At 45.2% G+C, this 115,343-nt stretch carries 94 protein-coding genes and 1 pseudogene (1 of these 95 only partly in view); 28 read left to right on the top strand and 67 right to left on the bottom strand.

Annotated features, from left to right (window positions below):
• A protein-coding gene (locus sps_RS26010; RefSeq protein WP_077755873.1) for a crotonase/enoyl-CoA hydratase family protein crosses the window boundary here: on the bottom strand, positions 1-427 show its 5' portion. Its footprint begins 380 nt before the window's first position; only the first 427 of its 807 coding nucleotides appear in the window; the start codon lies at positions 425-427; the stop codon falls past the left edge of the window.
• 399 nt (positions 428-826) lie between these two features.
• Here sps_RS26010 and sps_RS26015 point away from each other — a divergent pair, with 399 nt between their 5' ends.
• The 3 genes and pseudogenes from sps_RS26015 to sps_RS26025 all read left to right on the top strand — a co-directional run bounded on the left by sps_RS26015 (position 827) and on the right by sps_RS26025 (position 4,351).
• Positions 827-1,822 (top strand): response regulator, encoded by a 996-nt coding sequence (locus tag sps_RS26015; RefSeq protein WP_077755154.1) that lies wholly within the window; start codon positions 827-829, stop codon positions 1,820-1,822.
• 13 nt (positions 1,823-1,835) lie between these two features.
• Complete coding sequence (locus sps_RS26020; protein WP_077755155.1) at positions 1,836-2,798, top strand: GGDEF domain-containing protein; 963 nt, start codon at positions 1,836-1,838, stop codon at positions 2,796-2,798.
• Positions 2,799-2,977: 179 nt separating this feature from the next.
• Positions 2,978-4,351 (top strand): annotated as a pseudogene (locus tag sps_RS26025) (IS4 family transposase).
• A 47-nt stretch (positions 4,352-4,398) separates the two neighbouring features.
• Here the strand turns inward: sps_RS26025 and rraB are convergent.
• From rraB to sps_RS28645, 6 genes are all read right to left on the bottom strand, one after another.
• The gene (rraB, locus tag sps_RS26030; protein WP_077755156.1) at positions 4,399-4,818 is read right to left on the bottom strand and encodes a ribonuclease E inhibitor RraB; all 420 of its coding nucleotides are present in this window, start codon (positions 4,816-4,818) and stop codon (positions 4,399-4,401) included.
• Positions 4,819-4,955: 137 nt separating this feature from the next.
• Positions 4,956-5,681 (bottom strand): 1-acylglycerol-3-phosphate O-acyltransferase, encoded by a 726-nt coding sequence (locus sps_RS26035; RefSeq protein WP_077755157.1) that lies wholly within the window; start codon positions 5,679-5,681, stop codon positions 4,956-4,958.
• Between the two features lie 168 nt (positions 5,682-5,849).
• Entirely contained in the window at positions 5,850-6,647 is a 798-nt protein-coding gene (locus tag sps_RS26040) for a metal ABC transporter permease (RefSeq protein ID WP_077755158.1), read from the bottom strand.
• 67 nt (positions 6,648-6,714) lie between these two features.
• Positions 6,715-7,629 carry a metal ABC transporter solute-binding protein, Zn/Mn family gene (locus sps_RS26045; protein ID WP_077755159.1) on the bottom strand — a complete coding sequence of 305 codons (915 nt, stop codon included), beginning with the start codon at positions 7,627-7,629 and terminating at the stop codon, positions 6,715-6,717.
• Complete coding sequence (locus sps_RS26050) at positions 7,613-8,830, bottom strand: hypothetical protein (RefSeq protein ID WP_077755160.1); 1,218 nt, start codon at positions 8,828-8,830, stop codon at positions 7,613-7,615. The genes sps_RS26045 and sps_RS26050 overlap by 17 nt, the downstream gene beginning before the upstream one ends.
• 257 nt (positions 8,831-9,087) lie before the next feature.
• Entirely contained in the window at positions 9,088-9,372 is a 285-nt protein-coding gene (locus sps_RS28645) for an ABC-type zinc uptake system zinc chaperone (RefSeq protein WP_077755161.1), read from the bottom strand.
• A gap of 339 nt (positions 9,373-9,711) precedes the next feature.
• Between sps_RS28645 and sps_RS29120 the strand changes: the two genes are divergently transcribed.
• Positions 9,712-9,837: a hypothetical protein gene (locus sps_RS29120; RefSeq protein ID WP_257788641.1), complete on the top strand. Its 126-nt coding sequence runs from the start codon at positions 9,712-9,714 to the stop codon at positions 9,835-9,837.
• A gap of 31 nt (positions 9,838-9,868) precedes the next feature.
• Here the strand turns inward: sps_RS29120 and sps_RS26060 are convergent, their stop codons facing one another.
• Entirely contained in the window at positions 9,869-10,204 is a 336-nt protein-coding gene (locus sps_RS26060; protein WP_077755162.1) for a hypothetical protein, read from the bottom strand.
• Positions 10,205-10,419: 215 nt separating this feature from the next.
• Here sps_RS26060 and sps_RS26065 point away from each other — a divergent pair, with 215 nt between their 5' ends.
• Positions 10,420-12,024 (top strand): mechanosensitive ion channel family protein, encoded by a 1,605-nt coding sequence (locus sps_RS26065; RefSeq protein ID WP_077755163.1) that lies wholly within the window; start codon positions 10,420-10,422, stop codon positions 12,022-12,024.
• Positions 12,025-12,366: 342 nt separating this feature from the next.
• Here sps_RS26065 and sps_RS26070 read toward each other — a convergent pair whose 3' ends face one another.
• From sps_RS26070 to sps_RS26090, 5 genes are all read right to left on the bottom strand, one after another.
• Positions 12,367-14,079: a formate--tetrahydrofolate ligase gene (locus sps_RS26070; RefSeq protein ID WP_077755164.1), complete on the bottom strand. Its 1,713-nt coding sequence runs from the start codon at positions 14,077-14,079 to the stop codon at positions 12,367-12,369.
• Between the two features lie 426 nt (positions 14,080-14,505).
• The gene (locus tag sps_RS26075) at positions 14,506-14,811 is read right to left on the bottom strand and encodes a c-type cytochrome (RefSeq protein WP_077755165.1); all 306 of its coding nucleotides are present in this window, start codon (positions 14,809-14,811) and stop codon (positions 14,506-14,508) included.
• A 440-nt stretch (positions 14,812-15,251) separates the two neighbouring features.
• Entirely contained in the window at positions 15,252-16,085 is an 834-nt protein-coding gene (locus sps_RS26080) for a MaoC family dehydratase (RefSeq protein ID WP_077755874.1), read from the bottom strand.
• A 296-nt stretch (positions 16,086-16,381) separates the two neighbouring features.
• A complete protein-coding gene (locus sps_RS26085) occupies positions 16,382-17,008 on the bottom strand; it encodes a chemotaxis protein CheD (protein ID WP_077755166.1) in 627 nt (208 codons plus the stop codon).
• A 170-nt stretch (positions 17,009-17,178) separates the two neighbouring features.
• Positions 17,179-18,060 (bottom strand): TraB/GumN family protein, encoded by an 882-nt coding sequence (locus sps_RS26090; protein WP_077755167.1) that lies wholly within the window; start codon positions 18,058-18,060, stop codon positions 17,179-17,181.
• Between the two features lie 56 nt (positions 18,061-18,116).
• Between sps_RS26090 and sps_RS26095 the strand changes: the two genes are divergently transcribed.
• The gene (locus sps_RS26095) at positions 18,117-18,428 is read left to right on the top strand and encodes a prephenate dehydrogenase (protein ID WP_077755168.1); all 312 of its coding nucleotides are present in this window, start codon (positions 18,117-18,119) and stop codon (positions 18,426-18,428) included.
• Between the two features lie 93 nt (positions 18,429-18,521).
• On the opposite strand, the gene sps_RS26100 is transcribed toward sps_RS26095, so the two are convergent.
• Positions 18,522-19,058, bottom strand: a complete 537-nt coding sequence (locus sps_RS26100) for a DUF3016 domain-containing protein (protein WP_077755169.1) — start codon at positions 19,056-19,058, stop codon at positions 18,522-18,524.
• A 227-nt stretch (positions 19,059-19,285) separates the two neighbouring features.
• On the opposite strand from sps_RS26100, the gene sps_RS26105 reads away from it, so the two are divergent.
• The 3 genes from sps_RS26105 (at position 19,286) to sps_RS26115 (ending at position 20,661) form a co-directional block, all read left to right on the top strand.
• A complete protein-coding gene (locus sps_RS26105) occupies positions 19,286-19,591 on the top strand; it encodes a hypothetical protein (protein ID WP_077755170.1) in 306 nt (101 codons plus the stop codon).
• Positions 19,592-19,702: 111 nt separating this feature from the next.
• Positions 19,703-19,984 carry a hypothetical protein gene (locus sps_RS26110; protein ID WP_077755171.1) on the top strand — a complete coding sequence of 94 codons (282 nt, stop codon included), beginning with the start codon at positions 19,703-19,705 and terminating at the stop codon, positions 19,982-19,984.
• A gap of 359 nt (positions 19,985-20,343) precedes the next feature.
• Entirely contained in the window at positions 20,344-20,661 is a 318-nt protein-coding gene (locus sps_RS26115) for a hypothetical protein (RefSeq protein WP_077755172.1), read from the top strand.
• Positions 20,662-20,760: 99 nt separating this feature from the next.
• Here sps_RS26115 and sps_RS26120 read toward each other — a convergent pair whose 3' ends face one another.
• The gene (locus tag sps_RS26120) at positions 20,761-21,270 is read right to left on the bottom strand and encodes a DUF4240 domain-containing protein (protein WP_077755173.1); all 510 of its coding nucleotides are present in this window, start codon (positions 21,268-21,270) and stop codon (positions 20,761-20,763) included.
• Positions 21,271-21,518: 248 nt separating this feature from the next.
• Here sps_RS26120 and sps_RS26125 point away from each other — a divergent pair, with 248 nt between their 5' ends.
• From sps_RS26125 to sps_RS26160, 9 genes are all read left to right on the top strand, one after another.
• Entirely contained in the window at positions 21,519-21,923 is a 405-nt protein-coding gene (locus sps_RS26125) for a hypothetical protein (protein WP_077755875.1), read from the top strand.
• An 81-nt stretch (positions 21,924-22,004) separates the two neighbouring features.
• The gene (locus sps_RS26130; RefSeq protein WP_077755174.1) at positions 22,005-22,802 is read left to right on the top strand and encodes a response regulator; all 798 of its coding nucleotides are present in this window, start codon (positions 22,005-22,007) and stop codon (positions 22,800-22,802) included.
• Between the two features lie 260 nt (positions 22,803-23,062).
• Positions 23,063-23,335: an HU family DNA-binding protein gene (locus sps_RS26135; protein ID WP_077755175.1), complete on the top strand. Its 273-nt coding sequence runs from the start codon at positions 23,063-23,065 to the stop codon at positions 23,333-23,335.
• A 264-nt stretch (positions 23,336-23,599) separates the two neighbouring features.
• The gene (locus tag sps_RS26140; RefSeq protein WP_077755176.1) at positions 23,600-24,292 is read left to right on the top strand and encodes a TorF family putative porin; all 693 of its coding nucleotides are present in this window, start codon (positions 23,600-23,602) and stop codon (positions 24,290-24,292) included.
• Between the two features lie 407 nt (positions 24,293-24,699).
• Entirely contained in the window at positions 24,700-24,873 is a 174-nt protein-coding gene (locus sps_RS28650; RefSeq protein ID WP_169915948.1) for a hypothetical protein, read from the top strand.
• Between the two features lie 242 nt (positions 24,874-25,115).
• On the top strand, positions 25,116-26,057 hold the full coding sequence (locus tag sps_RS26145) for an HlyD family secretion protein (RefSeq protein ID WP_077755177.1): 942 nt from the start codon (positions 25,116-25,118) through the stop codon (positions 26,055-26,057).
• A complete protein-coding gene (locus tag sps_RS26150) occupies positions 26,054-27,010 on the top strand; it encodes an ABC transporter ATP-binding protein (protein WP_077755178.1) in 957 nt (318 codons plus the stop codon). Before sps_RS26145 ends, sps_RS26150 begins: the two co-directional genes overlap by 4 nt.
• Position 27,011: 1 nt before the next feature.
• Positions 27,012-28,115, top strand: coding sequence for an ABC transporter permease (locus sps_RS26155; RefSeq protein WP_218919622.1), 1,104 nt, complete (start codon positions 27,012-27,014; stop codon positions 28,113-28,115).
• A 148-nt stretch (positions 28,116-28,263) separates the two neighbouring features.
• Positions 28,264-29,565, top strand: a complete 1,302-nt coding sequence (locus tag sps_RS26160; protein ID WP_077755179.1) for an IS4 family transposase — start codon at positions 28,264-28,266, stop codon at positions 29,563-29,565.
• A 92-nt stretch (positions 29,566-29,657) separates the two neighbouring features.
• Here the strand turns inward: sps_RS26160 and sps_RS26165 are convergent, their stop codons facing one another.
• The 6 genes from sps_RS26165 to sps_RS26190 form a co-directional block, all read right to left on the bottom strand.
• Positions 29,658-31,028 (bottom strand): alanine/glycine:cation symporter family protein, encoded by a 1,371-nt coding sequence (locus sps_RS26165; protein WP_077755180.1) that lies wholly within the window; start codon positions 31,026-31,028, stop codon positions 29,658-29,660.
• Positions 31,029-31,514: 486 nt separating this feature from the next.
• A complete protein-coding gene (locus sps_RS26170; RefSeq protein ID WP_077755181.1) occupies positions 31,515-31,964 on the bottom strand; it encodes a DUF2971 domain-containing protein in 450 nt (149 codons plus the stop codon).
• Positions 31,965-32,248: 284 nt separating this feature from the next.
• Complete coding sequence (arsJ, locus tag sps_RS26175; RefSeq protein WP_077755182.1) at positions 32,249-33,484, bottom strand: organoarsenical effux MFS transporter ArsJ; 1,236 nt, start codon at positions 33,482-33,484, stop codon at positions 32,249-32,251.
• A gap of 266 nt (positions 33,485-33,750) precedes the next feature.
• Positions 33,751-34,773: an ArsJ-associated glyceraldehyde-3-phosphate dehydrogenase gene (locus tag sps_RS26180; RefSeq protein ID WP_077755183.1), complete on the bottom strand. Its 1,023-nt coding sequence runs from the start codon at positions 34,771-34,773 to the stop codon at positions 33,751-33,753.
• A 120-nt stretch (positions 34,774-34,893) separates the two neighbouring features.
• Positions 34,894-35,940 (bottom strand): ACR3 family arsenite efflux transporter, encoded by a 1,047-nt coding sequence (gene arsB / locus sps_RS26185; RefSeq protein WP_077755184.1) that lies wholly within the window; start codon positions 35,938-35,940, stop codon positions 34,894-34,896.
• A 25-nt stretch (positions 35,941-35,965) separates the two neighbouring features.
• Positions 35,966-36,313: a metalloregulator ArsR/SmtB family transcription factor gene (locus tag sps_RS26190; RefSeq protein WP_077755185.1), complete on the bottom strand. Its 348-nt coding sequence runs from the start codon at positions 36,311-36,313 to the stop codon at positions 35,966-35,968.
• A 253-nt stretch (positions 36,314-36,566) separates the two neighbouring features.
• Here sps_RS26190 and sps_RS26195 point away from each other — a divergent pair, with 253 nt between their 5' ends.
• Positions 36,567-37,808, top strand: a complete 1,242-nt coding sequence (locus sps_RS26195) for an alpha/beta fold hydrolase (protein WP_237157956.1) — start codon at positions 36,567-36,569, stop codon at positions 37,806-37,808.
• A gap of 47 nt (positions 37,809-37,855) precedes the next feature.
• Here the strand turns inward: sps_RS26195 and pmbA are convergent, their stop codons facing one another.
• The gene (gene pmbA, locus sps_RS26200; RefSeq protein WP_077755186.1) at positions 37,856-39,196 is read right to left on the bottom strand and encodes a metalloprotease PmbA; all 1,341 of its coding nucleotides are present in this window, start codon (positions 39,194-39,196) and stop codon (positions 37,856-37,858) included.
• 140 nt (positions 39,197-39,336) lie between these two features.
• On the opposite strand from pmbA, the gene yjgA reads away from it, so the two are divergent.
• Positions 39,337-39,876: a ribosome biogenesis factor YjgA gene (yjgA, locus tag sps_RS26205; protein WP_077755187.1), complete on the top strand. Its 540-nt coding sequence runs from the start codon at positions 39,337-39,339 to the stop codon at positions 39,874-39,876.
• 76 nt (positions 39,877-39,952) lie between these two features.
• Entirely contained in the window at positions 39,953-42,493 is a 2,541-nt protein-coding gene (locus tag sps_RS26210) for an Ig-like domain-containing protein (RefSeq protein ID WP_149027366.1), read from the top strand.
• Between the two features lie 365 nt (positions 42,494-42,858).
• Here sps_RS26210 and sps_RS26215 read toward each other — a convergent pair whose 3' ends face one another.
• The 36 genes from sps_RS26215 to sps_RS26390 form a co-directional block, all read right to left on the bottom strand.
• Positions 42,859-44,007: an ABC transporter permease gene (locus tag sps_RS26215; protein ID WP_077755878.1), complete on the bottom strand. Its 1,149-nt coding sequence runs from the start codon at positions 44,005-44,007 to the stop codon at positions 42,859-42,861.
• 14 nt (positions 44,008-44,021) lie between these two features.
• On the bottom strand, positions 44,022-45,221 hold the full coding sequence (locus tag sps_RS26220; protein WP_077755189.1) for an ABC transporter permease: 1,200 nt from the start codon (positions 45,219-45,221) through the stop codon (positions 44,022-44,024).
• 12 nt (positions 45,222-45,233) lie between these two features.
• Positions 45,234-46,205, bottom strand: coding sequence for an HlyD family secretion protein (locus sps_RS26225; RefSeq protein WP_077755190.1), 972 nt, complete (start codon positions 46,203-46,205; stop codon positions 45,234-45,236).
• The gene (locus sps_RS26230; protein ID WP_077755191.1) at positions 46,195-47,610 is read right to left on the bottom strand and encodes a TolC family protein; all 1,416 of its coding nucleotides are present in this window, start codon (positions 47,608-47,610) and stop codon (positions 46,195-46,197) included. The genes sps_RS26225 and sps_RS26230 overlap by 11 nt, the downstream gene beginning before the upstream one ends.
• Positions 47,611-47,742: 132 nt before the next feature.
• Positions 47,743-49,194 (bottom strand): metalloprotease TldD, encoded by a 1,452-nt coding sequence (tldD, locus tag sps_RS26235; protein ID WP_077755192.1) that lies wholly within the window; start codon positions 49,192-49,194, stop codon positions 47,743-47,745.
• Between the two features lie 51 nt (positions 49,195-49,245).
• A complete protein-coding gene (locus sps_RS26240) occupies positions 49,246-50,094 on the bottom strand; it encodes a carbon-nitrogen hydrolase family protein (RefSeq protein ID WP_077755193.1) in 849 nt (282 codons plus the stop codon).
• Positions 50,018-54,223 carry a YhdP family protein gene (locus sps_RS26245; RefSeq protein ID WP_077755194.1) on the bottom strand — a complete coding sequence of 1,402 codons (4,206 nt, stop codon included), beginning with the start codon at positions 54,221-54,223 and terminating at the stop codon, positions 50,018-50,020. Before sps_RS26245 ends, sps_RS26240 begins: the two co-directional genes overlap by 77 nt.
• A complete protein-coding gene (gene rng / locus sps_RS26250) occupies positions 54,223-55,725 on the bottom strand; it encodes a ribonuclease G (RefSeq protein WP_077755195.1) in 1,503 nt (500 codons plus the stop codon). The genes sps_RS26245 and rng overlap by 1 nt, the downstream gene beginning before the upstream one ends.
• 121 nt (positions 55,726-55,846) lie before the next feature.
• The gene (locus tag sps_RS26255) at positions 55,847-56,443 is read right to left on the bottom strand and encodes a Maf family protein (RefSeq protein ID WP_077755196.1); all 597 of its coding nucleotides are present in this window, start codon (positions 56,441-56,443) and stop codon (positions 55,847-55,849) included.
• A 2-nt stretch (positions 56,444-56,445) separates the two neighbouring features.
• Positions 56,446-56,934, bottom strand: coding sequence for a rod shape-determining protein MreD (mreD, locus tag sps_RS26260; protein WP_077755197.1), 489 nt, complete (start codon positions 56,932-56,934; stop codon positions 56,446-56,448).
• Entirely contained in the window at positions 56,931-57,827 is an 897-nt protein-coding gene (mreC, locus tag sps_RS26265) for a rod shape-determining protein MreC (RefSeq protein WP_077755198.1), read from the bottom strand. Before mreC ends, mreD begins: the two co-directional genes overlap by 4 nt.
• Positions 57,828-57,957: 130 nt before the next feature.
• Complete coding sequence (locus sps_RS26270) at positions 57,958-59,007, bottom strand: rod shape-determining protein (RefSeq protein ID WP_077755199.1); 1,050 nt, start codon at positions 59,005-59,007, stop codon at positions 57,958-57,960.
• Between the two features lie 278 nt (positions 59,008-59,285).
• The gene (locus sps_RS26275) at positions 59,286-63,590 is read right to left on the bottom strand and encodes a DUF6701 domain-containing protein (protein ID WP_077755200.1); all 4,305 of its coding nucleotides are present in this window, start codon (positions 63,588-63,590) and stop codon (positions 59,286-59,288) included.
• Entirely contained in the window at positions 63,583-64,035 is a 453-nt protein-coding gene (locus tag sps_RS26280; RefSeq protein WP_077755201.1) for an MSHA biogenesis protein MshP, read from the bottom strand. The genes sps_RS26275 and sps_RS26280 overlap by 8 nt, the downstream gene beginning before the upstream one ends.
• Positions 64,025-64,864 (bottom strand): PilW family protein, encoded by an 840-nt coding sequence (locus tag sps_RS26285; protein ID WP_077755202.1) that lies wholly within the window; start codon positions 64,862-64,864, stop codon positions 64,025-64,027. The genes sps_RS26280 and sps_RS26285 overlap by 11 nt, the downstream gene beginning before the upstream one ends.
• The gene (locus tag sps_RS26290; protein ID WP_149027367.1) at positions 64,864-65,442 is read right to left on the bottom strand and encodes a type II secretion system protein; all 579 of its coding nucleotides are present in this window, start codon (positions 65,440-65,442) and stop codon (positions 64,864-64,866) included. Before sps_RS26290 ends, sps_RS26285 begins: the two co-directional genes overlap by 1 nt.
• Positions 65,432-65,887 carry a pilus assembly FimT family protein gene (locus sps_RS26295; RefSeq protein WP_077755203.1) on the bottom strand — a complete coding sequence of 152 codons (456 nt, stop codon included), beginning with the start codon at positions 65,885-65,887 and terminating at the stop codon, positions 65,432-65,434. The genes sps_RS26290 and sps_RS26295 overlap by 11 nt, the downstream gene beginning before the upstream one ends.
• 211 nt (positions 65,888-66,098) lie before the next feature.
• The gene (locus sps_RS26300) at positions 66,099-66,620 is read right to left on the bottom strand and encodes a type II secretion system protein (RefSeq protein ID WP_077755204.1); all 522 of its coding nucleotides are present in this window, start codon (positions 66,618-66,620) and stop codon (positions 66,099-66,101) included.
• Positions 66,621-66,848: 228 nt separating this feature from the next.
• Positions 66,849-67,349, bottom strand: a complete 501-nt coding sequence (locus sps_RS26305; RefSeq protein ID WP_077755205.1) for a prepilin-type N-terminal cleavage/methylation domain-containing protein — start codon at positions 67,347-67,349, stop codon at positions 66,849-66,851.
• 11 nt (positions 67,350-67,360) lie between these two features.
• Positions 67,361-67,876, bottom strand: coding sequence for a type II secretion system protein (locus sps_RS26310; protein WP_077755206.1), 516 nt, complete (start codon positions 67,874-67,876; stop codon positions 67,361-67,363).
• Positions 67,877-67,974: 98 nt separating this feature from the next.
• Positions 67,975-68,586, bottom strand: a complete 612-nt coding sequence (locus sps_RS26315; RefSeq protein ID WP_077755880.1) for a prepilin-type N-terminal cleavage/methylation domain-containing protein — start codon at positions 68,584-68,586, stop codon at positions 67,975-67,977.
• 142 nt (positions 68,587-68,728) lie between these two features.
• Positions 68,729-69,250, bottom strand: a complete 522-nt coding sequence (locus tag sps_RS26320; protein ID WP_077755207.1) for a hypothetical protein — start codon at positions 69,248-69,250, stop codon at positions 68,729-68,731.
• A 392-nt stretch (positions 69,251-69,642) separates the two neighbouring features.
• Positions 69,643-70,863 carry a type II secretion system F family protein gene (locus sps_RS26325; RefSeq protein WP_077755208.1) on the bottom strand — a complete coding sequence of 407 codons (1,221 nt, stop codon included), beginning with the start codon at positions 70,861-70,863 and terminating at the stop codon, positions 69,643-69,645.
• Between the two features lie 175 nt (positions 70,864-71,038).
• Positions 71,039-72,784: a GspE/PulE family protein gene (locus tag sps_RS26330; RefSeq protein ID WP_077755209.1), complete on the bottom strand. Its 1,746-nt coding sequence runs from the start codon at positions 72,782-72,784 to the stop codon at positions 71,039-71,041.
• Positions 72,781-73,989: a tetratricopeptide repeat protein gene (locus tag sps_RS26335; protein WP_077755210.1), complete on the bottom strand. Its 1,209-nt coding sequence runs from the start codon at positions 73,987-73,989 to the stop codon at positions 72,781-72,783. Before sps_RS26335 ends, sps_RS26330 begins: the two co-directional genes overlap by 4 nt.
• Positions 73,986-74,894 (bottom strand): ExeA family protein, encoded by a 909-nt coding sequence (locus sps_RS26340; RefSeq protein ID WP_077755211.1) that lies wholly within the window; start codon positions 74,892-74,894, stop codon positions 73,986-73,988. The genes sps_RS26335 and sps_RS26340 overlap by 4 nt, the downstream gene beginning before the upstream one ends.
• A 3-nt stretch (positions 74,895-74,897) precedes the next feature.
• Positions 74,898-76,592, bottom strand: a complete 1,695-nt coding sequence (mshL, locus tag sps_RS26345; protein ID WP_077755212.1) for a pilus (MSHA type) biogenesis protein MshL — start codon at positions 76,590-76,592, stop codon at positions 74,898-74,900.
• 6 nt (positions 76,593-76,598) lie between these two features.
• On the bottom strand, positions 76,599-76,928 hold the full coding sequence (locus sps_RS26350; protein WP_237157958.1) for an MSHA biogenesis protein MshK: 330 nt from the start codon (positions 76,926-76,928) through the stop codon (positions 76,599-76,601).
• Positions 76,909-77,565 carry an MSHA biogenesis protein MshJ gene (locus sps_RS26355; RefSeq protein WP_077755213.1) on the bottom strand — a complete coding sequence of 219 codons (657 nt, stop codon included), beginning with the start codon at positions 77,563-77,565 and terminating at the stop codon, positions 76,909-76,911. Before sps_RS26355 ends, sps_RS26350 begins: the two co-directional genes overlap by 20 nt.
• A complete protein-coding gene (locus sps_RS26360) occupies positions 77,562-78,167 on the bottom strand; it encodes a PilN domain-containing protein (protein ID WP_077755214.1) in 606 nt (201 codons plus the stop codon). The genes sps_RS26355 and sps_RS26360 overlap by 4 nt, the downstream gene beginning before the upstream one ends.
• The gene (locus tag sps_RS26365; protein WP_077755215.1) at positions 78,164-79,114 is read right to left on the bottom strand and encodes an MSHA biogenesis protein MshI; all 951 of its coding nucleotides are present in this window, start codon (positions 79,112-79,114) and stop codon (positions 78,164-78,166) included. The genes sps_RS26360 and sps_RS26365 overlap by 4 nt, the downstream gene beginning before the upstream one ends.
• Positions 79,115-79,447: 333 nt before the next feature.
• Positions 79,448-81,358, bottom strand: a complete 1,911-nt coding sequence (csrD, locus tag sps_RS26370; protein ID WP_077755216.1) for an RNase E specificity factor CsrD — start codon at positions 81,356-81,358, stop codon at positions 79,448-79,450.
• Between the two features lie 295 nt (positions 81,359-81,653).
• Positions 81,654-82,901: a malic enzyme-like NAD(P)-binding protein gene (locus sps_RS26375; protein ID WP_077755217.1), complete on the bottom strand. Its 1,248-nt coding sequence runs from the start codon at positions 82,899-82,901 to the stop codon at positions 81,654-81,656.
• A 191-nt stretch (positions 82,902-83,092) separates the two neighbouring features.
• Positions 83,093-83,917, bottom strand: coding sequence for a thermonuclease family protein (locus sps_RS26380; RefSeq protein WP_077755218.1), 825 nt, complete (start codon positions 83,915-83,917; stop codon positions 83,093-83,095).
• Positions 83,918-84,071: 154 nt separating this feature from the next.
• Positions 84,072-84,284 carry a 50S ribosomal protein L31 gene (gene rpmE, locus sps_RS26385; RefSeq protein ID WP_077755219.1) on the bottom strand — a complete coding sequence of 71 codons (213 nt, stop codon included), beginning with the start codon at positions 84,282-84,284 and terminating at the stop codon, positions 84,072-84,074.
• A gap of 168 nt (positions 84,285-84,452) precedes the next feature.
• Positions 84,453-85,232, bottom strand: a complete 780-nt coding sequence (locus sps_RS26390; RefSeq protein WP_077755220.1) for a LysM peptidoglycan-binding domain-containing protein — start codon at positions 85,230-85,232, stop codon at positions 84,453-84,455.
• A gap of 97 nt (positions 85,233-85,329) precedes the next feature.
• Between sps_RS26390 and priA the strand changes: the two genes are divergently transcribed.
• The 6 genes from priA to sps_RS26420 all read left to right on the top strand — a co-directional run bounded on the left by priA (position 85,330) and on the right by sps_RS26420 (position 92,719).
• Positions 85,330-87,525 (top strand): primosomal protein N', encoded by a 2,196-nt coding sequence (gene priA, locus sps_RS26395; RefSeq protein ID WP_077755882.1) that lies wholly within the window; start codon positions 85,330-85,332, stop codon positions 87,523-87,525.
• 134 nt (positions 87,526-87,659) lie between these two features.
• Positions 87,660-89,405, top strand: coding sequence for an arginine--tRNA ligase (gene argS / locus sps_RS26400; RefSeq protein WP_077755221.1), 1,746 nt, complete (start codon positions 87,660-87,662; stop codon positions 89,403-89,405).
• Between the two features lie 20 nt (positions 89,406-89,425).
• The gene (locus sps_RS26405) at positions 89,426-90,013 is read left to right on the top strand and encodes an SPOR domain-containing protein (protein WP_077755222.1); all 588 of its coding nucleotides are present in this window, start codon (positions 89,426-89,428) and stop codon (positions 90,011-90,013) included.
• 254 nt (positions 90,014-90,267) lie between these two features.
• Positions 90,268-90,792 carry an ATP-dependent protease subunit HslV gene (gene hslV / locus sps_RS26410; protein WP_077755223.1) on the top strand — a complete coding sequence of 175 codons (525 nt, stop codon included), beginning with the start codon at positions 90,268-90,270 and terminating at the stop codon, positions 90,790-90,792.
• A gap of 77 nt (positions 90,793-90,869) precedes the next feature.
• Complete coding sequence (gene hslU, locus sps_RS26415; RefSeq protein WP_077755224.1) at positions 90,870-92,195, top strand: ATP-dependent protease ATPase subunit HslU; 1,326 nt, start codon at positions 90,870-90,872, stop codon at positions 92,193-92,195.
• A 128-nt stretch (positions 92,196-92,323) separates the two neighbouring features.
• Positions 92,324-92,719 (top strand): gamma-butyrobetaine hydroxylase family protein, encoded by a 396-nt coding sequence (locus tag sps_RS26420; RefSeq protein WP_077755225.1) that lies wholly within the window; start codon positions 92,324-92,326, stop codon positions 92,717-92,719.
• Positions 92,720-92,824: 105 nt separating this feature from the next.
• Here the strand turns inward: sps_RS26420 and acnB are convergent, their stop codons facing one another.
• On the bottom strand, positions 92,825-95,422 hold the full coding sequence (gene acnB, locus sps_RS26425; RefSeq protein ID WP_077755226.1) for a bifunctional aconitate hydratase 2/2-methylisocitrate dehydratase: 2,598 nt from the start codon (positions 95,420-95,422) through the stop codon (positions 92,825-92,827).
• A gap of 416 nt (positions 95,423-95,838) precedes the next feature.
• Here acnB and hxpB point away from each other — a divergent pair, with 416 nt between their 5' ends.
• Positions 95,839-96,504: a hexitol phosphatase HxpB gene (gene hxpB, locus sps_RS26430; protein WP_077755227.1), complete on the top strand. Its 666-nt coding sequence runs from the start codon at positions 95,839-95,841 to the stop codon at positions 96,502-96,504.
• Between the two features lie 102 nt (positions 96,505-96,606).
• On the opposite strand, the gene sps_RS26435 is transcribed toward hxpB, so the two are convergent.
• From sps_RS26435 to pdhR, 8 genes are all read right to left on the bottom strand, one after another.
• Positions 96,607-98,658 (bottom strand): M13 family metallopeptidase, encoded by a 2,052-nt coding sequence (locus sps_RS26435; protein WP_077755228.1) that lies wholly within the window; start codon positions 98,656-98,658, stop codon positions 96,607-96,609.
• 150 nt (positions 98,659-98,808) lie between these two features.
• A complete protein-coding gene (locus sps_RS26440) occupies positions 98,809-101,031 on the bottom strand; it encodes a patatin-like phospholipase family protein (RefSeq protein ID WP_077755229.1) in 2,223 nt (740 codons plus the stop codon).
• Between the two features lie 272 nt (positions 101,032-101,303).
• Complete coding sequence (locus sps_RS26445) at positions 101,304-103,526, bottom strand: patatin-like phospholipase family protein (protein ID WP_077755230.1); 2,223 nt, start codon at positions 103,524-103,526, stop codon at positions 101,304-101,306.
• Between the two features lie 107 nt (positions 103,527-103,633).
• Complete coding sequence (locus tag sps_RS26450; RefSeq protein ID WP_077755231.1) at positions 103,634-108,112, bottom strand: EAL domain-containing protein; 4,479 nt, start codon at positions 108,110-108,112, stop codon at positions 103,634-103,636.
• 180 nt (positions 108,113-108,292) lie between these two features.
• On the bottom strand, positions 108,293-109,723 hold the full coding sequence (lpdA, locus tag sps_RS26455; RefSeq protein ID WP_077755232.1) for a dihydrolipoyl dehydrogenase: 1,431 nt from the start codon (positions 109,721-109,723) through the stop codon (positions 108,293-108,295).
• 159 nt (positions 109,724-109,882) lie between these two features.
• Positions 109,883-111,760, bottom strand: coding sequence for a pyruvate dehydrogenase complex dihydrolipoyllysine-residue acetyltransferase (aceF, locus tag sps_RS26460; RefSeq protein ID WP_077755233.1), 1,878 nt, complete (start codon positions 111,758-111,760; stop codon positions 109,883-109,885).
• A gap of 13 nt (positions 111,761-111,773) precedes the next feature.
• Positions 111,774-114,434: a pyruvate dehydrogenase (acetyl-transferring), homodimeric type gene (gene aceE, locus sps_RS26465; RefSeq protein ID WP_077755234.1), complete on the bottom strand. Its 2,661-nt coding sequence runs from the start codon at positions 114,432-114,434 to the stop codon at positions 111,774-111,776.
• A 113-nt stretch (positions 114,435-114,547) separates the two neighbouring features.
• On the bottom strand, positions 114,548-115,300 hold the full coding sequence (gene pdhR / locus sps_RS26470) for a pyruvate dehydrogenase complex transcriptional repressor PdhR (protein ID WP_077755235.1): 753 nt from the start codon (positions 115,298-115,300) through the stop codon (positions 114,548-114,550).
• Between the last annotated feature and the right edge of the window lie 43 nt (positions 115,301-115,343).

Consider the following 115,343-nt stretch of genomic DNA (forward strand, 5'->3'; position numbering starts at 1 on the left):
ATTTAGCTTCCATTATCGACAATTCTGCATCCCTAGACGCGATGCGAAAATCGGCGCCTAGAGCGATCTGCATGCCACCACCAAAACACACACCATCAAGCACAGCGATAACTGGTACAGGGAGTCTACGCCAGCCAATTGAGACCCTTTGGGCCAGATTGGCATTGCCCGGAAGCCATTTAAACAACAGCTTCACCGCCTGTATGGGGGAGTTAATCACGCTCTTAACATCTAAACCTGAACTAAAGTTGCCATCACTCCCCGAAAGAATAACCCCATGAATCGAGCAATCGCGCTTTATTTCACGTATCACCTCATCGAGCTCACGGAACATATCGAAATTAAGTGCGTTACATTTTTCCGGCCGATTTAAGATGACATGGGCCACCTGCTTATCAATGATTAGCTGAATAAACTTCCTTGCCATATTACCCTCTGTCATTAAACTGGTCAGTCCAGAGTAAGAGATTAACATATTTGGATTATTTCACTAATAGAGATAACATATAAAGAAAATTTGACTGGCGTCAAAAAAATGGCGTAGTATTTCCGCTTTGGGCTCATGCTGATAAGCAAAAATTGATAGAATAACGAAGTAGATTTAAATAGTTTGATATGAAACTAAAGTTAAAGGCTTGTCTTGGATAGTAAACCTAGACAAAAGCCATGGACTAAAACGGCTTACTCATAAAAAATGATTAATACCAGCTTATCATAACGTGAGCTCAAAATATAAATAATGCCTCTGAATTTATCATTTGAACGACCGAGTTCAATAATAAGTGTTATCTTGAATATATGGGCAGATTAGGATGTTGAAACGATAATGTCGATCCCAGTACTGATATGCGATGATTCCGCGCTCGCCAGAAAACAGATGGCGAGAACACTCCCCAAAGAGTGGGACGTTGACATCACTTTTGCAAACAATGGTGCCGAAGGTATCGAGGCCATTCGAGCAGGCAAAGGTGAAGTTGTTTTTCTCGATCTCAACATGCCTGTAATGGATGGTTATGAAGTACTACAAACCATACAGCAAGAAGACCTTCCCGCTCTAGTCATAGTCGTTTCGGGTGATATTCAGATAAAAGCCCATGAACGGGTCAAGGCATTGGGTGCTCTGGACTTTATCCAGAAACCCGTTAGCGCCGATGCTATCAGTAACATATTACAAGAGTATGGCATTCTCACCATCGCATTAGGCGATGGAGTTGCCGACAGCCCAATGATCGAAGTCGACCTACTTGACGCTTGCCGGGAGGTGGCCAATGTCGCCATGGGACGCGCTGCCGATCTGCTAGCTAAATTACTCGATGTATTCGTACTATTGCCTATCCCGAACGTGAATGTGCTTGAGGTCAGCGAACTGACTATGACCCTCAAAGCTACCGAAGAGCACAGTACGGTTTCCGCACTATGCCAAGGCTTTATCGGTGCAGGAATCGCCGGTGAAGCCCTCCTCCTGTTCCATGATTCATCCTTTAAAGATATGGCGAAATTAATGGGACTCGAGAATCCCGAAGATAAGAATACCGAGATGGAGGTCATGATAGATACGGGGAACGTATTAATTGGCGCGTTTCTCAATGGCATCTCCGAACAATTGCATATGAAATTCAGCCAAGGCCACCCTGTTGTCCTCGGGCGTCACTGCACCGTGAACGACCTTATTCATGATAATTCAGAGAAGTGGTCTCGCACCTTGGCCATGGAGATAAACTATCGAATCGAAGATCACGATATCCAATGTGATCTGCTCTTGCTGTTTACCGAAGACTCATTACCGACGCTCAATTATAAGCTCGGCTATCTGTTAGATTAAGTTGGACCTATCTATGTCATATGACCAAAGCGCAATGAACGAATTACACTGGTTAATCGATATGGTTCAAACCATAGAAGTTGGCTTGGTAGTTTTAGATAAGAACTTTGATATTCAGCTTTGGAATGGCTTTATGGAAAACCATAGTGGAGTCTCTCCTAACTCTATTAAGGGTTCCAATCTGTTTGAGCAGTTTGATTACCTCCCCGCAGATTGGCTGAAACAAAAGATGGAGTCGGTTTTCTTACTCAAGAACCGAGCATTCATCAGCTGGGAACAGAGACCCTATGTGTTTAAATTTAAAAACTATCGCCCCATTACCGGACGAGCAGATTTTATGTACCAAAATGTCACTCTGCTGCCTCTCTCATCGCTCACGGGACAAATCACTCACATCAGCATGATTGTTTACGATGTGACCGATGTTGCCATCAACAAGTTGCAGTTAAAGTCTGTTAATGAACGCTTAGAGCATTTAAGTCAGACCGATGGATTAACTCAACTCCATAACCGCAGATATTGGCAAATATGTATGCAGAAAGAGTTCGATCGCCACGCCCGTTATGGTGATACAACCAGTCTGGTGATGTTCGATATCGATCATTTCAAGAAAGTTAATGATACCTATGGCCATATGGCAGGCGATAAGGTGATACAACATATCTCCCACCTACTTAGACAGTCTCTGCGTGAAACTGATTGTGCGGGGCGATATGGTGGTGAAGAGTTTTCTGTAGTGCTAGCGAAAACCAGTGCAAAAGACGCCCTCAACTTTGCCGATCGCTTACGCCATAAAATTGAAACCACTGAGCTGGTTTATGAAGGCAAGTCTATCAAAGTCACCGTCAGCATGGGGATCAGCGATCTACAAGATCAGGTAGGCAACAGTGGCCAATGGTTATCATTTGCCGATCAAGCCCTTTATGAAGCCAAGAAGGCGGGACGAAACAAGTGTGTGATCTATAAACATAAATAAATGTCACATAGCTACAAACAGAAATAAGTACTCAATAAGTGTCCCATAGATAGAAACAGAAAAGGCGATTTAAGCTGTCTCTTATACACAAATCCCTGTTAAGAAATTAACAGGGATTTTTTTGAACTAATTTTCAATTTCATGATCCGAACTTTTAACCTTATTAAGGAGATAAAGTGATGATTCATGAGCATCTACAGTGGGCACAACAGCAATTTGGGCAATCTGATTTAGGAGAGCCTAGAAGAACTGCTCGTCTGGTAAAGTTAGCTTCTACTCTAGCTAATGAACCAAGGAAACCTATCGTGAATGTGACACTGTCTCCTGCAGATATGGAAGGTGCGTATCGCTTTATCCGCAACGATAACATCAAAGCTAAAGCCATCGCTGAGTCTGGTTTTCAAGCCACAGTAGAGCGAGCGCAACAGCATGATTTATTACTTGCTCTAGAAGATACCCCCACGCTCATATACCAACATCGTTCGATAAAAGGTGACTTAGGCCATGCAGGACGCGGTAAGGCACAAAGAGGCATGTTAGCGCATAGTATTTTACTGTTTTCACCTGAAGAAAAGAACGTAGTTGGTCTTATTGAGCAATTACGCTGGAGTCGTGATATGAGTAAAATCGGCCAACGAGAGCAACACGCCACTCGTCCCGATGAGGAAAAAGAAAGCGTAAAATGGCAAACGGCTTCAGAGTCGATGACTCAGCGTCTACAGTCCAAGATGGCCGATGTTATTTCTGTTTGTGATAGAGAAGCCGATATATACGAGTACCTACTCTATAAGCTTAACGCTCAGCAACGGTTTGTGGTTCGCTCAATGCAGAGCCGATGCATTGAAGAGAGTGAAGATAAGCTTTATCAGTTCGCCAGTGAATGACAAAGCGCGGGGCAAAAACAGCTTAATATTGCTCAAAAGGGGGGGCGTAAAGCCAGAACGGTAACACTTGATATCACTTACGCTCCAATTAGCCTAAAAGTGCCTGCAAATAAAAAAGGACAATCATTGCCAATGTATTATGTAGGGTGTTGTGAACGAAGCAGTCACGACAAACCGTTAAGTTGGCACCTTTTAACCAGCGAGCCTGTTACCAATAAAGAACAGGCCTTAAAAATCATCAGTTACTACGAAAAGCGTTGGTTAGTTGAGGAATATCATAAAGTCTGGAAGAGCGACGGTACAGATATAGAGAGTTTAAGACTGCAAAGCAAAGATAATATGGAACGGCTTGTTACGATTAGCTGTTTTATTGCGACAAGGGTGCTCCAGCTAAAATTTGCGAATATGCAGGCAGGTGACGTGAGTTGCGAGCAGGTTCTGTCGACAAAAGCGTGGAAACTACTTTGGCTAAAGCGAGTGGGTAGCGAGCTACCGAAAGAGGCACCCAATATGGGCTGGGCTTATCAAGAATTAGCGAGGTTAGGTGGCTGGAAAGATACGAAGCGGACAGGAAAAGCTTCAGTGAAAGTAATATGGCAAGGATGGCTTAAGTTGCAAACCACCCTTGAAGGCTACGAGTTAGCAATGTCTCTTGAGTTTTACTTGTGATCAAGAGACAGCATTAATGGGCCTTTTCATGGGATAGTGACTAATATCTAGTGAATGATGTCTTCATCTTCTTCGTCGTCTTCAAACTCGTCGTCACGCACCTCATCACCATTTTCATCGATGAAATACGTACCCCAACCGTCATAGTCTACTTTCTGCTTAGCCGCTAAAGTTAATAGGGCTTCACAAGCCTGATCCAACAGTTCTACTTCAAGCTTATGGCTTGCAATTGCATCGAAACAATAGATAACAGAGCCATCTTCGAGCTCCATCTCTTCGGCATCATTGACTTCAAAACCTGATTTAAACGCATCTACTGCCGCTTTCTCCAGACGATCGAAGTTTGTCGATGAAAAGTGATGCTCAATTGTATAGTCGGCATCCGGATGTGAACCGTCACCAAGAATAGCATCGACTATCTCTTGGTTTTCTTGTTTCTGTGCCTTAAGTAAACGCTCAATTGACATGGATGACTCCCAATAAAAAATCTCGGCAAATTATATACCATAGATAGGCATATCAACACCCGTGAAATGGTATTAATCCAGACATAAAAAAGCCTCCGAAAATGGAGGCTTTTTTATCTAATATTTCCCCATTGGGGCTACTTGGCCATTAACGCCGATGCTTCCCGGTTAAGTTGAGTTAACCTGGCAGACATTAACGCGTGAATCCGTGATGAAAGCTCTTTGACCTGATTCTTAGCCAAACCCTTAGTCTCGATAGGATCCATCATCTCTATGATGACCACGCCATTATTCCAACGATTAAGCTTGATATGCCCCTGACACGAGGCGAGTACAGGCACCATAGAGACACCAGCTTCGATGGCGGTATGGAAGGCACCTGATTTAAAAGGCAGTAACCCCTTACCTTTGGAGCGCGTACCTTCGGGAAAGATCCAGATAGATAGACACTTATCTTTAATTTTTCTGGCTGTTTCCGCCATGGTCTCGAAGGCTTTATTACGATTCTTTCTGTCGATCAGAATGTTACCCGACAACCAGTAAATTTGGCCGAAGAAAGGTACCCAGGCAAGACTCTTCTTGCCAAGACTCACGGTACCCTTAGGGACCGCTGCGGTATGAGTAAACATATCGAAGTTATTTTGATGATTGGCAAGATAGACGCATGGCTCATCTTTCACACCTAAAGTAGGCTTACGAACGATGACCTTGATGCCTAATATCGGCGCAGCATAGGAAAAAATTTTAGCGAACATGTGTACATTGTCTCGGTGACGAGGTCTGAGCAGGCAACAAAGGCCACCAAAAACAAATGCTAGCAATAGCATTACAGCTAATATCAATGATCTGAGGATTAACAGCACAACATACTCCCATGATTCTAATCGCCACATTATAGCCAGCAAGAGGGTACGACTCAATATATTGTTTACGTTTGTAGCCCGAGACTGATATACATCAATTAGAGTAAACAGACTAAAACGCGATTATCTGGTAACAAGCATAACCGCGTCCAGAGCCATGACTGTGTTTTAGTTAACTTTAACCTGCATAGCAACAGCCTGCTTAGATTGACTCGTCACACTCAGCGCTAGCCTAAACAAGATGGCACTCACCGCAAGTGTGGCCACTATAGCGGCGCCACTTGGCAGGTCGAGCGTTGCCGAAAGCAGCAAACCTAGGATGTAACCCGTCAGTCCCACCATATAAGCAGCCCCCAGCCTATATCTAGACCCATACTTGTTAACCGCGAGCGCAGGTAATATCAAGGTACTAAATACCAGATATACCCCGACCAACTCGACCGATAAGGTGATAACTATGGCGAACAGAATATAGAAACCACTGCCTTCGAGCAGCTTAGGCTTGAAGAAAATCACGGCTAACACCAGTGCAGAGACGCAAGCTGGCCAGATAAGTTGTGACCAATTAACCCAAAGTATTTGTCCCGACAGCAGCTGTTTAAGCATCTCAGCCCCATGGGGATCATTAGACAGCAGCAACATGGCAGCTACAGCAGACAGCACATAGAAACAACCAATTATCGCCTCGAGTTCATCGGCCATACGTTTAGATAGCCAAGCAATAAACCCCGCTCCGGCAAGAGCAAACAGAGCAGGCATCCACACATTAGAGAAAGGAAGATGCTCAATATCGTGATTGAGGTGGGCAACAATCGCTCCCAATGCCGCCACTTGCGCAATCGCTAAATCGATGAAAATAATTCCCCGTTTTAGCACCTGCTGACCGAGTAACACATGGGTCGACAACACCAGCACGCCCGCAGCTAATGCCGGCAAAAGAATTGAAATTAAGTTCATATCAAACATAGGCAATACTCGCTAAGAGAATAGAAGATAAGGGCAGCCAAAAACCACCGCCCTTAACCCGGTCACTCTAGCTAGCTTTTACGCTAAGCAAGAGATCTAACACACTGTCATAAAGACTGAAGAGATCTTGGCTCTGCTCGTTGCCGCCAACCGACATCGGCAGCACTTGAACGGGCAAGTTAGCACGCTCTCCCAGCCAATTAGCCCCACGCTCATCCTGATAAGATGCCACGATAATCGCCATCACATCACCCGCCTCGGTACGAGTCAGCAGACTTGCAAGATGACTGCTGCTAGGTGGTAAGCCCGGCTTAGGCTCCAGATCGGCAACTTGCTCTATCCCCACCCAATTGAACAAGTATTTGAAGCTAGAGTGATAGGCGATAACTTTCTTGCCATTTAGAGGTGCTGCTTTCTTCTCCCAAACAGGAATAGCTGCAGTCCACTTTTGGCTAAAGTCAGCCAAAGCCGATTCATATTCCGCTTTACTAGTCGGATCTACGGCTGTGAGCTTAGCAGTAAGAGCCTGGGCCACCTTCAACATCCGCTCAGGCGAGAAGTGAAGGTGAGGATTACCTTGAGCGTGCACATCACCCATGCTTCGATCCACAGATTTAAGCTGATCTATGGTTTCAACCTGCTCGGCGGCAAAGAAGAGACCCTGATCAGTTGAGCGCACCTTAGCGTTAGATGATTTCATCTGCAGCATAGGCAGCCAACCCACTTCAAGATCGGCTCCGGCACAGACAGCGATATCCGCCTGACGCATCTTAGCTATTAGACTCGGTCTGGCTTGAACCTGATGGGGATCCTGCATCGCGGTCGTCGCCGAATAGATTCTGGCATTAGGTGCCAGCTCCTTTGCCAGAGCCGCGTACTCAGGTTCACAGGCAAAGATATTTAACTCGGCAGATGCGATACTCGAATAACTCATTACTACTGCGGCTATCGCCGACTTTACTAACTTAGAATTGATGCGCACCGTGAGCCCCCAGAGTCATAACATATTGAAGAGTTAGAACGTTATCGTCTTCGATACCGAAGTAATTGGTACCTTTTTGATTGGTGTACTGCAGACGAACCGTAGAGAAATGGCTGTGATGCCAAGCCAGGCTCACTTCGGTTTCCTTTAACTTCTGGGCATCAAAATGATTGCCATGGAGCTCCTGAACATCTGTCTCACCATAACGTACACCCGCTGACCAGTTTGGACTAAACTGATACACGCTACTCAAATACCAACCTTGCATATCATCAACACTGTCAGCTGAATGTTCGTCGTTATCATGACCATCTTCGAGGGGAGCAAAGTCTGTCACCCTGAAGTATTCACCACTGACTGTGAGGTGTTGATATTTATAGTTACCATTCGGAGCCCACTTATAGACGAAATCGGCAATATAGGTGTTTTCACCGGTAAAGGTGGCGCTATGGCTGTGATCGTGACCTTCATGCCCAGCGGCCAGGGTGGCATGATCTTCGTGCTCACCTTCAACCATACGCCCATTCTCGTTACGCAGGTAACTTAGGCCAGCCTGCCATGAACCATTACCGATATCACCACCTAGCTTGGTATAGGCGGTGTAGACACCAATATTTTTATACTCACGCTCGGCGTGATCATGACCTTCATGCTCTTCATGTTCACCACCGGCGGCACGCATGCTGTCACCCTTGAAACCTTCCAGACCCATGGTCCAGTAGAGATCCGTTGGTGCCACATAATTTAGACGCACACCGTCATCGAAATAATGACTACCCAGGAAGGCACGATATGCCCCTGGACGGTCCGAGAAGGCATCGGTATGAACATGCTGATTATTCAAGTAACCCACATCCGATAGAAAACGACCCGCACGGATAGAGAATCCCCCTGGCATGGCTAAGGTTTGAATAAAGGCTTCTTCCAGGCCCAACTCTGTTTCACCTTCATGCATCTCAATCACGGCAGTCAATTTACCGTAGAACATATCGTCGATATTGGCACTCATGGCTATCTCAGTGTGCCCTAGACCAAAGCCTTCTCCACGTTCGGCCATGGGACGTTCGGTGTTTTGATAGTAACCATCGAGTACGGCACTGATCGCCGGATTCGTCAGAGTTGGATTTTCAGCGAAGGCTGAAGTCGTAAAAAAGGCACATGCAGCGGCCACGCATGATACGCGGTTATTTAAAACGGTCATTTGTTTCTCCAAAATACAGCATAGGTCCCCTAACATTTTTATAAATATTAAGTAATTAGGTGTTAGGTGGACTAAATCAAAAAAATTCGTATTACGAGTAAGTTAACTAAACAAATCCATGCTCAAGCCAGAGGAATAATGGCCTCAGGCATAGCCTTAACAGCTTGAATGGGTGGCAGACAGGTACAGAAAGTACAGTCATCCCGTCCCAAAATTGAGCTCGCGATTGAAATTTAGTTAACTGAGATTGATTTGATTTACGCTACAGGAGGGGCGCGACTGCGAAAAACACTGACATGTGACGCTAGGCGCTTACATACCAGATAGGAGACTGGTTCAAATGTTTGCGTTGAAGCCGGAAGGCTAAATGGAATACTCGGTAAGAGTTTATTGAGCTGATGTTTATGGAAGCAGAGAGTACAGTGACCCTTAGCACCATGATCTATATGCTCAACACTGTGGACAGAAGCGGCAAACGACAGGCAGATCAATATGGCTGATAGCCATAAAGCAATTCCTCGTCTTACACTATTACTGACCATGAAAACCACCGTAGAAAACACAAATTAATATCTACCTCGAGTCTAGACGAGGTAAAATCGCGTCCAATTTTATGCAAACAGACAGTTAAGTCAAGTTACGAATTTAATAAAAATAGCTAATATTCAAAAAATAAATGTAAGCAGAAATGAGTCTGTGTGAAAAATCGGCGCGCTAATACCGGATATTCATCGATAAACTATGATGAAATAACAAGATCTATATCACCTTATCCTTGACCACAATTAATACTGACTTAAGCTCTTAAGTCTAAAATTACAACAGATAGCTAATAAGTTAACCTTATTGAGCAGAGCTAAAACCATTAAGGAAGTAACACCATGATAGAGTTCTTACGTGAAAACGGTAAAATGATCTTTTGGACGACAGCTTTCTTCATCGCCATAGGTAGCGGGATCTACTATGTCGATGCAGCTCTAGAAGCACAAGTAACGGTTATTGATTAAGACCGAGGTTCAATAAATATTCCACTTAGAGTTAGCGATACTTCTGCCTATGCTCGCTATCGTCGACCTCTTTAATCTCAGGCGCTTGTGTTACCTTTAGGTGATCCATCATATGGCTGACAAGTAAGACAATCACAGCCACTATGGCCAGAGGTGTGGTTAGATTACGCATCTCAGGCTCAAAATAACCATAGACTAAAGCAGCGACTCCAGAGTAGAAGGCGACGATCTTTAAACGAGTGAGAATAGGGTTCTTACCTAACCAAGCATCACAATGGGGGCACTGGATCTGCGCATTTAAACCTTTTCCACGCTGATTCTTGACCGCATTGACACCAAAGGTCTTACTACAATGAGTACATAACACAGGCTGGATCTCTTTCGTTTAACCAAAATTCGGTGAAAGAGTTTAACAGAATCTGAGTTAAAATAATGCCGTTAATCAGCCTCTATATTCCCCCTCCCTTATGACTACTTAAGCATTAATTTAATTAACTAATAACGATAATTTGCTAATGCGAATTTACACTAACCCGATCAAAGTAATACTATAAGCGCCTAAAAAAGTAACAGGATCTTACTATGTATCGCACATTCACCCTGATCATGCTCACTCTCATGACGCTTATCGGGACTCAAGTACAGGCCGAAGAGGCAGATATTGCTTCTGAGCTCACCTCTTTGCAGCAATCCATCGACCGCGATGTCATTCAGTTGCGAGAGGATCAAGGAGAATTATCTCTATTCACCGAATATCGTATTAAGCAAAAATCGGCTCTATTACATCAAAGGCTCGAAGAGTTAATGAATTTAGCCCCTTTAAACGCCGAGTTGCTCGCCCCCTATGTTAAAGATCATCTCAAGTTTATTGAGGCTGTCGACACCTATTACCTAAGTGGCATGCACATTCTCAAAACAACATTGGGTAAAGGCAATGACGCCGATGTCATGATGCAACTAACCAATAGAGAGTTAGAGCGTGATGACATGCTACAAGCCAAGTCTGAGGCTTTGAACTGGGCAGAAAAGCTATCTATCGATACTGGCGATGTGAAACAGAAACTCACCGACAGCTTGATTGAGCGAGCCGATAATTTAGATAGTCTGGTGCACTTTACCCAAGACAGATTAAAAGTGGCTGTGGCTGATGCGAGTTTGGCGGGTAAGGATGTCTCAGGCGAGCAAACGGCTAAGGTCACTCAGCTTAATGAGAGGCTATCCCATAGTAGTTCCAGTCTAGGGGTATCGATTCAACTATTGGATACTTTGGGACAAGACACCTCGGAGCTTAAGCAGACCCTATTTAGTACATCTGGCGACATCACTCAAGATGTACTCAATCTAGATGTAGCTAGCAGTTTAGTCGAGCAGTGGCTGACTACGGCGAAAAACCAGGCCATAGACAATGGTCCTAGCTTTGTTTTCAAGGTATTTATCTTCCTGCTAATCTTAGTGATTGCTAGCTTAGTCGGCAAAGGCGTTGAGAAGCTGGTTAGAAAAGCGGTAAGCAACTCAAAACTCAAGTTCAGCAAGCTACTACAAGAGTTTTTTACTTCTCTATCGGGCAAAGCGGTATTCACAATTGGTGTGCTGATAGCGCTATCTCAACTCGGTTTCGAGCTAGGTCCCTTGTTAGCAGGCTTTGGTGTTGCCGGTGTTATTATTGGTTTTGCCTTACAAGACACCTTATCCAATTTTGCTTCCGGCATGATGATACTGGTCTACCGCCCCTATGACGTCGGCGACCTTATCAATGCAGCTGGAGTGACAGGTAAGGTGAGTCACATGAGTCTTGTGTCGACCACAATTAAGACCTTAGATAACCAGAGACTCATCATCCCGAATAATAAAATCTGGGGAGATACCATCAATAACATCACAGTCGAGCATCAAAGACGTGTCGATATGACCTTCGGCATCGGCTACGGTGATGATATTGAAAAAGCAGAACGAGTGCTTATGGATATAGTCACATCACATCCTAAAACCCTCAAGAATCCTGAGCCTATGGTCAAGTTGCATACCTTAGGCGAGTCTTCGGTAGACTTTATTGTACGCCCCTGGGCGAAGCCAGAAGATTACTGGGATGTTTATTGGGATATTACCCGTGAAGTGAAGATGCGCTTCGACAGAGAAAACATCAGCATTCCGTTCCCACAACGCGATGTACATGTTTATCAAAGCTAACAAGCGCTAACTCCCATAGGTATAACACCACAGAACAAAGAGTTCCTAGGCTCTAGAGCCTAGGAACTCTTTTATATTATACCAACCTCATTAAATATCTGCTCAGTTCAGAGCCGCTCAGGCTTTTCAATTCAAGACGTATTGATGTAGAAATGGTTATTCCCTTTTAAGTCAGTGCAACGCAGAAGTGAAACGCCAGAGAGGCTCACGTAGTGCGGGTTTCAAGCCCTTTATGCTGCGTTAAATGTTCTCGATATAGAATAACTATTAGCTTCAAACATCCGCCTTGCCTACAGAACTTTGAACTCCCGCTGAAAGATCACATATTCAATAGGGTTGGTATTAAGCCAATCCAACTATCTCATCTTGCTCATTTATGTCGATATTCAGGTACCCTGGCTTCACGCCTAAGCCTGGCATTGTCATCACCTTACCGACTAAGGCTGTAATAAAGCCTGCTCCAGCATTGATCTTAAATTGGGTTATTGGCAAATCAAAATCTTTGGGGATCCCTTTCACCTTAGGATCATGACAGATAGACAAAGGAGTTTTGGCTACACAGATCCCTAATCCATCTAACCCTATGGCTTTTATCTGACTAAGCTGCTGTTTTGCTTCGTCAGATAAGATTATCCCCTTCGCCCCATAGCCTGATTCGGCAATCGCCATTAGTTTTGCTTCCAAACTAGACTCTAAGGGATAGAGAAATCTAAACTCAGAGGCTTGCTCTGTGGCACTGACGACGATTCTTGCTAGTGCCTCGGCGCCAGACGCTCCTTCACTAAAGGCATTACTGACTTCACAGCCAAAGGCGGATGTTTCAGCCACCGCCGATTTGAGCCATTGAAGTTCTTCTTCTGTATCTGTGGGGAACCGATTAATCGCCACCACCACTGGAATACCGTATTGACTCACATTGTCTATATGCCACTTTAGGTTAGCGAACCCGGCCACAAGTCGTTCCATATCCGGTAGATTAATATCATTTCGAGATTCGAGTCCAGAATTAGCCTTGAGGGCTTTTAGGGTCGCTACAACAACAGCCGTATCGGGCGCTCTGCCCGACTCTCTGACCTTGATATTACAAAATTTCTCGAAGCCCATATCTGAACCGAAACCACCTTCCGTTATCACGAATTCTGACAGTTTTAGTGCGATTTTATCGGCAATAATCGATGAATTACCGTGTGCAATATTGGCAAAGGGACCAGCGTGGATAAGGCACGGGTCCCCGGTTAAGGTCTGCATCAGAGTAGGCTCTATCGCATCGCTCATAATGACTGTCATAGCACCTGCAACTCCTACATCTTCTGCGGTGATAGGGTGCCCTTGTGTATCTAATGCCAATATCAAACGGCCGATACGCCGACGCATATCCTTCAGACCCCGACTCAAGGCGAGTATAGCCATCAGCTCAGATGCCGCCGTAATATCGAAGCCGGAATCATGTACGGGCCCATTATTATCCCCTATCCCCACACTGATATTTCTTAAGCTACGCTCATTATGATCTACAACCCTGCGCCATAGGATCTGTTTAGCGTCGATATTAAGAGGATCAGATCCAGATTGCGCAACATACTCCTCTCGAGATAATCTGGATTCATGAAAAAGGCACGCATCGATAGCTGCGGCTGCCAAGTTGTGGGCACTGCTGACTGCATGGATATCGCCAGTGAGGTGCAGGTTAAGCTCCTCCATAGGCACGACCTGGGCAAATCCGCCACCAGCGGCCCCACCCTTTATACCAAATACAGGCCCCATGCTGGGCTGACGTATACAGGCAGTAGCACACTTACCTATGGCATTTAACCCTTGAGTCAAGCCTATACTCGTGACCGTCTTACCTTCACCAAAAGGAGTCGGAGTCACAGCCGTGACAATCACCAGCTTCCCCTCCACGTTACCTTGCAGACGATTTAATATATCTAAACTAATCTTTGCCTTAGTATCGCCAAATAGCGATAGTTCACTGGCCTCTATCCCTAACTTAATAGCAATGTGGTTGATGGGTCTATGCTTCGCTTGGCGAGAGATCTCTATATCTGACAGCATTATTTTGCTCCTCTTCTTCTAGAGATGAATTGATTTAATTTGTATGTAGGGTGGTAGCCAAGAATATAGGCCATCTTTGACATGGGCTAAATACCCAAGAGAAGATTAGTGGAGCTTATTTAAGCTTTTTTGAATCTAAATCAATAAATAGTAATCTAGTAGACTAAAGCCACCATTTAAAGTCATATGAGTCAATCTATGAGTACTCTAGCTAAGCTGGATTGAAAACCAAATTGTCACCGACAGAGCAATTACAGTTCCCCGCTTTGAAATATCTGATTTTATCGCTGGCTTCTGGCGTATGAACACCTGAAAAATATCAGCTTAATTTCAAGCTCACTAAAATATCAGTAATGTACTTTTAAAATACTGTTTTGGGCTTATACCGATTGATATCGGTATAAGCAATATCAAAAGTAACAAACGTCATTTAGCCGTACTCATATATTTAATCAGTGCCGTGAACTCTTCATCGGTACAATCCATACATAAACCTTTTGGCGGCATCGCCCCAGTACCATTATTAGCGCTAGCTAATAATGCTGGCATGCCTTTATCCAATCTAGGCCTCCAGGCAGCCACATCACCAGTCTTTGGTGCCCCTGCAGCCCCAGCTGCATGGCAGGCGGCACAAGTTTTATTGTATATTTCCTGAGCATCTCGTGCCAGAGCCTGGATTGATAAACTGACAGCTATTGTAGTTACAATCATCAAAATAAGTGACTTTTTCATACACTCTCCTGGAAAATTAATTTTACGAAATCAACAGGCTCCTCTCGGTAAGATGTCATTGATTAACGAATTCATGTCTCACATGAGATATATAGTATAACGATGTAAAAAACTCAATTTTGAACTGAAGTTGATGACGAAACTCAAGTAGGTTAATTTAACTAAATTCAGTCTAATACCAAAAATATACATTTGGTAATCTATACTTGGGTCATGGCTCTTCCCAGCCGCTCTAAGCCCATTATAGGCAGTGTCAAGCTAGCAGAATTACAGCCGCACAGGCATCGAGTCAGATAAAGTTAAGCAAACAGCAATGGTTTAGCATCTGGCAGGCCTCAACCGGACACAGTGTTTCTTAATCCCCAAAATTAGAAAACAAAAAAGGCGCCAATGGCGCCTTTCTCTATTCAGTCATACTAATACCAAGCGGTATGTACCAATCACAGGAAGCTGATTTTTCCTGAGAGATGTGGGCGACGACCCCTTTTATCTCTTAGCTCGAAGACTAAATTGTCTTCATCAGCCTCAGAATCGAAGCTAACGTCAGCAGGCATGAGTAGTGGCAACTTGAATGCCACTTCTACAGTACAGGGGCGCTCACCAATTTGCGGCATCATCTGAGCGATACAGCGAGCCTTAGACCACATACCATGAGCTAACACACGATCGAAACCAAAACGTTTCGAGAGTACAGGATGAAGATGGATAAGATTATAGTCTCCTGAAGCTTTAGCATAACGGCGACCTAAATCATCGGCTAAACTCCAGGACTCGGGAGATTCCCAAACCATGGCATTAGCCTTAGGTGGGCGAACGCGGCGCTTACCATTCTCGATACGATAGAGATATGTAGACAATGACTCCCACACTAATTCACCATCGACGAAGGCTTTCGAGACTAGATCGAATTCTAATCCGGAATCAGTTTCTGTGCTGCTCGTTAAGACGCACTCTATATCGAATTTTTCATCGACATTTAACACTCTGTGCTGAGAAATACTGTTCTTAAGGTGAATCATTCCAAGCAGTGGGAACGTGATGGCATCATGGGTAAAGATAACCGCATGCAGACGAAATGCCATAACATACATGTAAGTCATGGGCAGCGTCTTACCGTCGAAGTCGAAGCCACATACCGATGAGTATTGGGCGATCTTATCTTGAGACAAACTGACATTTGACGTTGAAACGTAGATCTTTGGCAAAGGCTGCTCATCCCACCCCGGCTTACGCCCGAAGAAGATCTTACGATAGAGGGAAAATAGAGAAGGCATCGCCTTCAATTCAATAGAATAATCATTTCCCACGTTAACCGAACCTTTCAAATTTTATATCACCAAACAGATTTCAAGCCGGCAAGTATACCTTAAAGTAAGTAAGATGCGCTAAATTCAAACAGAATTAATCTACTTAAAAAAGTTTTGAGCGTACAAAAGACGGAGGACTTATATGAAATCATACTAGATCTTAAGAATTAAAAGTGTAAAACAGATACCACAAGATTCAGAGCTGATTAATGACCGGGTAACAATGTCATTTAAAAGGATGTCTTAGTGATAAAACCCAACCTTCAAAACAGCTCGACTTGGTTATCCTCTTGCTTTTTGACGAGATTATTAAGATAGACCTTCTCTTCAGTCATCATCTGATTTATGCGTGCAGGTGACATACGTTTCAACAAAACTTTACCGCTATTAGGATGAAATAGTACTTTACGCGGCCAGGGACCGCCCAAGTCATCCGACTCTATAGCTATCCCCTCAAGTTTCAGGTACTCCTTCACAAACTCTATGTTTGATTGTCCGACATTGAGCACAGATGATTTGGTCATTCGGGCTCCTCCAAAAACTTTTGCCTTTAACCTCTGTCGTTGGCCACCAGAGGTCAAAATACCATTGATCAATTGCTCCATGGCCAAGTTTCCATAACGACATGAATAACTTGTTAGTTGATGCCAATCTTCATGGAGTTCTTTCTCGGGCAAGAGGAAGTGATTCAAGCCACCGATCCCCAATAAAGGATCCCAAATACAGGCAGCAACACAGGAACCAAGACGAGTGAAAATATACTCATCATGTGAGGATATATAGAAAGCGCCGGGATCGACCCTGGCTATGACCTTGTTATGCTTCTTATCCCAATTTCTGGGGATCTCCTCGAACCCCATTCGTGGGGGAGGAATTGCGATAGCTTGCATTCAGCCTCCTTGCTGCTAATCGAGTCCACTCAAACACGATCCAAAATATGGGTATCATTTTGAGTGCTAATCTGAGTCCAAAGTATAGTCAGGCAAAAACAAACTAGCCCTAATACTTAGTCCTTATTTAATCCTTACCTAATTAGGGCTAGAATTAACAGGTATCAGTTTTAATCGCATTCCTGTTGCCAACAACTTTTCACCTTAGCACCGTACTCAGTCATCTCCATGGGAATGCTTCTATCTCCAACCAAGTGGCCTGCACCGATAATGATAAATAACGGATGCTGCGTATCAGGATCTTGCATTAGCTCTCGAATTCTCTTCGCCATATCGATATTGCGTTGCCAGAGCAATTTCTCCAGCATTAAGGTATCTTCCTCATCTGACATCTGCCCCTCCATAAGCTCGGTGATATGGTCCGCATCCCCAGTTCGCCACGCCGTGATCAGACCATGCATATCTTCGTCCGGTGACTCAATGGCTTCTCTCACCATGGCCCATTGAGACTCCTCATCGAAGGAAGAAAGTAACTGAAACTGGAACTCAGTGCTCTCTAACTCTAACAAGGGACGGCCTTGATTCTTAGCAATAAACCTCTGATCCACGCCATAAGCGGCACTGTAACCTAACTCCTCGAACCGACTCATTCCCAGTTGCATTGACTGAAGCCAAGGCGCAAATCCACTCAATGCTGCACACACATTGGCTCTTTGCTTACAGTAGGCATCGAGTACATTCTTAGTTTCGACGTCTATGGGAAGTTTATTCAAGCCATATTTTCTTATCAAAGCCATGATATCGGCACTGCCAGCATCAGCCTCGACAACCAAAGACCCTGCCGACTCAAATTTTGATTCAATTAGCGGAGCCATAGGGTAAAAATCAGCCTGTCCCACATGAATGGAACCGAGTAGATAGGCCGTTTGTCCTTGATAGTCAATCTGAAAGAAAGGAGGCCTATCCTCTACTGCGGCCTGAGCTGATGAGATAAACCCCGAAAATACGAGCCATACAACACCGAATAATAACCTATGCCGACTTGTTGCCATCTGATTAGCCCCTTATAATCTCGATAATTTAAAAGTTTATGCAATGAGAGGCTGTTATGCCACACACACGTGTTATTGAACAATTGAAACAAAACTTACAATCAGCCTATCGTAAATCCATAGATGCAGATGGCAAGCTTGATGAGTTAAAAAAAGCGGGCCATGTAAAGTTCAATAGAATTTTTACTCAAGATGAAGGGTTCACCACCAACAGCAATCGCTTCAAGCCCTACGTTCAGGAGCTTGCCGATGAGCTCGAAGAACTGCCGACTGATGGCGAAAAGATGCCTGCGGCACTAGAGAAGTTTGTACGTAAGTTAGGTGTCTTGATTCAAACATTACAAGCATTTAAAGAGCAATCAAAGTAATTTGCACGCTCTGAACATATAACTAAAAAGGCTAAATAAGCGATGAGCTCATTTAGCCTTTTTGTTTTTAACCCATGAAAACTGATCTATATCTTAGATTTTAGGCTCAACCGTTTTCTTCATCCAGTCTGCAAGTAACTTGTTCTCATATCTTAAAGGCTTATCATTCACACGACCTATGTTATGCATGAAACCCATGTCGGTCAGTTTTTCGTTACCAACCATGACCACCTTATCGCCCTCAAGTACTGAATAACTAAAGGTAATGCGAGGCGGATAGATATCTTTGATCAAGCGAATATCGTTCATCGTAGCACCGAATGTCGGTCTAACATCGCCAGCAAGATCTAAATCAGTCACTATTAACTCAAGTTTTTGTTCAGGCTTGAGAACTTTACTCGCTTCTTTATCCAGGTCCTTAGTTAATGTTTCAAACGTACGAGCCTCATAACGCGACTGAATATCGCTTGCCGCTTTGACATCACGGAAACTCTTAGGGTCTTGCCAAGTGATCTTGACCACACCTTGCTCTGTCACTGGATTTTCAGCCACTTCATCGGCAACCGCGAAACCAGAAAGCATCGCTCCAGAAACCATAGTTCCTGCTAGTAATAGATGGGTTAACTTCATATCAGCCTCCTGGGCTAAGTGTTCTATATGGCATTTAGCGTACAAAATCTAACCTGAATATGAGCTTAATGCAAAACAATTAATACCTATTCATGTATATAGTGCACCACTTATATTAGACCGTAACGCACTAGATTTAATTACATAATAATTAGATAAAACTGTATCAAAAATTATCACGGATAAATAGAATAGTGACAATCAATGCTAAACAACCCTGACATAAAATGAAAAATGCCCCCGCGATTATTCTAGTGACTCTGATTTTCATCGCTCTTGGTGCTAGCCTCTACCTCATTAATAGCTCTGAAAAGAGTCATTCACCTGAAACTTGGTCCTCCTTTGTCTATACCGGGGGCTACGATTCGGGTCGATATAAGAAGCAAGATGACTTCACCAGCTATGAGACCTGCCGTGAACACGCATTAAAAACATCGATCCAGTATGATAATGCCCCCTGGGAATGTGGGCTAAGGTGCCGCTTCGACTCCAGCCGACAGGGATTCCAATGTGAAACAATGACAAGTGAATAAGCTTCTTTATTCGCCACCTAATTTTACTGACATCGCCAACAGTTCAGCAGACATTCAAGTTGACGATGATAATATCCACAAAATATCCATCCAAGCACTATGAGTATGACTATGACTTTTTCACTAAAAAATATATTAATGATCTCTCTTCTCACCACATCTTCTTTAGTGAGTGCCACCGACCTGACTAACTTAGAGATAGATGAGACTAAAGCCACTGCCGACGAAGTGCTTAGCCAGTATCAAGCCCTAAACGAAGAGATGGATGCAGAGACACAATTAGACAAGATAGATCAGCAACTCGACCAAGAAAACCTCGAACTGCTGCAGCCGATCTGTACCGAATACTCTATCGACATAGATACGGGTGAAGAGCTCTGTACCACACAATAATCCCAATTACTCTTCCCACATGCTGTGACTAGTGCTTTGGTTACAGCCGAAGAAAATACTAGAGCGAGGTAAGAGCTTCTACCTCGCTTCCCTCTCTACTCATAAGCTACACGCGATAGCCTCCACTCTCTCTACCTCCCAGTTTAAATCAGATAGCTCAATTTTCATTCAGCTTAGGTTCATACTTTACCGTTTAACATACTGAATAAGTTAACGAGCACTAGCACTCTTTTGAAACAAGGTTTCGAAAGAACAAGCTTAATACCAGAAGATGACACCTCTTCATCGACAATTTAGATAAATACCGACGAAGAGCAAATATTTCCTTATCTGGTCACAATACACTTTGGAGACTTTTTATGAGCCATGCCATCACGAAAACTAAAATCAACTTCTCTGGTAAAGTTGCACTATTTTCAGTCTTTATCATAGGCGCAATGATCACAGGCCAAGCGTCTGCCAATGATTTTACCCCATCAGAGCAAGCAGCCATCGATCAACATATGGAGCTTTTGTCTGAGCAGCAAGTCAAGTCTGACGAAGCTATGATAGATAACCAGCAACAGGGCTTCGATGCAGGATTAGAGAAGGCTGAAAACAAGTTTATGACTAATATCTGTGATGAACACGGGCGTGAATATGATAATGCCACCGAGGTTTGTTACGAGCAGAAGTAAGCTATCCACTAAGACCTATCGATATTCAGCAAAAAAGCGAGGTTAGCCTCGCTTTTTTGCTTTCTGTTCTACTCAAATATGAGCCAAGCATAAGCCTGTTTAGAACGGAAATCTTTGACTCAATTGCGGATAATCAAGTTTAAGCTGCTTTTTCTTGGTGGTAAATTTTTTACCTTGTGGCGCCGCTTTCCCGGAAGGCACAAAAGGAAGTTCCTCACCGGTTCTGTCTTCGAAGATCTGACCGGCTATCAAATCATATTCGTCGAGAAAGGGGTAAGGATAGCCATCTTTCTCCGGCCACTGATCTAACAAAGCAATCTCATCGGGATTGGCGATCACTTTTTCGTACCACTCTTGTCCCAGTGAAATAAGAAAACATCGATACTCGGCAAAAGCATATTCAGAATCACAGCCCGTTATAATATAAGCCGCTCCCCAGATAGACCAAAAATAGGTTCTGCGCATTTGTTGCCCAAATATTTTATCAAATTCGAGTAACTCTTGCTCAGACAGTAGCTCTAGTTTGCTCTTAAGGTTATCGGCAAGGTTTATCTGGTCTTGAGCGGGGGTCTCTCTCGTTACCAGTTGCCAAAATTCTATTTCAGTCATGCTAATTATCTTCACTCATATCTACTGCTTTTGGCTATTCTAACCAATATACAGACTTGAGACAGTACAAATTCTCAGGCAAGAAAGAAGAGAGCCAGTAAAAGTATAAATTAGAGTGCTAACCAAATCCTATTGGCTCTCCTTAAAGAAAAAGGTTAATGCCTTTGACAGCACTGATGGACTTTTCTACACTCGCCAGCAACTCCTACTATCCACATAAATATCACTTAGGTTTTATGAGACATCCAATGAAAAAACCACCCTTAGGCTTATCTATACTCATGTTCCTATATTTCGCCTTGGCCGTAGTCGCCCTGTTTAGGGCCGTCAACACCCAAGCCGTCGATCTTTTTTCCCTAGGGGTTATCCCAGTTCTCGCAGGCCTACTCCTGAGAACTAACTGGGCCAGCATTGTCTTTAAAATTTACTTAGGCATACAGACACTCGGGTTATCGGCACTGGGAGGCACCGCCATCATTGCCTACCAAATCTCGCCTCAAGATGTCAAAGTCATCATAGATGGACATGATATTCCAGTCCCCCTTATAGCAATAGTCGCCATCTTACTCTTGTCATTTCAAATCTATCTGGCTCTGGCTAAATCCACTAAGTCCTATCTGCAAACGCAAGATTCCAGCGGGCAGGAATTGTAGATTGGTATTGGTTGCTCACGCCTGATCTTTAATGTAATTTGTTCGCCACATAATGATAACAACATCTCGAGAATCGTGACGATGAGCATGCTACACCCGAGTGAACTTTCAATACTGCTTGTAGAGCCTTCTGATACTCAACGAAAAATCATCAGTAACCGTTTGAATCAGGAAGGCATTAATAACATTCAGACCGCCAAGAGCTTAGATGAAGCCCTCACCATCATATACAGACATCATCCGGATCTTGTTGCCAGTGCCATGCACTTCGAAGACGGTACGGCATTAGATCTGCTCAAGCAGCTCAAAGACAATGACAAATATCAAGATATACAGTTTATGTTGGTCTCCAGCGAATGTCGTCGTGAACATCTGGAGGCTTATCGCCAATCCGGTGTAGTATCGATATTACCAAAACCCTTCTCTTCGGAGCATTTAGGTAAGGCACTAAACGCCACCATAGATCTACTTAGTAATGATGAACTAGATCTCAACCATTTTGATGTACACAACCTTAGGGTACTGCTCGTAGACGACAGCATGATGGCGAGAAATATTATTAAGCGCACTATAAGCAATTTAGGTCTTAGGTTAATCACCGAGGCTAGCGATGGTGCCGAAGCGATTGAACTCATGAAATCGAGTATGTTTGATCTGGTGATCACTGATTATAATATGCCAAGTGTAGACGGACTTGCCCTCACTCAGTTTATTCGTAATGACAGCGAACAATCCCATATCCCTATCTTAATGGTGTCATCAGAAGCGAACGAAACACATCTGAGTAACGTGTCTCAGGCAGGGGTCAATGCTCTTTGTGACAAACCCTTCGAACCTCAACTGGTTAAGCAACTTCTGTATCAATTACTTGATGAGTAATACCCTTTCAACTAAAAAAAGCTCAGTGTGGTGAGGAAAGCATGGACTTAATAACTGGTCCACCACTAGACTAAATGCTCGATGATTCGTCAAACAAGCACTTTTTGATGATTATTTACTCAAAAATTGACCTAAAACGCCATTTCAGGTCGCTAAAAGCCTTTAAAAATGGCTAATCTTATGGCATGTTACATAGAGCAATTACTAAGTACCTAATGTGGTTAGCTTAATTAAATCTACGGAAAGAAGAGACGATTCAAATGAATAAGACTGAACTTGTTGCAAAAATAGCTGAAAATGCGGATCTGACTAAAGCAGAAGCTGCACGCGCACTAAAATCTTTTGAAGAGACAATCACTGAAACTCTCAAGGGTGGTGACAAAATCTCTATCGTTGGCTTTGGTTCTTTTGAAACTACTAATCGAGCTGCACGTACTGGCCGCAATCCACAAACGGGCAAAGAAATCCAGATCCCAGCTGCGACTGTACCGAAATTTAAAGCCGGTAAGACTCTGAAAGATAGCGTTAATTAATAACGTTTTTCTGTTTAAAGAAACCTCCTACCTGGAGGTTTTTTTATGCCTAATTTTCGACTATATGCACGATAAAAGTGCACACTTGCTCTAAAATCATCCAAACCATTTCAAAAAACCACTAAAAATCTAGTTAACCCCTTTAAATTCAGATGGTTAAACAATGGCACAATACTGGCTATGTTTCGGTGGCATCCACTGCTTAATAAATATATAGCAATTCAACTGCAGGGATGAGCATGCTAACCATCAAAGGGAATGAACATGAAACAAGCAATAATATCTGGCTCTATTTTAGCTTCGGCCACCCTGCTCAGCTTCTCGGCAAGTGCAGCCGTTTCAGGGAACATCGGTGCGACCTCAAACTACCTATGGAGAGGTGTGACTCAGACTCAAGATGCTGTTGCCGTCCAGGGAGGACTAGATTACGTACATGATAGCGGACTCTATCTTGGTACTTGGGCATCAAATGTCGATTTCGGTGACGACACCAGTTACGAACTCGATTTTTATGCCGGCTATGCAGGATTAATAGGCGAAGACTTTGGCTATGATGTCGGTTATCTCTATTACGCCTATCCAGACAGCGACTCCAATGTCGATTTTGGTGAGCTCAGCGCCGCAATTAGCTGGAAATGGTTCAGCTTAAGCTACTCACATGTCGTCAATACTGGCAGCGATGTGGCCAGTGAGCCATTGGACAATACAGATATGGGCTATATAGACGCCGGAGTCAGCTTTCCCCTATCAGAAACCCTATCCATATCGGCACACTATGGCTACTCCAGCGGTGATGTTGTCACCGCTTGGTTCGACACCAGCAATTATGCCGATTACTCGGTCTCACTCAATAAAGAGACAGATTTTGGCGATATTTCATTTATGGTGAGCAATACAGATCTCGAAGGTGATGATCCTAAAATTGCACTTGCATATAGCTACAGCTTCGGTTTGTAATGTTTACAGATGATCTTTGGCAACACTATTAAGTTAGCGTTTGCTAAAATTGTGATCTAAGCCCAGTGGAGTTATCGCTGCCATGGCGATAACTCTCATAAACAAACATAATAATCGTATAAAAAACAGCATCCAATCGTAAAACAATCTCGAATAGAATCTACATAAATCCTTTTTTTGGCTTCTGTAAATAATGTTAAATCGATCCCACTGTTGCTTTCAATAGCCTGATATCTTTCTTATCAGCGCTTACTAATATGAAGCTATAAATTTGCCAACTCAACAGAGTTAACACCCTAATCTACAGTGCTTTTTACAAACAAAGTTCCTGACATATTGTCAGTCTCATTTTCTACTTTATGGCCATATTACCTAGCCATGAGTATTGCATAATTAAGGAGTTCGTTATGGCTCAGATTATTAAACTTGTGCCCAACGATACAGAGATAGAAGCCTTCACCGCACCAAGAAATCCTAAAGCAGCAGATGACCTGCAGCACAGACGCGAAGTCAAAAAACGTTTAGAAGAGTTACTCGCCAAAGCGGAACTTAAACGCGCCATGGGCGGCGACTTTTATTAATACAAATTTAATTAAATTGATGATCAATTTAGAACTATCTCAGGGCTTTTAATTCAGGCATGTTGTTGAGGTTTTAAGACAATGCAACACAGAAGTAGAAGTCCTCATTTGAGTATTCCTAACCAATAACGTCACTTATCCCCCTCTTTTTGCAACTTATTTAATAAAGCGATTGATCTCTATTTCTGTGCATTCCATTATGGCTAAATAAACAGCTAAGCTCTAGTCAAGGAATAGAACAGATGAAGCAAATCCTGTTAATCACTATGCTCGCACTATTAACCGCCTGTCAGGGAGACATGCCCAATCAGGCATTAGGCACCTTAGAGCGGGATCGCGTACTCCTTCGAGCTACGGCCAGTGAGATTATTACCTCATTGCCCCAGACCGAAGGCAGCTTAGTGCAAAAAGGCGAGCTACTGGTTCAATTCGATACCCGCAAGCAAGAAGCAAGAGTCGCCATTGCCAAAGCTGAGGTCAATAAGGCACAGGCCTATCTTTTGCGTTTAACCAACGGCGAACGGCCCGAAGATATCGCCACCGCACAAGCCAATGTGGCTCGTACTAAAGCAGCATTACTTGAAGCCGATCAGAACTTGAAACGCACATCCAGCCTCTTGAAACAAAACCTCGCGAGTCAGGCGACCCAGGACAGGGCGAAAGCCGGCAGAGATCAGGCTCGAGCCGAATTAACAGCCGCACAAGAAAATCTTAGCAAGCTCATTGCTGGAGTACGAGAAGAAGATATTAACCAAGGAAGAGCGGCGCTGGATGCCGAGGTTGCCAGCTTGTCGCTGGAACAGCAGACATTAAATGATCTAAGCGTGATAGCCACCCGTAGCGGACGACTGGACAGCTTACCCTTTAATCTCGGTGAGCGTGTGCCACCAAATGCCGTCATAGTCGCGATTCAAGCCGACAATGCTCCCTATGCGCGCGTCTATATACCCGAGCCTTATATGGCCAAGCTCACCATAGGTCAAAAGCTTAATGTACGGGTAGACGGCTTAGACAAGGCCTTGATAGGTACTTTACGTCGTTTGAGCAAGGAGCCAGCATTTACCCCTTACTATGCACTCAACCAAGAAGACAGGGCTCGCCTGGTATACCTTGCCGAAATAGACCTAGGGCCAGAGGCCGATAATTTGCCTACCGGCATCCCCTCTCAGGTGGATCTGCCATGATAAGCGACACTGACGATCAAGAACTCGCCATCAATGCCAGCGAACTAAGCAAGAATTTTGGTGAGCTCGCTGCGGTATCGGATCTCAACCTTAAGGTTCCTAAAGGCCAAATCTATGGTTTTCTTGGGCCCAATGGTTGTGGTAAATCCACTACCATACGTATGTTAACCGGGCTACTAACCCCAACTAGCGGCGAGATTAGCGTACTAGGCATGTCTATCCCTAAGCAGGCAGAAGCACTCAGGCTACGTATAGGTTATATGACACAGAAGTTCTCGCTTTATGACGATCTCACGGTCAAAGAAAATCTGGAGTTTATTGCGCAGATCTACTGCTTATCCCCCAATGATAGTAAGCGAAAAATAGAAAAACTCATCTCCACCTACCAACTAACGAAGCTGGCTAAGCAGTTTGCCGGCACCTTAAGTGGCGGTCAGAAACAGCGGCTTTCCCTTGCCTGCGCCTGCCTCAATGATCCGGAACTGCTGTTTCTGGATGAACCGACTTCGGCCGTAGATCCACAGAGTCGGCGAAATTTTTGGGAGCAACTGTTCGATCTTTCCGAAGCAGGCACCAGCATCTTAGTGACCACTCACTATATGGATGAAGCAGAACGTTGCCATGGTCTCGCCATCATGGAAAATGGATTTATTCGCGCCGACGCCAGTCCAAAGTCTTTGATGGAGAATATGGGGGCTAACGTGCTCGAGCTCACTCACCCTAATCTGAGACGAGTAAAAGATGAGTTACTCAAATTTAGCGAAGTAAGATCGGCGGCCCAAGTAGGGGCGCGCTTACGAGTCTTAATCGATAACAAGGTAAATCAACCCAATATCTGGTTAAAACAGGCCCTGCCCTCATTAGAACAATCGGAAATATACATAACTCCCCCTAATCTCGAAGATGTCTTCGTGACGGTTACAGAGCAGCCTTCAGCTATGGAGGAGAGCTAATATGTCCATGATTAACAGCTTACGTAGGACCATGGCCATAACGACAAAAGAGGTCAGACAGTTAAGAAGAGATCGCATTACTTTTGCCATGGTGGTGATGATCCCTCTAATCCAGCTTCTCCTATTTGGTTATGCCATCAACACCGATGTCAGAGACGTACCAGTTGCCATAGTAGACCAGAGTGACTCCGCCGCGGGTCGCTGGATAGTCGAGGCAATTAAAGTCACCCAGGTCGTATCTGTCGAAGCCTTTTATGAAACCAGCGGAGAAGCTGAAGCGGCGATTACTCGCGGCGAAATCCGCGCCGCCCTTATCCTACCGCCAAACTTAACCGAAAAGCTGGCCAATAAGGAAACCTTAGGCCAATGGCTAGTAGATGGCTCGGACACCATGATAGCCGGTGCAATAATGCAACTACGCAATATGCCTCTGGATCAAATAACAGGCATAACCAGCAAGCAAGCTTCTACCTTCGAAGTCGCACTGTTTTATAATCCTGAGCAGAGATCGGCAGTCAATATCGTTCCCGGACTCATCGCGGTCATCTTAACCATGACCATGATCTTGTTTACCTCGGCAGCAATTGTCCGCGAACGTGAGAAAGGTAATTTAGAACTGTTGATCACCACGCCTATCAAGCCACTCGAGCTCATGTTAGGTAAAATTTTGCCTTATATATTCGTCGGCCTCATCCAGATGACCATCATTCTCGGTCTAGGGCACCTCATCTTCGATGTGCCGATTAACGGTGATATCGCTCAGTTGCTGTTAGGCACTTTATTGTTTATCGCCGCGAGCCTGACACTGGGATTAATCATCTCAACCATAGCTAAGACTCAACTTCAGGCCATGCAGATGACGATATTTGTTATCTTACCCACCATCTTGCTGTCTGGCTTTATGTTCCCTTTCGAGGCGATGCCTAAACCTGCTCAGTGGCTCGCAGAAATTCTTCCAGCGACTCACTTTATGCGCATCATTCGTGCAGTTGTGCTCAGAGGTGGGGAGATAAGTGACATGAGGTTCGATGCCCTCTGGCTAGTAGGCTTCACCATCATAGGTATTATCATAGCGTCGCTAAGATTCAATAAGCGCCTAGATTGATACCTATCGGTATCAATTAGACAGAACTCACAGACAATAAAAAAGCGCCTCTCGGCGTAATGCCGATCATTTAGTGATTTATCGATCGGTTGACTGATCTTCTAGATGCTTCAGAATCCGAGTCCTATCTCTAGGTCTCGGATTTTTTATGCAAGTTTCCCAAGCTTTTGACATGATCAACCAACTCAAGCCCCATCAAGTTGAAACCCTCGCAGATTTACTCCCTCTGGAGTTGATAGAGGAAGCGTATTCATTAACTGAAACAGTCACGATTAGAAAACGTGAATTAACACTAGAGTCAATGGCTTGGCTTATTATTGGAATGGCTATCTATAATGATAAGTCGATGGCTCACATCATTAACATGCTCGATATCGTTGATAGAGAGGGCAAGCCATTTGTTGCTCCGAGCGCATTAACTCAACGACGAAAAAATCTCGGTGAAGCGGCAATGAAAGCTCTGTTTGAGTGCACTCAAGCTCACTGGAATCGTGAAGCTCTACATCCAAACTGGAATGGACTGACGTTACTGGGAGTCGATGGTGTAGTCTGGCGGGCGGAAGATACTCCCGATAATGCAGAAGCCTTTTCTCGACAAAAAGAGACTCAATATCCTCAAGTTCGTATGGTCTGCCAAATGGAATTGAGTAGCCATCTTATTACCGCCAGTGCTTTCGATGATTACGCCGTTAATGAGATGATTTTGGCCGAAAAGCTTATCGACTCCACACCGGATCATAGTCTGACATTGTTTGATCGAGGCTTTTATTCTCTAGGGCTACTTTATCAGTGGCAATCCACAGGTAACGAGCGACACTGGCTAATTCCGTTGAAAAAAAATGTCCAATATGAAGTGCTCCGCAGCTTGGGGCGCAACGATAAAATCGTTCAATTAAAAAGTAATCCACATGCCAGAAAACGATGGCCTGAGCTGCCTTATGAGCTGGAAGTTCGGCTGATAAGTCGAAAGATTAATGGCAAGGAATACTCGGTTTTGACATCAATGATAGATCCCATGCGTTATCCCGTTGCAGACATAGCTGACTTATACGTGCATCGATGGGAAATAGAATTAGGTTATCGAGAGCAAAAACAATACATGCTAGGTAATCGTTTAACGTTGAGAAGTCGACTGCCAGAGCTTGTAAAACAGGAGTTGTGGGGGATCTTACTCACCTACAATCTAGTGCGTTATCAGATGGTGAAAATGTGTCATCAACTCAAAGGGGATTATCTCCCTTATCAGTTGAGTTTTAATGGTTCTTTGGCTCATATTTTGAGGCTATTAGTGGGTTTGCCCTACTCGACACCAGGTGCAATTCCTCGTCAGCTTAAATATTTCTATGAAATGGCTGAAAGCCTGATTTTAGAGCCCCGACGAACTCGGTCTTTTCCTAGAACGGTCAAGCGCAGACCACAGAAATATGCCAGAAATAAAAAATGCCAGTAAGCTTAACTTACCGGCATTAGCCTCTCGGCGCTTTTTTTGTTTTCGATTACTTGTCTCAATCAAAATTTCCCATCCGAAAATGGCTTGATAAATTAAGCTTTAGCAGCCTCTTCTTCGCGCTTCTTGAGAAAGTATTCCCGAGTCAGGCTAAACACGACCGGACTGAGTAACGCTAACGCAATCAGGTTAGGTATCGCCATCATGGCATTGAGCGTATCAGCCAGTAACCAGATGAAATCCAGTGAACTGATCGCACCTAATGGCACCACCAAAATCCATAGAATTCTAAACGGCTTCACTGCTTTCACGCCAAATAGATACTGTACACACTTCTCGCTATATACACTCCAACCTAAGATGGTGGTGAATGCGAACACAGACAGAGCGATAGCCACAATGTAGTTACCCATAGGCAGCGCCGTTGAGAAAGCCAAGGACGTCAATGCCGCGCCATTCTCACCCGAAGTCCAGGCACCCGATACTATGATTGCCAAACCAGTGATAGAACAGACGATTAAGGTATCGATAAAGGTACCCAACATGGCAACCAAGCCTTGAGCAACCGGGTTATTAGTCTGAGCTGAAGCGTGAGCAATCGGTGCACTACCAAGGCCTGCTTCATTAGAGAAGATGCCTCGTGCCACACCGAAACGAATCGCTGCCCATACCGCTGCACCGGCGAAGCCACCTTGAGCCGCAACCGGATTAAACGCACTGTGAATAATCAAGGCGATAGCATCAGGGATAGCGGCAGCATTAACGGCCAATACAGCAAGACCCGCAGCGATATAGAACAGGGTCATAAGTGGTACCAGCTTACCCGCCACATCGGCAATACGCTTGATGCCGCCCATCAGTACAGCACCGACTAAAAACATCAATACAATACCTGTAACCCAAGTTGGCACACCAAAGTTACTACTAAGGGCATCGGCTACCGAGTTTGACTGTACCGTGTTACCAATTCCGAAACCGGCAAAAGAACCAAACAAAGCAAATGCAGTACCTAACCAGGCCCACTTGCTACTGAGTCCATTCTTGATGTAGTACATAGGACCACCAATGTGGTTACCATTTGCATCTACTTCACGGTATTTAACCGCCAGTACAGCCTCGGCAAACTTAGTCGCCATACCCACCAGTGCCGTACACCACATCCAGAATAGCGCGCCCGGACCACCAATAAAAATAGCTGTAGCAACACCGGCAATATTACCCGTACCAATTGTTGCTGAAAGCGAAGTCATTAACGCATTGAAAGGGCTAATCTCCCCTTTCATCGACTTATCTTTATCAGGGATCCGACCGGACCAAAGCAGTTTAAAGCCTGTTCCCAATTTTAAAATTGGCATAAGTTTCAAACCAACAGAGAGAAACAAACCAACACCTAAGATCATTACCAGCATGGGGACACCCCATACAAAGCCGTTGATCATGCTGACAAATTCAGTTATTCCTTCCATTCAAACCTCTTCAATGCTTGCTGATTATTTTTATGTTTTTTACGTTTAGCTCTATGGCTAATATTTTTGATTGCGCCCCAGAGTACAACGAATAGTCAAGGTTTGGAAAGGGTGAAGGAGGAAACTAATGGTGAATAGTTTTACACTTCTTAATACGGTAACCATTTCTAATTTGGCAGATAAAATTAGTCTTCTCTTTGGATATGGAGTGGGAACTTGTCAGATAACAAGTTTAATTCACATATCTTTTTTAGGTTCATTGGGCTGGATTGGGTATTGATGGGATTAATGAATGTCATAGCTTTATTGTTATCTATCACCTGCCGTGGGTGCTGTATAAGGATATACAAATGCCGTGAAAGCAATGATGCCTAAGGAGCGACCTTAACTGCAAACACTTCTGTGACACGGTGCAAGTATGTCCCTATAGCCTCTGCGGCAGCATCCATGCTGCCGCAGGTCACAGCCGCGTTTACACCTGAGTATTCATCTCTTCCATTTGGGGGTTTCTCTAATATCAATAAAATAATCGTCTCGATTTGCTACGACCATATGTACTTTAGTATGCGGTAAATTATGTTCAACAACTCCAGATAGTAAAGCTCGTTGCTCCTTTGGAATTTTCTCACCAATATAGATATCAGTTATAGCCGTGCCAGCAAAAGACATTAACCTTAACTTTGTTGCAATGAGCCTCACTTCGCATTCGTAACTCCATTGCCCATATTTACATTGGATACTTTTAAAGTATTGTAATGTGCTATTCCCTATTTCATCCAACAAATCTATTGTATGAGCCTTATTTACGTAATTTACTGCCGCCCATGCAAACTCTACTTCAGAGTTAAACTCTACTAAAGATTGCTTTAATAATTGAAGATTATACTTTACACAAAATCCTTTAAACTCATCGCCATAGTGCGCCAAAAGAAGCATGTTTGCTACTTGTGGAGGTGAATCATCAGGAATATCTGAGGCTGTAGAAAAGCTGTATTCGAAGATAGAAATAACTCGGTGTAGATACGGCTGCGAGCTTCGATGACAAGGATGTCATCGCAGAGACTCCAAGGATGGATTCACGGCGTTTCGCAGAAGTGTCTGCATATAAGCCCGCAGCAAGCGATAGTTAGCCATGAAGGTCCGACTTCCAATAACCAAGCAAATACAAACTCAGCCTAACGCTAAATAAATAATGTAACCAAGCCTTCATTCCAAGGCGGCTAATCTTTTGGTAGATAAATGCTTATTAAAGCCGTCAGTCCTAGCATAACTGATGAGATCCACAAGCAAGCTTCTAATCCTGCTACCTGATACACATAACCAGAAAGCACAGTGCCAATTAAACGCCCCATGGCGTTGGCCATATAGTAAAAGCCTACATCCAGAGAGACGCCGTCGTCACTGGCATAATGGACGATCAAAAAACTATGTAATGAAGAATTAACCGCGAATACGGCACCAAAAAGCATCAAGCCAGCCAACAAGCTAAGCTGGGGACTCAGATTAAAGCTCAAGGCTAACGCTATCAATCCGGGAATGGCAGTGAGTGCACAAGCCCATAGCAGAGCCTCTCTTCCTCCTGGCGCTGAGCCATCAGATTTAGAGGTCAATTTGGGAGCTTGTGTCTGCACAAAACCATAAGCTATCACCCAGAGGGCGAGGAAGCCGCCGACGTAATAGTGATCCCAGCCAAATTGGCTGCCGAGGTAGAGTGGCAGTGCCACTACAAACCAGACATCTCTGGCCGCAAACAGGAACATGCGCGCCGCCGATAATATATTAATACTGCGACTCTTAGAAAATATCTCGCTAAATTTGGGCTTGTTCTTGGCTTTACCCAAATCTCGTTTGAGACTACACAAGCTCAGGATCCAGACTAAGGTTAGCGCTATTGCCATGATGGCGATGGCAAGCGTAAAGCCAAACAGACTCAACAAGGCACCACCAAGAAAGAATCCGGCTCCCTTGAGGGCATTTTTAGAACCGGTTAACTTAGCAATCCAGCCATAGAGTTTCTGCTTTTTAACAATATCATCAGATACAGCTTGCTCAGAAACGAGCAGCATCTTGATTGAGCTCTTGGCACTCATCTTATTAAGATCTTTGGCGATCCCTGAAATGCCTTGAGCCATCATCACCCAAACCAGAGTGAGCATGGAACTTGGCACCAGCAGCATGGCAAGCGCCGCAACCTGCAAGCCAAGACCAATATTCATGGTCTTGTTAAGCCCGATACGTGCCCCAAGATAGCCGCCAACTAAATTGGTTATCACGCCAAAAATCTCGTAGAAGAGGAACAGCATGGCAATAGATAGCGGTGTGTAACCTAGTTGATGAAAATGCAGCACCACCAGCATCCGCAGGGCACCATCGGTCAAGGTAAATGCCCAATAGTTACCTGTGACAAGCAGGTATTGTCTCACGGGTTCTGGTAAAGCTTTGATACTGCTTAACATAAGTTCCTTAGTTTCGAGTTTCGAGTTTCGAGTTTCGAGTTTCGAGTTTCGAGTTTCGAGTTTCGAGTTTCGAGTTTCGAGTTTCGAGTTTCGAGTTTCGAGTTTCGAGTTTCGAGTTTCGAGTTTCGAGTTTCGAGTTTCGAGTTTCGAGTTTCGAGCAGAAAGTTCAACAAACTAAGCTACATAAGACCAAGCTATTTTCGCACTATCTTTGCTCTGACTCGATACTCGCAGCTTTTTCGATTTGTCTCGTAACTCGCAACTTCTTAGCTTTTATCTTGCAATCCAACCATTCGCGCAAGTTCTGCTGTGCGATTCGCATAACCCCACTCATTGTCATACCAGACATACAACTTCACTTGAGTGTCGTTCACAACCATGGTCGATGGCGCATCTATGATGCTGGAACGTGGATCTGTCTTGTAATCGACTGATACCAGAGGACGCTCCTCATAGCCTAAGATATCTTTGAGCTCTCCCGCAGCGGCCTCTTTCAACAGGGCGTTGACTTCATCCACTGTAGTGGCACGCTCAAGCTCGAATACGCAATCAGTCAACGAAGCGTTGGCTAAGGGTATACGCACCGCGTGACCGTTAAGCTTGCCTTTAAGCTCTGGGAATATATGGGTAATTGCGGTGGCTGAACCTGTCGTGGTCGGGATAAGGCTCAGTCCACAAGCTCTAGCACGGCGCAAGTCTTTATGGGGCGCATCGAGTATGGTCTGGGTATTGGTAATGTCATGAATAGTAGTCATAGAGCCATGTTTGATACCGATTTTCTCATGTATCACTTTTACCACGGGCGCTAAACAGTTGGTGGTACAAGAGGCTGCTGTGACAATTGGGTGCAGCGCTTTATCATAAAGGTCATGATTAACGCCCATGATCACATTAAGCACACCTTCCTCTTTTACTGGTGCAGTCACTACAACCCGCTTTACTCCCTGATCCAGGTAAGCCTGCAATTTGGCTTTAGTCTTCATCACGCCAGAGGCCTCGATCACCAGATCGCAACCCGACCAATCAGTATCTGCGATGGCACTATTTCTACTAGTAGGGATACGCTTATCACCAATCAATATATAATTAGTATCGCCAGAACCATCTGCTGTCACTTCATGTTGCCAGCGTCCATGAACCGAATCGAACGTCAACAAATGAGCCAAAGTATGAGCATCTCCAGCCGGATCGTTAATATGCACAAACTCGACGTCATCCCAATCCCAAGCGGCTCTTAATGCTAAGCGCCCCATGCGGCCGAACCCATTGATACCTATCTTAATACTCATGACTCAGTTCCTTGATTGCTTCTATTACTGTTCTGCAACTACTTACTAACGACTAACTCGTCTATTAACACTGAATAATCTTAAGCTAGACCCTAGGATCTAGCTCCTATTCAGTAAATATTATGCTTCGACCGCTTCGTTACCTGTATCGGCCTCATATTTACCTCGCCGACTATTCACGAACGCCACCAGAGTGAGCATCACAGGTACTTCGACCAAGACACCAACAACCGTGGCCAATGCAGCTCCCGAGTGTAAACCAAATAACGAAATAGCCACGGCGACAGCTAACTCGAAGAAGTTAGAGGTTGCAATCATGCAAGCCGGAGCCGCAATTTTGTGAGACAACTTCATCTTCTTAGCGACATAGTAAGTAATGAAGAAGATGCCATAGGTCTGAATCATCAGAGGGATGGCAATAAGTAAAATGTTCTGTGGCTCATGGATAATCGTCTGGGCTTGAAAACCAAATAACAGCACTACAGTGCCAAGCAGACCCAGCATAGACCAAGGCTTAAGCTTTCCAACGAACCTATTTAAGGACTCAGAATCCCCATCAGCTTCTAATTTTTTACGTGTTAATGCACCGGCAACCAAGGGCAGCACCACATAAAGAACTACCGAAGAGAGCAAGGTTTCCCAAGGCACCTGAATATCACTCACGCCCAGCAGTAATGCACAGATAGGGGCGAATGCCACCACCATGATGAGGTCATTTACCGATACTTGCACTAAGGTATAGTTTGGATCCCCCTTAGTAAGCTGACTCCAGACAAACACCATAGCCGTACAGGGAGCCACACCAAGCAAAATCATGCCAGCAATGTATTCAGTGGCATTTTGCGGGTCGACCCAATCGACAAACAGTACCTTGAAAAATAACCAAGCCAAGAGTGCCATGGTAAAAGGCTTCACTAGCCAGTTGATGACTAAGGTCAGAATCAGCCCCTGTGGGCTCTTTTTGACATCTTTAATCGATGAGAAATCAATTTGCACCATCATGGGATAGATCATCACCCAAATAAGTACCGCAATAACTAAGTTCACATGGGCATACTCCAGCGATGCCACCAGAGCAAACACGTCCGGTATTAGGTTTCCCAAAGTCAGACCAGCGAGAATAGCTAGGCCTACCCACACACTGAGATAGCGTTCAAATAATCCCATTTTTTATTTCCTCAATTTTTTCGGCTTAATTACAGCATGTTCTTACGCGTTCTGGGCGGTCACCCATTTTGTGTAAGTTAATGATATTATTTGAAATAAGTACTTTGTTGTTTACACTAATCTCTGCAAGCGTCTTATTTATCCATTCTGGCAGCTCAGGGTTTACTCGATAGAACACCCACTGCCCTTGGCGCTTATCTAGGAGCAAACCTGTCTTTCTCATTTGTGCCAAGTGCCTCGACACCTTGGGCTGGCTCTCATCTAATGCTTGCATCAACTCACAGACACATAGCTCCTTCTCTTCAATGATCAGCAGCAGACTCAGTAGTCTGGTTTCATCGGACAAGAGTTTAAAAAATTCTAATGCAGTCATTCTTACTCCATTCAAGCTTTTCTTCGACATACAACATCGGGTTCGCAATACCTGGAACACTCAGTAAAAAATAATATATATGCCAAAACGAATATATGTACAGATGGTATATCTGTTTATCCATATATTCAATGATTAAGTTATGCTAAAAAAATCAGGGCTCTGGTAATTTTGAAATAAGAAACTAACTTGTTAGTTTGGCTTCATTTTTGTGGTTATACTCAGCATTAAGTTATCAAGGAGAACGTGACTCATGGATTTTTACCGCCTTATCGCATTGGCTTTCGCCATGATATTTCTGTCAGCTTGTAGCCAATTTCGTCATTTAGCTAAAGATGTAGAAACATTGAATCTTAAGTACGTTCAATATGAAGTTCAGGTCAGTAATCGTACCGAGACAGATACCTTAATTTTAGTCCTCCTCGAAGACATCAATGCCGAGAAAATTGATGGCCTCGATGTCATGCTCGGCGATAATGACATCACGCTACAAGCCACCTCCTCGAGTCGATACTTGTTTGTGTTTATCGATAAAAATAGCGATCTAAGATTTCAAAACAATGAAGAGTATGAGCTTGTCAGCCTCAGCCAGGCAGACTCAAACAATCGTCTCAGCGTTAGCCTCAATGCCAACGAAAAAGATTACCCACCAAATTTAGTCGACAAGCCACTGAAAAAGATCACTAACCTTAAAATCTCACAAGCTAAGTTTGACTTGGTAACCTCACTAAGCGATAGCCAGTTTGATAGAGAAAGCGCCAAGTTAGGCATGTGGCAACCTGTAACCCACCTACAAGAGGGAAAATCGGGACTCTTCTTTCTGCAATCTTATGATGCTCATAAGATCCCAGTTATCTTAGTTCACGGCATGGCCGGGACAGCCAGGGATTTTGAGCCGTTAATTGCTGGAATTAATCAGGAGAAATATCAAATATGGGTGTTTAACTACCCATCAGGGCTCCCCCTGCTCATGGTGGCTAAAGGGCTAGATAATCTGGTCAACATTCTTAAAGCCAAGTATCAATTTGAACAGGCTCACTTAGTTGCGCATAGCATGGGAGGCTTAGTATCAAAAGCTTATCTTAATATCTGTACTAAGGCTGGAAGTTGCAACGAAATAATCAGTTTCACCTCGATATCCAGTCCCTTTGGTGGTGTCAGCTCAGCTCAAAGCGGTGTCGATTACGCCCCAGTCGTTATGCCATCATGGCGGGATCTTGCCCCCAGCAGTGAATTTATGGAGGATTTGTTTACCAGTACAGAGGCTATGCCTCCACATCTACTAAATTTTGGTTTTAAGATCAGCGGACTTATTAATCAAAAGAGTAGCGATGGAGTGATTAGCCTATCGAGCCAATTAAACCAGCAGGCTCAGCAAAGCTCGGACATGATAAGGGGCTATGATGAAAACCATGTGGGCATCTTGAACAATAAGCAACTACATAAAAGTATTGCTGAGTTTTGGAGAGAAACTGAAGGGAGGAAAGAACCCTAGTTCCTAGTTCCTAGCTGCTAGAGCTAGGGACTAGGACTGTCAAAGGCCTAATTACCCGCTATTTTCATATCGCTAAGTAACATGCCACCGGTACGGATCGAAGATCTTAAATCGCGATCTTTACTGACGGCAACGATATTCTGATACATATCTTTGAGGTTACCCGCTATGGTTATCTCTTCTACTGGATAAAGAATCACACCGTTTTCGACATAGAAACCTGCCGCACCGCGAGAATAGTCTCCAGTCACGGCATTAACTCCTTGGCCCATGACCTCAGTCACGATAAGGCCCGTGCCCATCTCCTTCACTAGTTCATCGAAGGTTTGTCCTGTGTGAGCGAGTGTCCAGTTGTATATACCACCCGCATGCCCGGTATTCTTCAGGCCCAATTTACGTGCCGAATAACTGGTTAGCAGATAGGTGGAGAGCACCCCATCCTGAATAATCGTGCGTTCTTGGGTAGCAACACCTTCACTGTCATAGTTAGCACTCGCTAAGCCGCCGAGCATATGTGGCTGCTCTTCGATGCTAAACCAATCAGGAAATATCTTGGTATCGATAGAGTCCAGTAAGAAACTCGACTTACGGTATAGGCTACCACCGCTGATAGCGCCCACTAGATGACCCATGAGTCCGGTAGCAATCTCAGGAGCTAACAATACTGGCAGCTCAGTGGTAGCAATTTTACGACCACCAAGACGGCCTAAAGTCTTCTCCGATGCCTTGCGTCCCACCTCTTCAGGTGAAAGTAGGTCATTTAATTTTCGCGAGACAGTGTAATCATAATCACGCTGCATATTGCCATCAGTCTCGCCGATAACCACACAACTTAGACTGTAACGCGAGCTGGAATAGCCATTTAAAAACCCATGGCTATTACCGTAAACTTTTATACCTGTGTGGGCATTTGCGCTGGCACCATCAGAATTTGTAATCCGGCTATCGACATCCAGTGCAGCTTCTTCTGAACGCGCAGCTAACTCAATTAACTCTGCCGGAGTGACTTCCTGAGGATGATACAAGCCTAAATCAGGAAAATCTTTTGCCATGAACTCAGCTTCGGCTAGCCCATTGTAAGGATCAGATGAGGTAAATTTTGCAATACCATCGGCAGCCTTGACCGCTTCTTTTATCGCTTCGGGGCTCAAGTCTGAGGTCGATGAGCTGCCTTTACAACCATCACGAAACAATGTGATACCTAACGCGCCATCTTTATTAAACTCAACCGTTTCAACCTCTTTCATTCGAGTCGATACGGATAGTCCTTGTTGTTTACTGATAGCAACTTCTGCACCAGATGTACCGAGTTGCTTGGCATACTCGAGTGCCATAGATACAGCGTCTTTTAATGAATCCAATTCGATGTCAATGCTAGGTGTCGTCACAAATCTGCTCTTTTGTTATCAGGGATCTTGATAGCATAACAAACCCAATACCCAAGTACATTAAATAACTTGCCTCGCTGATAGGCGATTTTCTAATGAAATGTTATTATTACCTTAGTTTAGGAGAGAGATTTTTATATATGAAAGTAGTCGGTGATTCAGAACACTTTAAACAGCCCTTCGACCATGATGAAGATTATGTCAGTAGAGCTGAAACCAAACGTGAAATTGCAGTATATCAAGAGCTAGGAAAGAAACTTGTTGCCCTGAGCAAAACCCAGATCAACAGATTAGAACTTGATGAACAGTTATATGACAACGTATTAAAGACTAAGACCATAAAAATAAATACTGAGGCTTATCGTCGTCAGTTACAATTTATTGGCAAGTTAATGCGTTATGTAGACATCGAAGAGTTGCAACTCAAGATAAAAAATATGATGAACCAAAACAGCAACGAAAGCGCTAAGCTGAATGTCGCTGAAAAATTAAAAGATCAACTTCTTAGCGAAGGAGATAGTGCTGTTCAGGTCCTCATCGAAAAGTATCCGGACTTGGAAAGACAGAAGCTGCGCCAGCTAATACGTCAGTCTAAAAAAGAACTCACGAAAAAGCCCGATGATGCATCTAAGTCAGTAATTGAGTTAGTTAAATATATACGAAGCGAACTTGCTGAATAACCTAGTGTAAAAATATCAGCAAAGATATATTCGCCCAATAAATTTTCGACTATTTAGTTTCACAAGGATGTTGCTTATGCGACTGATAAAACCTGCTGCGCTATTCAACCTACTTGCCCTCTTGTTTATCGGGGGTTGTAATGGCCCATCCGATGACAGTGGCGATAACAGTGGAAACACTGGAGAGTTCGCTCTCTCCCTGAGTTATAAAACCGTTGTCGACGGCCAATGCGCCGAAACAACCAGTGACTTGAGTTTTGCCAGTAATGCCAGTATCTGTGCAGTGGCAAAGCTGACCCAAGGTGGTAGAAATAGCAGCGGCGGCTTAATCAGTTACAGTGCCACTTTAGGCACTTTGACTCCAGCGACTAAATTGACAGATTCCAGTGGCATAGCGCAAGTTATACTCAGTAATCCTGATGTAGCCTTAGGTGCAGGAACCTTAACGGCTCAATTCGATTCGGAAGCAGCCGAAAACAATATCATTTCTGCTAACAGAAACTACGAATTTACCAGCAGTACTACGACTCCAGGCGAAGAAACGCCTAAGATCAGCGCCAGCATCATCAGTGGAGCGGCGATTGTCACTCAATTCAAGGTAGATGAGACTGTACAACTACAGGCACAGTTCTTAGATCCATCGAGCCAAGGCATAGCCAATCAACTTGTCACCTTTACTGCTGGCAGCGTAAGCTTAGCCCCAAGTACTGCACTGACTAACGCCGCAGGCATCGCTCAAGTAAATTACACCCCAAACACCAGTGACCTTGGTGCAGCTAGCCTGAATGTTGCCCTAGATTACCAAGAGCAAAATTACCAGACTAACAGTTTATATGAAGTGCTATCAGCCGATGCTATCGGTGGTGAGGGCACACTTAAGCTAGGTCATTTCGATGGTAATAATCAGTTCGTTGAAGGCAATTTATCAACGACTCTCACTCCTGTTGATGGTAAATACATCATCAGTGCCGGTGGTAGCTTCGGCATTACGGCAACATTGATCAGCCAAGCAGATGACGGCACTATCACCCGGGTACAGACTCCCTCTTCAATCAGCTTCAGCTCTGATTGTGTCACCAGTAATAATGCCAGCCTAGATACGCCAGTTACCACACTTTCAGGCAGTGCCGGCTCTACTTTCCAGGACACCAGCTGTAGCGGCAACAGTGAACGAGACGATCAGGTAATTGCCTCTACACTCGTTGGGAATCAAACACTAACGGCCACTCTTTCCTTCACCTTGGCCCGTCAAACGCTCGCTAGCCTTAGCTTCGTCTCGGCAGAACCGACTAGCATTCGCATCAAGGGGGCAGGCGGCACTGGTAGCACCGAGTCTTCACTGGTCTCATTTAAGGTTGCAGGTTCAAACGGACAAGCTAGCGCACAACAAACTGTTAGCTTTTCACTGGATACGCTTGTGGGCGGCTTGAGCTTCTCCAACGGACTCGCCACGGCAGAAAGCATCACTAACTCTGAAGGTGTAGTCAGCGTTCGAGTGCAATCCGGTACAGTGCCTACACCTGTACGTGTGGTCGCCTCGGCAACCGATGCAGACACAGGTGAGACAATTACCAGTCAATCTGAGCAATTAACCGTAAATACAGGTCTACCTCAGCAACTTGGCTTCAGCTTATCGACTTCTATCTTTAATCCAGAAGCAGAGGATTTCGATGGTGAAAAAGCCACAATCACGGCCTACGCATCAGACAGTTTCGGTAACCCGGCTCCTGATGACACCACAATCAACTTTACCAGTGAAGGTGGACAGATAGTCTCTAACTGCTTAACCGTCGATGGTAGCTGTAGCGTCGAATGGACATCGGCTAACGCTAGAGTACCGAATCATAGGATCACAGTTCTCGCCTATGCACTCGGCCATGAGACCTTCTTCGACACTAACGGCAATAATATCTTCGATGATGCTGACGGTGGACCTGTAAATGCTTGTCTGGACTCGAGTAACAGCTCAATAGCGTGTTCCGGTAATGGCATGGGTCGTGAAGCTTATATGCCTAATGGTTTTAGCGATCTAGGTGACGCCTATCGCGATGATAATGAAAACTTCGCCTATGATGAAGGAGAGAAGTTCTTCAACACCAGCGCCAGCACTAGTTACCAGACGGCCGATGGAAAGTTTAATGGTCCGCAGTGCGAGGGTAGTCTCTGTGGCACAGAGCAGGCTAATAAAACCTATATCCGTAAAGCTTTGATTATGACCATGTCCGGCTCTCAGGCAAGCTTTACCATCTGGCAAGATGGCAATCTTATTTCTGATGATTCAGATAGAGAAACAGATGCTACTGTGCCTTTAGCGGATATCGCGCCGGGTCAATCTTCTCAGTTTACAGTTCAATTCTATGACAGTGCCTATCAGATCATGCCAGCAGATTCACAGGTAGCGGTTACAGCCACTTCAGGACAACTTAGTTTCAATGCTTTCAATGTAGCCAATACCACTCGTGAGGGCGGGACGACCACAAGCTTCCTCATTACCAATGACATAGATCCGGCCAGTGTTGGTGAAGCCTCTAAGACGAGTAACATCAATATCGATATCACGACACCTAAGCAGATAATATCCAGCCAAGGTTTAAGTATTACACTTACTGGTACTTAAAGCCTTAACAGCTACGAACAAAACAAAGCCCATGTAAAACTTTTACATGGGCTTTGTTTTGTTTTCAGGCTATGCGAACTAGCTCCTCTCATCAACTGCTGATTTGAGCCTTCTCGTGACCCCATACCAAGCCAGCATAAAGAACACAGCGAACAAGCCCCCAAAGTTGTAGCCATTTAGGCATGACACTAGACCTTTAGGCATCGACCATCTGATTAAGAACTAGTTCGTCTCATCAACTGCTGATTCTAGCCTTCTCGTGACCCCATACCAAGCCAGCATAAAGAACATTGCGAACAAGGCCCAAAGTTGTAGCCATTTAGGCATGACACTAGACCTTTAGGCATCGACCATCTGATTAAGAACTAGTTCGTCTCATCAACTGCTGATTCTAGCCTTCTCGTGACCCCATACCAAGCCAGCATAAAGAACATTGCGAACAAGGCCCAAAGTTGTAGCCATTTAGGCATGACACTAGACCAAGACGCCCCCATCTGATTAAGCTCTAGCATCCCCATGATAGCAGGCACGGCCGGAACCACTTGAGACAGCCAAATCAGAGGCTCAGGAATAAGTGCCAATGGCCAGACAAAACCAGAGACAAACATGATGGGCATGGAAACCAATAACAAGACTTGGGTCGGTAGGTCACGGCGGACAAACAAGCAGCTCAAGGCAATCCCGGCTGCGCTGGTCGCCAAGAGAAACGGTAACATCCACAGGGTCACCAGACTAAGACTTGCCTGTACACTGACCTGATACCAGTAAAAACAGAATCCCACATAAAAACTACTGAAAAACAGGTAGATCAGCATGAATGCCGAGATACGGCCACAGACGAGCTGCAGAGGCGAGATCTCTCGCCAATAACCCTTTCTACGCCATTGGCCTGCACCTAGTATTCCGGTGCCAATCAGTAAGGTCTGATGCAAGATCAACAAGAAGAGTCCAGGCACCACATAGGGGGTATAACCTAGGCTAGGGTTAAACGCTGGCACACTGTTAATCTTCACCGAATTGAGGCTTAAATCTGCTTGTTTAGGTGCCTCACCCTTAGCCAACATGCCAAGGAGTTGTACTTGCTTACCCGCATCCATTCCTGCTGTCACCAGACCTTCGGCGACCGCTGAATAGATAAGAAAATAGCTGGCATCACCACCGTAGCTTAAGGTGACGCCCTTGCCCAATAGGAGATCTCGCCTGAAGCCTTCGGGAATAACCAGCAGGCCATGGGCGCGGCCTGATTCAATCCAGCTTTGTGCCTGACTGATACTGGTCACCTGGCCGATGACACTTATTTTCGCACTGGCATCCGCATGACGGATCAAACGCCGACTCAATGAGGAGTGATCGAGATCTACCACCACCAACTGCTGCTCAGTCGGCACCTGATGCAGGTAAGGCAGTGGGTATAACACCGAATAAAACAGCACACCACCAAACAGGGTCACGGCGATGGCTTTATCTGCCACTATAGCCTTAAGCTCTGCTGATACCAGTTGCCAAAAGCTCATCACCTTATTACTCATCACAGATCCGCCCCAGAGTTTTTTGACATCAGTTCTGGATCTAGCATCTGCTGATTCGACTCAGTATTCATGCTCTTTTCAATGCGGCGAGACAATAGAAATAGCACAGGAATTATGCATAGAAAGCCCCAATAGCTAGTAAGTTGTTGGGCGATAGTTTCCCAACCCACTCCATAGCTGACAATGCTGACATGCGAGTCCACATAATGACTGGACGGCATAATTAAACGCCACCACTGGGCGAGTATAGGCATCTCATGAACGGGGAACGTTATCCCCATAAATGCAAAAGCAGGCGCGAATAATGCGGTACCGAAACTTACCATACGGGCACTATCTCTCATGATAAAAAAGACCAGTAATACCATTAACCAGACCGCCAATAGCATCACAAATTGTGCCAAGATCAATAAGGCTAAGCTTCCCGCCACCGGTAGGGCTAAATACTGGTATAACAAGGCCAGAATAAAACCACCATGTAACAATAAAATAGGCGTAAACACGGCTATCTTGGCCCATATTCTTGGCCAGATGCCACTATCTGCAGCGTAGCTACCTTCGGGGTTTAACTCTCGGCTCAAGCTGTTGGAGAAGATTAACATGGCCAGTAACTGCCATAGGGCCACTAACACAGGTGGCACTAGGAAACCTACATAGTTATTATTACGATTAAACAGTGCCGTGGTCTGGCTAGTCACAGGGCTCAAATGTAACGCTACCTGGGACTTAGGCACGCCTTGAAGCAGTTGCTTAACACCTGCGACCTCTAAAAGCCCCGAGCCTAATGTGAGTTGGATCTGGCTGGATAAGAGTTTACCCACCAGCAAAAACTGACTGTTATAGCGCACGTCTATGACTGGGCTATGGCCCGTCATCAGCTCCCGTTGCAGCCCGTATGGTAGTAACACGACTCCATATACTTCGGACTGTTTCATGGCTGTCACGGCCGAAGGTAAGTCGACAAAGTTCTGTGGAGCAACGACGGGATTGGCCTGCAACTTACGGGTTAGCATACGGCTCAATTGACTATGATCCGAATCGACGACAGCCACAGGTAGCTGTCTCGGTAAGCCCGCACTGAACAGCCACCACAAACAGATTATGCTCAAGACAGGAATATAGCTAACTAGGGCAAGCTGCCATGGCGAATTCCATAGTGCATGGAGCTCACGGCGAATAAGGGCAACTAAACTGTTCATGATAATCTCGGTTTAGCGAGTTAAGATCGCCGACATGCCGACCCGTAAATCTTTAATGTCTGAATTAGGGCGCAGTTCCACCTCGAAGGTACGCATGTCGAAATCATGGCCACTCTCAGTCGAACGCCAGGTAGCAAAGTCACCCATCACGCTGATATGGGCCACTGTGAATTCGACCTCACGATCGAGAGCCGGCAGAGTCAGCATCAACTTCTGTCCTTTAGAGAACTGCTTAAGTTGATCTTCTCTAACTTGAAACACTGCCCAGGCATCTTGCATATCTATCAAGCTGACCACAGGAAAGCCGCTAGGTGCAAGTTCACCAGGTTGCAGTAACACTTCGCTGATTTCACCAGACTTAGGCGCGCGCATCTGGCTATCGGCTAAGATAGCATTGACCTCATGGACAGCACCTTCGGCCATGCGAGCATTACCTGCCGCGGCTGCCTTGGTCTCTACCCTCGCCCCTTCCTGAGCCATCTGATACATGGCTAAAGCCGCCTGCTCCGTGTATTTAGCCGCCTGATACTGAGTAAAGGCTTCATCACGTTTCTGTCTGGCCAGAACCCCTTCGACAAACAGGTTCTCTACCCGATTGTAAGTGGTCTTAGCTAATGTGGCTCCCGCCTTAGCTTTCTGCCACTGCTCACGAGAGGCCATCACCTGCTGTTTACGGGCGCCGCTATCGGCTTCTAACTGCATCGCCTGAGCCGCATCTCTGCCACCTTCGGCCTGCATCAACTTAGCGTTAAGCTCGGGGCTGTCGATGGCAAACAATAAATCGCCAACCTCGACCACATCACCACGTCTCACTAACACTTGCTCCACACGCCCTGGAACCTTTGAGGAAATATTATATTCTCTCGCTTCTATTTGTCCCTGCAGATAGACTGCTTTCGGGGTGTAGGCCAGTTTAAGTCCATAGCCTAATGCACCCACTAAACCTATCAGGGCCACAACTGCGATTATACGATTAGCCTGCATTCTTACTCTCCTGCATCGCGCTAGTCTCAATACTGCTGCGACCTAAAAATTCATCCAGTTGACCGCTCACCGCCATCAAGCGGGCATAAGCCTGAACATAACGATACTTGGCTCCCAGTTGCTGCATCTCTACACCTGTGAGCTTAAGCTCTGCATCTACTTTCTCGATGGAAGTGGATAATCCCTGACGAAAGGCTAGATCCCGCAGACGCTTATTTTCTGTAGCCAGACTCAGAGACAAATCAAGAGACTCTACCTCCTCTTGAGCCTGTAGCAGTTGACGGTAACTTTGATCGAGCAGCAGACTAAGATCTTGCTGAGTCTGCGCCTTGGTATAACGAGCCTGCAATAACGCACTCTTTGCCGCCTCGACTTTGCCGCTACGTCCATCTCTGCTCAGCAGGGGAACCTTGACGCCCACGCCTAACATCCAGTCCGGCTCCATCTTGGAAAACAAACTGTCGTCTTCATACAGTGTGTAGTTACCGTAGAGAAAAACCGTCGGTAGATACTGGCCTTTCTCAACATCCACCAAGCCCTGTGCCTGAGCTTCTTTTGCCTCGAGCAGCTTTAAAGCCGGATGCTGTGCCAGAGTAAGTTGACTTAATCGGGGGAGTGATGGGACATTATTTAACATAAACAACTGAGAGCTTGGATTCACCTTTCGCTCATGTAGCATACGCGACAAGGCGATCTCTGCCATTTCGGCCTGACGCCTGGCGCTGGCAAAATTGACCTTAGCATTCTCTAATGCCACCTGAGCATTTAACCGCTCAACTTTCGCTATCTGACCTTGCTCTTCCAGTTTGACCGCATGTTCTGCGTGCTCTTCAAGAGAGGCAACAAGCTCACCTCGAGTCCTAGCCATAGCTTGGCTCACCGACACACCGTAATAACGATCCACCAGCTGAATGAAGAGGTCTCGTGTGGTCAGCTGAAGTTGCTGCTCTTTCTCAGCGACCTGAGCCGCATGAATTCCTTGGGCTGCGGTGATCTTGCCACCGGTATAGATGGGCCACATAGCCTGAAGGCTGGAACGAAAGATATCTTGCTCGGTGAAGGGAGTGATAAACATGGAGCCAGGGATCGCGGCCAAAGCGCCACCGAGTGCAGGAGGAAGCGAAGCTGGATCCATAGATGCCAAAGGATTAAGATCCCTTAGATCCATCTCAATAGGCTTCTCTAGCCTAGTATAGCTACCATTGAGGCTGATAGAGGGAAGATTGAGATCTTTCCCTGCTTCATGCTTAGCCTCGGCACGTCGTACTTCCTGTGCGCTGGCCTGTAACTTATCGCTGACAGTAAGTAGCTGTTTCCAGGCTTGTTCGAAGCCTAGATTTGATGCCTGTACAGTAAAAGAGCCCAATGCCAAAAACGACGCTAAGGCTAGCTTTGAAAACTTCATCCCCTTTCCCCTGCACCTTAACGTGCACAACCTAGAGTTTTTACTCTAATTCCTTGGTCAATCTTAGCATTCATTGAAGTTAAATAAAAGTTGCCAGGTACTATGCTCCGAACCTGGACTCTAAGACCAATTTTATGCGGTGCCGCCAACGGTTAATTTATCTATCTTGAGTGTTGGCTGACCAACGCCTACTGGAACACTCTGGCCATCCTTACCACAGACGCCGACACCTTGGTCTAGTGCCAGGTCGTTACCCACCATTGAAATATGACCCATGGCTTCCGGACCATTACCAATTAGCGTGGCGCCTTTAATCGCTTGAGTCACTTCGCCGTTTTCAATTAAATAGGCTTCTGAAGCCGAGAATACAAACTTACCGGAAGTAATATCCACCTGACCACCACCGAAATTAGGCGCGTAGATGCCATTTTTCACTGACTTGATCATTTCACTCGGAACCGACTCGCCTGCTTCCATATAAGTGTTAGTCATTCTCGGCATAGGCAAGTGTGCATAAGATTCACGACGCCCGTTACCCGTGGACTGCTCGCCCATAAGGCGTGCATTTAATTTATCTTGCATATAACCTTTCAAGATCCCATCTTGTATCAGCACAGTCTTCTGAGTCTGCACACCTTCATCATCGATACTCAAAGATCCACGCCTGTTTACCATGGTTCCATCGTCGACCACAGTAACCAGTTTAGAAGCGACCTGTTGGCCAACCTTACCGCTGAATGCACTACTGCCCTTACGATTGAAGTCACCTTCTAACCCATGGCCAACCGCTTCATGCAGTAATACACCAGGCCAACCAGGGCCTAATATCACAGGCATTTCGCCAGCGGGTGCATCTATAGCTGTCAAATTAACAGAGGCTTGTCTTACCGCTTCACGAGCGAAATCGAAACAAACCGGTAGACCCGCACCATCAGTCTCCATCAAGACCTGATAATCGTGACGTCCACCGCCACCACTGGCACCGCGTTCACGTTTGCCATTATCTTCTAAGATCACGCTGCAATTGAAACGAACCAGTGGACGAATATCAGCAGCTAAAGTGCCGTCACTCGCCACAATAAGTACCTCTTCGTGTACACCCGACAGACTGATCACAACCTGAATAATACGGCTATCTAGACTACGAATATAAGCATCGGCTTGCTTAAGCAGCTCGATCTTCTTAGCTTCTTCCATCGCCGCAATAGGATCGGCACTCTGGTACAGGGCCTTCATCTCTCTGCGCTTCCAGGCTTGCACCGAAGCACTCTCCTCACCATGAGCAGCAATACCACGAGCCGCCTCAGCCGATGCAGTTAGTGCTTCAGGCGTGATCTCATCGGCATAAGCAAATCCGGTTTTCTCACCTGTGATGGCACGAACACCAACGCCTCTCTCGATATGAAAGCTGCCCTCTTTCACTATGCCATCTTCTAATACCCAAGACTCATGACGACTACCCTGAAAATAGAGATCAGAAAAGTCGACATCATGTTGATGGATTAGCTTGAGGTAACCCTGCAGGTCATCCAACGAAAGTCCATCTTGTAAAAGGCTCTGCTCAACTTGGGTTAAAAATGGCATTAATTACTCTCTCTTTGTACGTAATTTTTATAAGACATTGGCATAGGATTTCTATGGATTAGCATCTTTGTGTTGTAACTTTGGCTCAGTAAATCGGTTATTACTGGCTACTGGCATTTTTTGCCTGATCTTTATCATTTCATCTCTGTCCAGCTTCGACTGGACCCAACCACAACCTGTCATCTTCTGGGCGTTAATTCGCCCCCACGGGTCGACCACCATACTCTGACCCCAGGTTTCCCTGCCTCCCTGATTATGCTGACCCCATTGAGCCGCCGCGAGAATGAAACACTGATTCTCTATCGCTCTGGCCTGGATCAAGGCTTGCCAATGGGCTTCCCCCGTCACCTTAGTGAAAGCTGCAGGTAGGGCTATCAACTCGGCTCCGGCTAATCTCATGGCTCTAAATAGATCAGGGAAACGCAGATCGTAACATATCGCTAACCCTAACTTACCAAAGGGAGTGTCGATTACACTAATTTTATCTCCGGCGCAGAAAGTATCGCTCTCACGATACTCCTTAGTCCCATCGGAAACATCGACATCGAACAAGTGTATTTTATCGTATTCACCCAAGACCTGGCCTTGGTTATCAAACAAATAAGTACGGTTATAGACACGGCCATTGCCAGCGGAAACAGGAATGCTTCCCGCCACAAGAAAGATATCATAACGGCACGCCAGTTCGGCAAGAGCCGTTTTAAAAGGGTTCGATTGGCTATCGCCAGCATACTCGAGTTGTTGACTTTCGTGGCCGCCAAACAGCAGGCAACACTCTGGCAGCACCACAAGTTGCTCTTCGCCTACCACTCTGGGGAGCTGACTAAGCTGCGACTCTATAAACTCCAGATTCTTGGATACGTCTTGACTGCTCTGGCACTGAAGTAGGTTGATCTGCATCTACTGGCTCCTTATCTATACGCTCACTTTCTTTAAAGATAGGCATCTCTATTACATTTGTTGCCGGTATTTCGACACCTGACTCTAGCTCTTTCGGCTCTAACTCCCCTCTCTTCTGAGGCTCTTCATTTTGCTGAGATTTTCCACCTGGCTGAAGCCCTCCATTTAGCTGAGGCTCCTTAACTCTAGGTAGCACAGATTCAGGGATCTCTATCTCTTTACTCTTACGGCCCAGCTCTTCCAGCTTAGGCTCAGCCATAGTACCTGTTAGCTGAAAACGTATCTCAGTAATCACTTCTATCACAGGCTCTAATACCTTAGTCAGTGCAAATGCACCTAAGCCGAATGTCCAACCGCCAGTGGTCAAGAGCACGACCGTAGGCACACTCGAGGCTAATTGAGGCACGAATCGAATATCATAATTCAGGCTTTCCGTCATCAAGTCTGTATAACCTCTAACCTTCATATTGCCCGCTACTGCGTCCATCTCAGTATCATGGGTTTTAACCACACCATTATCGAGATTCAATGTGCCGGTGAAGGAATTAAAATATAGGCCTTTGCCAAAAACATCAGAAAAATCCAGCGACAGCTTCCTCAGTAATGAATCCAGACTAAACAGGGAGAAAATTCTGGCACCTTTATCGCTGACTTCAGAGAGATGTCCCTTACCTAACTCGAAATTCACTAGGCCATTGAGGCTCTCTACTGAGAACTGATAGGGTGCACCTTGCCATGATATTTCAGCATTAACTTCCACCGGCGCATCTTTTAAACCAGGATCCATGCCGACAATCGCCGATATCGCATCAAATTTTGTCGCGGTTAATTTTACATCGAATTGAGTTAAGTTTTCGTCATTATCATTCTGCCAAACACCTTTCCCCCTCAACTTAACCTCAGGTGTGGTCAAGGACAAGGTCTGAATTTGATAGCTGCTTCCCTTAGGAGAACCCTGTAAAACCAGATGTCCGAGAGGGCTACCATAGAAAGAAAAATCATCCACATCCACGGCTAATGGCGGCAAGTTGTCCAACACGGTATCAGTTTTAAAGTCAGCATCTTCCGGAGCCTTAACCTTAGGTGCCAGATGGAACTTAGTCGCGACCAACTTAAGTCCTTGGGTCGCCCAGTCCGGATAGAAGTCTACTCTGCCATCAAATTCATTGGAGTTAGCTTCGAAACGCCAACTGTCAGGGGTCTGAAAAGCCGTCATTTTCAAATCTGATAATGTTTGTCCCATCAAGTTAAAGTCTGCGATGTCTGCATCTATGCTTATCAGTGGCGGGAAAAACGATTCCTTTGTACTCGGCTGTTCTGACGTAGCCGATAGACGTTCAGCCTGTACTTCTGAGCTAGCCTCGGTGCTGCTTAAGTCTGGCGCATCAATAATTTTAGTCACATCACTCACCTTAGTCCCAGCAGTAAATTTATTCATGATGGGTAGCCAAGGGGCTAATTCGGTATGTGTTATGTCTAACTGCAGATGGCCCTGATTTTTTTTCAGTTGATCTCCGGGCTTAAACAAGCGCCCCAAGAGTAGATCATAATGCGCGAGTTGATTGCCCGATTCTTGATCAAATCCCCCCCAAAACTCCATCTGCTTACCTAGTTTAATACCTAGAGACGATTGCTTATTATCGCCAATCAGCTCGGCCGTCAGCTTTCTTGGTTCATCTTTTTCTTTGGTAAATGGTGCAGGTAAATCTAACTCAGCACCGATTAGATCGGTCTCGACCTGAGCCTGTATTCGATAGCCTGATGGGTCGAAAACTAAGGTCATAGCCCCCTTCCAGTTAACGTCACCGGAATAGAAATCTTGCAATGGATTGTCCAAGGCTTCAGGTAAATCGGCAAGTGACCATGCCCCTTTCATATCCAAATTAAGACCGTAGTTTCTGCCTACATTGCCCGTATCAAACGTTAAGGAGATAGGCTGTTGGTACAATAAGGCGGAGATATCATCCCCTTTAACGATTTCATTGGCAAAACTAACCTGTCCGGTCACTTCGTCGAGTAATACACCCGGTTCGCTAATATAAACGGGCGTCTTATCGAAAGTGATTAAACCTCGAATATCTTCTTTGACAAACTCACCGGCTTCTCCTTCATAGAGAGGAATGGCGAGATCCAATGATGCCGACACATCACCATTAATTTGTACTACGGCTAAGGTTGACCCCACAGAATCCACTAAAGGCGATTCCTGTATGACTTGGGTCGCGGCTTTACCCGAGGTTTTCAAATCAGCCTTAACCTTGAGGAGTGACCTTGCTCCTAACTGAGGAATACTCACCTTAGCGCCATCGACAACGACATCTAATAGATCACCTTGTTTGATGGTGAGTGCCATTGCTTCGTTTTCAAACTGCGCCATCAAATCCAGAGCTGTCACTGCCGGCCAATCCGGCTGAAACTTAAATTCAGCCTCTTCGAGAGTGAAACTTGCCTGGAAGACTCCGGAATGGTCAAGGTATGGATAATCACTCAAGGCGCCATTCCAAGCCACGACACCATCTTGAATATGACCTGCCACTAACCCCGTCTCCAGATAGTCGATCAGACCTTGGCTCATCCCGTTCAGTGGCAAGTAATTGCCCACATCGGCGACATCGTTTACCTTCATCTTTGACAGCAGAGCCAGATGTACTTGATCTCCAAGCTCTAATCTCATTGAGGCGTCTATTGCTATGTCCTTATTACTCAGCTTCAACTGAGGAACAAGTATCGCCTGAGCGGCGAGATCATACTTAGCTTCAAAAGCTTCCCCTGACAGCGACAAGGGCTGTTTAAACCCGCCACCAAAATCAAATAAATAATCTTGTTTCGGCGCCGATACATAGAGCGATTCATTCCCCCAACCGAGCTGAAAATCTATGGGTGCACTTCCCGGAATCCCGTCATCTTGTAGCCAAGTCAACTGGTCTACGGATAAGGAGAGTTGGAGAGATTTGTCCTTCAGCTTAGACAGCTTGATGGACTCGATTGCGCCTTGAGGGTCTAGTTTCTGCCAATTTTTCAGTCCGGCTAACTCCATTCCCGGTACTAGAGGTAACAGAGGTAGTAGTGAACCGGTATCGAGTCTATTGAGATAGGTGAATAATCCCTGCTTTCGCTTCTCGGCAACGAAATTAAAGTCAGGCCAAGCTTGTTGATTAGACTCGAAAGCGAGATCACGACTAGTGAAACGCCAGCCTGTTTGTGTCGGTAGCCACTCAAACTGGCCCCCCTTGATCTCGAAACGCTGTGGCTGGTCATTGAGCTCCCATTCGAGCCAACTTGGAGAAAATTCTACGATACTGGACTCGACCGTGCGGTTTCCTAAACTCATCCAAGCCTGAAGGTTGATGACCCCCTCCAACTCCAGCTTAGCCTTATCATCATAAGGACTAGTCTGTCTGGAAGCCCACTCCCCCAAATCTAAAGACTGTGCGGCTAAATAGACTTGTCCCTTGAGTTCATCAGGCTTATTGCCGCTGCCACGAATATCGATTTGCAGTGACAATAGTTCCACCTGTGACGCATCTTCGTCGAGATAGAGTTTTCCTTGACCTCTATGGCGATTTGGAGAGTTAGACCACTTAAGATCTTTCACAAATATGGGGCGGTAATCGTGCTTCTTACTCATAAGCTGCAAGCTAGCCTGTTTAATCGAAAAGCGTTCCAACTGTTCGAATAAGAGCTGATATAGCCAATCGGTATCCGTCTCTTTCACACTCTTGGTATCGCTGCTTTCATTGAGCTTATCTAAGTCGAGGGCGACATGGACGCCATCGAAGATCACATTCTCAATTTGTGGTGAGGTCGTGAACAAACTTTCCCAGAAATCGAATTTAATATGGACATCGTTGACAACTAAGGTAAATGGCAGGTTGTCTTGGGGAGGGATAACAAGTTTACTTACCGTTAATGCAGGCCCAAAAGCCTGCCACTCGGCGCTCAGCTGGCCAACATTGACCTGTATCTGGTACTGTTGCTCAACATATTTTACTAGCTCACTTCTGACTTCGTCGAGCTGAGGTAAGAGTCCACGAAATAGGCTCACCACCAGTGCAAATAACACTAGAATGATAGCTAAAACTTGCCAGCAGAACCGGCTGAACTTTCGGGGACAAAATTTACGCGACACTACATTATTACCACATCGAACTTATTCTGAGCATACATAGGCTCATTTTGAAATTTCACTCGTTTACCTATGTAAACGCCGAGTTCGGCGACCTGATGGCTCTCTTCACCCGTCAAACTGTTATAAACCCCAGGCGAGCAATACACTAAAAACTCATCTGCGTCATAGCTACGGTTCAGTCTGATGATCTCTCTGAAGATCTCATAAGACACTGTCTCAACTGTTTTCAGGCTACCAGTGCCTAAACATACTGGGCATTCTCCACATAAGACATGCTCTAAACTCTCCCGAGTACGCTTACGAGTCATCTCCACTAAGCCTAAACCGGAGAAGCCACTAATATTAGTTTTAACCCTATCCGTAGATAGTGCCAGTTCCAGGCTATTAAGCACACGCTTTTGATGCTCAGCATCTAGCATATCAATAAAATCTATGATGATTATGCCACCAAGATTACGCAGCCTTAACTGACGTGCTATGGCTTGAGTCGCTTCGAGGTTGGTATTGAAGATGGTATCTTCGAGATTCCGATGACCGACAAAAGCACCGGTATTTATATCCACCGTGGTCATGGCCTCGGTCTGATCTATGATCAAGTAGCCGCCAGACTTGAGTTCAACTTTGCGCCCTAGCGCTCGCTGTACCTCATTTTCAACATCATAGAGATCAAAAATAGGTACAGGGCCTGAATAATGCTCAATCTTGTCGGCAATCTCAGGCATGAATTCTTGGGTAAATACCTGTAACTCATCGAAAGTCTGGCTGGCATCCACCTGAATTTGATCTAACTCAGTACCGACAAAATCACGCACGATGCGCACAGGAAGAGCCAGATCTTGATACAGCAAAGAGACACCTGAACGTTTACGTCGCTCGCTGACCTTGGCCCACACTCGACGAAGAAACGCAGCATCCTGGACTAGCTCTTGCTCACCGGCGCTCTCGGCAGCGGTGCGAATGATAAAGCCACCATCTTCATCGACGAAGGGCTGAGTTAATCCTTTCAAGCGAGCACGAACCTCCTCAGACTCGATACGCTGAGATACCCCAACATGACTCGAACCCGGCATAAACACCAGATAACGAGAGGGTAAGGTGATATCTGTCGTTAAGCGGGCACCTTTGGTACCTAATGGATCTTTCACCACCTGCACCATAATATCTTGCCCTTGCCTTACCAGCTGAGCAATATCACGTACCACAAAGTTACCCTTCTCAACATCGGCAACACACTCGGTGTGGGGCACGATGTCAGAAGCATGTAAGAAGGCCGCCTTGTCCAAGCCTATATCCACAAATGCCGCTTGCATACCAGGCAGAACACGACTCACCTTGCCCTTGTAAATATTGCCCACTAGCCCGCGTTTCATCCGCCTCTCTATATGGACTTCCTGCAACACACCATGCTCAACCAAGGCGACTCTGGCTTCCGTGGGAGTCACATTGATCAATAGTTCAGAACCAATCTTTTTCTGTACTCTGTTTTTGACTATGCGACTCATATTTACACTCACTTTTATTAGGATTCTAAGTTACGAGTTACGAGTTTCGAATTACGAGCTATAACCAAGCCGTATACTCGCCACTTTCTTAGCAGTTTCTTTAGCTAGTTGCTGCCGTTAACTAAATTATGTTCATCTCTTGCAGCAGCGCTCGGGTCTCAACCATAGGCAAACCCACTACAGCCGAATAACTGCCTTCTATACGTTCAACAAAACTGCCGCCTAGTGCCTGGATACCATAAGCACCAGCTTTATCCATGGGTTCGCCAGTGGCGATATAGGCTAAAATATCCTGCTCAGTTAACTGGCAAAACTGTACCTTGGTCTCAACCAGACTGGTCACTGTCTTATTGCCATCAGTTAAAGCAACTGCCGTCATTACACTATGAATCTCCCCCGATAACTGGGATAGCATTTTCAAAGCATCGGCTTCATCGGCAGGCTTACCTAAAATTGTATCGCCTAATACCACTATGGTATCTGACCCAAGCACAACAGCAGTCCCCTTGACTTGACACAAGTCCAGCCCGGCCAAAGCCTTTTCTATAGCCAGGCGAGACACGAATACTTGAGGTGTCTCTCCAAATATATGACTCTCATCTATATCCGCCGACAGCGTTATAAAACTAAAGTCAGCACGTGAAAAACCTAACTGAGTCAGTATTTCTTTTCTACGCGGGGAGGCCGAAGCCAGTACCAGTTGACCGGAAAAGTCCATTCCTATCTCACCTTATATAAACGTCGTAAACGACGTAACATCCAAAACACCCAGGGCCAAATAATCAAACTGGAAAAAGCAGGTAAAAACAAGCTCTCATCGAATGAGACAGTCGACACCACAAACTGGATCCAAAACACCACTAGATGATGCAGGCAGACTAAACTTGCGATCATTAAAGCCTGTTGCCACATGGGGAAATTACGTAAGCGCTGAAAATGAAGCACAACCACATAAACCACCAATGACATTGAGAGCGCACGAATGCCTAAGTGAGCACCCAGTAAGATGTCTAACATCACACCCAGTACCCAGGCAGATAAGATGTTGTACCTATGAGGTAACGCCATGGCCCAATAGATAATAACCAGTAACAACCAGTCGGGACGCCACGCCTCGACGATATCCGGCAAGGGCATGATCTGTAACAGCATGGCACCAAGTAGGCTTAACCAAACAACCCAACGGCCATTAGCAATATGCATGCTCATTCACTCACCTCTTGCTTGGCTTCAGGCATCACATCACTGGGTTTGGGTACAGGAGTGTTATTATGATCTTGGCTGTGCTCTAGCTCATCGGGCCAAATTAACAACAAGTATCGGATCCGGTCTAATGCAGCCAAAGGCTGAGCCGTGACGGTAGCATAACTCTGTCCATCATCTTTGATCACGCTCATCACCCGAGCCACTGGGTAGCCTTCGGGAAAACGATTACCTAGGCCGGAGGACACTAAGAGATCGCCGACACGAATATCAGTGCTCTTAGAAACAAATTTAAGTTCCAGCTCATCGAGAACACCCGTACCATAAACGACCAAACGCACATCGTTACGTGTTACACGAACAGGTATACCGTGAGTGACATCGGAAATAAGCAAGACTCGACTGGTTAACTCGCTGACTTGTACTACTTGGCCTACAACACCTTGTGCATCCACCACAGGTTGGCCAACAAACACGCCGGTTCTTTCCCCTTGGTTCAGCACAACATATTGATGATAAGGATCGCTGGCAACTTCCATCACTTCGGCCACCACTTTCTTGGCATCCATATGCACCGGAGACCCCAGCAAGCCACGCAGGCGATCATTTTCCTGCCTTAGCTGTTCAAAACGCTGTAGGCGCTCGCTCATCAGCAACTGCTGACGTAGTAGCTCTTTGTTCTGTTTAGCTAGCATGTTTCGAGTCGCAAGACTCTCGGCAGACCAATCGAGTAGAGCACCGGGAATATTAGCGACGTATTGAAGTGGGCTTAGAACGGAAGAGATTGATTTACGAACAGGATCGAGCCGGCCATTGGCCACGATGAGGATCACCGACAAGATAATAGCCAGTGTTAATCTAAACTGGTTTGAAATACCACGTGCAAAAATGGGCTTCATAAAAAACTATAAATGGTTTCGAAATACTCATTAGTATTTCAGGGATCATAAAAAGTATCAGGTATTTACAACCTGTGACGACAATGAGGAACAGAAAAAAGGCGGTTTAGCACCGCCTTGTCATATCTAATTAGGTTTCTTCGGAGAAGAGATCGCCGCCATGCATATCGATCATCTCTAACGCCTTACCACCACCTCGAGCAACACATGTTAATGGATCATCGGCAACCATCACAGGAATACCCGTCTCTTGCATGAGTAAACGATCCAGATCGCGAATTAATGCGCCACCACCCGTTAACACCATGCCACGCTCGGAGATGTCTGAGGCTAATTCCGGTGGAGATTGCTCTAGTGCAACCATCACAGCACTGACAATGCCAGACAATGGCTCTTGCAATGCTTCTAAAATCTCGTTGCTATTCAGGGTAAAACTACGTGGTACACCTTCGGCTAAATTACGACCACGTACTTCTATCTCTAAAACTTCATCGCCTGGATATGCGGTACCAATCGTGTGCTTAATACGTTCGGCAGTTGCTTCACCAATCAAGCTACCATAGTTACGACGTACGTAGTTGATGATTGCATCATCAAACTTGTCACCACCAATACGAACTGATGATGAATACACCACACCATTGAGTGAGATGATTGCAACTTCGGTAGTACCACCACCGATATCGACAACCATAGAACCCGTTGCTTCAGAGACTGGAAGACCTGCACCTATCGCAGCCGCCATAGGCTCTTCGATCAAGTACACTTCACGAGCGCCGGCGCCCATCGCTGACTCACGAATCGCACGACGTTCCACCTGAGTCGCGCCAACAGGCACACAAACCAAGACTCTAGGGCTTGGACGGAACACACTGTTGTTGTGCACTTGCTTGATAAAATGCTGTAGCATCTTCTCAGTCACGTAGAAATCGGCAATTACGCCGTCTTTCATTGGACGTATAGCCTGAATATTGCCCGGTGTACGACCCAACATCTGCTTAGCTTCTGTACCCACAGCCGCCACGGACTTCTGTCCGCTATTCCCTCGCTCGCCACGAATAGCCACAACTGAAGGTTCGTTAAGTACGATACCCTCATCGCGAACGTAAATTAAGGTGTTAGCCGTACCCAAATCGATCGAAAGATCGTTAGAAAAAATGCCACGCAGCTTCTTGAACATGTAACCAGCCTGTCTCAGTCGAGTCCGAAAAATAAAAAATCAGCTAACTCTAACAACGACACCCCTATGACACAAGGGCGATGAGGTTAACATTTGCTAATGAAGCGATTTATTTTTAAATATCATAGAAAAAGCAGAAAGAAGCGGGAACTTTTCCCTGAGAGGATGGGCAACCCATTCGAATGTCACAGTGATAACTTTTGAATGCACCAAGAGTTGGCTAGGAGAAACTGCATGAGATCTCGAAGCCGCTCTTTGTGCTTTGTCTTAATCTATCGCTAATTAACTTCCCGCCAATAGATCACTTTATCGTGACCACGATAAGTGCCAAAGAAAGCACTGGCTCTTGGATCTGAAAGCGCACCGTCGTTATCCCAATTCCAATACCACTGCAGCCAATCTGGCACCGCAAGAGGTGAAGTCACCTGACCTCGATAACGATTCGGCGTCGCGATTAAAGACTGCCATAATAGCTCGAATCGACCTTGAGAGAAATCACTATTGGCCAAAGAGTTAGTCCCCCCAATTCGCGTAACCGTCTGACCCACATCGAGGGCAGGGGCGTAATCAACACCCGTTGCAGGAAGTGCAGCTGAAACAACATCACTACAGCTATCTATTGTGTTAACCACCCACTGGGATCCATCCCAGAACTCTGCCCTAGCAGGCATTCTTAAAATATCGGCTTCCGGACCGTAGGCATTTTCTAATACGATACGACCATGGCGATAATGTTGCGTGCTGATTCGTTTAGCATTACAACTTGCTGCCGTAGAACAATCACCAATAGTGGTCGCATTCATATTCGGTGAGTCGATCAACACGCCATCATCGTCACTCATCTGCAGGCCTATTTCCATAGAGGTATAAGGGCCATCTACAGCGCTATTAAGCAGACGAGTAAATAGAATATTGCTATTAATGGCCTGAATTCCTAAATCCTCCTTCTCCCAGCTCAAGGAGGCTAATCCTGTAAACCTCGCTTGGTAATCCACGCCTGCATTACTGTCTTCGCCGACAAGCAACGCTGTTCCTGATGCAAAGTCGCCAAAGTAATTTTGTGTTGTTGACCCACTTAGGTTTCTTGCTCGAATGTTCATTGTTAGTGCAACAGGCTCATCCATGTAGGAAAATGCAGTCCCTCCCGCAACACACGCCGCAAGCATACTTTCTCCGTAGACTTCAAAATCATTGGGGTAGAAACGTCCAACGGGGTCACTCATAGCAGCAGGGATATTGATGTTTTCATCTAAATATTTCACAGGCGGTGTCGCGGTAAACTTGAAAATTCCAATTTCACTGATCGACTGCGAAACAGTATTAAGACTGTCGATAGCAGCTCCATGAGCATATGAAAGCTTTGAGATCACTCCTTCGGTGCCTCCATCAGCAACACTTGGCTTTTGTATCTCCCTGCCTAACGTAATACCAGACTGTACATAGTTATCTGTCGGTTCGTTATCACAGAAGTCTGTATCACTGCCTGACTGCCAAGCCATCGCCTGTATCGACATGTCAAAGGTCTCACCGGCAACCTTAAATGCCGGGCAGGAACCAGTTATGCAAGTAGTCTCAGGTTTAATGCACAGACCAACAGGGTAACGCACGGTATTATCAGATCCTTCCATCACTAAACCTTCGTCATCATCACCTGGCGCTGCTGTATATTTGGCATGGAGGGCTATTTTACCCGCATCGGCATAATTCATCTCAATGGTTGCTTTACCCTGACTGTCAAATGTTAAGGGCAGCGGCGTAGCACTTAAGGCACTCTTACCAACATTGGTGCTATTAACTGAAACGGATTTAGCATTGAGCACGCTTGAGGGGCTCACATACTCACTCCAGAAATTAACCGTCTTACTGATATTGGCAAACGTGGGCACACATTGAGGACTAGAGTAGCTCTTCTTAACAGCAGAAATCTCAATATTCTGCTGAGGTTTATTGGAGAGGAAGTTATCAATGTTGACAATAAAACCTGCCTCATCAAAGTTTAGTGTACAAGCTGAATTCTCAACTAAACTGCCATCGATATAACAGCGGTATGGTCCTACAGGTGACGTAGCGCCAAGACCAACAGTCGTTAAGCCCCCTTCCCCATGCCAAAGCTCGGTATCCGTCTCTCCGGTAAAACTGACATCACTGTATTTCACACCATCTTTGGTAAGTTCAACCGACGAAGAGACTGAACTTAGGGTGCTGCAATCATCATTGGCACAAGACTTAACTGTGATATTTTTTGCCGTACAACTTAGGGCATCTGACGAGAACTGAATACGGTAATGGTTTGTCGCTGGTGGCTCTGCAACAGCTTCAAAGGCAAAGTAACCAATATCTTCAGCAAGGTGATTGCGCTCTGCATCCAACAGTTGATCTTCATCAACCACAAAGCTAACAGAGTTAGCAAAATTTTCCTGGCGGCAGCGTCTGATCCAACCACCATCGCCTCCACGACGTGAATTCTTATTTGCGATTAGGTAAGGTTGACTTGGGTAGCTGTTTTCATAGTTCGTCGAATAAGCACATTGCTGCGTCAGTGTGCGAGTACTGCCCCCCGCACTGTGATTGAGTGCATAGTCAAACTCGTACAAGATGACCTCGCCATTGACTTGCAAGGAGCCTGAACCTAACCCGGCAACATAACCTAAGGTTTCATCTTGAGTTATCGAACCATTCACCTCTGATGCTTCGATGGCAATATCAAATTCGTCACCTTGTGAACTCACATTATTTATCACAGTGGTAATAAATCGATTATTTTCTCGTGTTAACGTTTGTCCGACCATAGCAGGCTTAGCGCCAAACTTATGCCAGAAACTAACATCTTCATATCCTCTTCCTGAAGAAGGCAATCGCTTACCTTGATACTTTTCCGTCTCTATCTTTCCCGCTTGCAGCGCCTTGCCCTGCGCTAAGAAACGATAACCAGACTCCATCACAAAATAATCCACCTCAGGCATATCATCGGCCGATACTCGGTTACCCGGTGGGTCATTCTGAGAGATATTCACAGTAGTAGCACTACTCGAAACTAGCCTTACGCTAGAAGGGCCATCGTTGGTGGGAGTTGCTCCATCAATGGTAGGCATCAGCATCACCACAGGTGCTGTTGCATAGCTATTTTCAAAATTAATGACAGCGCTGCCGCTGCTCAAACTGACCCGACCAAATTCAAATTGAGGAAATGGGCAGGTTAGATATGCCGACTCGGGTACTTTTACTAGGCTCGATGCCGAAGGTGGCTGCCAATACAGGTGATACGCCTCAGCACCAGTAGCTTCATGAAAACGCATCTCGATTTTATGTGTTCCCTGAGCTAATGCAATATCTCCGGTTCGACACGGCCAACCACATTGGCCATGTAGACCATAAAATCCGACCACAACTTGATCGTCAATCAAGAGCTCTATCGAATCATCACCATCAATGCCAAAGGTATAATTACCCGTTTCAGGCACATCTAAGTAACCTTCAAAGATGCCTGCATAGTTATCCCCCTGATTAGAATGGGGACTGATGTTGACACCATATCCTTCAATTCGTGACTCTATAGATTCACCTAGCTGGTTGATCGTGGTTTTAACCCTAGCAACAAGGTCATTAAAGTCATCGTGATCGACCGGACTGGTATATTGCCCAGGCTTCCAGTTTGTCGCGTCATAAGTACGATAAGTTATCCCAGCAACTCCAGCTTGTTCTGCTGGGCATTGCAATGGCACAACCGGTAATACAGGCTCTGCATTACAATCTGGAATAACATCAATTTCATCTGTACGATTAATAAAATTGATCACTGCGCCACCTTTTAATTCAATCTCTTCACTCGTAACTGCGCCGTTAAGCGTTGAGCTCCCCTCTAATAAAACATCGTCCTCACCAACAAGGTATGCATTTAGATTAACGCCTCCCATGAGTTTGATATCATCATAGGAATAAATTAAAAATCGAGTAGGATCTGCAGGGGAATCGCCATTTACTATGTCGTAGCCCCCCTCTATAAAAAAGCTAACTGTTCCTGTGGCGGGGAAAACAACTGTAACCCCTTGGTTAATTTCTAAATCCCCAATCCAATACTGACCCGAAGATAGCTCTAGGCGACCACTCTTAGCCTGCAATGTTTTAAGCTTGTATATACCATCCTCAGTAGTAAAGCGTATGGTTCTATTGGAGCCCCCTTCCAACTTTACATCGCCATACTCCCCTTCAGGAACATCGATGCTCGGGTTGCTATTACTAGGCGGGCCTATATTGTTATTACTGCTGGATTTGCACTGAGAAAAGCTCACTCTTTCAGCTGGAAGTTGGGCCAACTGATTCGACTTTTTACACTTTTTAGCATTACCGCCATCGGGATAACAAGCCTTATCACTGTCATCAACTTTAGGCGCTGGAAGTTGGCCATTTTGAGGGGCATTATTCAGCCTCGCTGAGCTTTCAAACTTGATCTCCCCATCATTATCATATGAGTTAGCGCCTTCAATAAAGGTCTGACTCCAATCCGTGGCCTCAGCAGTTGAAAAACTATCTGCAAAAATAAACAGTAAAGCGACTATAAATAGGTGCTTAATGGTATTAATCACGAGCCTCTACCTCCACCTGACGATTTACTCTTAGGCAGTTGCCATTATCATTGACACAATCTCCAGTTTCACAGGTTGCGGTGCTGGTTATCCGATAGTGATTAACCGTATCTACTAGCATAGCGTTGCAGGTCAAAGCGACTCTACATCCATGAAAACCAGGTACGTCCGGTACCAGCCAATTACTGTTAGCATCACAAGTTGCAGCAGATGCATCTAAAGGGAACAGTTGGGCCAGAGCTCTATCAGCACCAGAGTTAGCAGCCGCTAACGCGCGGGTGCCCCATACTTCCAGATTAACCTGCTCATCGGCATCCTCAAGCACATTGATCAAGGCCGATGCCATCAAGAACATCACGGTAATCACAAATATACCTATCACCAAGGCACTGCCCTGTTGCTTGGCAAAGGCTTTATGGCTTCGTCGATTCATATTAAGGGACATTGACCACCTGCACTTGATGTTGATATTGGAACGCTTGATCATTGACTTCAAATTGCGGTGCTAACTGCACCACTGCGCTGTTAGCTAAGGTACCTGGGGTATAGAAAATAGGCCAAGCGCCATTTATCACCACATTCTCAGCCATTAATGCACTACTAGCGTCGCCTCCCATTTGGACAGGAGTTGGCTGAGTGGCATTAAACATATTATAACCTTGGTAACGTCTAATATCGCCATTGACAAAGAAACAGTAACTCACCGCATCATCCACCAAAAAGTAACGACTTCGTGGCGAGGCTTCACTAAAACGCACTAAACGGTCGAAAGTGACAGTTCCTGTATTTGGAACAATATTTGGAACAAAACTAGTGATATCAAGCAAGTGGCCTTGCGCACCAGTAGGTGTAGCAGAGTATATATGCTCAGGCTGTAAAGGATAAACCAGCATTCGATGAGCAGTATTAATACCTTGAGATGGCGTCATCACAGTCCCACTCAATGTTGAAGCTGCCGGAGCAATGGGAATATCCAGATAGGATGCACTGGCTTGAATAGGCACAAATTCGATACATTGAAACGTACTAGCGTTGTTAGTAATAGTTACACGTAGACTATTTGGTACCGAATTTCTTATTTCACGAGTCATACGCTCCATAACAAAGCGACTCTGGCTGAGTACTTGATCAACCGAAGTAGACTCAACAAAAATACGTGTTCCCAAGATCAAAAAACTGCTTACACCAAGCACTAACACACCGAGAATAATAATCACCATGACCATCTCAACGAGCGTAAACCCTGATGATCTAATTCCTTTTAAGCTCTGCATCAGTAATTACTCCTAATGGCATTGTAAGTTATCGCTTCATTGCTAGGAGTAGTGACATCAATACGGATCAACTTGGTATCCATATTTACAATGTCTGGATAGGTCACGGTGACATTGAGCTGATAATTAGGATATTCACTGCCATAGGTATTAACCGAGTTAAGCATTAAACTTGCCTGAGTTAAGCCATGATAATCGTCAACATCATTAAAGTTGTTTCGGTTCTCTCCAGCATCAGGGCCTAGATTGGCAGCAAGCGTGCACGCAAGTCCAGCGGGTAAACCTAGATCAGGCCTAGGGTCTGCACTACAGGCAGGTACACCGCCATTGGAATTGGTATTTTGATCATAACGTTTACTCCATATCTCATTAAGAATAGAGTGAGCCAGCTCGGCAGAGCGCACTCTGTGCAAGGTTTCTGCGGCACGATCGGCTTGAGGGAATAACATGCTGGTTAGCAAGACTAAGGCGATGCTCAATACTACAATACCAACAACCAGCTCGATTAAAGTAAACCCTTTAGACTTATAAGATGGTGCTGAAAGTTTTGATAATTGCATAAAAGAATTAACGGCCATGGATATACCCCTGACTCTCGATATTGATGGCCAAGGTCTCGTCGGCAATAATATTGATGCATGGACCACTACAGCCCATGCTCGATATCCCTGCGATATTAAAGCTAACATTGAAGGTGTTATTGTCATCTGAGGCGCGCGTCAAACTCGCCCCTCCAGAAAAAACTTGCTGAGCCTCCGTGCGGCTGGTTCCTGTACAGGTATTATTATCGAAACGGCGCAACTGATAACCGTCTGCATCGACATCGACTCGATAACAGCGGTCTTGATTATTCATCGCCAACAGCTGAGCTTTGCGTAACTCACTGATAAACTCGTCACGCAGGGTAAAGGCACTGTAACTAGAGCTGGTCATTAGACGTGGCAAGACCACCACAGAGAGAATGGCAATGAGCATAATCGTGGTGACTAGCTCTACTAGCGTAAAGCCCGCATTTTTTCTCATCTTTATACCGAAAGTTTGAATTGGGTACCACAAAACACTTACCGTTAAGTATGACAAAAAACTGTGATATTTTATATGTATATAGTATCTATCGACTTAAAAATTAGTGTTTTGCTAAAGAGTGATTATTTTGGAAGCTATAAACAAGAAAACCTCCAGTTTTAGCCAGAGGTTCAATTTTATGTACTAAATCTATTGTTAAGATTATCGTCTAACAATCAGTATCAACAAGATTATAAGTAGGTAAAGTGATCACATCATTAGTTTCTGATGCTTCCGTATAGTCTAAACGACAGTCACCATTTGGAGCTTTGCCTTTAGGTACGAACGTAATGGTAGACCCAGTAGAACGAACCCCCCAATCTTCTGTAGCAACTGTACCAGCAGCTGTTATCTCTTCAAACTGCATATCCAATGCAATTTCAAGGTTTAAAATCGTTGTGGCCTCAGCACCAAAGCTCTTGATATAACCATAATCGAGTTCAATCGTCACCCCAGTAGCAAGCTCAACATCCTGATTGTTTTCAGTTTCAACACCTGCAATAGCGGCTTTAGAAAAAACAAGCGAGTTAGCCCCCTGCAGTGCAGCCTGCATACCGCTAAGGGTCGATTCTCTAGCATCTGACTGAAGGTTAATAAACTTAGGCGCTGCCGTAACCGCTAAAATACCTAAGATGATTATCACCACAACCAATTCAATTAAGGTAAAGCCTTGCTGTTTAATTTTATTCATACCGCACACGCCTCTAGTTTACGCATCCATGCAATATCTATTAATTCTAGTCAAAGAATATCAAAGTTAACAATAAAGTAACATCATGAAAGTGATATGAATAGTTATTGGAGACAAATTATAGGGTTATCAGGCATAGCAATATGCTAGGTAGATTAGTTGTGCTTAGCCAAATTTCAACGGGCACAAAAAAGGCCTGCTTAGCAGACCTTTTTTGTGCCCGTTGCATTAACAAGCAAATGGATCGTCATTATTACCTGGGGTATATAGAGTATAAGTCGGTGCTGTATTGGTTGTAGCTTCAGTATACGTAAAATGACACGTAGCAGCTGGAGCATTTATAGGACTTATCACTAAAGGACCAGACCCAGTAATAACCCATTCAGACAGATCAACATCCATAGCATTAGCAATATCAGTGGAATTTGCTGGGATATAACCAAAAACTGTTTTTATTGGTGTAGCAGTACCAATATCAACACCATCAGTGTTACCAGTATTTGCAGCCCAAGCTGTATCATCAGCTATACGCTCTTCACCTGCTATTGCAGCTTTAGAAAAAACTAAGCTATTTGACCCCTGTAATGCGCCTCTAAATCCATTAAGCGTAGACTCTCTCGCATCACCTTGTAAATTAATAAACTTAGGCGCTGCTGTTACAGCAAGAATACCCAAGATAATAATAACTACAACTAGTTCTATTAATGTAAAACCTTTCTGCTTTTTCATATCTAATCCTCTTAACAACCAGTATCAACAATCACCATCGTTGGTAAGGTCGTCGATGTAGCTTCTGTATAAGTCAATTGACAAGTATTATCACCATTAGGAGCGCCACGCTGGTATATGATCATAGTGCCGTCAGTCCCTGGAGTACCATCTTCAACAACGATCCAATCCTGAGTTCCATTTTGAGGGGTACCACCCTCAGCATCAAAACCGGCATCCATCCCCAATTCAAATTCTGACTCCTCTGCAGTCATATAACCGAATGTAGTTGATATATTGATCGGATCAGTATTAGTACCAATGTTTACATCTGTCGGGCCGGACTCAGACTCATCTCCAGCTAATGCTGCTTTAGCGAAAACTAAACTGTTTGCCCCCTGAATGGCTCCCTTCATACCTTGTAGTGAAGATTCACGCGCATCACCTTGCAAATTAATAAACTTAGGTGCTGCAGTAACTGCCAAAATACCTAGAATGATAATAACCACCACTAATTCAATTAGCGTAAAACCATTTTGCTTTTTCATCTATCCACTACCTTATTTTACTCTTTGTCATCGCCACTTTAAGCAGCGAACATAAATTTGCTGTTAACTCTTTAACTCTTGTTACTATGCCCAATGCACTAGTTAGTAAAGCTAACCACAGTACCAGTACCAGGGTTATAGGTGATCCCTTTACCCACATCTAAATCTGGTGTCGGTGTAGGAACCCCAGTAGATTGATCTAACGCTAAAGACGCTACCTGATGATAAACACATAAATCGACACTAGTTACAATATCACCGTTAAGATCTGTGGCACTGCCACCGACGCCGTCTAAGAAGCGCACTGTGTAGCGCTGATTACGGGCATCATCAGTGTATTGAACATTGCGCGGTGCACTCTGTAGAATGCTATTAAATACTTGCTGACAACGATTATCATTCATAGCCGTTACGTCTGTGCCATTTGCACCAGTTCCTGTAGGGAAACCAAAGCGTGTATCAAGTGATACACTCGTGCCATCTAAGATCACAGTACTGTTGTTACGACCATCGACTTCCCACTGTGCGCGAACAAAACCAACAGCGGTAGCCAGGCCACCAGCAACACCATCTAAGCTGGCATCTTCGGCGTCATCGGTGACATTGAGAAAACGTGGAATAGCAGTTGCGGCAAGCAAGCCAAGAATCACAATAACGATCACAAGTTCTATTAAAGAGAAACCTTGCTGACGGTTTCGAGAGTTAGGCATAGTTCGACCTTTATTACATTGATCTTTCATTTGATATCTCATGTGATAGCTGACCTGCTTATTCATATAAGCCCCCATAGCATATTTTACAATTCTAACAGTTCGGTGAATTTTAGAAACCTATGAAACGCCTCTATTTTCTCTATTCTTTGTCATTCGTCAAAAATATAACGCGCCCAGAAGTCAGCTGATAACCAAGATGGTCGAAGTTATTAGCAATATAGATACAAACATCTCCCTCCTTACCAAGCAGTGATACAACTTGTTGTGACGCGGTATCTAAACCTAGTAGCTGATACCAAAGTTGTTCACAACCTGCAGAATCCAACTTGTTAGGTAATGGCCAGCCTCCAGTGCTCATTTTAACAAAATTCGTATCTGATGTATTTTGAGTGGAATTCTTATCTAGGCTCATTGAAACGCCAGTATCCCAATCCAACCTCATCTCTTTGGGTCTTCCTTGTGCTAGCCACTGCGCCTTGATCATACCCAACACATTTAACAAGCGAGTATGATCGATCCGTAGCCCCTGAGCTGCTATGTGATTCACCGAACCAAAATACCTAAAGCCTAAAACACCTAGCAAGGCGAGCAGCAACACGATTGCTATCATCTTGCCAAATAGCTCCAATAACTCTCCATCGGCTTTCTGCTGGCTTAGCATTAATTATTTTCCACCTTTATTTAGCATTTCCCACCATATGGCCAGGTAGATACCCGCTTTAATCTGACCAAAAAATCTACTTCCCGCCTTTAACGACGTTGAGCATATCCCACCATATGGCCAGGTAGATACCCGCTTTAATCTGACCAAAAAATCTACTTCCCGCCTTTAACGAGGTTGAGCATATCCCACCATATGGCCAGGTAGATACCTGCTTTAATCTGACCAAAAAATCTACTTCCCGCCTTTAACGACGTTGAGCATATCCCACCATATGGCCAGGTAGATACCCGCTTTAATCTGACCAAAAAATTTACTTCCCGCCTTTAACGACATTGAGCATATCCCACCATATGGCCAGGTAGATACCCGCTTTAATCTGACCAAAAAATCTACTTCCCGCCTTTAACGACGTTGAGCATATCCCACATTGGAAGGTAGATACCCAGAGCTAGTATCAATACGATACACGCAACAAAGCCAATCAAAATAGGTTCGAGTTTGGCCGTGAGGTTTTTAAGGTCGTAATCCACTTCACCCTCGTAAAAGTCTGCGGCATCATTAAGTAACTGGTCTATCTGACCCGTTTCTTCGCCAACAGCAACCATCTGTAACACGAGAGGTGTAAACAATTGACTATGATTCGATACCCGTAGCATGGAATCACCAGATTCTATGCCCCGGCGCATTGCGACGATTCGATCGTGCATGTAGGCGTTATCTACGGCATCGGCTACAAGGCTTAAGGCCTGCGTCATGGGGACACCAGCACTGAGCATCATGGAGAAGCTACGGCAGTACCTGGATAAGGTAGAACGCTCGATAATGCTACCGACGGCGGGAATATGTAGCTTCCACCTATCCCATTGCTTCTCACCTTTCTCTGTATTATGCCAATAGCGAATGCCGATAAAGGCCCCAACGGCACCGACCAGCATAGCCGGCCAATAATTTACAAATAGGCTAGATGTACCGATTAATAGCTTGGTGGCCCAAGGTAGATCGGCACCGAAACGTGAAAACATATCGGCAAACTTAGGGATCACCATGATGTTCAAGATCACCATGGCTATAGTGATGGCAATCAAGACAAATATTGGATAACGCATCGCGGCCTTAATCCGCCGACGAGTCTCCTGCTCGCGTTCAATATAACCCGCTAACTGCATAAAAGCGTCTTCGAGCTTACCTGTGTTCTCCCCTACGTGAACCATAGAGACAAACAGGGCATCAAACACATCAGGGTGATGATTCATTGCCGATGATAATGGACGCCCGGAGGTTAACTGCTCAGAAATATCATCAAGGGCATCTCGCATACGCTGAGAATGAGTCGTTTCTGACAGGCCAGCTATGGCACGTAAAATAGGTATGCCGGAACGAGTCAAAGAGTACATCTGTCTGCTAAAAATCTGCAGTTCAGACAGGCTCACCCTCCCCCTAAAGAGTGAAGCAAGTGAGAAATCTTGCTTCTCCTTCGTCTCATTGAGCTCTAGTGGAATAACCGAACGAGACATTAGCTGATCTGCAGCAGCACTCTCAGAGGTGGCATCTACCACCCCTGTAACTTGCTGTCCCTGGGCATCACGCCCTCGGTATTTATAGATTGCCATTAATAATTGCCACCATGATTATTCAGATCATTTCTCACACTACTGATAAGGCTGCCACTGATATGTGCCACCATTGTGATTCAGCTCATTACTTACATTACCGATAAGACTGCCACTGATATGTGCCACCATTGTGTTTCAGCTCATGACTTACATTACCGATAAGACTGCCACTTTATTGAGTGACCATATCTGCAGACAATGGAATTTGAGACTCGGTCACATCTTCAACCAGCTTAGCCACCTCTTCTATGGTAGTCATACCCTCAGCCAGATATTTAAGTGCAGATTCAGCTAAAGGAGTGAAATTAGGGCTATCTTTGGCCGCATGGGCAAAATCTTGTGGATTACCTGTCCTCATGGCCTCTATCATAGGCTCATCTAATTCAAGGATTTCGAACACACCGATACGTCCACGGTAGCCACTGCCATTACAGCTCTGGCAACCTGAACCAATTTTGAATTTTGCCTGTGAGAAATCCAGGTGACTGACCGAGTTTAACCAAGCACTGTCTTGCACCGTTAACTCATAATCACCCGAGCAATTTTGGCATACTCGTCGCACTAACCTCTGAGCAATTATGACCCTTAACGCGCTCGCAACCAGATAACTTGCCGCCCCCATATCAAGCAGACGCAGCGCACTGGTTACCGCATCATTGGTGTGTAAGGTCGACAGCACGAAGTGTCCGGTTAAGGCGCCTCGAAGACCAATCTCAACCGTCTCCTGATCTCGCATCTCACCCACCATGATAATATCGGGATCTTGACGTAATGTAGTTCGCAGTACATGGGAAAAATCTAAGCCAATTTTATGATTGACCTGAACTTGGTTAATACGAGGCAGTTGATATTCTACCGGATCTTCTACCGTGATGATTTTTCTGTCTGCAGTGTTGAGCTCACTCAGTATTCCGTACAAAGTTGTAGTCTTACCGCTACCCGTTGGCCCGGTCACCAATAACATACCGTGAGGGCGCTTAATTTGCTTTCGAATTCTGGCTAATATCTCCGGTGGCATACCCGTTTCATTCAGAGTCAGTAAGCCTGCGGATTGATCAAGCAGACGCATCACCACAGATTCACCGTGGTAGATAGGCATAGTCGACATACGAACATCGATCTGATGCCCTTTAATCTCCATATGAAAACGGCCATCCTGGGGCAGGCGCTTCTCAGAGATATCCAGGCCTGCCATCAGCTTTAGCCTCAATACCAGGGCCGCCGCAATACTGGCTTCTGGCAAGATATTCTCATGTAACTGACCATCGATACGCTGTCTGATGCGTAACACTTTCTCGCCTGGCTCAATGTGGATATCCGAGGCTCGCATCTGCACCGCATCTTCGAAGATAGACTGCAGCAGCTTTACGACTGTAGTTTCATTATCACTGTCACCATCAGTTAGGCTGGCAAGATCGAACTGGTCATCGGCGGCATATTCCTCCTCGAGCTTACCCGCGATCTGTGCAATCTCATCGGTACGTCTATAGAGATTATCGAAGGCGTCGAGCAGTTGACTCTCGGTCACCACGGCAATCTTCAATAACTTAGGCAGCAACTGCACTTCAAGGTTATCCATGGCCTGTAAGTCGGCCGGATCGCTCATGGCAACCAAGACACTATCACCATTATCTTCGACAACCAGAGCGCGATAGCGTCTCGCTTGAACTTCAGGCAGCAAGTTCACCACTTCTGTTGGTATAGGCCGCTTACTAATATCGATAAAAGGAATATTCAGCTGTTGGGAAAGGAAGCGTAGTAATTGCTCTTCGGAGATACTCTTAAGATCGATCAGTGTGCGGCCTAATTTCTTGCCACTATTTCTCTGTTCGGCTAATGCTTCCAGTAGCTTATCTTCACCAATGATCTGTTCCTGAACCAGGAGATCACCCAGACGCATCTTTAACTTCGGTTTCACTCGCTCTCTCCTAACTGGACTAATCTATTTTCAATATATTCTCTCGCCTGCTTGGATAAACCGTCTGCTGACAAGGCATGCCTGTAGGCCTGTTTGGCTGGGTCATATTCTTGCTGTGAATCCAGGGCATAGCCTAGCCCCATCCACCACCTAGCCTGACCGGCCTCCAGACGTAATAATTTTCGGTAGCTTTCTTCGGCCAATGGATAGTTATCACTCTTCTGCGCCAAGCTAGATTGCATGGTCCATTTTTGCTTAGCCAGCAGGCTCTCATCCGAGATAAGCTCTAGACTAGACATGGCCAGCTTAATATCGCCAGAGGCTTGTTGTACTCTGGCAAGCAAGAAGGCGTAATCGTATTCTTCGGGGAAAAGTACTGTACCTTTTATCAGGATATCACTGGCTGAGTCGAGACGACCCTGACCATAGTACAGGGCTGCGAGCTGTCGCCTCGCCTTGTGCATCACGGGAGTTAGCGCCAATGCTTCGCTGTAGTAGACTATCGCATCACTGAGTAAGCCCTGATTTTCAGCTTCTGTGGCCAGTCGATACCTTCTCTGAGCAAGCTGCTCATTGGAAATTTGTACCTCAGTAACAGCCATTGAGCTGGGCCTAGATCCAGCAGATGTTACTACAACAGGTATTGATTCGACTGCTGTATCTGACTTAACTACTGAAGTCGCTACATGCGCTGCTGTCGGGGATATTACTGGGGCGATATCACTCTCGGTCTTTTGTAAACTTATAGCCTTAGGCGCTTCCGCTCCCTTCATCGAAGGCACCGAACTATCACTGGATGTAACCGTGTTAACTAAATCTGCTTCAACTTCATCGGAGGCGATCCTCTCGACAACCTCATCTTCCATTGAAGCCTTAGGAATATCTACCAAACTGGCTTTAGATTGCTCAACTTGGGTATCAACCTCGCTACTCTGAACTTCTGTAGCTAAAACAACCTCAAGCGCAGGGAGATTAGATAACGAAGCCAATGGAGAACTTGATGACATCTGCTGAACATTAGATAAAGCTTGCCAGCTATACACTATTCCGAATAACAATAAAACCGAGACAATAGCGAGTAATATCCAAGGTAGCTTGGATACAGACTTACCTTGATATTGTATCGGGGCAACATTTAGATTTTCCAGGTCATGGGATTGTTGACGTTTATCCAGATCCTTAAGCATTGAGTTGATAACACTCATACACTGGCTCCATAAAATAGGTGTATTCCTAGCCCGCTAGTCACAGATATTAGGCTTAAGCCCATAAACCAAAACCATCTCGTCCTATAACTAAGTTTAGTATCTTGGGTATCAATGATGGCACCTTTCACATGGCGGTATTCAACTCGCTCAGCTCCCTCACCAAAACTCAATAACAAAGACTTGTGAGCTAAAATATTGATCAATCTAGGGATCCCTTTCGATGCACGGGCCAACACTCGTGTATCTCTATGGCCAAAAAGCGACTGACCCACACTACCCGCTATGGATAGCCTGTGCTGAACATAGGCATCGGCCTCATCCAACGTCAAGGGGCGCAGGCAGTAACTGAAGGTAATCCTCTGTCTTAACTGCCTGAAACTATGCTGGTTTAACCTTTCATCTAGCTCAGGTTGAGCAAACAGCACCACTTGTAGTAACTTGCGACTCTCGGTCTCTAAGTTTGTGAACAGACGTAAAGCTTCCAGGCTCTCATCGGGAAGAGCTTGGGCCTCGTCCAGAACCAATACGATTGAATGGCCATGGGCACAAAGTGCAAGCAGTTGCTGCTGTATAAGCCCCGTCAGCTGCATCTGATCGATATCGGCGGAATATTTAAGCCCAAGTTCCAATGCAACGGCCCAACGTAATTCCGCCGGAGATAGATAGGGATTTGGAAGGTAAGCACAATGAAAGCGCTGCGGTAATTCGTTAATGAGCTTACGACAAATGAGGGTTTTACCCGTACCGACCTCACCAGTCACCTTGATAAAGCCTTCGCCCGTCTGCAATGCAGTCTGTAATACCTGCAACGCCTCGACATGAGGCGCGAGTCCAAAGAAAAACTCGGTATTTGGGGTAAGTGAGAAAGGCGTTTCCGCTAACCCAAAATGTTGCAGGTACAAAATTTACTGCCCTTGTTCTGTTTTATCTTGCTCTTCAGGATACCAACGGTCTAACAAGGCTTTAGAGCGCTCTAACTCCTCCTTCCAGGTATCTGCACCCACTACGGTAGGTTTCAGTAAAATAACTAATTCCGTTTTCTTCAGTGACCTAGCCCGGTTAGTAAAGAGCTCGCCAATCAGAGGGATATCGCCAAGCACTGGAACCTTAGAGACCAATTCGATGTTCTCACTCTTCATAAGACCACCAATCACCACCACATCACCACTTCTTGCCCTGATAACCGTATCCGATTCACGAATATCACTCTGTGCTAAAGGTAACTCCAAGGTACTATTAGAGATTTTAATGGTTTTAGTCTGCTCATTGATATCAATAACCGATGGGTGAATATGCAGTAATACGTTACCCTCACCATCAATTTGAGGTGTTACATCTAAGGCGATACCGGAGAAAAAAGGAGTCAATTCAACTTCAGGCGTCGTCACAGGCGTAGTACCAGCAACAGTTGTCGACGATACATCTGTCACGAAGTACTCATCGGTACCTACCTTAATAACGGCCTTTTGGTTATTAGATGCAGTGACACGTGGACTCGATAGCACATCTACATCACCTTGAGTATCGAGCAAGCTGATCATGGCACTGAAATCGGTCCCCGAAAACTTGAGTGAAGTCACCCCACCTATCACGCCGGTGATCTGATCCGATAAACCACTTCCACCAGAGGATGTATCGAATTTAATATCAGTATCACCAACATGGCCTAAAACATTTTCCCAATGGATCCCTTGCTGATAGCCATCAGACAAGGTGACTTCCAAGATTTTAGCTTCTATGATCACCTGTCGCTGTAGGTGAGTCTCAGCAGTCTGTAAGAAGGTTCTTACCTGCCTCAACTCATTTGGATATGCACGAACAGTCACTAATCCTGCTTGGGGAGTTACAACGACCTGACGTCCACCGCCTGTATTGCCAACAATAGAAACTAGCGTCTCTTTCAGCTCTCCCCAGAAATCACTCTTAGTTGTCGAACGAATGAAGGTGCCGTTAGTTGTGTCATTGCTACTATTCGAACCAGAGTCATTAGACGAGTTATTGTTACTGTTACTGCTGCTGTTATTGCTATTGTTACTCCCCGAACTCGAATTGTTGTTATTGTCTGAAATACGACCCGAATTCACCGAGGTCAGAGACAAACCATGGCGCTCCATGTAAAGGTAATTCAATGGAAATGTCTCTGTGCGCATACCAGCAGGATAGATACGTAAAACTCTTCCCATGCGGCTCACTTCATATCCATAGATGTCTTCAACAACTTGAAGCGCTTCACTCAATGTGACCCCTTTTAACGACAAAGATATATTGCCGCTCACATCAGGATGTACGGCAACACTCAAGGGCGTGCCTTGTACCAGACTTGGGAAAAATATCTTAGCTTCAACGTCATGAGCTGATACATCGAAACGACGCTCGGCACTCCGGTTCGGTGTTAACCCGGCAAGTAACTCGGCAGAAGCCAGTTCCTTCTGAATAGACTCAGGCATTTTCGCCGGAGGAGGCGTGGCCAGCTTGTTAGATGCCGTTTGTACCGACTCAGCCAAAGCCTCTTTAGCCGCCACAGGATCTGGTCTGTCAGTGGTTTGACACGCAACCAACAAGAGAGTTAACAGAGGCGTTATAATTTTTAGCGCATTCATTTTTATTTAATTTCCCTTTGACTCTGTTATCGCTTGGTACATGGTTAACTTACGCCCATCTGATAACGAAACTGAATTAATCTCGATAGCAGTGATGCGTACACCTTGCACCCGGTCCCCAACTTCGAAGATTTTATTATTAATCACAGCGCGGGATGCCGATCCCGATTTAATCACGCTATTGAGTACCAAGTCACTGCTTTGACTCGACGCTGCAGACGCCATGACCTGAGCGCCATAACCAGGCCTTGTCGGATCCCTTAATGTCTCAGCCTGAGCGCTAGTAACAAGCAGCATCAGCAATGCAACGAGCGAGCTAACCTTGAGTGGCGACACTGATAAAGTCCTTATTTATGCTTAAGGTGTAGAGTTCCAGCACGACATTCGCTACGGGATACTCATCGACCTTATAATCTATTTCTTTCCAATACAGCTTGCTGGGCATCCCCTCTACGGCTTCGATAAACTTTAGTACCGAAAAGTAATCTCCTTCCAGATTCAAACGGATCCCATGACTGTATAGATTCATCTTCTTGTCATCACCGACAGCGAGTAAGGGAGTTGGTGCGATTGATTTGAATTCATGTAGTGTGATACCGGTAACTTTCCCCAGCAATTCACTCAATAGAGCAGGCATATGATTAGCGGGAACCATATCCACCATCTGGAAAGATAGCTGATCATCTAAGTCAGCATCTTGCCGCTTCAATACATTCAAACGGTTGTTATATTCATCATTAGGATTTTGCGCTAATCGCTGCTGATACAGTTCAATCTGCTGTAATGAAATATTATTCTCGCTAGCGATAGCTTTATTCTGCCTAGCGAGAGACTGATGCTCTAACAATAATGACTCCAGCGGGAGGTAGCACAGCATACCTATCACAATCACGGTCGCGCTCGCCACCATGACTCTTTCTCTTTGGGTCAGTGCATCGAATCGAGCGGCCCATTCATTCCATTTTTGCTTCACTTGCCCTCCTCGGTTTCCGCCTTGCTGGTCAAGGTAAATGCTAAGGGCTTATCCTCACCCCGACTCATTGCCATCGCCGCAAATGCGTGACCTTTTAGGGTTTCTGTCGACTTGAGGCGTTCAACCCACAGAGGAACACTATTGGGCGCAGAGCTAAAACCCTCGAAGATGAATTCATTATTTTCAACTCTGATTCGGTTGAGCCAGATATCGCTATTGGCAACACGTGCGAGATCTTTAAATAACATAGAGTATCCATGGCTCGTGAGCGCTTCTCGCTGACTCAGCTCACCTATGAGCATCTGTTTAAGCTCAACTTGTTGAGTGAGAAGCTCTACTTGATCCACGAGTTTGGCATCGGGGGCACGTTTTGCAATCGCCACTTCGAGAGATTTTTTCTGCTTGTCTAAGCTAGATTTTTTCTTAACCAACTTGGCCTTATCGGCCTCAAGTCCAGAAACTAAAACGTAGCTCGTGATACTAGCCATCGTAAACAAGACAAACATAAAAAATAATGCCTGAGTAAGACGCTTAAAGCTGAGCCTTTGCACCGGAGGCAACAAGGCAAGTGAATACAGATTGACTCTCGTTTTCAAAGTCATCTCTGCACTCCTGATTCTGTTGAATCGATACGGTGAAATTCACCACAGGTCAGCAGGGCTATCTTAGCCTCAACAGTATCAACAGCAATCGCATTGACCTTCTGATCGAAGTTTGCACTGACTAACTCCGCGAGTTTATCGACTTGACCATTAATCAATAATTCAATCGAAACCACAGGCGCTTGACGTAGTTGGCTCTCGAAATAATCCATTGAGCGCTGTAGTTCTAGACTCAAGCTATCGGCCATTCCCATGGCTAGTTCATCGGCGCTAACGGTATCTAGCTTGTTAAAGCCCCGCACGCGTCGCTGCATATAAAGTTGGCCTTGCTTTACTACGGTAAGCAGTAATTCCTGCTCAGGGGCATGACACAAGACCAATCTAGCTTGATTATCTTTTTCAAAGAGGCTGGTCACAGCCATCTCTTCGATGCTGATCCCCAAAACTTGCATATGATGCTCTTGAGCCGCCAAGACCATAGCGGATAACTTCGCCTTGTCGGCAACAACAACACTCAATTTAGCACTATTTGCTAGAGGTGAATCAAAGTAATCGATATGGATATCACTTACCCCTTGGGTCACCATATCTTTGACTGACCAGAGTAATGCCTGAGCCATCTCATCGGCTTCCACATTAGGTTTGTCGACAATTAACAATTGATAAAATGAAGAACTCAGGGTGATATGCAGCTTTGCAGGTTTGAATTGTTTAGCTATCGAAGCGAATACACCTGACCAATTTGAACCATTAAACGCAAACTCGTGGGTGATGTTTTCGGTTTCAACACTCTCGTCGACATGAGATTTAGTTTCGATAGACGATGTGGCATCAGGGAGCTTAGCTTGGTACACAACAAGCTTATCCGGACAAACGTAGATGCCAAGCTCGAGTTTCGAATGCTTGTTTTGCCAGAAGGGCAATTTACTTAAAAGACTCTTTTCCATTTAAAGCATGTCCATAATCTCATTTATCATGTGCCAACTCATACCTTAGATTTAAGGCAGTGGAATCCATAAAACTTGAGCTATGTTCGCGAAATGACAAGATGGCCCCATCAATAATCAACAAACCAAGCAAGCGTCAAAATACTTACACTTATTGTAGCGGCTAATCTGCTAATTTTATAGAAAAAACACAGAATGAAAACGATCGTCGAATGATTTGTATCATCTAAGCTGAAATTTTACACATACCAGACCGAATGGTGAAACATTTGTTAATTGGGTTAATCTAGGCAAAGTTTGATTCTTGGCCTAAGCCACATTTTGTATGCCTCCCTATATTTCCTCAACCGGCTCGCTAAACAAGTTTCCCTGACCCGCACTGACACCTAAAATCTTCAGGGTCTGCCACTCCTCGAAAGATTCTATCCCCTCGGCAAAAACCTGAACATCCGTTCTATATAGAACACCGATAAGACTACGTACAAACAGCTGATTTTCTTGACGAAGGTGTATTTGAGTCACAATTGAACGATGAAGTTTTATCAGATCGAAATGACACTCTTTGATATATTCAGTACTGACTACCTGCTGCCCCACACGGTCAACACATAGACTAGCGCCCATTTTCTTAATCATATCCAGTCTGGGTTTTAACTGCTCTTTATGATGCACAACTATGTCCTCATTGATTTCGAAGATCAGTCTAGGAGTGAGGTGTCGATACTCTAACAGGGTCGTTTTCAGCCAACGGATAAATGCCCGACTCATCAAGGTATCTAAACTCAGGTTGATGCTGAACTTGGTGGTTTTATCCTTAGGGTCTGATAGGAGGTCGAACAGTACAGTCTCGATGACCTGACGCTCGAATTGAGGTGTCAAACCACATTTTATCGCCATAGGGATATAGAGTGTAGCTCTAATCAGGTTGTTTTTGTTGTCACGTATTCGACTAGAAATCTCCAAGTGATGAGTTTCCATATCACTGTCGACCACTGGCTGGGAGAAGACGACTAAACGTCGATTGACCAGGGCATACTCGAGAAAACTGCGCCATCTAACCGACCCCTTTGCCAACTCTTCGTCCACGGCACCCTTGTCATACATAAACCAGCCACTGGTTCCCTGAAATTGAGCTGCCCTAAGGGCTCTCTCTGACTCGTCGAGCAACTGCTCCTTGCTGTCACCTACTTTGAAATAAGCCGCACCGATATGAAAAAAATCTTCACTATTTTCTGTCTCTGGGACGTTTTGACTTAAGCAGACTTTGAGCAATTTTGCGGCTAGCTTTTCAACATCTTTTAAGGAGATTTGAGGAACAACAATGGCGAACTGATTGAAAGAACGACGAGAAAAAATACTGTTAGCCTGACTGTCCAAAATCTGATTAATATCGCTAATCGTCTGATGCAGCATCTCATCTATGGAGTCATCCCCAAACTCTTGCTGCAGTAGATCCATATCTTCCATCTCAAGTAAAAACAGCACGCCAGGAGCCATCATACCTTTATCATTACTCAATGCGTCGAGACGATTCTTAAGAAATAAGCGGTTCCCTATCCCAGTTTCTGGATCCAAAAACGTATTGGAGCGGATAAATTGATCGAATCTGGCTCTCTGCTTCTCCGCATCATCGAGTTCTAGCAGTAGATGTGTCAGGGCACGATTTATCATTCTCGGCCTGCCGTCCCCTCTCTCGGCTAAAGCTTTATCATATTCATTCTCTAAAATAAGTTTACTGCGCACCGCCAGATCTTCGATTCCCTGTAGCTGCATCGATAACCATCTATGGCCTAAGAAAACAAACACAGAGATAGAGAGTAAGCCAATCACTAAGATAGAGAATTCATACCAAGAAAGTGAATACATCTTAAATGGCTGAGGTAAGGTGATCACAAAGGTAAGTTTATCAGGCTTAATCAGCAACCTCTCATAGGTGATCATGCCAGCCCCGGATTTACCAGCTCCGTACTGGTAGAGTGTTTTACCTTCAGCGCTCAAGGTCAAACTTACCGTGTTATATGCAGTTAAGATGGAGGGAAGCCAAGTAGACAGTGATTTGTTGCTCTCATGCTCATAATGATGAATAAGCATGGACTCGAGCTCAGTCACCTTCTGCTGTTGAAATTTATAGGTCAATTGCGTGAAGCTAACTAGGGCAACAAGCAAAAATATAAATGCAACGGCCGCCAGAGAAAGTAGCCAAAAGCTGGTCAATTTATTAGTGAGAAGTCGTGTCAATTTCATTATCCGCTTCCTGCAGAATTTATTATTCTTATTAAAATCGAAAGCAAACCTAAGTCTGTGATGACGGATTTCGATTCATCGTTTAGAAAGTCGTGTAATACCAGCGCATAAATCGAGAAAGACAAGAAAAAACAGCAATGATTCCTATCTAAAATTCAACAATACAAATAAATCTCTCACTCTACAATCTTTGAATGAATTTCAAGCAAGAAGATACACTTTGCTACAAACTGAATTACCTAAATCCACAAAACAAAAAAGGGCCCAGTGGCCCTTTAACTTTACCGAAACAAGCTTAACTCATATAGTTTTCCGGTAACTCGGTAATCACAGCGACACCCGAATCAATTGCCGCTAGGGCCACGGCTTTAGCTACATTCGAAAGCAGTCGTGGGTCCATGGGTTTAGGGATCACATAATCAGGGCCAAAACTCAATGAAGTCACATCCGGATATGCTGCCAATACAGATGCAGGAACCTCTTCTTTAGCTAGTGCAGCTATAGCGTGTACCGCTGCAATCTTCATTTCATCATTGATCTTCGAAGCACGTACATCCAATGCACCGCGGAAGATGAATGGGAAACAGAGTACATTGTTCACTTGGTTTGGATAATCACTGCGTCCCGTGCCCATGATCAAATCTTTACGAACATCGTGAGCCGTTTCAGGTCTTATTTCAGGGTCTGGGTTTGAGCAAGCGAAGATCACTGGTTTTTCAGCCATCATAGCTACATCTTCGGCAGCCAGAACATCGGGACCAGATAAACCTAGGAAGGCATCGGCGCCTTTGATCACGTCTTGCAGAGTACGCTTGTCAGTATTGTTAGCAAATAATGCCTTATACTCATTGATATCTTCACGGCGAGTGTGAATAACGCCTTTTCTGTCGAGCATGTAAACATTTTCACGCTGCACGCCACACTTAACCATCATGGTCATACACGCAATAGCAGCCGCACCGGCTCCCATACAGACAATGACAGCATCTTCGATAGACTTGCCCTGGATCTCTAAGGCGTTGATCATACCTGCTGTGGTCACAATTGCCGTACCGTGCTGATCGTCGTGAAAAACGGGGACACTGCAACGCTCAATAAGTGCCTTCTCGATCTCGAAACACTCTGGTGCCTTGATATCTTCCAGGTTGATCCCACCAAATGTATCGGCAATCGCTTCAACCGTATTGATAAATTCTTCTGTGGTACGATGCTTAACTTCAATGTCTGTCGCATCGATATTCGCAAAATGCTTGAACAGCAGCGCCTTACCTTCCATCACAGGCTTAGAGGCCAATGGGCCTAAGTTACCTAAACCTAAGATAGCCGTACCATTTGAAATAACGGCGACTGTATTACCTTTTGCTGTATAGCGATAAGCATCATCTGGATTCGCAGCGATTTCACGCACTGGCTCCGCAACACCTGGGCTATAAGCCAGGGACAGATCTAAACTTGTTTCGGCTGGTTTTGTTAGGCTAACCGCAGTTTTGCCTGGTACGGGAAACTCATGGTAATCGAGGGCTTGTTGGCGAAGATCTGACATTTTTTTAATCCTGAAAATGCGTCGGGTTAACTTATTCTATGAGGTCTGTTTTAGCAAAAAAATCAGGTCCACTTTATTTGGTGCTCACCCGAGAGTGCTAAAGTGGGTACGATACTTGAAATGTCACACTTTTTAAACAAGATATTAGTAAAATTCAAGTGAAGTCTTGAATTGTCGCCCTAAGGCCTGTTTTACAGACTTATCTGTGATGGATGAGAGGCGATCAACTGCCACTTTTTGTAGGAATAATACAACGAACCTCGGGCAATAACTGAGGTTTCCAGCAGTTTTAGGTTCAAAATGTTGCTAAACTTACTAGAATCTTCCCTAGGTATACCAATATAGAATTTGTTATCCAGAATTAACCATAAATGCTGACCTTTTCTTTCAAATCCCGTCACAACTCCTCTTACCTCTCCCCAACGGTTTAAATCATCACCTGTTAGCTTATCGACTGATCTAGCCCGATAATCAGGATGAGACCAAAGCCCTAGATTTTCATCTCGAGCCTTCAACTCGACTTCATTGAGACATTCCCAAAAATAGTCATTCTGATATACGCGGGTCTTCGCCAATCCCGTTCGCAATAGAACTTCCTGCAAATGATCCCCGGTTTCCGTATAGACATAGGCTAAGGTTCTGCCGAAAGGGTCGAGTTTCTTACGATCAAAAAATAAATTTAGCTTTTGATCTGGTTGCAGGTATTTTTGTAGAAAATGACGCGCCTCTTGGGAATAGGGCTGTGACAATTCGGGGGATTGAAAATCGATCTCTGGCGAATCTATGCCAATCAAACGCACCAAACGACCATCCTTCAGGGTAAGCGTGTCACCATCGTTGACATATTCAAGCTCAACTTGCTCATCAAAACTTTGTGGTACACACAAGCTTTCTGATGCGAGGGTATCTTGGATATAGAGTGATTGAAGTGTTATGAATACAAACAGAGAAATTGGGGCCATTCTCCGCTGGGTCTGCACTCTGTGAAAAATCGGGCTCAGCCTTAAATGAATCATCACAGTATCTCCTCAATCAGAGTATGTTTGCATTGGTGCTATCTAAACACTATTTAAAGAAATATAACAGATACTAGGCAGAGGTAAGGCTAAAAACAAAAAAGGCGCCATATAGGCACCTTTTAATTGGATATAAAGAACTTTTAAGTAAAAGTTACTTCTTACCAAGAGCACCGAAGCGCTTGTTGAACTTATCGATACGTCCACCAGTGTCCACAATCTTCTGTGTACCAGTGTAGAATGGGTGACATGCACCACATACGTCCAAGTGCAGTGACTTACCTGCAGTTGAATTTATCTTGATAACGTTACCACAAGTACAAGTTGCAGTGATTTCTGCATATTCAGGATGAATGCCTGTTTTCATTTGGATTACCTCAAGTTGAAGGCCATGTCGCTCTCCCAACCCGAAGTCGGACACCACATGCGGTTAATAAAATATTCAGGCGCAAAATATTACAGGTTTTTAAAAAATATGCAAGAGAGGAACCGACTTTAGTTCCTAGGCCCTAGACACCCATAGCTTATTTGGACGCTATAACGCCTCAAACGCTTGCTTCGCCATCTTAGCATTCGAATATTTTTCTTTTAATGCTAGTGAAGGACAGCGCAATGAGATGTCTGCTCGTAGGCCACTTATTTTACCTTGATTGAAAGCCTTTGGATTGGCTTCGAAAATGGCAATCATGGCACCGTAAGTGCCTATTCCCCACTCCTTTCCATGCTCAGTTCCAATGCGCCAGAGTGTCATTTCGGAAGTATGATTGAGCGTGCAGGACTCATCGATCAATGCGTTACGGTATTGGGCTGATTTTTCATTATTGCCAGCGGTGAGCTGAGTCGATGCCTGACTCATGCTAGTCATCTTATCTGAACTCGGCACTTTCGATGATTGGTTCTCCATACTAAGGTGTGCAGCCGAAGACTTAACAGCAAGTTCCGGTGATAACTGCTGCCCCTTAAATAGCGTAAAAACTTTCACATCACGCCATTTATTGACCCGGTACTCTCTGACCACTAAAGTTGCACTCGGATCCACTACATCCTCAACACCCGTCACCAATAACAAAAAATTATTGATAGGCTTAACCATTAACCTTTCTTCACTGCCTGATTGCCGGATCACAAACTGCATCTTGTCTAGATTTGCATCCTGAGAAACGATATTTAGTCTGAACTTGGGATAGCCACCTAAAATAAATTGTTGTTCATTGATACTGACATGGGAAATTTGCGCATAAGCATAGCCCGCAGTGCTAATTGATCCGCAGATAAACAGAAGTGAAAACATTACTAAAGTGATTGTTTTTGTCATAAAATTCATTCCTCGGATACCTAACTTGTAGATAAGAGTAGCCCTTATCAGGTTGGCTGGGTACACTAGTTTATTCTTTGATAAAGCCTGTCTATCTATGCCCCTGTTCGTTGAGGTTGCTCTACCCGTTCCTATGCGGCAAACCTTCAGTTATAACGTGCCTGAATCTGTCACATTTGTGCCTAAAAGAGGCATGAGAGTCAAAGTTCCATTCGGTCGTCAGCAATTAATAGGTCTAGTGATTCGTACTAGCGATACATGTAACTTAGCACCTAATCAAATAAAATCTATCATTGAACTGCTAGATGATGAACCTTTACTACCTGATTCCCTTTATAAACTCACTGCATGGGCGGCTAGATATTATTTCTGCAGTTTAGGGCAAATGTTGTCTCAAGCCCTTCCAGTTGCACTGCGTAAGGGGGCCCAAATCAGTGCCGATACCACGACATTCTGGACAGTAACAGCCCAAGGCTATTCAGCCTCATTAGACACGCTGAAACGAGCGCCAGCACAGAAGAAGCTGATGGAAGCGCTACTCGAAGCCGAGGTGACCCAAAAAGAACTCACCAGCTTAGCCATGAGTAAGGCGGCAATGAAGGCCTTACAAGATAAAGGCTGGATAGCTAAAGAAGAGCGCAGAAACCAGATCGATCTCAGTTGGCGAGATAAGCTTGAGCTTGGCGAAGAGCCATTAACTCTCAACCCCGAGCAGGCAATAGCAGTCGCGACCCTCAACCAACAATCGGGCTACCACTGCACCTTACTTGAAGGCATCACAGGCTCAGGCAAAACTGAGGTTTACCTAGCTTTACTCGAATCAGTCCTCAAACAAGGCAAACAGGCGCTAATTCTCGTGCCTGAAATAGGTCTGACACCTCAAACCATCAGTAGATTCAAGAGCCGTTTCAAGGTCAAGGTCGCGGTCATTCACTCAGGATTAACCGACAACCAAAGATTAGCCGCATGGCGTCAAGCAAAAACCGGCGAAGCCGCCATCATCATAGGCACACGCTCAGCACTCTTCACCCCAATGGCTTATCCCGGGACGATTATTTTAGACGAAGAGCACGATTCGAGTTTTAAGCAGCAAGAAGGTGTCGGCTATCATGCACGGGATCTGGCTGTCATGCGTGGCCACTTAGAGAAGATCCCTGTATTGCTAGGTACAGCAACGCCCTCGCTAGAGAGCCTGCAAAATGCACTCAGTGGACGCTATAAGCACCTCGAATTAGGCCAACGAGCGGGCAATGCCGAGAAAGTTCGCCAGGGTATTATTGACATCAGCAATCAGCCTCTGAAAACGGGCCTGTCCCATGCCCTACTCAACGAGATGCGAATCCATTTAGATGCTGGTAACCAAGTGCTGCTATTCCTCAATCGTAGAGGCTTTGCTCCAGCCTTGTTATGTCATGAATGTGGCCATCTCCATGAGTGCGATCGCTGTGACGCCTTCTTTACCGTGCATCAATCTCTAGGAGAGATACGCTGCCACCACTGTGGTAATCAATACGCCATTCCACGTCAATGTCACAACTGTGGCAGCACCATGTTGATGGGCCAAGGTGTCGGTACAGAACAACTCGCCGAGGCATTAGAAAAAGAGTTCCCTAAATATCCAGTAGTTCGCATCGATCGCGATACTACCAGCAGAAAAGGCGCACTAGAGGCACATCTTAACGCCATCCATAAGGGGGAATATAAGATTCTGGTGGGCACTCAGATGTTAGCCAAGGGCCATCATTTCCCAGATGTCACCTTAGTCGGCTTGCTAGATGTCGATGGCGCCTTATTTAGTGCCGACTTCAGAGCACCGGAACGTTTCGGGCAACTTTATACTCAGGTCTCTGGACGAGCCGGCCGAGCCAGAAAGCCAGGCACAGTGTTGATGCAAACACATCAGGCCGATAACGCCATCTTACGCGAACTCATGCATAAAGGTTATGGTGAGTTTGCCAGAGCGCAGCTCAATGAACGCAAACAAGCACTATTACCACCAGCCTGGCATATGCTGCTATTACGCGCCGAAGCCCATCTGGCCATAGATGCCGATAACTTTCTTTCTCAAGTCGCTCAATTTCTCCCCCAAAACGAAGAATGCGAAGTAATAGGTCCTATGCCTGCACCTATGGATAAGAAAGCCGGAAAATACCGTAGACATCTAATTTTTCAGACAAAATCAAGGGGACAGTTGCAGCAGGCATTTGAACATGCCTTACCTCAGATTGAAGCTCTACCACTGGCTAAACGTTGTCGCTGGAGCTTAGATAGAGACCCACAAGATCTGCTGTAAACCAGATTAAGCTGAATTAACATAAAAAAAGTAATTTATTTGGCTTAGAGGATAGCAATTGACCACCACTAACGGCTAAAATATGCGGTTATCCCTAAATCTTTTTATCATTAGTAAGTAGCAATTAAACGCCAATGAAATCACATATTCAATCTTTGCTCATCCAAGCCCTAGACGTCCTTAAACAACAGGGTGTTATCCCAACTGATTTTGAAGCTCGCATTCAGGTGGACCGAACCAAAGATAAAACCCATGGTGATTTCGCTACCAACCTAGCAATGATGCTGACTAAAGTTGCCCGTAAGAACCCCAGAGAGATAGCTCAGCTAATCATAGACAGCCTGCCTCAAGACAGTCAGGTGGCAAAAGTTGAGATCGCAGGTCCTGGGTTTATTAACTTCTTTATCGATGAAAATGCCTTAGCGAATCAACTGATGGCAGCATTAAAGGATGACCACTTAGGCATCAGTCTGCCTGAGCAGCAAACTATAGTTGTCGATTACTCTTCGCCAAATTTGGCCAAAGAGATGCACGTTGGCCACCTACGTTCCACCATCATAGGTGACAGTGTGGTGCGTGCGTTGGAGTTCGAGGGCCATAATGTTATACGTCAAAACCATGTAGGCGACTGGGGAACCCAGTTCGGCATGTTACTGGCCTATATGGAAGAGTTACGCGCTAAAAATGGTGAGCAAGCTCAGATGGAGCTTTCGGATCTAGAAACCTTCTATCGCGCCGCGAAAGTACGTTTCGACGAATCTGACGACTTTGCCACCCGTGCCCGTAAACTAGTGGTCTCACTGCAATCAGGCGATGAGTACTGCAACAAGCTGTGGCTTGAATTTAACGACATTTCCCTTAACCATTGTCATGACGTCTATGCGCGTTTGGGCGTGAGCCTGACCCGTGAAGATGTGCGTGGAGAGAGTGCTTACAACGCAGATCTTGCAGAAGTGGTTAGTGAGCTAGACACACAAGGACTCTTGTCTGAGAGTAATGGCGCTAAAGTCGTTTTCCAGGATGAGTTCAAAAATAAAGAGGGCGAGCCCCTACCTGTCATCATACAGAAAGCTGATGGCGGCTACTTGTACGCAACCAGTGATATGGCTGCGATGCGTTACCGCTCCAACGTGCTAAAAGCAGACCGAGCACTCTACTTCGTCGATCTACGTCAGGCGCTACACTTCCAGCAAGTCTTTAAGCTAGCCCGTAAGGCCAAGTTTGTTCGCCCAGAACTCAGCCTAGAGCATATGGGCTTCGGCACTATGAATGGCGCAGACGGTCGCCCGTTTAAGACTCGCTCAGGTGGTGTGGTTAAATTAGTGGATCTTCTGGCCGAAGCCGATATCCGTGCACTAGAACTAGTCCGTAGCAAGAATCCAGATATGGATGAGGCAGAACTGGAGAAGATAGCCAAAGTGGTCGGAATAAGCTCAGTCAAGTATGCCGATCTATCTAAGAACCGTACCAGCGATTATATCTTCAGCTTCGAGCAGATGCTGAGCTTCGAAGGTAATACCGCGCCTTATCTGCTTTATGCTTACACTCGTGTATCGGGTATTTTTAAGCGTGCCACAGATATCGATTTAAGCGATGCTAAGATCGTACTTGAGCACGAAAAAGAGAAAGACCTAGGTAATAAACTCGCACAGTTTGGTGAGGTGTTATCGCGTATGGTTGCAAAGGGTCAACCCCATGCCATGTGTGCTTACCTGTTTGAACTTGCCGGTGCCTTTTCTAGCTTCTATGAAGCCTGTCCGGTTCTGGCAGCAGAAACCGAAGAGCAGAAGAAGAGCCGCCTACTAATCGCCCAACTTACAGCGAAAACCCTGAAGCAAGGTCTTGAGCTTCTTGGTATTGAAACCTTAGACCGCATGTAACGAAACGGTATTTCAATACTATGACTAATCGCGATTACGCTAAAAGAAGCCCAGCTAGGAAAGGGAAGGCAAAACCAAAAACGACACGTAGAAAGAGTCAGGCGCCAGCGCCAAGACGCTTTCCGCTGGTTTTGTTGCTGGTCACCCTTGCTCTATTGGCTGGCTTCGGTTACTTCCTTTGGAGCATCAACAACAGTGCAGAAGACCTTGATGAAAAAGAGGGTCCAGTAGTTGAACAAGCGGATGTTAAGCCCACTAAGAAGAAAGATCCTAAGGCTCTTCCTCCTAAACCTAAAGAGAAATGGACTTATCAACAGGAACTGGAAAACAAGGAAGTTGAAGTCGACGTTCCTGAAGTTACAGCTCCGACTCACAACTATCAGATGCAATGTGGCTCTTTCAGGACCCAATCACAAGCGGATCAGATGAAAGCGGTCATCGCCTTTCAGGGACTTGAATCCGATATATCTAAAGTAAGAGGTACCACAGGTGACTGGTATAAAGTCAGCTTAGGCCCATACGAGCGCAAGCGTCAGGCCGAAAAGCATCGACACATCTTACAGAAAGCCGGCATAGATGGCTGTTTCTTGATGTATGTGAAGAAATAAGCAATACCATTAAGCCCGCAGCTAATTCGAAACTTGGCAGCAAATGCAAAGACGACGTACTGCGGGCTATATAAGAGACACTATTGTTGAGCCTTAACTGGCAACATAGTCCCAATCAGCGCCATTTTCCTTTTTCCACTCTATATACATAATAGAATTGGTATTACTCCTTGATATTTCATTCACTCCCCCCCATATATCTTCTATCACCCACTGATGCCATCACTGCATCAGTTTGAGAAGAGGATTCATTCGTGACCACAATCGTATCAGTTCGCCGTAATAACCAAGTCGTCATCGCCGGAGATGGCCAAGTATCACTTGGAAATACCGTGATGAAAGGTAACGCCAGAAAAGTTCGTCGCCTATATCATAACAAGGTCCTGGCAGGTTTTGCTGGCGGTACCGCCGATGCTTTTACCCTATTCGAACGCTTCGAAGCCAAGTTAGAGATGCATCAGGGTCATCTGATGAAAGCCGCCGTTGAGATGGCAAAAGATTGGCGTAGCGATAAAATGCTACGTAAATTAGAGGCTCTTTTAGCAGTTGCTGATTCTGAGTGCTCGCTGATCATCACAGGTAATGGTGATGTAATACAGCCAGAAAATGATCTTATTGCTATCGGATCCGGTGGACCATTTGCACAATCGGCAGCCACGGCTCTGCTTGAAAATACCGAACTGACAGCGACAGAGATAGCGGAGAAGTCACTCACTATCGCTGGTGGTATCTGTGTGTACACCAATCAGTTCAAGACTATCGAAGAATTAAATTACTGATCTCGAGTCGCTCAGTTTCAATCATCAATGACAAGTAACGACTCCAGAGAAAATGCTGAGATGCATGAGGAAAAAATATGTCTGAAATGACTCCACGTGAGATTGTCCATGAATTAGACAGTCACATCATAGGCCAACAAAATGCCAAGCGCGCCGTTGCCATCGCTCTGCGTAACCGCTGGCGTCGTATGCAACTCGATGCCGATCTGCGTCAGGAAGTGACCCCGAAAAACATCTTGATGATCGGCCCTACTGGTGTCGGTAAGACAGAAATTGCACGCCGACTTGCTAAGCTGGCGAAGGCACCATTTATTAAGGTTGAAGCCACCAAATTCACTGAAGTGGGTTATGTAGGCAAGGAAGTTGAACAGATCATCCGTGATCTCACCGATTCAGCCATCAAGCTGACTCGTGAAGAGCATATGAAGAAGTGTAAGTTCAGGGCCGAAGAAGCCGCTGAAGAGCGCATCCTGGATGCTTTACTGCCTAAGCCTAAAGAAGACTGGGACAGCGAAACTAAAGATGACACAGGCACGCGCCAGATCTTCCGTAAGAAGCTGCGTGAAGGCCAGTTGGACGATAAAGAGATAGAGATAGATGTGTCCGCCCCCCAGGTCGGCATAGAGATCATGTCCCCTCCCGGCATGGAAGAGATGACTAACCAGTTGCAAAGCATGTTCCAAAATATGGGGCCCGGTGCCAGTAAACGCCGTAAGATGCCGATCAAAGAAGCCTATAAGCTGATGATCGAAGAGGAAGCGGCTAAACTCGTCAACCAAGAAGATCTAAAAGAGCAGGCTATCGAGCTGGTTGAACAGCACGGTATCGTCTTCCTCGATGAGATCGATAAGATCTGTAAACGCGGCGAAAGCTCTGGTCCAGATGTCTCACGGGAAGGTGTTCAACGTGATCTACTGCCATTGGTAGAAGGCTGTACGGTTAACACTAAACATGGCATGGTTAAAACAGACCATATCTTGTTTATCGCCTCTGGTGCATTCCAGATGTCTAAGCCATCAGATCTGATCCCTGAACTTCAGGGTCGCTTACCTATTCGTGTGGAACTGCAAGCGCTGACGGCCGATGACTTTAAGCGTATCTTGACCGAGCCACACGCTTCATTGACTGAACAATACGTAGCCTTGATGGCGACGGAAGGGGTTAAAGTCGAGTTCACTGCAGACGGTATCGACTCAATTGCTAAGGCAGCATGGCAGGTCAATGAGCGCACAGAAAATATCGGTGCTCGTCGACTACATACTGTAATGGAGCGCTTGATGGAAGAGCTATCCTATGGTGCTTCCGATAAATCTGGCACTGAGTCTGTGATCGATACAAAATACGTCAAAGATCATCTCGACGAGCTGGTACAAGATGAAGATTTGAGTCGCTTTATTCTATAATGTGACTAATAGGGTCTAGGCATTCAAACCTAGGCCCTAAGTAGATGTAATAAGTTAGCCACATATATTTTTAACTTATATTCTCAACTTGTTTTCCTAATCTGACTGCTACACCACAGGCCAATACAATGACTTCTCCAGACTATAATCCAGTCGTTACCGCCCTCAAGCTTAAACGAAGGTCTCGCCTGTTAGAAGTGACGTTCGATGACGGCAAGACCTTTCAGCTAAGTTGTGAAATGTTACGCGTTTATTCCCCTTCGGCCGAAGTCCACGGACATGGCAACTCGGTATTAGTCACTCACAAGAAAAATGTCAATATTAAGGCCCTAGATCCCGTGGGAAACTACGCGGTGAAGATAACCTTCGACGATGGTCATAACACAGGCTTATTCTCTTGGAAGGTGCTATATGATCTCGCCACTCATCAAGTCGACTTGTGGGAGAAATATCTCGCTAGACTCAGAGCCGAAAAAGCCAGTCGTGAACCATTAATCGATATGACGGTTAAATATCATAATTAGTTTTAAGTTAAAAACAACACGCATAAAAAAAGCTAGATTCATAAATATGAATCTAGCTTTTTTGTTGCAGCTTAGTGCTCAGAGAGCACTAAGCTCTTTGTGACTTTATACTGCCGACTGGAAGATGACTTCAGCCGCTTTCTCAGTATAAGACTGCATCTTATCGAAGTTCAGGTAACGATAGGTATCAGCCGCTGTCGCATCCAACTCTTTCGCATAAGTCTGATATTCATCCGCAGAAGGCAGACGACCTAACAGAGCCGCTACGGCAGCTAGTTCAGCAGAAGCCAGATAAACATTAGCACCAGTACCAAGACGGTTAGGGAAGTTACGAGTAGAGGTAGATACTACAGTCACACCATCAGCAACACGTGCCTGATTACCCATACATAGAGAGCACCCAGGGGTCTCTACACGAGCCCCAACACGACCGAATATGGCGTAGTAACCTTCTTCGGTAAGCTGATCGCGATCCATCTTAGTCGGTGGCGCGATCCATAGACGTGTCGGCAAGCTAGTGGCAAACTTATCCAACATCTTACCTGTGGCGCGGAAATGCCCTATGTTGGTCATACAAGAACCGACGAAGACTTCGTCAATCTTAGTGTCCTTAACGTCTGATAGCAGTACTGCATCATCAGGATCGTTTGGAGCACAAAGAATAGGCTCTTTAATATCGCTCAAGTCGATTTCGATAACGGCAGCATATTCCGCATCTGCATCGGCAGCCAACAACTCAGGATTAGCTAACCAGTCTTGCATCGCAGTGATACGACGTTCGATAGTACGACGATCCCCATAACCTTCAGCAATCATCCACTTCAACATCACGATGTTGGAGTTTAGATATTCGATGATAGGCTCTTTGTCCAGCTTGATGCTACAACCAGCAGCACTACGCTCGGCTGAAGCGTCAGACAATTCAAATGCCTGCTCAACTTTCAAGCTTTCAAGGCCTTCAATCTCAAGCACTCGACCAGAAAAGAAGTTCACTTTTCCTTGCTTCTCTACGGTCAATAGACCCATATCGATGGCTTTAAGTGGAATAGCGTGTACCAGATCACGTAAGGTGATACCCGGTTGCATCTCACCTTTAAAACGTACCAAGACTGACTCAGGCATATCCAGAGGCATAACACCTGTCGCAGCGGCGAAAGCCACCAGACCGGAACCCGCAGGGAAAGAGATACCAATTGGGAAACGAGTATGAGAATCACCACCGGTACCGACAGTATCAGGTAGTAGCATACGGTTTAACCAAGAGTGAATAACTCCGTCACCCGGGCGCAGAGATACACCGCCACGGTTCATGATAAAGTCAGGAAGCGTATGGTGAGTGTTCACATCCACTGGCTTAGGATAAGCCGAAGTGTGGCAGAATGACTGCATGGTCAAATCGGCACTGAAACCAAGACACGCCAGATCTTTAAGCTCATCACGAGTCATAGGACCGGTAGTATCTTGCGAACCTACCGAAGTCATCTTAGGCTCACAGTATTGACCCGGACGAATACCGGTAACACCACAAGCTTTACCAACCATCTTCTGAGCAAGGGTATAACCTTTACCCGTATCGGCCACATCTTTCGGTAATACGAAGACAGTTGAATCTTCAAGCTTAAGTACTTCACGAGCGCGAGCCGTAAGGCCACGTCCGATGATCAATGGGATACGGCCACCGGCACGTACTTCATCCATCAAGACCTCAGTTTTTAGACTGAACTCAGAGATAACTTCATCGCTATCGTGACGCTTAACTATGCCTTTGTATGGGTAGATATCGATAACATCGCCCATATTCATCTTGGTCACATCGAGTTCGATAGGTAAGGCACCGGCATCTTCCATGGTATTGAAGAAGATTGGAGCGATCTTACCACCTAAACAGAAGCCGCCACCGCGCTTATTAGGCACATTAGGGATATCATCACCCATGAACCATAGCACTGAGTTAGTCGCCGACTTACGTGAAGAACCTGTCCCGACAACATCACCAACATAGACTAATGGGAAACCTTTAGACTTAAGTTGTTCGATCTCCTTGATTGGACCGATAGTACTAGCCTCATCGGGTACAATACCGTCACGAGCATTCTTAAGCATAGCTAACGCATGCAAAGGAATATCAGGGCGAGACCAGGCATCGGGAGCCGGAGACAAGTCATCTGTGTTAGTTTCACCAGTGACTTTAAACACAGTGAGAGAGATCTTCTCATCTAGCTTAGGACGATTGAGGAACCAATCGGCATCGGCCCACGCATGGACAACCTGTTTAGCAAATTCATTACCCGCTTGCATCTTCTCAACCACATCGTGAAAAGAGTCAAACATCAGCAAAGTCTTTGATAAGGCTTTAACAGCTAAAGGCGCTTGCGCCTCCACATCCAACTGAGCTATCAAAGGCTCGATGTTATAGCCGCCCTGCATGGTGCCAAGTAGCTCAACAGCGTGTGCCGATGTTAGAATTGGCGATGTAACTTCACCTTTGGCCACAGCATCCAGGAAACCCGCTTTAACATATGCGGCTTCATCTACTCCTGGTGGAATTCTGTTCTCAAGCAGGTCGAGGATAAATGCCTCTTCTCCCGCTGGTGGGTTTTTAATGACTTCGATTAACTCGGCCACTTGATGGGCATCTAATGGCTTAGGGACTACGCCCTCTGAAGCACGTTCTGCGACGTGTTTACGATATGCTTCTAGCACGGCAACATTCCTCTTTGTTTGGCGTTCTAACAACGAAACTGCACTTCCTGATATTGAAAGCTGACAGTCCTGCAGGCTCGACCTTTTTTTCTGCTGATTATTATACTATAGCTAAGCAAAAGTTTGAATCAGATCACACTCTTATCGGGCATCACCGCCCCTATTAACCATAACTCTGGTATGGTTAATAGCTCAGTTAATCTATAAATACCACAAATAACATCAGCTCTGCTTAATTAAAAACAACTAACAACATGAATTTTATAAACTTAAACATACATCAAACAGCAGGCACTTCTCCATTTATTGTGGTTTAAGGCAATTGTTTACTCAATAAATTATAGGTAAGTTCCCAAGAAACAGACAAAAAATAGGGGTACTATTCATGATAGTTATAACGAACATATTGGAGCACTATGACCTCGCCTAAGTTTAAAGCCGTCATTTTCGACATGGATGGAGTATTGATAGATTCCGAACCCAGCTGGCAAGAAGCTGAATTTCAGACCATGAAACGCTTAGGGCTACCTATATCTTATGAGGACACACTTCAAACAACGGGGTTGAGAATCGATCAGGTCGTCAGCTACTGGTATCAGAGATTTCCCTGGGCTAACTATGACAATGAGCAAACTGCTAAAACCATAGTCGATCAAGTTGTCAACGCGATTACAAGTGATGGCCAAGCCATGACTGGTGTGGAGAGTGCTCTCGAATTTTGCCGCACTAATGACTACAAGATAGGTTTAGCCACCTCATCGTCGAACCTTATCATAGAAGCTGTTTTAAACAAGCTCAACATAGCTCACTATTTCGATGCTATAGAGTCTGCCGAGCATCTTGCCTATGGCAAACCTCATCCCGAAGTATACCTAAACTGTGCCAAGGCAATAAATCTGGACCCTATAACTTGTGTTGCTATAGAAGACTCCTTCAATGGCTTAGTCGCCGCGAGGGCAGCCAATATGCAGACCATAGCGATTCCAGCAGTCGAGCAACAAGATGAACCCAAATGGGTCATAGCCCACCAGCAGCTCAAAGATCTAACGGAATTGCCGGAATACCTAGATTCTAGTTCCTAGCTTATAAATAAAAAGCCCACCAAATTGGCGGGCTCTATATTTTCAGGCTCAACTCCCTCTCAACCACCTAGTGGTATCAATAGGGATGCGCAGCAGCGCCTATTACCAGATCTTGACGCGATCTTCCGGCGCTAAGAACATTTTATCACCCTCTTTCACATCGAAGGCTTGATAGAAAGCCGGGATGTTACGCGGTGTGCCCATGGCGCGGAAGTGACTCGGTGAATGAGAATCTGTCATCAGGCGACGACCTAGCTCCTCGTCGCGGTAGTTACGACGCCACACTTGAGACCAACCGATAAATAAGCGTTGTTCACCCGTTAAACCATCTATAATCGGTGATTGTTTACCATTAAGACTCAGATGGTAAGAACGAGCCGCAACGGTCAAACCGCCAAGGTCACCAATATTCTCACCTAAGGTCAAGTCACCATTAACGTGTTTACCCGGCAGAGCCTCATAACCCCCATACTGGGCCGACAGTTGGGCACCACGTTTCTGGAACTCAGCGCGATCGGCATCGGTCCACCAGTCTCTCAGATTACCATCGCCATCATACTTAGCCCCTTGATCATCGAAACCATGACTGATTTCATGACCGATAACCGCACCTATGCCACCGAAATTCACCGCGTCATCGGCGTCCATATTGAAAAAAGGAGGCTGTAATATAGCTGCTGGGAATACGATCTCATTCATCACAGGATTATAGTAAGCATTAACCGTCTGCGGCGTCATGTGCCATTCGGTGCGATCGATAGGCTTTCCGAGTTTATCTAGCATGGTCTTATATTCGAATTCAGCATAGCGTTGATAGTTGCCCACCAATTGATCCGCTTTAATCTTGAGATCTGTGTAGTCTTTCCACTTATCCGGATAACCTATCTTATAAGTGAACTTAGCAAGCTTCTCTTGAGCCGCGACCTTAGTCTCTGGGGACATCCATTCGAGTTCGTTGATGCTAACTTCGAAACCTTTAATCAAGTCTTGGATCAAGCCTTCCATTCTCTGTTTCGCTTCAGGTTTAAAGTGCTGCTTTACGTACTCTTTGCCCACAAGCTCACCGATCACCTGATCCGACGCATCCACAGCCTTTTTCCAGCGCGGCTTCTGCTCTTCGATACCCATCAATGTTTTACTATGAAAAGCAAAGTGAAGATCGACGAAATTTTTACTCAATAGCTCAGCATAGCTGTCTACTAAATGGAAAGAGAGATAATCTTGCCACTGGGATACTGAGAAGTTAGTGAACTGGGCACCGAACTTCTCAAAATAGGAAGGCTGACGAACTATCGCCTCGGCGACTTTATCGATATTGGCACTGGCGGCGAACTGAACGAAATCGAAGTTAGTAACCTTAGACTGTAGCTCGGCCTTATCCATCTTGTTATAGCTCTTATTGGCATCACGGGACTCGACACGGCTCCACTGACTCTGAGCAATAAACGTCTCAATTTGAGCGACACTGTCCGCGACTCGCTCGGCATCTTTGCTACCGGCTTGAGTCATGACATCGGCAACGTAAGCGTTCAATGCGGCTCGATTCTCGACAAACTTATCATCATCTTTCAGGTAATAATCACGATCCGGTAGTGTCAGGCCCGACTGATACAGATAGACCGCATACTGAGTCGAGTTTTTAGCATCATTGTTAACGTAGAAACCAAAAGGCATCTGCACACCACTGACAAGCAAGCTTCCCATAAGGCTGGCGATATCGTCATGATCTTTTGCCAGCGCGATATCACTAAGCTGTTCGCTTAGGGGGCTGACCCCTAGTTTTTCGATGACATCGGTATTCATGTAACTGGCATAAAAATCACCGACTTTCTGCTCACTGGAACCCACGGCTTTATTCGGCTTTGCCGCTGCCTCATCGATAATTTTCTTCAGCGCATTCTGACTCCGTTCATAGAGTACAGAAAAGGCACCGTAGTTAGACTTATCCGCAGGAATAGGAGTGTTGGCAAGCCAATGTCCATTAACGCTATAGTAGAAGTCATCTTGATGACGAACTGAGTTATCGAAGTTTACCTTCTCCACACCTGACACCTTGGCGGCTTGTTGTACTACAGGTGTAGTAGGTTCGTTACTACATGCTGCTAGACCTAAGCTTAAGGCAATGCCTACTGCCAATTTACTTACTCTCTTCATTTTTATCCCCGATTTATCCTGGTAGCGACCTGCTATCTTCAAGCCTGCTATAAATTATCCCATGACACATTATCACCGCAGGATTTAACACAATAGCCAATATTTGTAACTTTGTATTAATCTTAGTAGTCAGCAACTTTGCTGATTTGATTACCAGTTCTTGCCTATAAACAGGAATATGGCCTTCTCGCCATCATCGGCCCAACCAAATCCAATCGCCGCAGGCCCCATGCTGGTATCAGTTCCAAAATATAGGCTACCGGAATAGATGAGATCGTCTAGATCCACATGCTCTCTTAACTCCCAGACATTACCCGCCTCGATGCTCGCTCCCAAATAGAGAGGGTAATCTGTCATGCCCAGTACATCCCTTCCTAGATCATATTGATACACGAATGCACCGAAAATTTTATGGGGGCCAACCAAGGCATTTTTATGATAACCGGAGAGATTTAAGAATCCACCGAGTTCAGATACATGTACACTAAAGCCATCATCCTTACTGACTGTGGCTAGTGATGCTATACCGACAAATGCATGGTTACCCACACTCAATGCGCCGCGCCAATCCAGCTCAATTTGCAGAGAATTCTCCTTTAGCTCATCAAGCCCAGAGTAAAAGAGAGTTGGATTGTATTCCTTGCGGTAGTAAGCATCTAAAGTAAAGCGATTACCCGATGTGGGGAAATTAATGCTATCGAGATCGTCATAGCCAAATTTAAAATATCCACCGTATGACTCATACTCTAGACCTTCGGGAAAAAATCCATTCTCCAAGTCTCCTGTTTCACCGGTAATACCAAGTTCAATCATGCCCTCTTTGACATAGTTATACCCAATTCCGACATCGGCACGGTACTGTTTCTGTTTAAGTTGCAGTATTCTGGAGCTGGCATCGAAAAACTCCCAGTCCTTAATCTCATAGCTCAATTTGGCCCGACTATAGAAGGCTTGGTCATAATCCAATGGTTGGTAAAATTCAGTTGAAATCAACTTTTCATAACCTAACTTGAGCTCATTGCGCCATTCGCCGCCGGTATCAGTCAAATCAGTTAAGGTGTAGGCCAGATCGAATGAGGCCGCCGAGTCTAGAGAGAAATCATCTTCCCAGCTAAAGCCCAACTGGAAATAATTTGGCCCCCAAGATTTAGCATAGGTATTAAGGCTCAATACTCTGCCTTGATCGGTATCGATAAACTCTGCATTGACGCGCTCAAATTTATCCAGTGAATAAATAGCGGCGACTCCCTCTGCCAGTTTCTCCTGAGTTACCACCTCCCCTTCTTGGATGCCTAAGGTTTCTCGCAAAAGAGACTCACTGACTTGCGATTCATTGTTGAACACAATATTCACGATGGGATGATCGATATCATCGAGCCATTGACGGCTGATCTGTCTCTTTCTGGCTAGATAAGTTTCAAACGCCTCTTTATCAACACTCAGACCCTGCAGGCTTATCAAGTGTTCACGCGCAGCCTCTTCACCTAATATAAAAGCTTGGGGCATGATGGTAAAATCTGTGGTACTCATCTCTCCCACATCAGGACGAATAAGAATATCGTCTTGGGTTAAGAGCTCCTTCTGTCGTTCGGTACTGGCATTGGTCAGCATGGTTGAAAGCTGATTGAGCACGGCGACGGTACTGGTTAACTCCTCTTTCTTCACCAAGGATGAGCCAATATCCACGGCTATGATGATATCTGCACCTAATGCCTTAACGACATCCACTGGCATGTTATTGCCGATCCCTCCGTCAATTAGCAATTTGCCCTCATAATCCACAGGCTGCAGCGCACCGGGAACAGTGGCCGACGCCTGCATCGCCTTAACAATACTGCCATTACTGATAACCACAGCATTGCTCGTTTCCAGATCCGTCGCCACGGCGCGATAGGGAATGGCAAGCTCATCGAAGTGACCAAATTGGTTCACTAAGCCAGTTGAGCGCTGCAGTAATTGCGACATAGTCTGGCCACGTAATAAACCATTAGGTACTTTAACCTTATCGTCGCTATAGCCCATATTTAAGGGGAGGTTAAATCTATCTCTCTGCTGCTTATTGCGGTAACTCAAAGCCTGTCTTGGAATGGTGTCTGAATAACCATTTGACCAATTTTCATTGAGCATGATCTTCTCAATTTCTGCGGCACTATAACCAAGGGCATACATGCCAGCAACATAGGCACCTATGCTAGTTCCAGCAATATAATCAACCGGAATACGATTTTCTTCCAATACTTTAAGCACACCGATATGAGCGGCACCTTTAGCCCCGCCACCACTCAGTACCAAACCAATTTTAGGGCGTACTTCTTCAGAAAACGCTGAAAAACTAAGGAGTAATATGAGAAGAAAAGTAAGTGAACGTGTCATAGTCTATTTGATTCTTTTGTTATTGCTGTCACTTTGTGCGCCCATTCTAACCAAAAAATCTAATTAAAGCTTAAATTCAATCGAAAGTAATACTAGCTTGAATTAACAGTTGAGCTTATGAGAGGTATTAACTAGAGAGTAACACTGAGTGACTTTGAAAAACTCCATGACTCGCGCTTTTTCTTGATAGAAAAAGCGCGAAATGACTCTGTGACATAACCATCACAAGATTTCATTTGAAATCCTAGATTAACCATGTATGAGCCGTCGTTTTACCAGTTCTTACCAATAAACAAGAATATGGCTTTCTCGCCATCATCGGCCCAACCAAAACCTATTGCAGCAGGCCCCATACTGGTGTCGGTTCCAAAATACAGGCTGCCGGAATAGATGAGATCATCCAGATCCACATGTTCTCTTAGCTTCCAGACATTGCCTGCCTCAATACTCGCTCCCAAATAGAGAGGATAATCTGTCATGCCCAGCACATCCCGGCCTAGATCATATTGATACACGAATGCGCCGAAAATCTTATGGGGACCTACCAAGGCATTTTTATGGTAACCGGAAAGATTCAAGAAACCACCGAGTTCTGACAAATGCAGGCTAAAGCCTTGCTCTATATCTACAGTGGCTAGCGAAGCAATACCAACAAATGCATGGTTACCCAAACTCAATGCGCCGCGCCAATCCAATTCAAGTTGAATAGAATACTCTTCGTGATCATCTAAGCCCGAAAAGAAAATGTTTGGGTTCTTTTCCTTTCGGTAGTGGGCATCAAAAGTAAAGCGATTACCCGATGTAGGGAAGTTAATACTATCGAGATCATCGTAGCCAAACTTAAAATATCCACCGTATGATTGGTACTCTGAATCTTCAGAAAACAACCCATCATCCAAATCCCCTTTCTCACCGGTAATACCAAGTTCAATCATGCCCTCTTTAACATAGTTATACCCGATACCTACATCGGCGCGGTACTGTGACTGCTTAAGTTTGAGTAATCTGGAATTATTATCGAAAATCTCCCAATCTTTAATCTCGTAGCTCAATTTAGCCCTGCTATAGAAAGACTGATCATAATCCAGAGGCTGATAAAACTCGCTGGAAATCAACTTTTCATAACCTAACTTGAGCTCATTGCGCCATTCACCACCAGTATCGGTCAAATCCGTCAAGGTATAGGCCAGATCGAATGAAACAGCAGAATCCAAGGAGAAATCATCCTCCCAACTGAAGCCCAATTGAAAATAATTTGGCCCCCAAGATTTAGCATGGGTATTAAGGCTCAATACTCTGCCTTGGTCGGTATCGATAAACTCTGCATTAACGCGCTCAAACTTGTCCAAAGCATAAACATCGGCAATGCCCTTAGCTAGCCTCTCTTGAGTAACCACTTCCCCCTCTTCTATATCGAGTACTTCCCGCAACATAGAATCACTGACTTTCGAATCATTATTAAACACAATATTAACGATGGGGTGATCGATATCATCGAGCCAGCGACGGCTCAACTGCTTCTTTCTCGCTAAATAAACTTTAAACTCATCATCACTGACACTTAATCCCTGTAGGCTTATCAAGTGCTCCCGCGCTGCCTGCTCACCTAATATGAAAGCCTTGGGCATGATGGTAAAGTCAGTAGTACTCATCTTTCCAACATCAGGACGAATAAGAATATCGTCTTGGGTTAAGAGCAGCTTCTGTCGTTCCGTGCTGGCATTGGTTAGCATGGTTGAAAGCTGATTGAGTACGGCGACGGTACTGGTTAATTCCTCTTTTTTCACCAAAGATGAGCCAATATCCACGGCAATAATAATATCCGCACCTAATGCTTTGACGACATCAACAGGCATGTTATTGCCGATACCGCCATCGATTAGCAATTTACCCTCATATTCCACTGGTTGCAGCGCACCGGGTACTGTGGCCGATGCCTGCATCGCCTTAACTATGCTGCCATTACTGATAACGACAGCATTACTCGTTTCCAGATCCGTCGCTACGGCACGATAAGGAATGGCGAGTTCATCGAAGTGACCAAACTGGTTCACTAAGCCAGTTGAGCGCTGGAGTAATTGCGACATGGTCTGGCCACGCAATAAACCATTAGGAACCTTAACCTCATCGTCGCTATAGCCCATATTTAACGGGAGGTTAAATCTATCTCTCTGCTGTTTATTGCGGTAACTCAAGGCCTGTCTTGGAATTGTATCTGAATAACCGTCTGACCAATTCTCATTGAGCATGATCTTCTCAATTTCAGTGGCGCTGTATCCTAGGGCATACATGCCAGCGACATAAGCACCTATGCTAGTTCCGGCAATATAATCGACAGGAATGCGATTTTCTTCCAATATCTTAAGTACACCAATATGTGCGGCGCCCTTGGCTCCACCACCACTGAGTACCAGACCGATCTTAGGCCGCACCTCCTCTGCGAATGCCGAAAAGCATAGCGAGGGCAGGAGAAGTAAGGTGAGTAAACGCATCATATTCTGTTTTTCTTTAGTTCGTAGTGAGATTTGGCGCACATACTGTAACAAAAACCTAGCAAAAAGTTTAAATACAAATGAGAGAGGGGGTCATCTTAGTTATTCTATCAGTCTAAAGATGAGTTTTTATTGGAAAATAGGCTCGAGTTATCCATATAAGTCTCCATCTCAGCCACTGTTAAGGGTTTGGAGAAATAATATCCCTGGATCACATAGCAACCACGACTAAAGACCTGCTCAAGCTGCTCTTTTGTCTCCACACCTTCGGCGACGACGTTTAGCTTCAGGTTTCTGGCAAGCTCTATAATACTACTGGCTATGGCTTGGTCGGCTTCATTGGTGGCTATATCGATAAGGAAGGAGCGATCGATTTTTAAGGTATCCACATCGAAATGGCGTAAATAGGCTAATGAAGAGTAACCCGTACCAAAATCATCGATAGCAACATCTATCCCAAGCGCTCTAAGCTCTAGTAGATGCTCCTTAGCTGTATCCAGCTCCTTCATCAATACGCCTTCAGTGATTTCGAAACCCAATAAACGCGGGTCCAGCTTGGTCTCCTCTAAGATTTTTTTAATCCCTTCGATAAAATCAGGCTGGCGGAAATGAACCGCCGAGATGTTCACAGACAACTTAAAGGTCTCTGTATAAAACTGGGACCAGATGGCACCTTGTACACAGGCTTGACGTAGCACCCAGCGATCGATATCAACAATCAAACCACAAGACTCGGCCACCTTGATAAAGATATCGGTACGGACCAAGCCATCTTTATGATGACGCCACCTCAATAGCGCTTCCATACCGATCAACTTATCTCCCTTAAGAATATCGACCTGAGGCTGATAATGAAGCTCAAACTCTTCTCTTTCTATTGCCTTACGAAGCTCGGCTTCTAATCTTAGATGATACAAGGCTTCTAAATTGCGTTCCGAAGAGAAGTACTGGAAATTGCCACGGCCTTCTTCTTTGGCATGATACATGGCCTGATCGGCATTTTTAATCAGAACCTCAGGTTGTCTGGCATCATCGGGCCACAAACTCACCCCTATGCTGGTCGAGATGAAAAATTCTCTACCATAGAGTTCAAATGGTGTTTCAATTTGTTCGAGTAACTGAGTACAAATATGATTTATCGTATCTAAATTTGAGGCGTCTCTTAATAAGATCACAAATTCATCGCCACCGAAACGACATAAGGTGTGCTCTTGTGAGATACAAGACTGTAGACGATTGGCAGCCTCGACCAATAAGGCATCCCCCATGCTGTGGCCATAGGAGTCATTAACATGTTTAAATCTATCCAGGTCGAGAAATATCAGTGCTAATTTTTCACCGCTATGCTCAGCACGATGTATGGACTGAGCTAACCGAGTAGAAAATAGAGAGCGATTCGGCAGACCGGTTAGCACATCATAATTTGCCAGTCGTCTGAGATCTGCCTCCGTGCGTTTACGCTCGGTAATGTCGGAAAATACGGCGACATAGTGGGTAATATTGCCTTTACTTCCCAACATAGCAGAAACATTAAGCCAGACTGGACATGAGCCACCTTTTACACATAGAAACTCTCTCTCACCTGTCCAGGTGACTCCCTGCTGCAAGAGGTGAACAATCTCATCCGATCGCCCCTCTTTAGCTAAGATGAGTTCTGAGAAATACTTACCGTTTAGTTCTTTAGTCGTTGCACCGACTATAGTTTGAGCGGCTTTATTAGACACCTTAATTCGTTCTGCCGCGTCCAGAATCAACACGCCTTCGGAGGTGTTACCAAATGCCTGAGCCAGCAACTTTACATCATCTTCGAGTTGGCGCTGTAGGGTGATATCTGAATAAATGCCCGCAACCCTTAATATACGACCGGACTCAGCATCCACCTCGACCGGACGCCCCCTGACTCTGGTCCATCCCCAACTCTTATCTTCACGGCGATAGCGATACTCAACATCGAAACGGTCGCTCGCTCCTTGAAGCATGTTATCCCAAGCATTGACCACCTTATCTCTATCTTCCCTATGAATAGGAAAGTCCTCTAACTTGAGTATTCTATTTCCTCTGTCATCCTTTTTCTCTGCCCGCTGATTCTCCAAGCTAAACATCTGAGAGTCCTGCCGCCATTCCCATAGCTCAGAATCACTGCCTTTCAGAGACTGCCTAAGCCTTTCTTCGCTCTCAACTAATGCCGCGTTGATCAGTTTAAATGCTTGAACCTGCCTCTGGCGATAGAAAATAACTCCGCCACATATACACAGTAAGATTAATAACAGCAGGCTCTTAACCCAGGTCATCTGCCACCAATAATGCTTCACGGCAAAGCTGAAACGGTATGGCTTATCAGACCAGATCCCATTCTCCTGGCTCAGGATTTCTAAGGTATATTTTCCTGACTGTAAACCTGTGATATTCAGCTGAGACTGCCCGTCGAGAAGTAAAAATTTAGCTTCGCTAATGTCCCCTTCTCGTTTCAATCGATACTGTAGAGTCATGGGTGTATCATCGAGATAATCCAGACTGGTTATCTGGAAACTAATCATCCTTGCACCGGGCTTTATGATTTTTTCATCTTGGGGAATGAGGTCTATTTGAACTCCCTCGTCATAGAAAACAGATACCGTCTCCAGAAACACACCGTCGCGCAGAATTCGATTGGCTAAATTGTCGACATCGAGCAGCATGGCTCCATCCGGCGTGCCGACATAAAGCCCCTCCCTGGGATCATAAAAGAATGAACCATCATTGAGTTCATCCCCTAACAAGCCATCGTCATGGCCAAGAACCATGATCTCCTCTGTCGATTTTGTATACCTTAGCATCGACTTAGGGCAACCGATTAACCTGAAATCGGCAGTTTTCTGAATGAAATAGACAGAATTACAATCAATTTCCCACTCTTTATTTAGTTCCCTAGCATCATCGGAATCCAGTGAGTATTCGATCAAACCTTTTGGTGATGTCCCCAACCAAAACGTATCAGAATCAATTTCCTCGATATAATTGATGTCCATTTCGCTGCTGCCATCACTGAACTTGTCGAGTTTTGAATGGAACTCACCTTCATTGTCCAAATAACCAAATAACTCGGTGCCACCCAGCCACAGCTTTCCCGACTCATCCCTTATAACCGTTCTGATATCTACTATTCTCGGATTAAGGCCGCCAGAGAAAACAGGCATAGATTGAGGATTAAAAAGACCCGGTTCCCAGAAATATAAACCTGTGGAGGTCATGAACCACCAGCGACCTAGAATTAAAGGATCTTCATAAGTGGCAAAAACTATCTTATGTTCCAGTGAACTATCGCCATGAGTCCACTGTGCAAATCTTTGGGCCGTAAAAGTGGCTTTATTCACCACAAATAAACCATTGGTGGTCGCTAATAGGAGGTGCGCAGCATCCAGACTCTCTACGCTATAAATACTATCGTTGAGCTCTAACCCTTGGGGAAATAGGCTTGTAGAGGTTTTAGCTTGCCTGTCGATTAAAATCAGGCCATTGTCTGTACCGAACCAAACACGCTCACCCTCACCATAGGTTCCCCAAATCATCTCATTACTCATAGAATATGGTGACGAAGTGGTATAGGTATCGAGCAAGAAGTCTGGCTCACTTGTGACTATGGCCAAGCCTTCTCCGGCCCCTCCAACCCAAATCAATCCAGAGTCATCAATTTCAATATCATAGATATAATCCATGTCAGCATCTTGCTTAAGCTGCTCTTTATATATTTGGTATTCTGTGTCTCCAGGCTTCCACTTGATCAAGCCTACTCTTCCGGAGATCCAAAAGCTGCCCTCATTATCTTCGGCTATGTTGGTGGCATAAAAAGAGAGAGCCTCGACAGGTTCAATCTTGAGAGTGTCTGCATAGACTCGATAAACTCCCTCACTCGAACTCAGCCAAATTCGCCCCAGAGAATCTTTAAACAACTGTTTCATCAAGCCATATTCCTCTCCCCAGGGGAAAACAGCGATTCTCAAACCTTGGCTATCCCTAAGCTGTAATTCATACTCAGTGCCAACTATGATACGGCCATCATCTAAGGCAACTAAATTTCCCCAAGGTATATCTGCATTAGTTGGAAGAAAGTTGATCCGCTCGAGTGAGGTCTTTTCGTAGGAATATTGAAGTAACTCACCATCTAAGGTCAGGAAAATATAATGATCACCTTCCTTCACCTGAGCTATGATGCCACCGCCCTTATAATCAGGAAATAGTGACTCGCTACCGAAACGAACAAACTTATTCTGTAGCATATCGTATAGGTAAGTATCTGCGTAATTACTGACTAGCAGATGCTGATCACTCAAGGGCTCAACCATATTAATATATTCACCGGAGAGCCTGAGGTCGAATGCAACCTTGTCAATACGTCTTATCTTAGAGTTACTTAATCGAAATAGTCCCTGTTCTGTAGCTACCCACACGAATCCGTGAGAGTCGAAGCTGATATCGTTTATTGTGCTAGCTTCTAAACCTTCTGTTTCGCCAAAGACACGCATAACAAAATCACTCGCCATGACGGGAGTCAGACAAGTGCCGATGCATATTAATAAAAAGACAGTTTTTATAATTTTAGTTATTAGCATTAGCGATTAGCACTACTCATACAAATAGGGTATCGGGTCCACTTTAAAAAAACTTACTTCGAATGTATCAGTTCATTAAGGCTAATACACCTGCTTAATAGCAATTATAAGCACTGCTTGTTTTCAAGGCATAAAAAAAGACGCTCAAATGAGCGCCTTTTTCATGACTCTAAGAAAAAATTACTTTTTCTTCTTTTTAGCCTTAGGATTTGGTAAATCAGTGATCGAACCTTCGTAGATCTCAGCCGCTAGGCCTACAGACTCATGCAAGGTTGGGTGAGCATGAATTGTCAATGCTAGATCTTCTGCATCACAACCCATCTCGATCGCCAAGCCAATCTCACCAAGAAGCTCACCGCCGTTAACACCAACGATAGCGCCACCGATAACTCTATGAGTCTCTTTATCGAAAATCAGCTTAGTCATACCATCACTACAATCAGAAGCGATTGCACGGCCACTGGCAGCCCAAGGGAAACTTGCAGTCTCGTAGGCGATACCTTGCTCTTTGGCTTCTTTCTCGGTCAGACCAACCCAAGCGACTTCAGGGTCAGTGTAAGCAATTGAAGGGATCACTTTTGGATCGAAGAAGTGCTTCAAGCCTGAGATAACTTCTGCAGCCACATGGCCTTCATGCACACCTTTATGAGCAAGCATAGGCTGACCGACGATATCACCGATAGCGTAAATGTTAGGTACATTGGTACGCATCTGCTTATCAACATTGGTGAAGCCACGCTCATCAACATTAATTCCGGCTTTTTCAGCATCGATCGACTTACCGTTTGGTGCACGGCCGATTGCTACTAGCACAGCATCGTAACGAACCGCTTCAGTCGGTGCCTTCTTGCCTTCCATAGTGACATAGATACCATCATCTTTGGCTTCTACAGCTGTCACTTTAGTTTGCATCATAAGGTTAAACTTGTTCTTAACCTTCTTGGTGTAAACGCGAACGATATCTTTGTCAGCTGCAGGGATCAATTGATCCAGCATCTCGACAACATCTATCTGGCTACCCAGAGAAGCGTAAACAGTACCCATCTCAAGGCCTATGATGCCGCCGCCCATGATGAGCAACTTACCCGGAACTTCTTTAAGCTCCAATGCATCGGTAGAATCCCAGACACGTGGATCAGAATGAGGAATGAAAGGCAGTTCGATAGGGCGAGAACCTGCGGCAATGATCGCCTGTTCGAAATGAACCACTTTAACGCCGTCTTCACCAACAACTTCGATAGTGTTAGGACCGGTAAATTTACCGAAACCATTAACCACGTCGACTTTACGCATTTTAGACATGCCGCCTAAACCGCCTGTCAACTGGCTGATAACCGTATTCTTAAAACCACGTAGCTTATCAAGGTCGATCTTTGGCTCGCCAAAAACCACACCGTGATCGGCAACAGCTTTCGCCTCTTCGATCACTTTAGATACATGGAGAAGTGCCTTCGATGGGATACAACCCACGTTCAGACAAACACCACCAAGTGTGCTGAAACGTTCGATGATTACAGTGTCCAACCCTAAGTCAGCCGCACGGAACGCTGCCGAATAACCAGCAGGGCCTGAGCCTAATACCACTACCTGAGTTTTGATTTCGTTACTCATGATTTCCTCTATTCTTTTCATTTCCTTGCACTAACAAGTAGCGCAAGAATAAAACGTTGCCAGATCTTGTAAGGTGGCCGCATTTTAACCTTTGTTTGATACCGATCACAATCATACATTTACTATAAAAAAGGCTGCTTGTAATAAGCAGCCCCTTTTTTAAAGTACTAAGGTACGAATATCTGATAAGCAACTGTTTAAATAGCTGATGAAACGTGCACCTTCGGCGCCATCTACAACCCTATGGTCGTATGACAGTGATAGAGGCAACATCAAGCGAGGCTCGAAATCTTTGCCATTCCAAACCGGCTTCATCTCAGACTTAGACACCCCAAGAATTGCCACTTCTGGGGCATTTACAATTGGGGTAAATGCCGTGCCGCCAATGCCACCCAGACTAGAAATAGTGAAACAACCACCTTGCATGTCTGAAGCCGTTAACTTACCGCCACGTGCCTTCTTAGATATCAACTTTAATTCGTCTGATAACTCATGGATGCCCTTCTTGTTCACATCTTTGAAAACAGGGACAACCAGACCATTTGGCGTATCGACGGCAATACCGACATTAACATACTTCTTCATGATCAAACTCTCACCGTCTTCTGACAGAGATGAGTTGAATGTCGGGAAAGCTTCAAGAGCCTTAGCCACCGCCTTCATGATAAATACTAATGGAGTGATCTTCATGCCAGAATCTTTCTTAGCTTCCGCCGCATTTTGCGCCTTACGGAATACTTCGAGTTCTGTGATATCGGCGTTATCCCACTGAGTAACATGGGGGATCTTCACCCAGTTTCTGTGTAGATTAGCACCGGAAATCTTCTGAATGCGAGATAATGGCTTAACCTCGGTCTCACCAAACTTGCTAAAATCGATTTTTGGCCAAGCCAGTAAGTTAAGCTCGTTACCGCCGCTGGCAGCAGCTTTAATACTACCCGACTCAACTTGCTTAACTGCAGCCTTAACGTAGTTCTGCACATCTTCTTTAATCACGCGACTCTTGCGGCCCGTACCTTTTACATTAGCAAGGTTTACACCAAACTCACGAGCAAGACGACGGATCACAGGAGATGCATGTGCATAAGCTTCATTTTCAACAAAGTCAGTCTTAGCTGGCTTAGCCGTAGAGGCAGATACAGAAGTTGCTGCAGGAGCTGGCGCTGCGGCTACAGCTGCTGAAACAGGCGCTTGACCAGCGACTTCAAAAATCATGATTAAGGAGCCGGTAGAAACCTTGTCACCAGTGGCGACTTTGATCTCTTTAATCGTACCAGCAAAAGGTGCCGGTACTTCCATGGCAGCCTTATCGCCTTCGACACTGATCAGTGACTGTTCTTCGGTCACGTTATCACCGACTTTGACCATGATTTCGGTCACTTCGACTTCATCATCACCGATATCGGGGACTGCAACCTCTTGTACTGTTGCAACAGCGGCAACTGGAGCAGAGGCTTGTACAGCAGGAGCAGCCACGGCAGTCGTCGCTGCTGCTGAACCTGCAACTTCGAACACCAATACCAAGCTCCCAGTAGAAACCTTGTCACCGATCTCAACTTTAATCTCTTTTAAGACGCCATCAAAAGGAGCAGGCACCTCCATCGATGCCTTGTCGCCTTCGACACTTAAGATTGGCTGGTCTTCAGTAATACTGTCACCTAAATTGACTAAGATAGCAGTTACTTCGACTTCATCATCACCGATATCCGGTAGATTGACTTCTTTTAGCTCTGCAGACGCTGGTGCGGCAGCAGTCGTTACTGGCGCAGGAGCGGCCGCAGCTTGAGCTACTGGTGCCGATGCTGCTTCAGTTTCAAAGACCATGATCAATGAATCGGTAGCGACCTTATCTCCAACCGCAACCTTGATCTCTTTCACAACACCCGATTGAGATGCTGGCACTTCCATCGCGGCTTTGTCGCCTTCAACAGAAATAAGCGATTGTTCTTCTTCAACCCTGTCACCAACGCTGACTAAGATCTCGGTGACTTCAACCTCATCCGCACCAATATCAGGTACATTAATTTCGATTGTCATTTTGTTTTGCCTCTTACGCGTATAGCGGGTTGATCTTATCTGCATCAATATTAAATTTAGCGATGGCCTGAGCCACTACAGATTTTTCAATATCACCACGTTTAGCTAGTTCTGTCAGTGCTGCGACGACTACATAGCCAGCATTCACTTCGAAGTGACGACGCAAGTTATCACGGCTGTCAGAACGACCGAAACCATCGGTACCCAATACCTTGAATGATTCTGACGGCATGAAGGCGCGAACTTGCTCAGCGTAATTCTTCATGTAATCTGTAGCAGCGATTGCAGGTGCAGTGCTCATGACTTGAGTAATGTAAGCTTGCTTCTGCTCAGCTTCAGGATGCAGCATGTTGTAACGCTCTACACCTTGGCCTTCACGAGTTAATTCGTTGAAAGAAGTGACCGAGTAAACATCAGATGCAACATCATACTCTTCACTTAGAATTTTCGCCGCCTTACGCACTTCGTTCATGATAGTGCCAGAGCTCATCAGCTGAACCTGCTTACTACCTTTGTATGATTCAAGCTTGTAGATACCCTTACGAATACCTTCTTCAACGCCTTCAGGCATAGCTGGCATGGCGTAGTTTTCATTCATCAGAGTCAGGTAATAGAACACATTTTCCTGATCACCATACATGCGACGCATACCATCTTGAATGATGACCGCAACTTCATAGGCGAATGTCGGATCATAAGAGATACAGTTTGGAATTGTGTTTGCCTGAACATGGCTATGGCCATCTTCATGTTGCAAACCTTCACCGTTCAATGTGGTACGACCGGCTGTAGCACCGAGTAGGAAGCCACGCGCTTGTTGATCGCCCGCCATCCATGCCATATCGCCAACACGCTGGAAACCAAACATAGAGTAATAGATATAGAATGGGATCATAGGCAAATCGTTAGTGCTATATGATGTTGCCGCAGCAACCCATGAAGACATAGCACCTAACTCATTGATACCTTCCTGCAGTACCTGACCCGAAGTAGCCTCTTTATAGTAAGAAACAATTTCGCGATCTTGTGGTGTGTAGTTCTGACCCTGAGGATTATAGATACCTATCTGACGGAACAGGCCTTCCATACCAAATGTACGCGCCTCATCGGCGATGATAGGTACAATATTCTGACCCACGCCTTTGTTCTTCAATAATATATTTAGCGAGCGAACAAATGCCATAGTGGTCGAAATATCACGCTTCTGTTCTTGAAGTAGCGGCTTGAACTCATCAACTTCAGGCAGTTCAAGTGGCTTAGTGAAGTTAGGCAGACGCTGAGGCGTGTAACCATGCAGTGCGTCACGACGAGCATGTAAGTATTTATACTCTTCAGAACCTTCCTCTAGAGACAAATAAGGCAGCTCGGCAACATTCTCATCTGTCAGCAGGTCTTGAAGGCCGAGACGGTCACGCAATTGAAGTACGTGGGTCATGTCCATCTTCTTCACCTGGTGAGCAATGTTCTTGCCTTCGGCTGCGCCGCCCATACCGTAACCTTTAACGGTCTTGGCCAAGATCACTGTAGGCTTACCAACAGTATCTTGAGCGTTCTTAAAGGCAGCATAAAGTTTAGATGACTCATGACCACCACGCTTAAGAGCGAAGATATCAGCATCAGTCATATCTGAAACAAGCGCAGCGGTTTCTGGGTACTTACCAAAGAAGTGCTCACGTACGTAGGCACCATCTTTTGACTTAAATGTCTGATAATCACCATCCACAGTCTCATTCATCAACTGCAACAATTTACCAGTCGTATCTTTGGCTAACAGTGAATCCCAGTTGTTACCCCAAATAACCTTGACGACGTTCCAACCTGCGCCTCTAAACAGGCCTTCAAGCTCCTGAATGATGCTGCCGTTCCCCATCACTGGGCCATCGAGACGCTGCAGGTTACAGTTAATTAGGAAACATAGGTTATCTAGCTTTTCACGAGCCGCAAATGAAATCGCACCGCGTGATTCAGGCTCATCCATCTCACCATCGCCCAAGAAGGCATATACACGCTGGGCAGAGGTATCTTTCAAGCCACGACCATGAAGGTACTTGAGGAAGCGAGCCTGATAGATAGAAGACATAGGAGCCAGACCCATAGAAACAGTCGGAAACTGCCAGAACTCAGGCATTAGTTTTGGATGGGGATATGAAGGGATACCTTCACCATCGACTTCTTGACGGAAGTTATCTAGTTGGTCAGCAGTTAAGCGACCTTCTACGAATGCACGTGAATAAATGCCTGGGGAGATATGGCCCTGATAATAGACTAAATCACCACCATCTACATCGTTTGGTGCACGGAAGAAGTGATTAAAACAGACTTCGTAGAATGCAGCTGAAGACTGGAAAGATGCCATATGGCCACCTAGATCCAAATCCTTCTTAGACGCTCGTAGCACAATCATGATCGCGTTCCAGCGAATGATAGAACGAATACGGCGCTCTAGCGTAGTATTACCTGGGTATGCAGGCTCTTGGCTGGTGGGGATGGTGTTGATATAGTTGGTATTGATACCAGTCGCCATATCGACGCCGTCTAAACGGGCCTTATCGAGTACTTGTTCCAGTAGATACTGAGCACGCTCAACACCTTCTTCGCGAACAACTGATTCTAGAGCAGATAACCATTCTTGAGTCTCTAATGGATCCAGATCTTGTAGCATATGTTCAGACATTTCGCAGTCCTTTCCTATACGTAATACCCAAGTACCTAACTTCAGTACTTAGTGATATTAAAAATATTAAAAATATGATTTGGTGCTGGGCAGACTCTCACATCGCAGAGTGCCTAATCACCACTTTTTAAACGGCGCAGACTGCGCTGCAACCGACTATCTTCTTCCCTAACGGTCAGCATCACTTCCTCGATGTAGCTCAAATGCTCATTCGAGGCTTCACGGGCCGCTTCGGGATCACGGCGAACGATTGCAGCTAGCAATGCCAGCCTATGTTCGTTTGCCCTTGTGGATGCTTCCTCTCTTCGATTCAGCAATTCCAGGTTCTGTGCCACGTTCTTATGCAACACAGGAGCTAAACTGAGTACCAGATGCAACATGGCCACGTTATGTGACGCCTCTGCTATGGCACGATAAAAACGTACAATGGCTTCCGCCTGTAACTCGATCTCTTTCGCCGCTTCCACTTCCATGATGGTGCGCTTGATATTCTGCATATCGGCATCGGTACCACGAAGCGCGGCAAAATATGCCATCATGCCTTCGGTGGCATGACGAAATTCGAGTAGGTCATACTGACTCTCAGAGTCACTATGCATCAATTCAACTATGGGGTCTGCCAAACTTTGCCAAAGCTGTTCTTTGACATAGGTGCCACCGCCTTGACGGCGCAACAGCAAGCCTTTAGCTTCTAATTTTTGAATGGCTTCGCGTAACGAGGGACGGGATACTTCAAATTGAAGTGCCAGTTCACGCTCAGGAGGCAGTTTCTGACCTGGTTGTAGGCTTCCTTCCAAAATCATCTGCTCTAACTGACCCATGATGACGTCAGAGATTTTTGGCTGGTTTATTTTGTTATAAGCCATATGGCTCTCAGCTCCTATTGTAAATTGGTCTTACCAATTTAGT

This window comes from Shewanella psychrophila (assembly GCF_002005305.1).
In the GTDB taxonomy this organism is placed as follows: Bacteria; Pseudomonadota; Gammaproteobacteria; order Enterobacterales; family Shewanellaceae; genus Shewanella; species Shewanella psychrophila.

What these genes read in the sequence shown, in the direction of transcription:
- sps_RS26015 (WP_077755154.1), top strand. Translation starts at nt 827, where the DNA reads ATGTCGATCCCAGTACTGATATGCGATGATTCCGCGCTCGCCAGAAAA.
- sps_RS26020 (WP_077755155.1), top strand. Translation starts at nt 1,836, where the DNA reads ATGTCATATGACCAAAGCGCAATGAACGAATTACACTGGTTAATCGAT.
- rraB (WP_077755156.1), bottom strand. Translation starts at nt 4,818, where the DNA reads ATGTCAATTGAGCGTTTACTTAAGGCACAGAAACAAGAAAACCAAGAG.
- sps_RS26040 (WP_077755158.1), bottom strand. Translation starts at nt 6,647, where the DNA reads ATGTTTGATATGAACTTAATTTCAATTCTTTTGCCGGCATTAGCTGCG.
- sps_RS26050 (WP_077755160.1), bottom strand. Translation starts at nt 8,830, where the DNA reads ATGACCGTTTTAAATAACCGCGTATCATGCGTGGCCGCTGCATGTGCC.
- sps_RS28645 (WP_077755161.1), bottom strand. Translation starts at nt 9,372, where the DNA reads ATGGTCAGTAATAGTGTAAGACGAGGAATTGCTTTATGGCTATCAGCC.
- sps_RS29120 (WP_257788641.1), top strand. Translation starts at nt 9,712, where the DNA reads ATGATAGAGTTCTTACGTGAAAACGGTAAAATGATCTTTTGGACGACA.
- sps_RS26065 (WP_077755163.1), top strand. Translation starts at nt 10,420, where the DNA reads ATGTATCGCACATTCACCCTGATCATGCTCACTCTCATGACGCTTATC.
- sps_RS26070 (WP_077755164.1), bottom strand. Translation starts at nt 14,079, where the DNA reads ATGCTGTCAGATATAGAGATCTCTCGCCAAGCGAAGCATAGACCCATC.
- sps_RS26075 (WP_077755165.1), bottom strand. Translation starts at nt 14,811, where the DNA reads ATGAAAAAGTCACTTATTTTGATGATTGTAACTACAATAGCTGTCAGT.
- sps_RS26080 (WP_077755874.1), bottom strand. Translation starts at nt 16,085, where the DNA reads ATGCCTTCTCTATTTTCCCTCTATCGTAAGATCTTCTTCGGGCGTAAG.
- sps_RS26085 (WP_077755166.1), bottom strand. Translation starts at nt 17,008, where the DNA reads ATGCAAGCTATCGCAATTCCTCCCCCACGAATGGGGTTCGAGGAGATC.
- sps_RS26090 (WP_077755167.1), bottom strand. Translation starts at nt 18,060, where the DNA reads ATGGCAACAAGTCGGCATAGGTTATTATTCGGTGTTGTATGGCTCGTA.
- sps_RS26095 (WP_077755168.1), top strand. Translation starts at nt 18,117, where the DNA reads ATGCCACACACACGTGTTATTGAACAATTGAAACAAAACTTACAATCA.
- sps_RS26100 (WP_077755169.1), bottom strand. Translation starts at nt 19,058, where the DNA reads ATGAAGTTAACCCATCTATTACTAGCAGGAACTATGGTTTCTGGAGCG.
- sps_RS26105 (WP_077755170.1), top strand. Translation starts at nt 19,286, where the DNA reads ATGAAAAATGCCCCCGCGATTATTCTAGTGACTCTGATTTTCATCGCT.
- sps_RS26110 (WP_077755171.1), top strand. Translation starts at nt 19,703, where the DNA reads ATGACTTTTTCACTAAAAAATATATTAATGATCTCTCTTCTCACCACA.
- sps_RS26115 (WP_077755172.1), top strand. Translation starts at nt 20,344, where the DNA reads ATGAGCCATGCCATCACGAAAACTAAAATCAACTTCTCTGGTAAAGTT.
- sps_RS26120 (WP_077755173.1), bottom strand. Translation starts at nt 21,270, where the DNA reads ATGACTGAAATAGAATTTTGGCAACTGGTAACGAGAGAGACCCCCGCT.
- sps_RS26125 (WP_077755875.1), top strand. Translation starts at nt 21,519, where the DNA reads ATGAAAAAACCACCCTTAGGCTTATCTATACTCATGTTCCTATATTTC.
- sps_RS26130 (WP_077755174.1), top strand. Translation starts at nt 22,005, where the DNA reads ATGAGCATGCTACACCCGAGTGAACTTTCAATACTGCTTGTAGAGCCT.
- sps_RS26135 (WP_077755175.1), top strand. Translation starts at nt 23,063, where the DNA reads ATGAATAAGACTGAACTTGTTGCAAAAATAGCTGAAAATGCGGATCTG.
- sps_RS26140 (WP_077755176.1), top strand. Translation starts at nt 23,600, where the DNA reads ATGAAACAAGCAATAATATCTGGCTCTATTTTAGCTTCGGCCACCCTG.
- sps_RS28650 (WP_169915948.1), top strand. Translation starts at nt 24,700, where the DNA reads ATGGCTCAGATTATTAAACTTGTGCCCAACGATACAGAGATAGAAGCC.
- sps_RS26145 (WP_077755177.1), top strand. Translation starts at nt 25,116, where the DNA reads ATGAAGCAAATCCTGTTAATCACTATGCTCGCACTATTAACCGCCTGT.
- sps_RS26150 (WP_077755178.1), top strand. Translation starts at nt 26,054, where the DNA reads ATGATAAGCGACACTGACGATCAAGAACTCGCCATCAATGCCAGCGAA.
- sps_RS26155 (WP_218919622.1), top strand. Translation starts at nt 27,012, where the DNA reads ATGTCCATGATTAACAGCTTACGTAGGACCATGGCCATAACGACAAAA.
- sps_RS26160 (WP_077755179.1), top strand. Translation starts at nt 28,264, where the DNA reads ATGCAAGTTTCCCAAGCTTTTGACATGATCAACCAACTCAAGCCCCAT.
- sps_RS26165 (WP_077755180.1), bottom strand. Translation starts at nt 31,028, where the DNA reads ATGGAAGGAATAACTGAATTTGTCAGCATGATCAACGGCTTTGTATGG.
- sps_RS26170 (WP_077755181.1), bottom strand. Translation starts at nt 31,964, where the DNA reads ATGCTTCTTTTGGCGCACTATGGCGATGAGTTTAAAGGATTTTGTGTA.
- arsJ (WP_077755182.1), bottom strand. Translation starts at nt 33,484, where the DNA reads ATGTTAAGCAGTATCAAAGCTTTACCAGAACCCGTGAGACAATACCTG.
- sps_RS26180 (WP_077755183.1), bottom strand. Translation starts at nt 34,773, where the DNA reads ATGAGTATTAAGATAGGTATCAATGGGTTCGGCCGCATGGGGCGCTTA.
- arsB (WP_077755184.1), bottom strand. Translation starts at nt 35,940, where the DNA reads ATGGGATTATTTGAACGCTATCTCAGTGTGTGGGTAGGCCTAGCTATT.
- sps_RS26190 (WP_077755185.1), bottom strand. Translation starts at nt 36,313, where the DNA reads ATGACTGCATTAGAATTTTTTAAACTCTTGTCCGATGAAACCAGACTA.
- sps_RS26195 (WP_237157956.1), top strand. Translation starts at nt 36,567, where the DNA reads ATGGATTTTTACCGCCTTATCGCATTGGCTTTCGCCATGATATTTCTG.
- yjgA (WP_077755187.1), top strand. Translation starts at nt 39,337, where the DNA reads ATGAAAGTAGTCGGTGATTCAGAACACTTTAAACAGCCCTTCGACCAT.
- sps_RS26210 (WP_149027366.1), top strand. Translation starts at nt 39,953, where the DNA reads ATGCGACTGATAAAACCTGCTGCGCTATTCAACCTACTTGCCCTCTTG.
- sps_RS26215 (WP_077755878.1), bottom strand. Translation starts at nt 44,007, where the DNA reads ATGAGCTTTTGGCAACTGGTATCAGCAGAGCTTAAGGCTATAGTGGCA.
- sps_RS26220 (WP_077755189.1), bottom strand. Translation starts at nt 45,221, where the DNA reads ATGAACAGTTTAGTTGCCCTTATTCGCCGTGAGCTCCATGCACTATGG.
- sps_RS26225 (WP_077755190.1), bottom strand. Translation starts at nt 46,205, where the DNA reads ATGCAGGCTAATCGTATAATCGCAGTTGTGGCCCTGATAGGTTTAGTG.
- sps_RS26230 (WP_077755191.1), bottom strand. Translation starts at nt 47,610, where the DNA reads ATGAAGTTTTCAAAGCTAGCCTTAGCGTCGTTTTTGGCATTGGGCTCT.
- tldD (WP_077755192.1), bottom strand. Translation starts at nt 49,194, where the DNA reads ATGCCATTTTTAACCCAAGTTGAGCAGAGCCTTTTACAAGATGGACTT.
- sps_RS26240 (WP_077755193.1), bottom strand. Translation starts at nt 50,094, where the DNA reads ATGCAGATCAACCTACTTCAGTGCCAGAGCAGTCAAGACGTATCCAAG.
- rng (WP_077755195.1), bottom strand. Translation starts at nt 55,725, where the DNA reads ATGAGTCGCATAGTCAAAAACAGAGTACAGAAAAAGATTGGTTCTGAA.
- sps_RS26255 (WP_077755196.1), bottom strand. Translation starts at nt 56,443, where the DNA reads ATGGACTTTTCCGGTCAACTGGTACTGGCTTCGGCCTCCCCGCGTAGA.
- mreD (WP_077755197.1), bottom strand. Translation starts at nt 56,934, where the DNA reads ATGAGCATGCATATTGCTAATGGCCGTTGGGTTGTTTGGTTAAGCCTA.
- mreC (WP_077755198.1), bottom strand. Translation starts at nt 57,827, where the DNA reads ATGAAGCCCATTTTTGCACGTGGTATTTCAAACCAGTTTAGATTAACA.
- sps_RS26270 (WP_077755199.1), bottom strand. Translation starts at nt 59,007, where the DNA reads ATGTTCAAGAAGCTGCGTGGCATTTTTTCTAACGATCTTTCGATCGAT.
- sps_RS26280 (WP_077755201.1), bottom strand. Translation starts at nt 64,035, where the DNA reads ATGTCCCTTAATATGAATCGACGAAGCCATAAAGCCTTTGCCAAGCAA.
- sps_RS26285 (WP_077755202.1), bottom strand. Translation starts at nt 64,864, where the DNA reads ATGCAGAGCTTAAAAGGAATTAGATCATCAGGGTTTACGCTCGTTGAG.
- sps_RS26290 (WP_149027367.1), bottom strand. Translation starts at nt 65,442, where the DNA reads ATGGCCGTTAATTCTTTTATGCAATTATCAAAACTTTCAGCACCATCT.
- sps_RS26295 (WP_077755203.1), bottom strand. Translation starts at nt 65,887, where the DNA reads ATGAGAAAAAATGCGGGCTTTACGCTAGTAGAGCTAGTCACCACGATT.
- sps_RS26300 (WP_077755204.1), bottom strand. Translation starts at nt 66,620, where the DNA reads ATGAATAAAATTAAACAGCAAGGCTTTACCTTAATTGAATTGGTTGTG.
- sps_RS26305 (WP_077755205.1), bottom strand. Translation starts at nt 67,349, where the DNA reads ATGAAAAAGCAGAAAGGTTTTACATTAATAGAACTAGTTGTAGTTATT.
- sps_RS26310 (WP_077755206.1), bottom strand. Translation starts at nt 67,876, where the DNA reads ATGAAAAAGCAAAATGGTTTTACGCTAATTGAATTAGTGGTGGTTATT.
- sps_RS26315 (WP_077755880.1), bottom strand. Translation starts at nt 68,586, where the DNA reads ATGCCTAACTCTCGAAACCGTCAGCAAGGTTTCTCTTTAATAGAACTT.
- sps_RS26320 (WP_077755207.1), bottom strand. Translation starts at nt 69,250, where the DNA reads ATGCTAAGCCAGCAGAAAGCCGATGGAGAGTTATTGGAGCTATTTGGC.
- sps_RS26325 (WP_077755208.1), bottom strand. Translation starts at nt 70,863, where the DNA reads ATGGCAATCTATAAATACCGAGGGCGTGATGCCCAGGGACAGCAAGTT.
- sps_RS26335 (WP_077755210.1), bottom strand. Translation starts at nt 73,989, where the DNA reads ATGAGTGTTATCAACTCAATGCTTAAGGATCTGGATAAACGTCAACAA.
- mshL (WP_077755212.1), bottom strand. Translation starts at nt 76,592, where the DNA reads ATGAATGCGCTAAAAATTATAACGCCTCTGTTAACTCTCTTGTTGGTT.
- sps_RS26360 (WP_077755214.1), bottom strand. Translation starts at nt 78,167, where the DNA reads ATGACTTTGAAAACGAGAGTCAATCTGTATTCACTTGCCTTGTTGCCT.
- sps_RS26365 (WP_077755215.1), bottom strand. Translation starts at nt 79,114, where the DNA reads ATGGAAAAGAGTCTTTTAAGTAAATTGCCCTTCTGGCAAAACAAGCAT.
- csrD (WP_077755216.1), bottom strand. Translation starts at nt 81,358, where the DNA reads ATGAAATTGACACGACTTCTCACTAATAAATTGACCAGCTTTTGGCTA.
- sps_RS26375 (WP_077755217.1), bottom strand. Translation starts at nt 82,901, where the DNA reads ATGTCAGATCTTCGCCAACAAGCCCTCGATTACCATGAGTTTCCCGTA.
- sps_RS26380 (WP_077755218.1), bottom strand. Translation starts at nt 83,917, where the DNA reads ATGATTCATTTAAGGCTGAGCCCGATTTTTCACAGAGTGCAGACCCAG.
- rpmE (WP_077755219.1), bottom strand. Translation starts at nt 84,284, where the DNA reads ATGAAAACAGGCATTCATCCTGAATATGCAGAAATCACTGCAACTTGT.
- sps_RS26390 (WP_077755220.1), bottom strand. Translation starts at nt 85,232, where the DNA reads ATGACAAAAACAATCACTTTAGTAATGTTTTCACTTCTGTTTATCTGC.
- priA (WP_077755882.1), top strand. Translation starts at nt 85,330, where the DNA reads ATGCCCCTGTTCGTTGAGGTTGCTCTACCCGTTCCTATGCGGCAAACC.
- argS (WP_077755221.1), top strand. Translation starts at nt 87,660, where the DNA reads ATGAAATCACATATTCAATCTTTGCTCATCCAAGCCCTAGACGTCCTT.
- sps_RS26405 (WP_077755222.1), top strand. Translation starts at nt 89,426, where the DNA reads ATGACTAATCGCGATTACGCTAAAAGAAGCCCAGCTAGGAAAGGGAAG.
- hslU (WP_077755224.1), top strand. Translation starts at nt 90,870, where the DNA reads ATGTCTGAAATGACTCCACGTGAGATTGTCCATGAATTAGACAGTCAC.
- sps_RS26420 (WP_077755225.1), top strand. Translation starts at nt 92,324, where the DNA reads ATGACTTCTCCAGACTATAATCCAGTCGTTACCGCCCTCAAGCTTAAA.
- hxpB (WP_077755227.1), top strand. Translation starts at nt 95,839, where the DNA reads ATGACCTCGCCTAAGTTTAAAGCCGTCATTTTCGACATGGATGGAGTA.
- sps_RS26435 (WP_077755228.1), bottom strand. Translation starts at nt 98,658, where the DNA reads ATGAAGAGAGTAAGTAAATTGGCAGTAGGCATTGCCTTAAGCTTAGGT.
- sps_RS26440 (WP_077755229.1), bottom strand. Translation starts at nt 101,031, where the DNA reads ATGACACGTTCACTTACTTTTCTTCTCATATTACTCCTTAGTTTTTCA.
- sps_RS26445 (WP_077755230.1), bottom strand. Translation starts at nt 103,526, where the DNA reads ATGATGCGTTTACTCACCTTACTTCTCCTGCCCTCGCTATGCTTTTCG.
- sps_RS26450 (WP_077755231.1), bottom strand. Translation starts at nt 108,112, where the DNA reads ATGCTAATAACTAAAATTATAAAAACTGTCTTTTTATTAATATGCATC.
- lpdA (WP_077755232.1), bottom strand. Translation starts at nt 109,723, where the DNA reads ATGAGTAACGAAATCAAAACTCAGGTAGTGGTATTAGGCTCAGGCCCT.
- aceF (WP_077755233.1), bottom strand. Translation starts at nt 111,760, where the DNA reads ATGACAATCGAAATTAATGTACCTGATATTGGTGCGGATGAGGTTGAA.
- aceE (WP_077755234.1), bottom strand. Translation starts at nt 114,434, where the DNA reads ATGTCTGAACATATGCTACAAGATCTGGATCCATTAGAGACTCAAGAA.
- pdhR (WP_077755235.1), bottom strand. Translation starts at nt 115,300, where the DNA reads ATGGCTTATAACAAAATAAACCAGCCAAAAATCTCTGACGTCATCATG.